The organism is Schaalia suimastitidis DSM 15538 (assembly GCF_000429105.1).
Classification (GTDB): domain Bacteria; phylum Actinomycetota; class Actinomycetes; order Actinomycetales; family Actinomycetaceae; genus Pauljensenia; species Pauljensenia suimastitidis.
The window spans coordinates 59,064-174,406 of the sequence record NZ_KE386848.1; the positions used below are offsets into that span (position 1 = coordinate 59,064).

Here is a 115,343-nt window from a genome sequence, read left to right on the forward strand (position 1 = left end):
TATCAGAGTGATTGTCGTCCGTCGGATGGTTCGAGTGTGGCTGGTGAGTTTGTGGGTGGTCGTTGGGTGGATGAATTATTTATGCCTACTGAGCCGACCGTGGTGGTGGGGCCTCCTGAGGAGACGTCGTTTCGGCAGGGTGAACCTGAACCGTGGAAGTATGTCACCGAGCCGGAATAGTTGCCCATAATCAACTGCGGGCACCTCATTTGTCGTGGATTGCCAGTAGGATCAACACCGTTGTTATTCCACTTGCGGACATCGCTGGAGGACATTGTGTCGGAATCGCTGCCCACCCTCAACGTAGCTGTCCTTGGAGCAGGAACTGTTGGCTCCCAGGTCATACGTATCCTCGGTGAACAGGCCAACGAACTTGCCGCTCGTGCCGGTGCGCGCATGAAGGTGACGTCAGTCCTCGTGCGCGACATGGCGGCGCCTCGTGACGCACAAATCGATCCTGCAATACTGACAACGGATGCCGACCAGGCAATCGACGGCAAAGATATCGTCGTCGAACTCATCGGTGGTATCGAACCTGCACGCACCTACGTGCGCCGCGCCTTGGACCAGGGGATTTCCGTGGTGACAGGCAATAAGGCGCTTTTGGCAGCACACGGCCCTGAGCTTTACGAGGCCGCCGCAGCCTCAGGCGCCGACCTGTACTACGAAGCGGCTGTGGCGGGCGCCGTGCCTGTTGTCTACGGTTTACGTGAATCGCTGGCGGGAGACCGTATTACCCGCGTCATGGGCATCGTGAATGGAACAACGAATTTCATCCTCGACTCGATGAATACCCACAAGGTGAGCTACGAGCAGGCGCTTGCCGAGGCGCAGCGCCTTGGATTTGCCGAGGCCGATCCCACCGCCGACGTGGAAGGTCACGATGCTGCTGCTAAATGTGCCATCCTTGCCTCGCTGGCTTTCCACACGCGCGTGAGTATTGCCGACGTCGCTGTTGAAGGAATTAGTGCCATCACCGCCGAAGATATGGCTGAAGCGGCAGCAAATGGACACGTCATTAAGTTGCTCGCCATCGCGGAACGTCGCCTCACCGATGACGGCACCGAAGGCATTGCCGCGCGCGTACACCCAGCTCTCATCCCTACAGGCAACCCGCTTGCGACAGTGGCAGGTGCCTTTAATGCGGTAGTTGTCGAAGGGGAAGCTGCAGGAAGATTAATGTTCTACGGTCAAGGAGCTGGTGGTGCTCCCACCGCCTCCGCAGTGTTGTCCGACCTGGTAGCTGCCGCTCACCATCGGGCATATGGTGGACATGCGCCACGCGAATCGGTGTACGCACACCTCCCTATTTTGGACGCTGGCTTGACGCGTACCCGCTACCAAATGCGACTGCAAGTCGAAGATCGACTTGGCGTACTGGCGGATGTCGCGGGTATCTTCTCTCGTCATGGCGTGTCAATACAGGCAGTGAGCCAGCACTACGATTCTGAACCAGGCTCTGCCATTGTCACCATCGCAACCCATACGGCACGCGAAGCTGATCTGCGAGCCGTTGCGCAGGCCCTCGGTAAATCCAGTGCTGTGCGACGCGTCGCTTCGACACTGCGGGTTGAAGGGGAGTGAGTCGTGCAGCTGCGTGACGACTTTGTTGCAGTCAAGGTTCCCGCTACCACCGCGAACCTGGGTCCTGGATTCGATTCCATGGGCATGGCCCTTGACCTGTGGGACGAAGTGTCCGTCCACGCCACCGCAGGCACCACCGAAGTGGTCGTCGAAGGCGAAGGCGCTGGCATTGTGGCCAGCGGTGAAGACAACCTCATTGTGCGTGCTGTGCGTCTTGCTCTTGATAGGGTCGGTGCCCCACAAGTCGGGATTCGTATGCGCTGCATGAATCGCATACCCCACAGCCGCGGGTTGGGTTCCTCGGCCAGCGCCATAGTCGCTGGGCTTTCGCTTGCCCGAGCACTGGTAGGCGACCCGGAAGCACTCACCCTTGCCGATATTCTCAACCTCGGCAATGAGATGGAAGGTCATCCTGACAATATCGCGCCGGCAATATTTGGGGGTGCAACGATTGCGTGGACCGAAGGGGCGCAGGCGCGCGCGCTACGCTTAGCGCCACCGTCCGCCATTAATCCTGTAGCTTTTATACCCGATTTTGAGCTGCCCACCGCTAGCGCGAGAGCTGCACTACCCACATCGATTGCGCACGCTGATGCGGTATTTAACGTTGGAAGGGCTGCGCTGCTCGCAGCCTTATTGTCCCAAGGGAATACAGCGACGTCAGCACCGGATACTCACTTCCACGCAGCGCTGATGGCAGCCACGCAGGACCGTTTGCATCAGGAACAGCGTCGCACCACGATGGAACCTTCGCTGGCACTGGTGGACTGGTTGCGTGCAGCAGGTCTTCCAGCCGTCGTATCTGGTGCTGGCCCGACGGTGTTGAGTTTGGAGCCGGTGTCACAGGCAATACGTCGCGATGCACAAGCAGCAGGATGGCGCGTCCTCTCCTTACCGGTGTCCCCAGATGGCGTCACGATTACACGCGGACGGATTACGCGCCTCCTTAGCGACCAAACAGCGCATCCCTGAGGCGGCACGTTTTCTTACCTGCACCGGATCCAGTGGTGTGATTTTATGCGCAGGAGCGAGACTTCTGTCCCAAATTGCCCACGCATAGCCTCTCAGTTGCTAGCATGTCACCGAAAGGTCAGCGATGGCCTTGCCCTCGTGGCATTCCATGTGGCACTGAATTATCTGCCACCTCCCAGGCTCCACTTTGGCGGTACTGTGTGCCGCCAGGGAGCACACTCACTGCCCTAGGCACATCCAGATGAGGAACCATCCTTGAGCAACAACACCGCCGCCGCAGCAGGTACGCCTGAGCTGTCGGCACTCAAACTCCCCGAATTGAAGGCCCTTGCCGCCAATATGGGACTCAAAGGCACCTCAACGCTGCGCAAAGGCGACCTTATTGCCGCAATTGCAGCCGCGCAGGTAGAGGCAACCCCCACCGAAAAACCCCGCCGTTCGCCTCGTCGCGCAGCCAAAGCGCCGACAGCCGAGCCCGCGGTGGAGCTCGAACTGCCCCTGCCAAGTGCTACATCTGCTGCACCAGAAGCTGCGCCTGCCGTCGAGGCACCTCAAGCTGCCACTGTAGATGCCCCTGCAGCTGAAGCCCCCGCGCGTAAAGGACGCCGTCGCCGCGTTGTCAGCACCGAGGCCGCTGAACCTCAACAAGTGACCATTGAACTTCCCCAACCCGTCAACGCAGATGCGGCATCGGAAGACGTGGCACCTGAACCCACGGCACCACGCAGTCTTGACGCCATTGAACTGCCCGACGGTGACGACGAAAGTCGATCTCGTCGACGTGGCCGAGACCGCCGTCGTGGCCGCGACCGTAACGGTCGCGAGGAGGCCGTCAGCCGCGAAGAACGCAATGGGCGCGAAAATGGACGCTACGAGCGTGGCGAACGCTTAGACCGCAACGAGCGACGCCAAAATGGCGAACCACAAATCCGTGAAGAGGATGTCTTGGCTCCAATCGCCGGTATCCTAGACGTCCAAGAAAACCACGCATTTGTTCGCACCTCCGGGTACCTGCCCGGCCCCAACGACGTATATGTCACTCTGGGGAATGTGCGGCGCTGGGGTATGCGTCCCGGTGACGCTGTTGTGGGTGCGGTGCGTCAACCGCGGGAAGGCGAAAGGCAACGCCAAAAATACAATGCGCTGGTGCGTGTCGACGCCGTCAACGGCATGACCCCTGAAGACGCAGCCCAACGTCGTGAATTCGGTAAGCTCACTCCGCTTTACCCCAATGAACAGCTGCGGATGGAAACCTCCGCGAAAGCATTCACCCCGCGTGTCATTGACCTTGTGTCGCCCATCGGAAAGGGGCAACGCGGCCTGATCGTCTCGCCGCCCAAGGCAGGTAAGACGATGGTGATTCAACAGATCGCAAAGGCCATCGAGATGAACAACCCAGAGGTACACCTCATGGTGGTTCTGGTGGATGAGCGCCCTGAAGAAGTGACAGATATGCGTTCCATTGTCAAAGGTGAAGTCATTGCCTCCACCTTTGACCGTCCCGCATCTGATCACACGATCGTTGCTGAACTCGCCATTGAACGCGCCAAGCGCCTTGTGGAACTGGGACAAGACGTCGTGGTGCTTCTTGACTCCCTCACCAGATTGTCGCGCGCCTACAACCTCGCGGCACCCGCCTCGGGCCGTATCCTCTCCGGTGGCGTGGACGCCTCGGCACTGTACCCACCCAAGAAGTTCTTCGGCGCTGCGCGCAACCTCAAAGAAGGAGGATCGTTGACGATCATCGCCTCGGCACTGGTGGAAACCGGTTCGAAGATGGACGAGGTGATCTTCGAAGAATTCAAAGGTACCGGCAATATGGAACTGCGTCTGTCGCGGCAACTGGCCGACCGCCGTATTTTCCCAGCGATCGACATCAACGCTTCAGGTACACGACGCGAAGAGGTGTTGTTCCGACCCGAAGAACTGCGCATTATGTGGAAACTCCGCCGTGTGCTGGGAACCCTGGACCAGCAAAGCGCCCTCGAATTGGTCTTGGACAAGCTCAAAGAAACCCAGTCCAATGCTGAGTTCCTTATGCTCGTTCAAAAGACCACGCCGTCGGTCGAGTAACGGCGTATCCTTCACGCATTGCCTCCGCCAGATGAAATGGCGGAGGCAATGTTTTTCGCCGAAAACCCGATAACCCGGATGATGCACACCGGGATGCCACATGGCGCAAAGGGCGGCAGTGCCTGTGCCGTAGCCCTGCGTGTGTGCTCCGGTTTTCGTTCTTTGTTGCGAGCAGTTCCGCCTCTTACGATGTCGTAGTGCCTCGCTGGAACGCGAGGGCGAGTCGCCACATCGGACCTTCCTTATGATTGTGAATTTCGCTATGCTCATCATGGTGTGTGACACGAAGGACGGAGCGTACGATGACGTTGGCGATTGATCCAGTTGTTGTGAGCGGGCAAGCGTCACAGGTGGCAGCGATATCTGAGGAGCTCCGCAGCGCATGGCTGGGCGAATCAGGAACACTTGCAACGATATCTGCGAATGCATTTGGGGGCATGACGATTGGTTCTGAAATTACTGCCCAGATCAGTGCCCTACATTCTGCAGCTGACAGTGCTGTTGAGAACCTGAGTGACAGCCTCGAAGCTGCCAGCGACGCGATGCAGGCTTGCGCCGCGGATTTCACCAAACAAGATGAAGTGACAGCACAGAAATTCGCAGTGTCATGAAAGGGCTGTGGGATCTTCCTGTGGAGACTGCCTCGTTGACGCAGGCAGCAGAATCGTGGCGTGCCATTTCACGTCGCAGCGATGAAGCAGCTGATGATTTTGCAGCAAATGCGCTCCGAGCTCTTGTAGTGTGGGAAGGTGCTGCCGCCGAATCCTTCGCGGGCAGACGTTCCCAACTCATCACTGATTTGGATACCGCCTCGGCGCTCGCCAATGAATGTGGGGCAGTACTTGACGCGATCGCCTATGACTTGACCGCCGCACAGGACTATCTGCATGCGTCATGGTCGCGCGTGTCGTCAGTACGCTACACATTACCGGGTCCGGTCTTCTTACCGGAAACCCCCGAAGAATCAGAAGTAGTGACCAGGGAACAACTCGAAGCGCACAACATCAGAAGCGAACTTGATCAGAAACTCTTCGGCCATCGTCAAGCACTGACGAGCCTAGAGGAACGCTGGACCACATTGTCTTCAACGTGGGAGACCGTCGCAGCAGGGGAGCCATTTATGGACGGGATCCCTGACGAAGGTTCTGATGTGGGCGTCATCGTTGATGGTGACAATATCGTGCTGTCTGCCGGTAAGGGCAATAACGTTATCTCCGTGACGGTCGATCCAAATACGGGCGAACAGATTGTGACTGTCGATGGCAAGAAATACGTCTTCCCCGCTGGGAAACATGTGACGATTCGTGCCGGTAGTGGTAACGACACCATTACGCTTCCCCCAGATACGACGGTTGGCTTTACTGTGGTGGGTGGCAAAGGTCAGGATCGAATTACTGGCGGCGGCGGTGCCGACCGGATTTTCGGTTCTGGCGACAAGGACGAAATCGTTGCCGGCGGGGGAGCTGATTACGTATCAGGAGGCACCGGTATTGACTATATCGATGGTCAAGGCGGTGACGATCGACTATTTGGCGGCTACGGGCGCGATACGCTGTACGGCCTCGGTGGCCGCGACCGCCTTTCAGGTGGCGCAGGCGCGGACTATCTTGAGGGAGGAGCCGACACTGATCACCTTGTCGGAGGCTCCGGCGATGACGTGACATCTGGCGGTGCTGGCGACGATCACATCGTTGGTGGCAGCGGCAATGATGTTGTTTACGGTGGACGTGGCGCCGACAAGGTGAGTGCGGGAGCTGGCGACGACACCGTCTACGATGACGCTGCTCAATCAGATACACACACGGAACATCATGTGCAGGTGGCCATTGAAGACATGACGTCGTGGATCACCATCGAAGGATCGCCAGACTTTATCGAACGCGTGCGGGCAGACTTGGATCTTCTGGCATCGTCGCCCGCTGGTGCACAGTTGTTGGCCAATATTGAGCGAAGTCACGACAAGTCGGGGATATTCGGCTTTTTCAAAAATACGTTGACGATCACCGAATATATTCCTGACAACCCGGATTTCCCCAATAGCACCGCATCATACAGAGGCGGTACCCACGAGGTGGCTTACCAACCGACTATCCATGACTTCCGTGGTGCACCGCCCATCGTTGTGCTTCAACACGAGTTATCCCACATCGATTCATATATGAGTGGAAATTTCCGTGGTGAACAATATGTGGGACAAGACAGCGTTGATCATGGATCCAAAGTTGGTGAGCGGCAAGCGGTGGGCTTACCTATTGACCACGACAACGATCCAACGACACCAGAAATTATCGATCCCACTCAGCCGATTGAGCGCACCGAGAATGGCTTGCGTGAAGAGATGCGACTACCACGGCGGAAAAGCTATGAATAAACGACAGGCGGTGCAACTGCGGAGAAAGGGACATGCCACGCCGAGCAATATATCTGGCGAACCTGTGCCCACAGTTGTACGTTCATTGCGACGGGTGGCGCTGACAGCATGTGCGGCATTACTGTTGGCAAGCTGTGGAACAGGAGAACAAGTGGCGCAAGAAACTATCGGGCTGGATCTGACCCACAGCGACGACACGCTGAGTATCACCCTTGTACCAAAGACGGTGACCGATGAGTGGTTTGCTGCAAGCTACGAAATTCGTAATGACTCTGACCGAAGCGTCTGGGTCGTCAGTCAGGACCATCCGCATGTCGTCGCCAACCTAGCGGATGGAAGCCACGTATTAGCCCTGGCGTTCGTGACGGCACCCGAGCAGGCCGGTACGTACATGCCTGCGGCCCATGCCGTGACGGAGTTGCCACCAGGACAGAGCATGGACAGTACTGTGTCGATGCCCCGCCCTTTTGTTATTGAACCAGGCGTCGAGCGTGGCAAACAGAGCGTGGTCGACATGGATTCGGTGAGGTTGTGCGTTGCGCACATTGACCAGGATATTGTGCCTGAGGGGCTACCAAAGTCGGGCTTGCTGCCTGGCGATGTGCTCGCGGTGCCCGATGCCGTTGGCCTCGAGCTTCAACGCATCTCATGCTCGACGCCGGTTTCGCTGAGCTGAGTTGGCAAAAGGTTCACCAACTCACAAAGTCACAGGTGTGCGCCACTCGCAGACGAGGCCGTGCCGCAGCACCGTCGTGCACCAGCGTTGAGTAGCAGCATCAATACGCACACCGTGGCGCTGTTGTGCAGCGGCGATGGTCGCCTGGTAGCCCACGTGCCGTCGGCATCACCCTGCGGCGATGGTCGCCCGGTGGCTAGCATGTCACCGGTTTCACCCAGCGGTGACGCGCCTGATATAGACCGTAAAGGGCGAAGCATGGCAGAATAGACGACTGGTTCCGGTTCACCGCGCGGCATGGGCCCCGTGGACCCGGCACTCCTCGAATCCCTTAAGGAGAACACCATGAAACAGGGAATCCACCCTGAGTACGTCGAAACCCAAGTGACGTGCACCTGCGGCAACGCATTCACGACCCGCTCAACCATTGCCTCGGGCGAAATGCGCGTGGACGTTTGCTCGGCTTGCCACCCCTTCTACACTGGCAAGCAGAAGATCCTCGACACCGGTGGCCGCGTGGCCCGCTTCGAGGCTCGCTACGGCAAGCGCGACCGCTCTGCTAAGTGACGTGTACTGCGGCGCCGGTGACCCCAGCGGATCACCGGCGCCGTTGCACATCGTGTGAAGGATAAAGTGATGACGCAAGCCCCTCAGGGTGCATTTGCTGCGGTAGCGCCTCTGCTTGAGGAATACACGCAGGTCGAAGCGCAAATGTCAGATCCGGCAGTACTCGCTGATCCTGCGGCGTTACGGAAAGCAGGACGACGCTTTGCCGAATTGTCCCGCACCAAAACTGCCTGGGACCGTTTCCGTAGCGCCCAAGATGACGTGGATGCCGCCGAAGAACTCGCCGCTGAAGACGCCGCATTTGCCGAAGAAATCCCAGCGCTGCGTGCAGCCCTTGACGAAGCACGCGCCCACCTCATCGACATCCTCGCCCCACGCGACCCCGACGATGCCCTTGATGTGATCCTTGAGGTGAAAGCAGGTGAAGGCGGCGACGAGTCCGCCCTATTCGCATCGGATCTCGCGCGTATGTACAGCCGATACGCCGCTTTAAAAGGCTGGGTTGTCACAGAATTATCAGCAACCCACACTGAATTGGGTGGCTACAAAGACATTACCTTGGCAATCCGCGCCAAGGGAACACCAACCCCAGAGGAAGGTGTGTGGGCGCACCTCAAATATGAAGGTGGCGTTCACCGTGTGCAGCGCATCCCAGTGACCGAATCCCAAGGCCGCATTCACACCAGCGCCGCAGGCGTTTTCGTCATGCCCGAAGTTGAAGACGAAGGGGAGATCGAAATCGACCCCAATGACTTGCGTATCGATGTCTTCCGCTCTTCGGGACCAGGCGGACAAAGCGTCAATACAACCGATTCTGCTGTCCGCATCACCCACCTGCCTAGCGGCATCGTGGTGTCCATGCAGAATGAAAAATCTCAACTGCAAAATAAAGAAGCAGCCCTTCGAGTCCTTGCCTCACGCCTCGCCGCTGAAGCGCGAGCTAAACGTGAAGCCGCCAACGCTGAACAGCGTTTGTCCCAGGTGCGTACCGTTGACCGCTCGGAACGCATTCGCACGTACAATTTCCCAGAAAACCGCATCGCTGACCACCGCACCGGCTTTAAAGCCCATAACCTTGACCAGGTACTTGAAGGAAACCTTGATGCGGTGATTGCCTCGGCTATCAGTGCCGACGAGAAAGCACGCTTGGGGCAGGACGGCGTGTGACCGCCCAATACAGCCAACACGAACTCCTAAGGTGGGCTCGCGCATACCTCGGGTCACTTGAAGGCTCTGACCCTGGCGTTGACGCGCGTGTCCTCCTTGAGTGGGCGCTCAGCGTGGACAATCTGTGGGCGGCTCCCCAAATGGTGGGTGCCCATGCCGCAGAACGCTTCCGCAGCGCAGTGGCGCAGCGCCGTGCCCGTCGGCCGCTTCAACACATCGTGGGTCGTATGTGGTTTCGCCACCTTGTGTTGAGCGCACAAGAGGGCGTATTCATTTGCCGCCCCGAAACAGAGGTGGTTGCAGGTGCGGCAATTGACGAGGCGACACGACGTGCCGCTGACGGTGTTAGGCCCATCGTTGTTGACCTCTGTACCGGCTCGGGCGCCATTGCGCTTGCGCTCGCCACAGAGGTCGCAGGTGCGCAGGTTCACGCTGTCGAATTGATGGACGAGGCGGTAGCGCTGGCTGCGCGTAATATCGCAGAATTGGCCCCTGGCCTCGTCAAACTGCATCATGGTGACGCAACGTCGCCGACAATGCTGGCGCACCTCGATGGCACCGTGGATATCGTGGTCTCTAATCCGCCATACGTGCCCACTGCGATGCCCGTCACCCAAAGTGAGGCCAGTGTCGACCCGGCAACAGCCCTTTACGGTGGGGGAGAAGACGGCATGGTTCTGCCTCGGGGGATACTTACCCGCGCCTACCATCTCCTGCGCCCTGGGGGGCTTCTCGTGATGGAACATGCCGAGGTGCAGGCACAGGCGTTGCGTGAAGCTGCCCTTGCGAGCGGATTTAGTGAGGTGGCAACAGGCAAAGATCTTGCCGACAACGATCGCTACCTCAGCGCATGGCGCGGCTAGGTGTCCCACAGCATGTGGGCGACCCACATATCGGCAGTAATGGCGGAACATGTGCGACGTGCGGGTCGTGTGGCTAGCCTCCACGCCGACAGTGAAGGGGCCAGAGCTGGCATTTTAAGACGACAGCATTTGCACGTTGACGCGTGAGAAGGCTCCTCGTGACACGCGAGAACACCCTTTGATTACCTACCGGGATTACCTACCGGCCAAACCCTTCCTCTTTGCGTGCCATCACCATAGACTGAAACACAGTGGGCAATGTCGCCCAGGGGTTACCGACGTGAGGCACACCATGACATAGGAGTTCGCCAGCACCGCTTATCGTCCCGCATCGCTGTTATGTCGTCCGCTGCTGCTCACCATAGCCGGTATCGGTGTAACGATGATGCTCAGCAGTTGTGCACCGGCAGCGCATTACACCTCGGAGGAGTCCGCCTCGGCGCACGAACTGGGTGGCGGCGAAGCCAGCCTGGTCCTGCCTGAATTAGCGATCGCTCTTACCGGCGGTATTGACGCGCGTTTGCTCCTTGGCGTCGGGGCGTTGGTCTGCATCTTCGGACTTGGCTTTGGATGCTCATCATCCTTCTTGTACTGCCAGCGGACGTGGCGGGCGCTTGTTTTATTGGCTTCGCCATTGGGGAGTCACTGGGCGCCTCAGCACTACGCATCGCCGGAGGGATCTTCACCAAAATTGCTGACATCGGTGCTGACCTGATGAAAATCGTCTTCCACATTGACGAAGACGATCCGCGCAACCCCGGGGTCATCGCGGACTGTACAGGGGACAATGCTGGCGACTCGGTCGGACCTAGCGCCGACGGTTTTGAAACCTACGGCGTCACTGGTGTCGCACTGGTCGCCTTCGTGCTTCTAGCCGTGGAGGACGCTTTTCTTCAGGCGCACCTGCTGGTATGGATCTTCACGGTGCGCGCTGCGATGATCCTGGCTGCCTGGGGTGCATACGCGCTATGTGGCGCATGGGTGAGGGCAAAATGGGGTAATGCTGAACGCATGGATTTCGAGGCGCCATTAACGCTGTTGGTGTGGCTTACCTCGCTGCTCTGTATCGGTGCCACCTACCTTACGACATGGTTCGTCTTGGGTGGCCTTGGTGCAAGCACCTGGCTCACCTTAGCCACCATCATCACCTGCGGGACCCTTGCGGGTGCGCTCATACCAGAGCTGGTGAAGGTCTTCACTTCCACCGCTTCCCGCCACGCGCGTGAAACCGTGAAATCGACCCGGCAGGGCGGAGCGAGCCTCAATATCTTATCGGGCATAGTCGCAGGCAATTACTCGGCGTACTGGCTAGGCATGGCCATCGTTGCACTGATGGGCGGAGCCTACCTGCTGTCGGGAAGTCTTGAGGACTATATGCTCGCGCCAGCGGTCTTTGCTTTTGGGTTAGTTGCTTTTGGTTTCCTTGGCATGGGGCCAGTGACTATCGCCGTTGACTCCTATGGGCCGGTGACCGACAACGCACAAAGTGTCTACGAGCTGTCACGTATTGACGAAATCAACGATATCGACCATGAGCTGCACGCCTCTTATGGCATAGTCCCGAGGTGGGATAAAGCGAAATTGCTCCTTGAAGATAACGACGGTGCAGGTAATACATTCAAAGCCACCGCCAAACCCGTGCTGATCGGCACAGCCGTCGTTGGCGCAACGACGATGATCTTCTCCATCATTATCGGACTTACCGATCACCTTGCCACCGGCATTGACAGGTTGTCGATCCTGCACGCACCATTCCTTCTTGGTCTCATTAGTGGCGGCGCAGTGATTTTCTGGTTCTCGGGCGCATCCATCCAGGCTGTCACCACTGGTGCCAATCGGGCGGTGGCCTTTATTAAAGAGTCGATCCACCTTGATGGAGGCGCACACCGTGCCTCAGAAGAAGATTCACGGCGTGTAGTCGACATCTGCACCCAATACGCCCAGCAGGGAATGCTCACAATTTTCCTTGCCGTTTTCTTTGCAACCCTGTCCTTCGCCTTCGTTGAACCCTACTTCTTTATCGGATACCTCATCTCGATTGCCCTTTTTGGCCTCTACCAGGCGATCTACATGGCCAACGCAGGTGGGGCGTGGGATAACGCCAAAAAAGTCATCGAGGTTGATCTCCACGTGAAAGGCACCGCGCTGCATGACGCCTCTATCGTCGGAGACACCGTCGGTGATCCTTTTAAGGACACATCGTCAGTCGCACTTAATCCAATTATCAAATTCACCACGCTATTTGGCTTGCTGGCGGTGGAATTGGCTGTAAGTCTCAACGGTCGTGGTATGTCGTTGCTGGTCCATGCATTAGCTGCTGTCTTCTTCGCTATCAGCGTTATTTTCGTATACCGATCGTTCTACTCGATGCGTATCCCAAGTACCGCCAGTGACGCGGATGTCTAAAAACAGGGGAAAGATCATGAGAATTGCCATTAAATACGACGATGTCCTCATCGACCAGGACGGCAAAATTGCAGGGCATGAAGCGGCCGATACCCTTGTGCGCCGACTGTTACGCATATTTCCTGGATCCATCGTCATTGCTGCCGCCGCGCGACGTGCTGACGGATTCGATGTGATGCCCCTGGAGATGCTTGACCCGAGTGACGTGGTTGTCATTAACATGGATATTGCTGATTCGCCGCGCGTGTGGCGAATCCTTCGCGCGGGTAACCGCGTGCAGACGCCACCGACTGTGAGAATTATGAATTTTCTTTGGCGTGCCCTGCCTGACACCGCATCAGAGATCGAGATGGCAGCCACTGCACTGTCATGCGCATTATTTCCAACATTTGCAGGCTCGCAACTCAGCGCCAACGAAATCACGGACCTTGTTCGTCGCTGGACGGTACAACCCCTCTACCAGAAAATGCGCGTGAAATGGGTCAACCTTGGTTTCAGGCTCGACCATATTCAGCCGCATCGGGATGCCGACACTCCAATTGTGCTTTACCCGTCCATTTACCTGTCGCGACACAAACATCCCGACCGATTCCTCGCCATTGTGGATAAGGCGCGTCGCATCGTCCCAGCGCAGGTAGAGATGCGTTTGCACGAGAACCATTTGGTGTCAGAACGAGCAATGGATATCTCCAGTCGTGACTGGGTGTGGATGGGGCCCGTTACAGCAACACGCCAATCCTACTGGCAGGCATTGGCGCGCACCACGGCCTTTGTTGCGACCGCCGACAACGTGTCCTACGCGCTGGCTTACATTGAAGCACTGGGTGCTGGTGTGATCGGCATCCTTCCTGATAACGCCTCATCACGCTTAGTGGTCCCACCGGGATACCCCTTCCTGTACCGCGACGACAATGAAGCAACAACGATGCTGATACGTGCATTGCGTGAACCAGAACGCTGCAGAAAAGACATTGATCAATGTGCGGGCGGATCCTTCGCGATGTGGATTGCACAGCACCACTCTGATGATGCCTTCGACAAAGCGGTCGTTGCCTGTGTCGACGAATGGTTCGGATAACGGGTGTCTACGAGGTAGTCACCATGCGCCAGAAAAGTGGGGGCGTGGCAGGATAGGTCCGTGTTAAGACTTTACTGTCAGCGTGAGTGGAGTGCCAACGACCTGCAGGTGGCGGCCACAGCGGTGTCACGAGGCGACCTCCTGGTTCTGCCCACAGACACCGTATACGGCATCGGTTGCGATGCGACAAATGCCACCGCCGTTGCCACATTACTTGCAGCAAAAGGGCGCGGACGCCAGATGCCGCCGCCAGTGCTTGTTGCCTCCCCAGCCGATATCGACACGCTCTGTGTCAACGTACCTGCCGCAGCCTACCGGCTTGCCGAATGCTACTGGCCAGGGGCACTCACGCTCATCCTTCACGCAAGAACTGACCTTGGTTGGGACCTTGGCGACACGGGTGGTACCCTCGCGCTGAGGATGCCCGACCATGCCATTACCCGTGAGCTACTTGGCGTCGTTGGTCCTTTGGCAGTGACATCAGCCAATACCACCGGACACGCGCCGGCCACCAATATCGACCAGGCCACGCACTACTTCGGTGACACCGTAGCAGTGTATATCGATGCGGGACCAACAAAAGGCGCCGTCGCCTCGACAATCCTGGACCTTTCCAGCGGGGACATTTCCCCAATTCGTCTTGGCCCCATATCCTTGGAAGACATCGAACGCACGCTACAGGAGTAACGCGCCCTATGAAGGTTTACCTTCTGCTTGCATTGGTGGCGATAGGACTCACCCTGCTACTCACGCCGCTTGTGCGTTTGGCATGCCTGAAATGGAAGATCCTTCCTCCGCTGCGAAACCGCGACATTCAATGCACCCCCATCCCGCGCCTCGGCGGCGTGGCCATGACCATCGCTCTTGTAGTGACACTGCTTTTGGCCAGCAGAATCCCCTATATGGCTCCGCTATTTGCCACATCCGTGCCCTGGGCACTCATGGGGGGAGCGGCAGGTATGTGTGTCCTTGGCGTTGTAGATGACATCGTGGAATTGGACTGGATGGCGAAGCTATCGGGACAAATCCTCATCGCAGGTCTCATGGGCCTGGGAGGTGTCCAGCTTGTCTCCTTCCCCATATTCGGACTCACCATCGGATCGTCACGGATCTCGCTGGTAGTGACTGTGCTCCTTATCGTCGGCATCGTCAATTCGGTGAACTTCATTGACGGACTAGACGGCCTGGCAGCAGGCGTTGTTGGTATCGGCGCAGCTGCTTTCTTCGCCTATAGCTACATGCTCACCCGCATGATGGGCGCCCCCTCCTACGCCACCACCGCCTCGCTCGTTGTCATCGCATTAATGGGGGTGTGTATTGGCTTCCTGTGGTACAACTTCCATCCGTCGTCGATCATGATGGGCGGCGGCGCTGAAACCCTAGGGCTTGTCCTGGCAGGGGTGGGCATTGTTGTCACCGGTCAAATTGATCCTGCGCTTTTAGGCAGTCAGCAGATATTCGTCAGTTTTCTGCCGATTATTTTGCCGCTGTCAGTGATTTCAATCCCGGTCGGGGACCTTGTCGTGACGTCAATACGCAGAATGCTTGCCGGGAAAAGTCCCTTCCACGCGGACCGATCCCACTTCCACGATCGTCTCCTTGCAAAAGGGCATGGGCATCGTGGTGTGGTAGGCATCCTATGGGCATGGACCGCCATGATTGCAGTACCTGCTGCAGCACTGCTAATGGTTGATCTGCAGCTGGTCGCACTTGTGACGTGCCCATTCTTGATCCTACTCATCGTGTTGACACTGTACGAATTCCCGACCACGACATCTCACCCCACACTAAGCGAGGCTGAACAGTAATGGCCACCCCAGGTATGTCCGCCCCCATTCATGCAGCGTTTATGCGTCTGGCCCGCACTTTAGTTGTGCTTGGGGCAGTGATTGTTTTGGTGGAAGTCGTCTGTGGTTTTGCTGTGGCAGCACAAGCGGGAACGGTTGTGATTGCGGCCTGCGCCAGCATTGTCCTTGTTGGCGCTCAAATCGTGACGCTTCGAGTCACAGTGAAGCATCCACAGATGCTCCTTGCTGGCGTGGCTGGAGGGTATCTGGTCAAAATTGTGCTGATATTTGGGGCCGTCAAACTTGCTGATTATCTGGGCTTCGATATCCGTTTCGTGGGCATAGCGGTGGTTCTCACCGTTTTGGTTGTCTTGCAAATGGAAATCCTGAGCCTGATGAAATCGCGTATCCCCAACGTTGACCCACCTCGAAGTGACAGCGAGAACTGAAAGCCCCCACTGCGCTCATCTACGGTTAACGGGTTCGATCTCACATCCGCGCACCGGAGCCACGGTCTAAGGCATGTCCTAATCCTGTTAGGATAGGGGCGCTGTCCACAATGACATGCACGGTCCATCAACGCTGAACGAGAACCGGGGAGGACACCCTGTCCACGCTCACGACATCTGAGAGCCGTACCTACCGTACCCCGGTGTGGTACTGGATTGTGACAGCCGTGCTTGTCGGCGTCATCGCTTTCACAGCCTACCCAGCCTTCACGCAGTCCCCCCACGAACCGGGTGTTGCTGACTTCTTCCCCGAGGCCGTCTTTGGTCAAGGCACCTTCTATGAGTTCAACCGGCTGATCCTTGCCCGCATCATTATGGGCGTAACGCTGTGCGTATTGGCTGTGCTGGCTGTACGCAAAACTGCGCTCGTGCCTGGACGTGGCCAAGCCGTACTCGAACTGGTTGCTGACTTTATTCGCGGCAATATCGCTGTCGAAATGCTTGGCCCTAAGCTTGGACGTCGATACGCCCCCTACCTTGCCATGGCCTTCATGGCGATATTCTTCATGAATATTTCAGGTATCGTACCGGGGATTAATATCGCGGCCTCGTCCGTACTTGTTGTGCCCCTGCTTTTTGCGCTATTTACTTACGTCACCTTTGTCGGTGCGGGTATTGCGCAGCAGGGCGTCGCGCACTTCTTCAAGTCTCAATTGATGCCGTCGGGGCTTCCATGGCCGATGTACTTCATCATCACTCCCATTGAGTTCCTGTCGAATTTCGTTGTGCGACCTGTGACGCTCACACTGCGTTTGCTGTGCAATATGGTGGCTGGTCACATGCTGCTGGCAATGACCTATTTCGGCACTGCAGTACTGCTCCAAGAGCTCAGTGCAATGACAACAGTTGCGGCCGTTACCGGTGCTGCTATGTTCATCATGACAGGTTTTGAATTCTTCGTCGCTGTACTGCAGGCCTATATCTTCACCATTTTGTCCGCTGTTTACATCAAGCTGTCCGTCGAAAGTCACTGACGGTTCACCATTCCCCACTCAGACACCACCAACGGTGTCCCGAACGAAAAGGAAAACCCACATGGGCATCTCCCTCGCCTACATCGGTTACGGCATCGCCACCCTCGGCCCTGCAATCGGCATTGGCTACCTCGTGGGCAAGACCCAGGAATCGACGGCACGTCAGCCTGAGGTTGCCGGGCGTCTGTTCACCAATATGATTATCGGCGCCGGTATGGTTGAAGCTCTCGGCCTCATTGGCTTCGTGCTGCCCCTCGTGGTCCGCTGATGAACTTCCTCCTGCCAGCAGCGGGGGATGCGACATCAAGCGAGGAATATAACCTCCTCGCAGCCCCGCTCTACGAAGTTTTTTGGGCGGCACTGGTCCTGCTCGTGATCTGGCTTCTCGTCGGCAAATATGCGCTGCCGAAGATCTACGCCAAACTCGATGAGCGCGCCGCGCTGATTGAGGAAGGACTGAACGCAGCAGATCAAGCCAAAGCAGATGCAGCTGCTGCCGAGCGCGAACGTGACGAACTGCTGCGCCAAGCGAATGCTGATGCACATGCCGTGCGTGAAAAAGCCAGCGAAGATGCCAAAGGCATCATCGCTGCTGCACGTAGTGAAGCCAGCGCTGAAGCCGCACGTATCCTCGATAATGCTCAGCGGCAAATCCTTGCTGAAAAGCAAGCCGCCGAAATCAGTCTGCGGACAGACGTTGGTTTGCTTGCGACCGAACTTGCTGAGCGTATCGTGGGTGAACATCTGTCAGATGCGGCGCTCACCTCACGCGTTATCGACCGTTTCATGGATGAGCTTGAAGCGCAAAGCACGGTGACGGAGAAAGCCTGATGATAACTGCACCGGAGTCGATATCTGACGATATGCGCCATGCCATTGGCGACATCCTCGCGCCCAGTGCGTGTGATCGGATGCGAGTGGCAGAAGATATCTTCGGTATTTCGGACATCCTGCACTCCGATGCGCGCCTGCGTCGCGCTCTTTGCGATCCTGCCCGCGCGGCAGCTGACAAAGAAGAGCTACTTCGCCATGCTTTTGCGGCCTCGATTCAGCCAGCATCGCTTAAGATTGTCAACCTTGTGGCGCATAGGCACTGGTCTTCGCCTGAACATATTCCTGTCGTCGTTGAAGCTTGCGGTGTTTATGTTGTCCTAGTGGCAGCGCAGCACGCCAATGTGCTACCTGAACTGGAAAACGAGCTTTTGCAACTTCAAGAAGTGCTGGCGGATAACCGTGATCTTCGCGTCGAACTGTCCGATATGGGGCACGGCACAGCACATGAACGGGGACAGCTTGCTCAGAAGATCTTCGGCAAGTACCTCACCCCCTACAGCAACCGGCTCCTGCGTCGTGCGGTTGGGCGGACGGCACATGGCCGCCTCTTGTCGAAGTTGCGGCACTACGCTGAACGGGCCGCGGCGATGGAGGAACGCGCACTTGTCAGCGTGCAGTCTGCGGTTCCGTTGAGCCAGGAACAGGTGACGCGCCTGCGTCGACTCATGTCAGCACGTCTTGGCCGCGAGGTCAGCCTTGCCATCACCATCGATCCGAAGGTGATTGGCGGTTTCCGTCTCCTCACCGGCACTGAGGCTGTAGATGCCACAATCGCTGCGCGCCTCGCTGAACTTCGCCGATCCTTGGTCGGCTAATTATTTTCACCCACATACAACACGAAGGAACGCTCAATGGCTGATCTGACTATCAGTCCCGACGAGATCCGGGCTGCCCTGGACTCATTCACCGAGTCCTACCGCCCCTCGGAACTTGCCAGCGAAGAAGTTGGTCACGTTACCGAGACCGCTGACGGCATCGCCCACGTTGAAGGCCTGCCCGGCACCATGGCCAATGAGCTGCTCCGCTTCGCGGACGGTACCTTGGGCGTGGCGATGAACCTTGACCAGCGCGAAATTGGCGCCGTGATCCTTGGTGACTTCGGCAGTATCGAAGAAGGTCAGCAGGTTCACCGCACTGGAGAAGTCCTATCGGTTCCCGTGGGCGACGGCTACCTTGGGCGCACAGTTGACCCGCTCGGCCGTCCTATCGACGGCCTGGGCGACATCACCGATATCGACGGTCGTCGTGCGCTGGAACTTCAAGCCCCCGGCGTGATGGCACGTAAATCGGTGCATGAGCCACTGCAGACAGGCCTCAAAGCCATTGACTCGATGATTCCGATTGGGCGCGGCCAGCGCCAGCTCATCATTGGCGACCGTCAAACAGGTAAGACCGCCATTGCGATCGACACGATCTTGAATCAGCGCGACAACTGGAAGAGCGGCGACCCAAGCAAACAGGTTCGCTGCATCTACGTGGCAGTGGGACAAAAAGGGTCGACCATTGCTGCCGTGCGCTCCACTCTGGAAGATGCTGGCGCCATGGAGTACACCACGATCGTTGCCTCCCCGGCATCGGATCCTGCTGGCTACAAGTACATGGCACCGTACACCGGCAGTGCGATTGGGCAGCATTGGATGTATGCCGGTAAGCACGTCCTGATCATATTTGACGACCTTTCCAAGCAGGCCGAGGCCTACCGTGCGGTGTCGTTGCTTCTGCGTCGTCCGCCGGGCCGTGAAGCATATCCCGGTGACGTTTTCTACCTGCATTCGCGTCTGCTAGAGCGCTGCGCCAAGCTCTCCGATGAATTGGGCGCAGGGTCTATGACTGGCCTGCCGGTGATTGAAACCAAAGCCAATGACGTGTCAGCTTATATTCCCACCAACGTCATTTCTATCACCGACGGACAGATCTTCCTTCAATCCGATCTTTTCAATGCGAACCAGCGTCCTGCCGTTGACGTGGGTATCTCCGTGTCCCGCGTAGGTGGCGCCGCACAGATCAAAGCGATGAAGAAGGTTGCCGGTACACTCAAACTTACCCTTGCGCAGTACCGCTCGATGGCGGCCTTCGCGATGTTCGCCTCGGACCTTGACCCGGTGACGCGCCGTCAGCTTACGCGCGGCGAACGCTTGATGGAACTGCTCAAGCAGCCACAGAACTCGCCCTACCAGGTCGAGGACCAGGTGGCCTCGATTTGGGCTGGCACCAACGGGTATCTTGACGACCTTGACGTCGCTGACGTCTTGCCCTTCGAAAAGGCATTACTGGATCACCTGCGGGCCAACTCTACTGTTCTTGCCACCATTAAAGAAACAGGCCAGCTCAGCGACGAAACGGAAGCAGAGCTGAAAGAGCAGGTGGGTCGTTTCCACGATCAGTGGCTCAGCGGCGGCCGTGGCATGACTGCTGATACCGACGATGCCGAGGTGGAGGCTGAGTACTCCCGCGAGGAAATTACACGCGCTCGCGCTGGAGGGAAGGCCTGATAGATGGGCGGCAAGCAGAGGATCTACAAACAGCGAATCGCGGCAACGCGGACGCTGGGTAAGGTCTTCCGTGCGATGGAAATGATCGCAGCTTCGCGGATCGGCGCAGCGCGACGTGCAGCCACTGAGCTTGGTCCTTATGAAAAGGCGCTTACTCAGGCGGTTGCAGCAGTGGCGGTCCATACGGATGTTGACCACCCTCTCACTCGCGAACGGGAAGACACACCACGGGTTGCCGTGCTCGTTATTGCCTCAGACCGCGGTATGGCAGGCGCCTATTCGGCGACGATCCTGCGTGAAACCGAAAGGCTGCTGACGCGTCTTCGTGACGAAGGCAAAGAACCCGTGCTCTACACCAGTGGCCGACGTGCACAATCGTATTTCCGCTTCCGCGGAATCGACATCGAATACGCCTGGGAAGGTGAGTCGGATTCCCCCTCCCTTGACACCTCAAAGGAAATAGCGCAGCTCCTTTTGGATCGCTTTTTGGATCCGTCAACCACCGAAGGCGTATCCGAGGTGCACCTCGTCTACACGCGCTTCAAGACCATGGTGAGTCAGGTGCCGGAAATCCGGCAGATGCTTCCGCTGACGGTCGTGGATGCGCCCAGTTCAGATGTCGAACGGACCACAGAACGGGGCTTTGCCGATAACGTCGATGACACCTTCCCAGAGTATGAGTTCATACCCTCGCCTGAGGTGGTTCTTGACGCCGTTTTGCCACTGTATGTGGGCAGTCGCATTCACAATGTCATGCTGCAATCGGCTGCCTCTGAGCTCGCGGCACGTCAACGCGCAATGCATACGGCAACCGATAACGCCGAAGAACTCATTACGAAGTACACGCGCCTGGCCAACTCGGCCCGTCAGGCGGAGATTACGCAAGAAATCAGCGAAATCGTCGGTGGGGCCGACGCATTGGTACAGGGCTAAGGCCCGCGCATTTGGAGAAGAAAGACATGAGCAACACATCTGCTGGCGGCACCGGTCGCGTCGCGCGAGTGGTCGGCCCTGTCGTCGACGTCGAGTTCCCGCCGGATTCAATTCCGCCGCTGTACAACGCCCTTCACGTTGACGTGGACCTATCTGGCCAAGGGGAAGGTGAAGGTCGTTTCACCATGACACTGGAGGTTGCCCAACACCTGGGCAACAACCTGGTGCGCACCATCGCCCTCAAGCCTACCGACGGCCTCGTTCGCGGTACGCAGGTGCGTGACACGGGTTCCCCGATCACCGTGCCTGTCGGCGATGTCACCAAAGGCCACGTATTCAACGTCACCGGTGAACCCCTCAATCTGAAAGAAGGGGAAGTCCTGGAGGTCACGGAGCGCTGGCCGATCCACCGCCAGCCTCCTGCCTTCGACCAGCTTGAAGCACGCACGAAGATGTTCGAGACTGGCATCAAGGTCATCGACCTGCTTACCCCCTACGTGCAGGGCGGCAAGATTGGTCTCTTCGGTGGCGCGGGCGTGGGTAAGACCGTCCTCATCCAAGAGATGATTCAGCGAGTAGCCCAGGATCACGGCGGTGTCTCTGTATTCGCTGGTGTGGGCGAGCGCACCCGTGAGGGTAACGACCTCATCGTCGAAATGGAAGAAGCAGGCGTTTTTGACAAGACTGCCCTGGTCTTCGGCCAGATGGATGAGCCGCCAGGCACGCGTCTGCGCATTGCTCTGACTGGTTTGACCATGGCAGAGTACTTCCGCGACGTGCAGCATCAGGACGTGCTCCTATTCATCGACAATATCTTCCGTTTCACCCAAGCTGGCTCAGAAGTGTCCACGCTGCTGGGCCGTATGCCGTCGGCTGTGGGATACCAGCCGAACCTTGCCGACGAAATGGGGCAACTCCAGGAGCGCATCACCTCCGCTGGTGGACACTCGATCACGTCACTTCAGGCAATTTACGTGCCTGCCGACGACTACACCGACCCGGCTCCTGCCACGACCTTCGCCCACCTGGACGCGACCACGGAACTGAGCCGTGAGATTGCTTCGCGTGGCCTGTACCCGGCGGTGGATCCGCTGGCTTCGACCTCGCGAATCCTGGACCCTGCGCTGGTTGGTCGCGAGCACTACGACGTGGCCACCCACGTCAAAGCGATTCTGCAGAAAAACAAGGAACTGCAGGACATCATCGCCATCCTCGGTGTGGACGAGCTCTCTGAAGAGGACAAGATCACCGTTGCGCGCGCACGTCGCATTGAGCAGTTCCTGTCGCAAAACACCTACATGGCAGAGAAATTCACTGGTGTGCCCGGATCGACGGTTCCGCTGTCAGAAACTATCGAGGCCTTCAAACGCATCGCCGAAGGCTACTACGATAAGGTGCCTGAGCAGGCCTTCTTCAATATCGGTGGTATTGAAGATCTGGAACGTGCTTGGCATGAACTGCAAAAGGATGCCTGATGGCTGCCACAACGCCAAAACTTCAGCTTGAAGTGGTCACGCGTGAGGGCCGCCTGTGGCATGGTGCATGCACTCAGGTGCAGGTACCAGCCTGTGACGGGTCCTTGGGTATCCTTCCCGGTCGGCAACCACTGTTGGCAATGCTTGCTCATGGTGAGGTGCTGGTTGATACCGACCAGGGGCGGAAAACCTTTGACGTCGATGGCGGATTTGTTTCCGTTGACTCCGATTTCGTGACGGTTGTCGCCAATAGGGGTACTGTGGCCTAAAGAGGTCGGCGGGCGAGGCTTCGGCTTCGCCCGCCCTTGTATACGGTTGATTACGCAAAGAGGTGGTACAAGTGGGAAATTTCCTCGATATCGTCTTTTGGGTGCTGCTGGCCATCCTCATTCCGGCACTGGCTGTATGGGTGTATCTCAATGTGCGTGCGCGCCGACTATCTAATGAGGTGGGCGCCTTCCGCTGTTGGAGTCGTCCCGACACGCAATCGGGGTGGACCTCAGGGGTAGGCCTATTTGGTGTCGATACACTCACCTGGTACCGCCTTGTTGCTCTGTCAAATAAACCTGTCTACACATTCCCACGTCACAGTTTGGAGGTACACTCACCGCAACCGCATAGCAGTGACGGAAGTGTCGTAGAGGTGCGTATCGCCGCTGGCGACGAGCGTTTGGAACTCCTTATTGAACCGCAGTCGTACAACGCCTTGGTGTCCTGGATTGAGTCTGGCCCACCTTCGCTGCGGCGATGATGACTCGGCAAAGTCACCGAGGGACTGGTAGTCTCAGCCCGTGCGTCTTGTAATTGCTACGTGTACTGTTGACTACTCTGGACGTCTCAGTGCTCACCTGGATCCGGCACCCCGCGTCATTATGGTCAAGGGCGACGGGTCGGTTCTCATTCATTCTGACGGCGGATCATATAAGCCCCTGAACTGGATGAGTGCGCCATGCCGCCTGGTTGTCGAAGATGCCCCTGAAGCCGATGATGTCACGCAAATTTGGACGGTGGAGGCAACGAAAACAGACGACCGTCTGGTTATTCGCATTCACGAGATTATTGACGATATCAGCCATCACCTGGGGGTTGACCCTGGCCTTGTCAAAGATGGCGTGGAGACACACCTGCAGGAACTCCTTGCGGAACAAGTACCTCAAATCCTTGGGAAAGGATGGGAGCTTGTGCGCCGTGAACATCCTACGCCGGTCGGGCCGGTTGACTTGATGGTGCGCGATCATGAAGGACTGCCGGTCGCTATTGAAGTGAAGCGCCGTGGCGGTATTGACGGCGTTGAACAACTCACTAGATATCTGCATCTTCTGGGCCGTGATCCACTCCTTGACGGTGTGCGGGGTATTTTTGCCGCCCAGGAAATTACGCGACAGGCCCGCATCCTTGCCCAGGACCGTGGCATTGAGTGCCTGGTCCTTGACTATGACGCTATGCGTGGCTTTGACGATCCGGATTCACGCCTGTTTTAAGCCGACGGCTGGAAAGTAGGGCAGCTTTGGCCCCGACGACACTTGCGCAACGCGCGAAGAGCCGACGATTCTTACGGGAGTTGTCGTATATGCGGATGATCGCCTTGGGACTTTCCCCGGCCACGGCTGCGGCCAGTCCTGCAAACGCGGTGGAGCGCCTCTTGGCCATCCAAGGACAGCAGGTGAGTTCAATTTCCCCCGCTATCGCTGTGCGCTGCCCTGGGGCCAGTCGTGATGATATTGCTGCGGCTTTTGATCAAGGCCTTTTAGTGCGCTCGTGGCCTATGCGTGGGACCGTGCATATCACAACTGCCGCTGACCATCATTGGTTGCGCGCCGCTTTGGCTCACAGGTACGAGGCGTGGCTGCGTTCCTCTGAACAAACAACCCCACTACTTGGCAGTGGTACGGTTGCGCGCGCTGCCGAATTGCTGTGGGAGCGCATGGCCGATCAGGGGGCTTTGACACGCGCGCAGGCAGTGGCGCTTTTTGAAGAGCATAACCTGATTCCTCGTGGTGTGAAAACGCCTAAAGGTGCCGATATGACTCAATCTTTTGAGGTTTCATGGTCACGGCGTCACTTGATATTTTTGCTGCACCTTAAAGGTTTAGTTGTTCAGGGACCCACCGGTAGCAATGAGCATTTGCTTATCGACGCACGTCCACTACCCGATGAAACCAGTGGACCCGGTGGCGGCCAGGGGGTGCGGCACGGGCAGGCGGGGCACCAGGCAGCGCTGGTTGAGATTGCGTACCGTTATGCCGCGGGGCATGGTCCCATCTCCGCTGATGATTTGGCGCGCTGGAGCGGGTTACCCGTTGGTGTATGCGTGACGGCTTTGGAAGCTGCGCTGACACGTTCAGATGGCGAAGGATTGGTCAGGATGCGCATGAACGAGGAGGGTAGTGCCCTGGTTGCAGATTCTCATCCGCCTTCTGCGCGCCACGTGCGTGAGCACGGGCTGTATTTACGTGCAGATCTGCCCGATTTACTGAGCGAGCAGCGTAAGGCGGTTGAGACCACCATTGCGTTGCCGTCCTTCGATGAGCTTCATGTGGGGTATAAGGATCGCACGTGTCTTACTGACGAGGCGGGGGAGCGTCTGATATGTCCGTCGAAAAACGGCATGTTCCGCCCCATCATTGTGGATCGAGGCCGGGTGGTGGCGGTGAATCCCCCCTCAGCTGGTGTGCTGTGGGCACAGGGGCAACCAGCCTCGGCCCGCCTCGAAAATGCAGTAGCGCGCGTGATCGCTTCGGAAAATACGCAAAAAGGAGCACAATAGGGGTATGGGAAACGACACGGTATTACGCGCAGCACTTCTCCTTGGTGACGACCTGATTGACGACGGCGTTTTAATCTTTCACGGTGACCGCATCGTCGCTTCGGGTAGTGTCACACAAGTAACGGCCTCACACCCTCACCTGTGTGACGCCATTAACCAGACCCAGCCGATGGATGGCACACTACTGCCCGGTCTGGTGGACGTGCACTGTCATGGCGGCGGCGGCGAATCCTTCCCCAATGCGCTTAATCGCGAACAGGCCATGGTGGCAGTGATGGAACACCGTCGCCATGGGACGACGTCGCTGGTGGCATCTTGCGTTACCGCATCAGCAGATATCCTGCGTGCGCGTGGTGCGCTCCTTGCCCAGCTGTGTGATTCGGGTGACCTTGCCGGTATCCACTTTGAGGGACCTTTCGTCTCACATGAACGCAAAGGTGCTCAGGACCCTACCTACATCATTGCCCCAGATCCGCAGCTCACACGTGAGCTCATCGCAGCGGGCGGTGGCCACGTGGTAACGATGACCCTTGCACCGGAAAAGGACAAATCCTATGGACCGGGCTCCGTTGCACAGGTCCTTATTGAAGGAGGGGCCTTGCCGTCGTGGGGACATACCGATGCGGCCCCTGAACATGCGCGTGCTGCCCTGGAATATTCGCGCGAGGCTTTGGCCAGCGCTGATACGCGTGTGCGACGCTCAGCTCATGCCACAATCACTCACCTATTTAATGGGATGCGTCCTTTGCATCACCGCGACCCCGGTCCCATTATGGAATTCGTTTCTGATGCTGCCAGGGGCGGCGCTATTTTGGAGATGATCTGCGATAATGTTCATCTTGACCCAGCGATCGTCCGTGGAGTGTGGGAGACCGTGGGACGCGATGCCTGCGTACTCATCACCGACGCAATGGCCGCTGCCGGTATGGAGGATGGGCACTACCAACTGGGTCCTCAAGCGGTGATCGTCAAAGATGGTATTGCCCGCCTAGCTGAAGGCGAATCTATCGCAGGTGGAACGGCACACCTCATAGACTGTGTGCGTGTTGCCGTTGAGCAGGCAGGTATCCCGCTTGCCGACGCCGTCCACATGGCGACAGTCAGTGGTGCCCGTATCCTTGGGCGCACCGACATTGGAAACCTTGAGGTCGGCAGCTACGCCGATGCGGTCCTTGTTGATGACACGTTGCATCCTGTCGCCGTGTGGCATCGCGGACGTATCGTTCAATGAAACGACGTTCGGCTAAGAGGCCGTGGAACAAGGAACATCCGACTTTCGACGCGGCGCGCATCGCCGCCATTCGGCATAGCGAAATTGGACCTGACGGGTTGATATATCAGGTTCAACATCTGCGTTCGGCATCGAAAAGTTACACCTGTCCAGGTTGTTTACAGGCGATTCTTCCGGGCCATGCTCATGTCGTGGCTTGGCCAGAACAGACGCCGTGGGGACAGGAATCAGGGCCGGATGCACGCCGACACTGGCACAGTGATTGTTGGCGACGTAAGCTTCGTCCGCGTTCATAATGTGCGCAGTTCCATCGCGTCCCGGTTTACTCACGCCCTCCTAAGCCGTATCGTTAAAAAGATAGTATTCATATTCCCGTAGGAGGACTTGTGGAGCGCCTGAGGCAGTATTCAGCTTCCATTGTCGTTGCTGCACTGACCATCGTGTGTCTCATTGTTGGGATCCTCGCGTTGACAGTTCTGCGTCCAGCGCAGGAAATTCGCGCCACTACCGCAGCAACTACGCCGTATATCACCACGCGTGATGGCGTCTTTACGTTGATTTCCAGTGAGGCAACCGTCACAGCCACCTCGTCAACGGGAGGGCCTGTCGCCATTGCGCTCGGTTCAACAACCGATGTTGCCGGATGGGTGGCTACCTCTGCCTACACCGAAGTTGTCGGCATTGGCGCAGACCGCACAAGCCTCAAGGTGGAAGATCACGCTGCAGCGACACCTGCCGAAGAATCCACGACAACGACGCAAGAGACTCAGACCGAATCCACTGATAGTGCCGCCACGGACAACGCCGCCACTACGGAGGCAGCAACAACCGAGGAGACGACCCCCGAGGCCAGCACCGCCTCGGCCATCGCTTCGGATATGTGGATACAGGAGGTTGCCGCCACAGGCACCGCCACGATGACCGTATCTGATATTGGTGCTGGTAAATCTCTCCTGATTGCCACCGATGGTACATCAGCAGATTTCCAGGTGGAGATTGTGTGGCGTACGCCCCGTACCAATGTCCTTGCCATTGCTGCCTTCACACTAGCGAGCGTTTTTGCGCTTATTGCTGTGATCCTCGCGCTGTTGACATGGCGCAGGGCCGGTGCCTCCTCGGCATGGAGTAGTAAGGCATTGGCTGATCACGATGCAGATACTGTGCAGGATGAAGGGGAGTCAGCGGAGTCTGCGCAAAACGAGGCGTTCCAGGTCCAGGATGCACAGGACGAGATTGCGCTGGACGGAGCAGTGAAGGACGAGGCATTCCTAGACGGAGCAGCATTTGCTGACAACACCCTCGACGAGGCAAGCCAAGACCACGCAGACCTCCAAGCGTTGCCTCCGCACGAATATGACAGCGACGCGCACATCGATGACAATTCGCAAACAGTCGATGACGGGACTCTTGCCCACTGGGACGACACTGCAGTGTTCGTACCAGGCGCCATGGATCCCCAATTAGATGGCACCGTCGAAGACGAAATACCCTTCAACGACACGGAATCAGAGGCATCTGCGCTGCATGAAGATGAAGCCAATGGCGATGACTATCGTGCCGATGGCTATCAGAACAGCGAGGCGTACGCAGGCCAGAACAGTCAAGAGGCCATAGAGCAGCCCTCCATTGGTCGTCACGGCTTGGGTCATGTCACTGATGAAGATCCTCCAGAGAAGGTTCCCACCGACACTGGCATCATTGATTTGAGTGCGGTGCGCCCTGGCGCGGTATTGCCCAGTCGTCGCGCCCTGCGTGAAGCGCGCGAACAGGGCAAAGACCGGATCATCATCGACGGTAAAGAGTTCGACACGGGGCTAATCCCCATTGTGGGCGATTCTGGTGACACTGAGTCCGCCACTGACACGGATAAGCCTTCAGGTACATGGTCGTCCATGATGGCCGCGTGGAAGGACCGTCGCAATAAAGGAGGCCAGCCATGAGGAAAGCTGCTGCCACAGCCGCCGTACTTGCCTCGGCCCTGGCATTGAGTGCCTGTGCAAGTGAAGACCTCATTGCACCGGTGCCCCAAGCAGCCGTTGCTGGACCTGTCATTGACCGCAGCCGTATTGAAACGTTGATTGCTGACACGCAGACGGTCGTTGATGCTGCCGACACTGCTGTAGATGCCACGGGTCTTTCGGCTCGTTTTGGTGACCCTGCGCTGCGGATGCGCAAAGCCCAATATGGACTCCAAAGCGCCGTGGGGACACCCGTGCCGCATTTGACCCTATTAGGTGACAATATTGCCGTTACCGACTCTCAAACATGGCCGCGGACTATGGTCAGTATCGGTTCGGTTGGCGATTCGGGTCTGCCCACAGCCTTCATTTTCGTTCAAAACGATGCCCGATCGTCCTATCGCCTGCAGTCGTGGGTTCGCCTTTTAGGCGGTACCGAGTTCACCATTCCCAATATCCAAGTGGGTTCCAACACTGTTCAAGGCACATCAGAAGGCTTTGTGCGCACCCCAGAGGAAACGCTCGCGAGCTATGTTGAACTCATCAACAGTGGCGCAGAATCCAATGAAGTCTTCGGTGCTGATGAATTCACATCGAAGATGCGAAGTGATGTCAATAAACTTAACGAGTCGGTCCAAGCTAGCGGCTCGGTGACTGCAGGTGCGCAGCTGTCAGACCTGCCGATCTCGGGTGTGGTACTAGAAAATGGCTCAGCTCTGGTCAGTGCAAGTTTCACCTATACGTTGACCTATGCGCGCACCGTTGCAGGAAGCAACTTGCGTCTGAGCGGTGCGACGGCTGCGCTTGCGCCTGGTGAGGATCCAGGCGTGAAAGGAAGTGCGGTCGCCAACTACCTCACCACGGTGCTTTTCCTTGTGCCAAGCGCGCAGGCAGGCGGTACGATCTCAGTCGTCGGCGCTGAGCAGGTACTTGAATCGGTTGCCGTTGACGAATCCACCAGTCCTGACTGATCGATGCCAAATACGGAGGAAATGACGGTGTCATCGACTGACCCCATGAATATGGGACATGCTCCAGCCGCTAAGCAAGAGGTCTACCTCAATATTCCGCTGATCACCACAGCAGATGAAAGTAATTTTGATGATGTGGTTGCGACGTCTCAGGCTCTGCCTGTCGTCATCGTCATGTGGGCAGCCCAAGCGCTGGAATCTCGCAGCGTCCTCGACACGATGGAAGACCTTGCACGTGAAGGTGCTGGCAATTTCCAGCTGGTGACGATCGACGTAGAAAAGACGCCAGCAGTTATTCAGGCTTTCCAAATCCAGGCACTTCCTGCTGTGGTGGCATTGATTGGGGGACGTCCAGTTCCAATGCTCCAAGGGAGCGCGTCGAAGGAGCAGATACGCCCACTACTTGCTCAGCTGCGTGAAGCAGCGGAACAGATGGGCGCCTCGGCACGCGTTGCCGTCAACGAAGCAGATACTGCGCCGCCCACGCCTGAGGAACACCTTCCGGCCCTGCGTGCAGAAGAGGCAGGTGACTTGGACCATGCCATCGCACTGTGGGAAAAGCTTATTGAACTCAACCCGCGCGACGAGGCGGCCAAAGCTCAGGTGGCGCGTGTGCGGTTGGCTCAGCGTGCTGCGCGTGCGCAGGTTGCGGATGATCCTGAGGCTACTGCAGACGCCCTCTTTGCGGCAGGTGCGCACGATGAAGCCTTTGAGGTGCTGTTAACGGCAATGCGTGAGGCTGCTCCTGAGGACCGCGATCAGCTGCGGACTCGACTGTTGGATCTCTTCCGTGTTGCTGGTAACACTGATGAGGTGCGTCGTGCCCGCAGGCAGCTCACCACATTGTTGATGATCTAGTGACGGCGTGCGGCTGCGCCTGCTGTACCACCTCGACGCTGCCACCGCAGCACGTGTCCAGGCAGCAGTGAGTCGATGTAGTGGTTGAGGTGGTGCGTGTACCTACCCTCATGAGGTTATCTGTTGGACGCTGCTGCCGTGTCGTGTCGTGGCGGACTATGCTCGGCCCATGAGCCATATACCTCCTAGGCGTTTCGGGTCCCTTGCGCCCGCGATGGTGACACCATTTCACCGCGATGGCAGTCTCGATGTTGATTCAGCAGTGCGCCTCGCTACGTCCCTTGTTGATGACGGATGCGATGCCATCGTCTTATCAGGGACGACGGGTGAGTCGCCGACAACCCACCAGCCCGAGAAAAACGACTTAACGAAGGCTGTTGTTGAGGCGGTGGGGGACCGTGCCATGATTATCTGTGGTGCGGGCTCGAATGATACGGCGCATGCTGTGCGCATCGCACAAGGTGCACAGGAATGTGGTGCTCACGGTTTACTTGTGGTGTCGCCTTACTATAACCGACCCTCGCAAGAAGGGCTGCGGGCTCATGTTCTTGCAATTGCCCAGGCAACGGACCTTCCCATTATGCTGTACGACATTCCGGGGCGTACAGGCCTTGCCTTCTCAGATGACACCCTTGATGTATTGGCGCAGCATGAACGCATTTGGGCGGTGAAAGATGCGACGGGTAACGTCGAGCAGGGTGTGCAACGTGCTCGACGTACAGGATTGGAATATTACTCGGGCGATGACGGCCTGAATTATGCGTGGATGACTGGTGGCGCCTCCGGTTTCATCTCCGTCGTTGCTCATGTGGCAGCATCGCACTACAGGCAGATGATTCAACTCCTTGATAATGATCAGGTGTGGGAGGCCCGCGAACTGTCTCATCGTCTACGTCCACTGGTGTCGGCCATTATGAGTAGTGGGCAGGGTGCGGTGATGGCCAAGTGGGCGGTATATCTTCAAGGTCGCATTGACACGCCAACGGTGCGTCTGCCGTTGGTCCAACCCAGTGACGACGACATTTCTGCCTTGAAACGGGCACTGGAGGCTGCTGATCTGCTGTAGCGATGGACCAGGCGGCGCCGTCACTATGGGCCTATTGGTGCTGTAGCGGTGGGCGTGTCAGCGCTCACTAATAACGGACGAAAGAGGTCCGAAACGGTGGCGTAGCTCTCTTTTTCGCAGACTTTCAAGGGAAGCTGTTTTTGGACCAAAGTAGTCCAAAAACCACCGTCCCTTTTTCGGGACTGCTGTCCTAAGGCTGCTCGGGTGTCGGTGTTTAGAGTTTTTATAGGCATTCGACAGTAATGTCGAGGTCAGGGGCTATTTGAAATTGATGGCTCTCTGTGCCTGTAGTGCCGTACCTACGGGTGGTAAATCAAATATTTACCACTGTTTACTAAAGGGCGAACAAAGAAGCTCGTGTTTTGGTAAACCCAAAGCCGTAACCATCAGTGATGAAAGGTGACCTACGTGTTGAGCTCACTCAGGCAGGAACGAAAAGCTGCTGATCTCAGCCGCCTGCACCGAGTTTTCCTCTTGATTCTGGTGTCAATGGGAAGCTCGATTATTTACTCCCCAGCATATTTACGCTACGTATTCGACAAACCTCTCGGCGATGCACTTATCGCCGCAGGCATCTCCCAGGCCGACACCGTACAAACCGATATGGGCCTGTTCCTATCCGCCTACGCATGGACCGCGCTGATTTGTTACCTACCATCAGGTATCGTCGCTGACCGTGTGCGTGTACGTACCCTCGCGTGGGTAGGCTTCAGCCTGACCGCGCTCCTTACCTGGTACTACGCTGTGTTCCCATCCCGCGAAACCCTCATCGGTATCTTCATCGGCATGGGTATCAGCACGATCCTCATATGGTGGGGTATCCGTTTCAAACTGGTCCGACTGATCTCTGAAGAAGATGCCTACTCGCGAAATATCGGTATTTCCTACGGTATCTATGGTTTAGCGGGCCTGCTTCTTGGCCTTGTTAACACGTGGATTATCACGCACTTTATTTCCTCTGATATTGCCCCAATGCGCACACTCCTCATTGTGCTTGGTGGCGTCATCATGCTCCTCGGTGTGCTCTCCTTCCTCTTTATCCCACGCTTCGAGGGCGAATTCGACAAAGACGCGGGCGCGTTCAACGTCAAACAGGTGGGCGCCGCACTGGCGAACCCTGTCGTGTGGCTGGCAGCATTGACGCTCTTCTTCGTCTACTTCTTCTACACCGGTGTCACACAAACCACCGGCTACATGACCGACATTATGGGCGCCTCGATCGGCGTGGTCACCCTCATCAGCGTGATCCGTACATACGGCATTACCCTGCTCTCAGGACCAATCTTTGGTGCAATCGCAGAAATGGTCGGCTCACCCTCGAAGGTTATTGCCGTTGGCTCTGTGATCGCCGCCATCGGTCTGGGTGCCTTCGTGATCATGCCAGCCAATACTGCGTTGGTTATTGTTGCCGCCGGCCTTGCCATCCTCCTTGGCTTTGTCGCCAACGGCGTCTTCGGCATCGTCTCAAGTCAGCTGACAGAGGGTCGCGTGCCATTGACAATCTTCGGTACGGCAACAGGTTTGCTTTCAGTCATCGGCTTCCTGCCCGACACCTTCTCTTACATCTGGTTCGGACAGATTCGCGATGCCAATATTGACACCCCGCAGGTGGCCTACACGCAGATCTTCATGATCCTTGCCGGATCGGCAGTGATCGCCACCCTGTGCGCCGTGGCACTGGTGATTTACGTAAAGAAATCCAAAGCCGCCACAGCACCTGCTCAGTAACAATCACACGAGGTAGTGCACGATGAGTCATAAACTAGATGTGCCCCATATGTGGAAAGAGCAAATGGGGCAGGTTGTTGCCAAACAGAACGAACTTGCCGCTGACGCCTACTCCACCGATCAAAGTATCGAAGAGCTCCGACAGGCCTACCGGACTGAACGTCGCTTCTGGAATGAAGGCGGGCCCGACGTGGCGTGGACGCGCGATGTCACCGTGCCCACGCGACATGGGCAAGTGCGTGTGAGGCACTACCGCGACCACACTGATCGTGCACTACCGTGGATTGTGTATCTGCACGGCGGCGGATGGATGATCGGCGATGTCGACACCCATGACCGTATTACTCGCACACTGTGCCACCTCACAGGCGCTGCAGTCCTCAGCATCGACTACACCCTCGCACCAGAAGCGAAATTTCCGCACCAAATTGAACAATGCTGTGACGTCGTCACCTATGTGCACGCTCACGCCGACCAATGGGGTCTGAATGCGGAGGATTTCAGTTTCGCAGGCGACTCTGCTGGTGCGAATATGGCCTGCGCGCTTGCATTGAAGCTGCGTGACGAGGCGGAGCTACCACCAGCGCGCACGATGCTGCTGTTCTACGGTGCTTACGGATTAAAAGACTCCGTCACGCAGCGTCTGCTTGGAGGAAGCTGGGATGGTTTGACCAAGGAGGACTACGCCTCGTACCTGGAGGCCTACCTCAGGACAAGCGAAGATGTGGATCACCCACTCTTTAACGTCCTCGCCAATGATTTCAGTGTCGGTATCGGTCCCTGTTTCATCGTTGGCGCTGATCTTGATCCGCTGTATGACGATTCGCGTGCACTGGCACAAATCCTGTCGATGGCTGACGTGCCCAATGTGTTGCGTACTTTTAGTGGCGTACTCCACGGATTCCTTCACCATTCAAAGATGCTGGATGACTCAATGGCGGCGCTACAGGAAGCAGCCACCTATTTCGAGACGCACAACCCACTCATGCCCGCCCGCATAACCGATTAGGACGTACAACAATGGAATTCTCACTTAATGAAGACCAGCAACTCATGGTCGATGCTTTCACAGAATTGATGCGCTCACGGGCGTGGGAAAAATATTTCCACGAGTGCGACGAAAAGCATGAGTACCCCATTGAATGGACTCAAGCAATCTGTGAACTGGGTTTTGACCGCATCCTTTTGCCTGAAGAATACGACGGACTTGGTGCCGACTGGGTGACCTTGACCGCCGCCTACGAGACACTGGGTAAAGAAGGAGGGCCAACCTATGTGCTTTACCAACTGCCTTGCTGGGATACGGTGATCCGTGAAGGCAGTGATGAGCAGAAAGAAAAGATCCTGGCCTTTGTTGGCAGCGGCCAACAGATGCTCAACTACGCGATGACGGAACCCTCCGCAGGCTCCTCGTGGGACGACATGCGCACCACATATACGCGTAAGGACGGCAAGGTTTACCTCAACGGCCACAAAACCTTCATTACCTCCTCCCTTCACGTGCCGTACCTGGTAGTTATGGCTCGCGACAGCGACAATATGGACACCTACACTGAGTGGTTTGTCGATATGAGCCTGCCAGGTATCACCAAAGAGCCGCTCAACAAACTTGGCCTGCGCATGGACTCGTGTTGCGACATTTACTTCGACAATGTTGAACTCGAAGAAAAAGACCTCTTTGGAACTGAAGGCAACGGATTCCGCCGAGGCGTCGCCGACTTCGACCTTGAACGTTTCCTTGTCGCGCTGACGAACTACGGGCAGGCTTACTGCGCGTTCGAGGACGCCGCAAAATACGCTAACCAGCGTGTACAAGGTGGGCAGGCAATTGCTCGCCACCAGTTGATCCAGCTGAAATTTGCGGAAATGAAGATCCGCCTGACCAATATGCGCAATATGCTCTACGAAATCGCGTGGAAACATGACAATGGTTTGCTTTCGCGTGGCGACTGCTCAATGGCAAAGTACTACTGCGCACACGCCGCCTTTGACGTAGTTGACGACGCGCTGCAGGTACTGGCTGGTGTTGGTATCACCGGTGAACACCGTGTCCAACGCTTCTTCCGTGACCTGCGCGTGGACCGTATCTCGGGCGGCACCGACGAAATGATGATCCTCGCAGCGGGTCGCTCGGCCCTATATGACTACCGCTAATGCCACCGAGGACGAAAGGAGAACTCCCGTGGCACTCCCAACCCAAAAGCCATCATTTGGTGTCCTTGACGGCGTGAAAGTCGTCTATTCTGCTGTCGAAATTGCCGCCCCCACTGCGGCCGCCATCATGGGTGAATGGGGCGCAGATGTGACCTGGATTGAAAATATCTGGACTGGCGACTCCATGCGAGATACCACCTGGGTCAAAGAAATGGAGCGCCGCAATATGCGGTCCATTTCGATGAATCCCTTCACCGATGACGGCAAAGAAGCGTTGCGCGCCATCGTCAAAGACGCCGATATTTTCATCGAATCATCTAAAGGGCCCATGTATGCGCGCAAAGGCATTACTGATGAGTTCCTCTGGGAAATCAACCCGAAACTCGTCATTGTGCATGTGTCAGGCTTTGGGCAGTGGGGCGACGACACCCAGGTCAATTCCGCAGCCTACGACCTTACGGTTGCCGCATACGCCGGTATTGTCGCCCAAAACGGCACTGTTGATCAGCCGATGAATATCTCCCCCTACCTGGGTGACTACATTAACTCCTTGATGATTATTTCCTCATCCCTTGCCGCACTACATCGTGTGGCAATCACCGGGGAAGGGGAAAGTATTGACCTCGCAATGTATGAAACCCTGCTGCGGGTCGGCACCTACTACATGATGGACTATATGAACGCAGGGATCACCTACCCGCGTCCTGGTGCCCGCCATCAAAACCTGTGCGGCATTGGCATCTACGAATGTCGCGACGGATATATTGGCCTGTGCCTGTACGGCGTGCCTCAAAACAAGTATCTGCTGGAAACCATTGGCCTGGGAGACCTGTGGGGTACCGACGAATACCCCGAGGACACCTCCGCCCTGTGGCTATCAGGCCCCAAGGCCGACCTGATCCAAGACACCCTAGAGGCATACCTGAAAACCCAATCCAAATACGATGTACAGGCCGACTTTGTTGCCCACCGCATCGCTGCCCAAGTTGTCAATGAATTCGGCGATATCCTCGACGCTGAGCATGTCAAAGCCCGCGAATGCTTCATCGAATGGGAAAACGCCGCAGGTCAAACGGTGAAAGGTTTGAATACCTTCCCCAAATTTGCGCGCAATCCTGGGGCCTTTTGGCGGCCAATGCCGGCCCTTGGCGAAGACACCCGCGACGTTTTGCGCCGCGCAGGACTAAGTGACGAGGCCATTGACGCACTTATCGCCTCAGGCACCGTTAAGACGAACTAGGAGGACGACACCGCAATGACCGGCATGGGATTAGTGGATAAGGCGACCACAGTGGGCGCCCTGTGGGACGCATTGGTACGCCAACGTCCCCACCACGAGTTCCTCGTCCACGAAGACTGCGACAGTGCAGTCGTGCGCCGGTACACCTACGCTGAATTCGACGATGAGGTCACGCGTTGCATCCATGCCTTGCGTGCTCGCGGGATCGGTGCGTCCGATCAAGTGGTCCTTTATCTGGGCAACTGTGTAGAGTTCATTACCTGCTTTGTCGCATTGGCAAAAATGGGAGCAGTGGTGGTGCCCGTCGAGGCACAGGCACCACCACTGGAACTCGCACGCATCATGCAGCTATGCAACCCGCGTGCGCTCATCCTGCACGCCCACCTCATCGACAATGTTCTGCGCGAAACGTCCACGATCCCTGATGAAGTCATTGTCATTGGGGACAGTGGGAAACGGTGGCCTGAACTTGCCGCACTGATGAAGGCACAGCCGGTGACCCTGGGGGAGTTGCCCGACGTCGACGAATACGACGTTGTGGAAATCCTCTACACCTCGGGGACAACATCGGCCCCTAAAGGTGTGATGATTACCCACGCGAATATCCTCTTTTCAGGGCGTTTCGTGAACTGGGAACTGGATATGAACGCCTCTGACCGTTACCTCACCACGATGGTTGCGGCCCGTGTGAATTTCCAGCTCTCGGCGCTGGCTCCGGTCCTCACCTCCGCCTCGACACTGATCCTCGTGAGCTCCTACAGCGCGCGACGCTTCTGGTCGCAGGTGCGTCACCACCGCGCCACCTTGGTCCAGGGGATGGCAATGATCGTCACTACCCTCCTGCGCCAACCACCCCATGCGGACGAACAGGATCACTGCGTACGAAATATGCACTACTTCCTGCCCCTCGGTACGCAGGACAAGGAGCGTTTTGAAGCGCGATACGGTGTACGCCTGCTCAATAACTACGGATCAACGGAAACGCTGGTGGGCGTGATTACCGACCAGGCCGATGGTGAACGCCGTTGGCCATCGATCGGGCGCATTGGTCCTGGCTACGATCTGCGCATCGTAGGTGAGGAGGGGCATGTCCTAGGCGATGACGAGATCGGTGAATTACATATCCGCGGCGTTGCAGGCCTGTCACTGATGAAAGGCTACTTTAATGACCCTGAAAGCACCCGTGAGGTGCTTGACGGTGACGGGTGGTACAACACCCATGACTATGCCTATACCAGCCACGGATGGGTGTATTTCGTTGACCGACGTACTGACCTCATTAAACGCAACGGCGAATCAATATCGTCAGCTGAAGTGGAAGATATCCTCACGTCGATGCCCGGTATTGCCGAGGCCGCCGTCGTTGGCGTCGACGACGACGTACGTGGACAAGCAGTGCGCGCCTACATTGTGCGAGACACCGCGGCGCTGAGTAGCCAGGAAATTATCGCCTACTGCGCGCGGCGCCTCGCCTCGTACAAAGTCCCCACCCAGGTGCGTTTCATTGACGCATTACCCAGAGGCAACTACGGAAAAGTAAAGAAAAACCTGCTCACGCAGATGTGAAAGGAGTACATCATGACAATCAATACCGACATGGTCGGACAAACCTTCGGACCCTTTGTTCGCGACTACACATTCCGCGACCTTGAACTCTTCGCCTTGGGGTGCGGATGTGGGATCGATGGCAAAGATGGCCTTGAATACCTCAATGAAAAAGACGAACGTGACCCGCGGCTTAAAGTGCTGCCCATGTTTGGCGCAATGCTCATCGTCGACTCGGAAGTGACCCGCACAATCGACTACGGCTACAACTACGCAGGTTCACTCCACTGGGGCTTCGATATTCGCTTCCACAAACCCATCACCAAGATGAGTGACCACCTTGAAACCATGGTGCGCCTAGAAGGACTCTACGACCGCGGGGAAGGTAGGGGTCTGCTGGCGCAGCATATCGGCGACACCTACGATTCGGACGGCAATCTGCTTTTTACCAATGAGTCGTGGGACTGCTTGATATATGACGGTGGTTGGGGCGGTCCGACGCCGCCAAAAGACATCGTGGAGATGCCTGAGCGCGCCGCTGACGTGGAAGTTACCGAAACGATCCCGGAAAATCAGGCACTGATTTACCGTCTTTCCGGCGACTATCATCCTCAGCATATTGACTGGGATTACGCGGCTGAAAACGGGGAACCCAGGCCAATACTTCACGCTATTTCCTACGCAGGTGTGGTGATGCGCCACGCTATCAATGCCTTCGTTCCTGGAGAACCTGAACGTATTACTCGTTTTAAGACACGTATCACCTCACCTGTGCACCCCGGTAGCACGCTGACCACACGGCTGTGGAAGGTCGCAGACGGTGAATTGCGTTTTGCCCTTGTCGATGTTGATGCCGACGAGACAGGCGCTAAACCCCATCTGAACTGGGGCATCATCGAATACCGATAGAAGGTTGCGGTGGCGACATCCTCATTGTCGCCACCGACAACTCCCAGTGCACCAGAGCAACGACGAAAGGATAGTGGCATGTCTGAACCAAAGAGTATTGATCTTGAAGACCTTGAGATGACTCCCTTGCTACGTAAAGTCATTATCTTTTCCTCAGGCGGGCCATTCCTTGAAGGCTATGTTCTGTCCATTATCGGTGTGGCACTGGGAGCACTAGGTACCGACCTTGTCCTCGACGCGACGTGGAGTGGATTGCTGGGGGTTGCCGCCCTTGTCGGTCTCTTCCTCGGTGCTTCGTTAGGTGGATGGGTGACCGACCTGATCGGTCGACGCAAAATGTTCGTTATTGACCTCATTGTCATTGCAATACTGTCTGTGCTGTGTGCGGTCGTGACCAGTCCCATTCACCTCCTCATCCTGCGTTTCCTCATCGGTGTCGCCATCGGGGCGGACTATCCCATCGCAACGTCGATGATTACAGAGTTTTCGCCCAAGCGTTACCGCGCCGCCGCAATGGGCATTATTGCTGCAGCCTGGTATCTGGGAGCAAACGTCGCAGCGCTTGTCGGATGGGTGCTTGTCGAGGTGCCTCACGGGTGGCGCTGGATGCTGGCTTCCTCTGCCGTCCCCTGCGTGCTGATCCTCCTTGGCCGGTGGAGTGTACCTGAATCGCCACGTTGGCTTGTGTCGAAAGGGCGTGCCGAAGAAGCCCAACGCATCGTCTTTGAAACCCTGGGTGAACACGTGCACCTGCCAGAAGAAGAGGTGGCTGAACCTACCCGCGTTGGCGAAATCTTTAAGGGCGTGTACCTCCAACGTGTCCTATTTGTGGGCGTCATCTGGCTATGCCAGGCCATCCCCATGTTTGCCCTCTACACCTATGGTCCGCAAATCATTGAAGCCGTTGGGCTTGGGCAGGGCCGTAATGTACTGCTCGGTGAACTGGTGATCGGCACTTTCTTCATGCTCGGTACCTTCCCCGCGATGTACCTGTGCGAAAAAATTGGGCGCCGCCCCTTGATTATCGGCTGCTTCGCGGGTATGACCCTGGCATTAGCCGTGATCGGTTTCTTCCCGCTTGCTGGAACGGGCCTCGTGATGGCCTGCTTTATTTCTTACGCCATATTGTCAGGCGGGCCAGGTAACCTGGAATGGCTGTACCCCAATGAACTCTTCCCGACCAGTATTCGGGCCACGGCAATGGGTGCCGCAATGGCATTTAGCCGCATTGGCACCGTCGTTTCGATCTTCATACTGCCCACCTTTATCCAAGACCACGGCATCGCCATGACCATGCTTGCTGGTGCGGCAATCTCAGCCCTCGGCCTGGGCGTTTCTGTGATATGGGCGCCAGAAACACGTGGTTACACGCTAGCCCAAACTGGCTCGGTCGATTTCAGAGGACGTTAACGATGTACCAGATCGAACACCTTGTTGTGGGAAGTTACCAAGCGAACTGCTACCTGCTGACCAATGAGGCTGGCACGCTGGTCATCGATCCGGGCGCTCAGGCAGACTATATCCTCGACGCCCTTGAAGGCAGAGACACCATCGGCATCGTCGTCACACATTGCCACAGCGACCATATTGGAGCAGTGAATGAAATTGTCGAGGCAACGGGAGCCTGGGTGGCGTGTGGCGTCGATGATGTCGACGGGATGGCTGATACCCACCGTTCCGGCTTCGACCTTGAAGGCAGCGACTATGCGGTCACGCAATGCGACAGGGCACTGAAAGAGGGTGAGACTCTCACCTGGGGAAGTGACAGCCTGACCGTGATACACACACCAGGCCATACACCAGGAAGTATCTGCCTGGCTGATGAGACCTCCCGCTACCTTTTCAGTGGTGACATGCTCTTTGCTGGGAGCATCGGATCAACACTGTGGGTACTTGGCGACGACGCTGCGATGAGCAGTTCATGCGACAAACTGGCGGCCCTCCCCGGTGAGTATTGGGTGCTGCCCGGGCATGGAGTGCCGACAGAACTCAGCGTTGAACGCGCAATGCTGCGCAGCTACGCAGCGCACCTTCGCCGTCAGCTAAAGGCAAGTTGGCGAGAGGGGGAATGAGCATGATGGAATTGGTCGTCCACAAGGTCCTCAACATAGGCGGGGACCTTCAGCAAGAAGCAGTCAATAAAGTCGTCAGGGATGCAAAAGGTTCGCATCAACACGCTGCCTTCAATTGCGTCCAACATACGTGTCACCGACGCATGGGCGGGGAACTCGCCAATCGATTTGAATTCCCACAGGCGTGCACGAATCTTTGCCAGCGGACGGACGAAAACGTCGGCGTAGATATCCCCCAGGACAGGTTCGTCACTGTGGGGAGCCTCGACAAACAAACGACGTACCGCATGACGGTTCGGGCCCAGGTATTCGCAGAGGCGGAAGCGGGCCTCGTGAACAAGAATCTCACGCGCACTTGCCCCTTGCGGTCCAGGGCAGCGCACCAAGGCGGTGAAGGCGTCGCGCAGGAGCACATCACTGTAGTCCCAGCGCGAATACAGGCTCGACTTGCCAACCCCTGCCATCAGGGCAACTTTCGACATATTGAAGCCAGCCCAGCCAGCCTCGCCGTACAAATCCAAAGCAACACGGTGCACTCGACACTCAAGCTCGCGATCGCGGGGCCGTCCCGCTTTCGCCGGGTGCGAGCATGGCCGGGCTGACATCACACAACCACCTTCCGAAAGGGCGCACGATGGCGCTTAGCACTGGAATTATCCAAGCCTACTGCTCATCGGGCGCACTTTCAGAGGAATACAAAGAAAAAGTTGGATACACGAAGGAGTAACGATGACGATCGTAGTGGCGTATAAATACGCGTCCAATCCTCAAGACACCACCGTTAGCAGTGACGGCAGCGTGGACTGGTCCCGCGCGAAGGCTGCGGTATCGGAATACGATCCGGTAGCCATCCAGGTCGGTCGGGGTCTTGCCGACACCTGCGGCACCGAGATGGTGGGTATCTCAGTGGGGGCCACGCAAATCGCGTCCTCGCTGGCAAAGAAAGCGGCCCTTTCGCGGGGCCTTGATCGTGCTGTTGTTGTTGCCGACGATGCGTGCACGACCTGGAATGCCACACAGGTAGCATCCGCACTTGCGGCGCTTGTTACGCGCGTTGACGGTGCCAATATCGTGCTTGCCGGCGATTCCTCCATTGACGAGGCCGGACGTATCGTCCCTCCACTGATCGCCGGTTTCTTGGGGTGGCCATGCTTCCAGGAAGTCACTGCCGTTGAGCGGTCCGATCAGGGGTGGACACTCACACAAAGTACTGCTGGTGGGACACGCACCATTGCCGTGAACGGTCCGGTTGTTGTGGCAATTGCCACCGACGCGCAAGCGGTGAAAGTACCAGGTATGAAAGACATCCTGGCAGCAGGAAAGAAACCATTGGAACAGGTGCCGCTGGCAGATATTGACACGATCAGCGTCACCCTTGACGTTACTGGGCGCGCAAAGCCAGCGGCACCAAGCCGAGCCCGTCAAGTATTCACTGGATCAGATGCCCCCACGGCCCTCGTTGATGCGCTGCGCAATGCAGGCGTGCTCTGAAAGTAGGTTGACGACAATGACCAATACCTGGATTATTACCACTTCCGCTTCAATTGCTCAGCTTGTTGACACTGGTCGCACAGTTGGTGGGCGCATCACCGTTGTCGCGGTTGCCCCCGAAGCACCACAGGTGGCCGGGGTTGACGACCTTATTCATATCCCCACCGGTCAGACCCCTGCAGAGGCCTTCGGTGCCGTTGTTGCTGAAGTCCTCACGCAGGCAGGCGGTGACGTTATCCTCGCCAATGATCGCCCAGCTGAACGCGTCCTGGCAGGCTTTGCTGCCGCGCGCCTCGGCCTCCCAATGATCGTCGGTGCCTCCGCAATCACCGCTAATAGCGCCACTGTGTCACGTTTCGGTGGTATTACTGAGGAGACCGTGTCCTTCAACGGTGCCGTATTTCTTGCCGAAGGCGGCGCCCCCACGCAAGGAGATGCGGTGTCGGCTCGCACCCAGCAGGGTGAAGGGCTACCTGCAACGCTCCTTTCCGTCAACGCTTCAGATGGTGCCGAAGCAAACCTGGTTGGAGCGCGCCGTATTGTCGCCTGCGGACGTGGCTTCAAAAATGAAGAGGACCTGGATCTCGCTCGCCGCCTAGCGGAGGCACTTGGCGCCGAACTTGCCTGCTCCCGCCCCTTGGCGGAAGGCAATGCGTGGCTGGCTAAAGATCGCTATATCGGCGTCTCCGGTATGCGCGTCGCCCCTGAACTGTATGTTGCCATCGGTATCTCCGGTCAGGTGCAACATACCTCAGGTATGGCGGGCAGCAAAGTCGTCGTCGCCATTAACTCCGACGAAAACGCCCCCATCTTCAGCATCAATGACTACGGCATCGTAGGAGACCTCTACGACGTGGTCCCCGCATTAACCGCAGCCCTGTCCTAACCCAAGGAGAATCCCATGGCAGAAGAAAACCCCGTCGACTTCGACGTCATTGTGATAGGTGGAGGCGTCGCCGGCGCAGTATGCGCAGTGAGCCTGGCAAGAAAAGGCAGAGAAGTTCTCCTAGTAGAACGAGGCGGCGAACCCGGGTCGAAAAACCTTTCAGGTGGCGTTTTCTACTGCCGTGTCATGGAGCAGGTATTTGCCAATTTCGTCACCGAAGCACCGGTTGAGCGACGTATCGTGCGTAACTGCATTACGTTGCTCAACGAGAAGTCGTCGGTGACTGTTGACTACAAAGACCAGCGTCTCCACGAACCAGTCAATGCTGTGACGGTGCTACGCGCAAAACTTGACGCGTGGCTGTTGGAACAATGCGAAGAGGAGGGCGTCACTGTCATGCCCGGCGTGAAAGTTGACGCCCTCCTCATCGAAGATGGCGCCGTCGTGGGTATTCGGGCAGATGAAGACGAGCTTCGTGCCCACGTGGTCGTTGCAGCCGATGGAGTGAACTCCTTTATTGCTCGACAAGCAGGGATCCGTGATGCGGAGCCGATGAAACACCTTGCAGTTGGCGTAAAATCCGTTATTTCACTTCCGCGTCAGACGCTGGAAGACCGATTCCGCATCCGTGGCGATGAAGGCGTTGCCTACGCGATGGTAGGGGATTGCACACAGGGTGTGGCCGGAGGTGGTTTCCTCTACACCAACGAAGAGTCTGTCTCCATCGGCGTGGTCCTTCGTCTGGATGACCTTGTGGCCTCAGGGAAGTCCTCATCCGACATCCATGACCACTTCCTGGCCCACCCTGAGATTGCGCCGCTGCTTGAAGGAGGTGCGCTGCTTGAATACGGATGCCACCTCACCATTGAAGATGGACCCCACATGGTCAGTCACGATCTGACCCGCCCAGGTTTGATTATCATCGGTGACGCCGCAGGGTTCACGCTCAATACTGGTCTGACCATACGTGGGATGGACCTGGCAGCGGGCAGCGCCTTGGCGGCAGCCGACACCATTGACGAGGCTCTGTCCAGCGGCGACTATAGCGCCAATGCGATGGCCCGATACCAAGCAAAACTTGATGCCTCATTCGTTGGCAAGGACATGAAAACCTACCGGCGAACACCCGCCTTCTTGGAGCGGCCACGCATGTATGCAGGTTATGGGCAACTTGCCGCCGACGTACTCTATGGTGTCTTCCACCATGACCTGCGTCCACGCAAACGGATAACCAAAGTGGCCATCGACGCATTCACAGCATCAGGACTCAAATTGAAAGACCTTATCAGCGACGTCATTGCCGGTATGAAGGCACTGTGAGGAAGGACAGTCATGGCAACATTCACCCTCGAATCAGTACCCGCTCGTCTGGCAGGTAATACATATAACCTCGACGAAGAATGCCCCCACATTGAGGTTGACCAAGAGGCGGCGCGGCGCCTCGGCGCTGGCCCCCTACTTGAACGCATCTGCCCAGCTCACGTGTACTCAGTCGCAGCCGATGGTTCCGTTGATGTCGAATACGCGGCCTGTTTGGAATGTGGGACCTGTTTGGCTGTGGCACCTGCTGGTGTCTTGAAATGGCATTACCCTCGCGGTAGCTTCGGCATCATCTTTAGGGAGGGATAGGCTCCACGCGTTAGGATCGAGGTATGAAGCCTCTTTACGCGAATCTGACCGAACCTAGTCCCCTTCAGGACGGCGCACTCCGTGTCATCCCTTTAGGTGGCCTAGGTGAAGTCGGACGCAATATGAACGTCCTAGAGTACGACGGAAAACTCCTCATTGTGGACTGTGGCGTGCTGTTCCCAGAAGAATCGCAACCCGGTGTGGACCTGATCCTGCCTGATTTTTCGTGGATTAAAGACCGCCTTGATGATGTCGTGGCGCTCGTCCTTACCCATGGACACGAGGACCATATCGGCGCCGTGCCGTATCTGGCCATGCAACGACCCGATATCCCCACATATGGTTCCGACCTTACGCTGGCCTTTACGGAACCAAAGCTGCGTGAACACCGCCTACCCACCCCTGATTTTCATGTTGTTGCCGGGGGAGACACCGTCAAGCTGGGACCTTTTGATGTCGAGTTCATCACCGTCACGCACTCAATCCCCGATGCGCTCGCGGTGTGTGTGCGTACACCAGCAGGTACTGTCCTCATTACTGGCGATTTCAAGATTGATCACCTGCCGCTTGACGGTCGCCCCACTGACCTTCAAGCCCTTGCGCGAATCGGTGCCGAGGGGGTGGATCTATTTATGGTGGACTCGACGAATTCTGAAGTTCCTGGTTTTATTCCATCAGAACGCGAAATCGGCCCTGTTCTTGACCGCCTCGTCAAAGATGCCAGTGGCCAAGTCGTGGTGGCTTCCTTCGCCTCGCATGTGCACCGTGTACAGCTGGTGATGAATGCTGCACTGGCTTCGGGCCGCAAAGTTGGCCTTGTTGGACGATCAATGGAACGCAATATGAAAATTGCGCAAGAAAAAGGCTACCTTACTGTACCCGAAGGGCTGATCGTTGACGCTGCTCACCTCAATGAATTGCCGCCAAGTGAACGGCTGTGGATGGTGACGGGTTCCCAAGGTGAACCAATGGCTGCCCTTGCTCGCATCAGTGTTGGCAATCACCGAAGCGTCACTATTGATGCTGGTGACACAGTGATCCTCGCCGCATCACTGATCCCAGGGAATGAAACCGACGTTAACCGCGTCATTAACGATCTGACGCGCAGCGGTGTCAATGTCTTCCACAGGGGCAATGCCAAGGTGCACGTGTCGGGCCATGCCTGCCAAGGGGAGCTACTGACCTTCTACAACCTAGTGCGCCCTACGAATGTCATGCCGATCCACGGGGAAATCCGTCACCTAATTGCCAATGGTCAGCTTGCGGTGAGCACAGGCGTTGACCCTGCCCGGATCGCATTGGCTGACGGTGGTGTCACAGTTGATTTGAAAGACGGCGATGCCCGTATCAGTGGGCAGGTACCGTGTGAACGGGTCTATGTGGATGGCAAATCCATTGGCGATATCTCTGAAGATGAACTTGCGCAGCGTCGCACGCTGGCTGCTGAAGGTTTCGTGTCGATCTTCGCTGTGGTCGATAAAGATATGGGACAGGTGCTGTCTGCGCCTGTGATTCGCGCCATCGGCATGGCAGAAGAATCCAGTGTATTCGACGAAATCCTGCCCGAGCTGACAACCGCACTGGAAGACGCGGCTGCACCGGGCGGCGTAGACGCATACACTCTCCAACAGGTAATGCGTCGTGTCCTTGGTCGATGGGTGTCCAGGCGTTTGCGACGTCGTCCGATGATAGTTCCGGTAGTCGTCCTCCAGTAAGGCAAAGGTGTGAGCGGGCGCTTTATTTCCACGCATTCGGTGGTGCTTGTCCTGCCGATGAATATCGACACGCTGCCCGAACGCGGCGGGTCGGTAAAAGCGTCCACGGCCATGTCCCGACCGGGCGGTGGCTTCACCACCTTGTCTGCTGCCTCGGCGATTGGGGCGCGGGCCGCGTTGGCCTCGCCTCTAGGTACAGGCCCGAACTCTTCGACCGTACGTCAACAGTTGGCGGCAGCCGATGTCACGATCCTCACGCAGGAACTTGTTGGTGATATTGGCGTGGCCATACAACTGCTGGAAACAGATGGATCGCTGACTTCGGTTGTGACAGCCGGCGTAGAATCGGAACCGTCACGCTCCGCATTGGATGCGATTGTCCTTCAACCAGGCGACATCATCCATATATCTGGCGCAGACCTGGCGATTCCAACGTCCGCGGAAGTCTTGGCTGGGTGGGGTGCGGCCCTGCCTGCCTCAGTAAAGCTCGTCGTGTCAGTGGCGCCGGCGGTGGACCAGGTTCCAGCGTCGGCCTGGAAACACTTGCTGGGCCGAGCAGATATCGTCACGATGAATATTCGGGAAAGTGAAGGTTTGCGTCGCAGCCTCAACACGCTTGAACCGGGCACCTCACTTCGCGATTATTTGCGTCCTGAAGCGGCCATCGTGCGCCGGATGGGTGTGATGGGGGCACAGATCGAGGCTTTGGCTGATGGTGGCTGGGTGGAGGTGCCGCGCTTCCTTTCGGTTACTGTCGATACCGCGGGGGTGGGCGATACACATATCGGCGTCATGTGCGCTGCCCTCATTGAACATGGTGACCTTTTCGAGGCGGTGAGGTGGGCTAATGCGGCGGGTGCTTATGCTATTTCGCACGAGTCAGCTCTGCCAGTCCCAAGTCGTCGACAGGTCGAAGATATCCTCACGAAAGGGCGTGTCGGCTGACTGGGCGTGAGCCACTAGGCAGTAGCTACACGGCGAGGCACACGAGCACTGTGTGGTGATGCGCTAGCGTAGATACATCATGGCTCAGAAGTCTTCCCCGAAAAATCCCGCCTCGCAGCGGGTCGGCACGTCGAAAGCTCCGGCTCAAGGCGCTCTTGCCCGTACCTTCGCTGCGTTGGGTCGCGCAGGTATTGCCGCCGTGCGCGCATGGCGCGCTGTTGATCCGCAGGTGAAACGTGATGCGCTGGCTTTTGCGAGTTTGGCTGGCGCTGTCCTAGTTGCGTTACGTGAATGGTTCGATATTTCTGGCCAAGCAGGTGCCTTCATCCACCTGCTTGCAGCGGGCTCGGTGGGGATCTTCGCTGTGGTCCTCCCGTTGGCTCTGGTGGCATTTGCTGTTGAGCTTTTCCGCGCACGCTCAGGTAACTCAGCGCTACCACACCACGTGGCCGGAGTCGTCGGTGTGATCGTGGCACTGACGGGCTTGGTACATGTGAGTAAAGGCAACCCAGCGTTGTCACCCTTTTCAGCGATTGAATCAGCTGGCGGCATTATCGGCTGGTTCGTTGCGCGACCGTTGACGAATCTGTTGTCGCCATGGGGTTCGGGAGCAGTCCTCATATTGTTGCTGATCTATGCCCTGTTACTCGCCACACGTACCCGGGTCGCAGACGTGCCGGAGAAAATACGCCAGCTTGTGGCCCGTTTCAAGGCAACGACAACGACAGACGAAGGTGATACTGCGCGGGCGCGTGATGCTTTCGAACAGGCACGCAAGCGTGGCCGCGAACAATTAGCTGCGGGGGATGACCCGTTCCTTGAGCAATATGACGGCAACGAGGCATTCCGTACCCCACTTGAGCACAGCACGCAGGTGTTATCACAAACCCAGGAGGTCGCGGATGCTGCAACGACTGTTGCCGCGGAGCCAAGCCCAGCGACACCATCTGCACCTGCTGCGAGCGATGCCCCCACCGAAGCCATCCATGTGGTGCCGGCGCTGACTGAAACGGAACAGGTACCCCCTGCCGAACCTGCGCCCGCACCGGTTCATGAATTTGCCAGCGAGGTGGAAGAAAATATTACCTACGCCTTGCCCAGCGAGGAACTGCTGGTGCGTGGGGCACCCCATAAGACACGTTCAGCGGTCAACGACCAGGTCGTTCACGCCTTGCAGCAGGTTTTTGCTGAGTTTAATATCGACGCGAAAGTCACCGGTTTTTCCCGCGGCCCAACAGTTACCCGATACGAGGTCGTTCTTGGGCCCGGCGTTAAGGTCGACCGCTTGACGAATCTGTCGAAGAATATCGCCTACGCGGTGGCGTCAGCAGATGTGCGCATATTGGCGCCTATTCCAGGTAAGAGTGCCATTGGTGTGGAAATACCTAATGCGGACCGTGAGACGGTTGCCTTGGGTGATGTGCTGCGGTCAGGTGCCGCTAAGCGTAACCATCATCCACTAGTCGTGGGTGTTGGTAAGGATGTTGAAGGTGGCTATGTTGTCACCAACCTTGCCAAAACGCCGCACCTTCTGGTTGCGGGTCAAACCGGTTCCGGTAAATCCAGTTTCGTTAACTCGATGATCACCTCGATTATGATGCGTGCCACGCCGCAGCAGGTCCGCATGATTCTGGTGGACCCTAAACGGGTAGAGCTCACAATATACGAGGGGATTCCCCACTTGGTGAGCCCCATTATTACCGACCCAAAGAAGGCAGCTGAGGCACTTGAATGGGTCGTGCGTGAAATGGATAGCCGCTACGACGACTTGGCAACCTACGGCTTTAAACATGTCGATGACTTCAATAAGGCAGTGGAAGAAGGCAAGGTTCAGGCTCTGCCGGGTCTTGAGCGCAAATTGCGTCCCTACCCGTATCTGCTTGTTGTGGTCGACGAACTCGCAGACCTCATGATGGTGGCACCACGTGATGTCGAAGCCTCGGTTCAACGTATCACCCAGTTGGCGCGTGCTGCTGGTATTCACCTTGTTTTGGCAACGCAACGACCGTCAGTTGATGTTGTCACGGGTTTGATTAAGGCAAATGTGCCATCCCGTTTGGCTTTTGCGACCTCTGCCCTTGCGGATTCGCGCGTCATCTTGGATCAGCCAGGCGCCGAAAAACTTATTGGACAGGGCGACGCACTGTATCTACCCGCAGGCCAAGGTAAGCCAATGCGTGTCCAGGGCGCGTGGGTGACTGAATCGGAGATACACCAGATTGTGTCGCATGTGAAGTCTCAGATGCAGGCTTCCTACCGTGACGACATCGTTTCTGCTGCCCCGGCCGCAAAAGTGGCTGAGGATATTGGCGATGATCTTGATGATCTTTTGCAAGCCGCCGAACTGGTGATTTCGACGCAACTGGGTTCCACCTCGATGCTTCAACGTAAGCTGCGTGTTGGTTTTGCTCGCGCAGGCCGATTGATGGACCTGCTGGAATCCAGAGGCGTTGTTGGCCCGTCGGAAGGGTCCAAGGCACGTCAGGTTCTGGTACAGCCAGAACGTCTGCCGGAAATCCTTGCGATGTTACGAGGCGAGGCGGCAGCTCCTGCCGCTCCGACGGCCCCTGCCACTTCAGCACCTGCCGCTCCGGCGGCCCCTCAGTTATCCTCCGCTGCTCCGGCAGCGCCCGCTGTGCCTCTCTCTGCCGCACCAACACCTCAGACAGTGTCCGGCACGTCATTACCTGCTGGCCCTGAGCCGACCGACTCTACGGGAATCTCGTCTGCTGGGGCCAGCGGCGCTCCAGCCGATGCCGCCGCTCAGCACAGCCTCGGCCAGGCGGTGCATTCCACGGACGCTTCACCTCAGGCTGACCATGTTGATGACAACGCAGCGTGGTCAGCCTCCAGCGCTGCTGAACCGAAGCAGCACGGAGTGAAAGTCATGACAGGGTTACCCGTACCTGTCCTACCTCAGGACGATGTCGTTGAAGACGATGACCCGTATTCCATCGGTGATTTTTCTTCCTCCGCTCCAGGCTCGGCGTGGGTAGATGATGAGGGCGACGAGAGTGAAGACGCGTGGAACCTGACGGGGCGGTATTAATCCTCGTATAGGATGGGTTTATGGCCTCGAATGTCTCCCGCGCTGAGCACAGTGCCAAGGGCGCCGCGTGGAACGTCCCTAATGCGCTGACTGTGCTGCGCCTCGTCCTTGTCCCAGTGTTCCTTGTACTGGTCCTGACGGAGGGTATCGTCCCTCGATGGTGGGCACTTGCGGTTTTTTGTGTGGCAGCAGCGACCGATTTACTTGACGGTAAGATCGCGCGGGCCAGTGGTACGGTCACCGATTTTGGTCGCATTGTCGATCCGATTGCCGATAAGGCACTGACCCTGGGTGCCTTCGTGATCCTTTCCGTTGATGGGTTGATTCCCTGGTGGTTCACGATCGTGGTGGCGGTGCGAGAACTTGGCATTACCGCCCTGCGTGCGATCTTACTCAAACGCGACATTGTGGTTTCTGCAAGCTCGGGTGGCAAACTCAAGACAGTCTTGCAAATGCTCTTTATTGTCCTGCTCCTTGTCCCATGGGCCACGTTTGTCAACGATCAGGTGTTGACGTGGCTCGCCTACGTGATCTACGCGATTGGTGGGGCTGCGTTGGCGGTGACGGTATGGTCGGGTGCGCTTTATGTTGCCGACGGGTTACGGTTGTGGCGTAAATCCGATACTGAGATACCCGCCGACCAGGAAACGGATTCACCCCAGCAGGAGGCCAACAGCGCAATACTTGGCGAAGCGGCGGAGTTGACTAGGGACGAGGCCACTGGCGGGGTGACTGCTGGCGACAACGCTGGCAATGAGGAGTAAGTCACGCCACTGCGAGATGTTGCACGTTCCCTGAGGGTGGACCTGCAATGCGTAGGCGCATATTGGCGAATAGAGTAGAGACATGATGAGTACTCGCACCACCACGCCGCTACTGCGTACCGAAGTCGGTGACGTATTGCGTCATATGCGGCAAATGCAGGGGCGTACCCTGCGCGAGGTGTCCGCGCAGGCTCAGGTTTCCTTGGGTTACCTTTCTGAGGTCGAACGTGGACAAAAAGAAGCCTCCTCTGAACTCCTTGATGCGATCTGTGTGGCGTTAGGAGTGCCGCTGTGGTTCGTCCTGCGGGAGGTTGCTGATCGGATGGCCGAGGCGGATGGCACGGTTGTTCCCGTTGCTGCACCCGCTCCTGTGCCCGTCACCCTTATTTCCTAAGGTGCGTCGCTCCGAGTTTTGGGCGGCGGTCGACGACGTTTTCGGTCCTACTCTTGGTCGCTCGATGGCTGCAGACCTGTATTTACCTTCGCTTGGTGCTACCGCGCAGGCAGCCATCGAGAGCGGCTGTGATCCTGACCATGTGTGGGCAGCTCTCGTTGAGGAAACAGGACGTGGTCCGCAGGTGCGCTGGATCCACCGGATTGACCCGAAAGATCGGCGCCAACGCCAATAAAACGCTGTGCGTGAACGCGGTGGTATCCGTGGTGGCGCGCCTAAGGTATGGGTGGAGTCCGTATTGCACCTTTGACCCGTATTGTTTCGCCGCTGGTGGGGACGACAGCCACAACGGAGAGTTCGTCTCCCAGGCGCTGCGAAAGTGCCGAGGCTGAATCGGGTTCCCCGTGGACGCAGAAGATTTGTGTCGGCTGGGGCACTAGGGCCGCCACCCATCCAAGGAGTTCGCTGCCGTCTGCATGGACCGAGAACTCCTCGTCGCGCACGACTTCAGCGCGCACTGCAACATAGGTGCCATACATTTTCAGGTGCCGTGCGCCGTCGGCCAATGCGCGCCCGCGTGTTCCCAGTGCCTGATAGCCGGATAAGACGACGCAATGCTGGGGGTTGGGCAACATATGTTCTAAGTGGTGCAGCACTCGACCACCTGTGGCCATACCTGAGGCGGAGATGATGATGCACGGCTCAGATGGGCGATTTAATCGTTCGGATTGTTCGGGTGTGTGCACCTCGCGTATATCAAGCTGCGGTAATGCCAGGTTGCCAACTGCCTCGATGAGTTCATTGCGGTGACGTTCAGCTTGATAAATGCGCAATGACGCTAGTGCCATTGGTGAATCGACGTAGATAGGTACTGCGGGGATACGGCCGGCGTCTTGCAAATCGGCAAGTGCTTTCAGTACGACCTCGGTTCGGTCCACGGCAAATGCTGGAATGAGTACCGACCCTGAGCGTTCGATCGTTCGGCGGATGGCTGATGCCAGTACCTCGTGGGCCTGGTCAACAGGATCAAAATGCTCCCGGTCGCCATAGGTTGACTCTACGAGGACAATGTCGGCACCTGGAGGTTTTTCTCGAGGCTTGAGTACAGGATGCGTGTCACGCCCCAGGTCGCCTGAAAAGAGGATCGATCCGCTGTAGGTGGCCAGATGTATTGAAGCCGAACCAAGGATATGGCCAGCGCGGTACCATGTGGCGACGAGGCCGTCACCGAGGTCTGTCGCTTGGTGAAAATCTATGGTGCGGATGAGCGGCAGGGTGTCTTCGACGTCTGTGACCCGGTACAGCGGGGCAGGGGAAGCGTGACGTGAATAGCCGCGACTTTGAGCGTATTCCGCATCGCGTTCCTGCAGGTGAGCGCTGTCTCGTAGGACAATGGCGGTGAGTTCCGCGGTGGCTGGGGTGCACCAAATACGTCCGCGGAAGCCATATTTGACGAGGCGAGGAAGCATCCCTGTGTGGTCCATATGGGCATGGGTGAGAAGGATATCGGTGACACTTGCGGGATCAACGGGGAAATCAGCCCAGTTTTTTCGACGCAAATCCTTGGGCCCTTGAAACATGCCGCAGTCGATGAGGATACGGCGGATTTTGTCGCCAGTGCGGTTGACGGTGAGAAGGTACTTGGAGCCGGTTACTGTCCCCGCAGCTCCGAGGAAAGTGAGTGTGGTCGTTCCCATACCACTAGCGTGCCTCCTTTGACGTATTTACGCAGCCGAATGGGCAATGAATTATTGAGAGGAGTTGACGAGAGACATCAAGCAATATGATAATGCGAATGATTATCAAATAGTTGTTCGGTATCTAAGGTTGTCTCGTGATCCCACATCCGTCCCCGTTAGCTTCTCATCGTCACCTGCGTGATATCAGCCTCGTGCTCTCAGCTGTACTCATTGCACTCGTTGCTATCGTGGTGGCAGCGCCCCACACCCAAGCGCAAGACGCCACCGTACGTGTCATCACCCATGGGCATACGCACGCCCCATTTGTCTCGTGGACCGACGATGATGACAACAATACCTTTTCCGCGCACATCGGCGTCGAAGCAGGGGAGGTATATGCCCCCGAAAATACCGTGCTGTGGATACGTCGTGGTGCCTTAGAGGAGCAGAGCGGGACTCCAGCTCAATCGCGGTATATTGTGCCCGCCAATGCCAATGCTGATCTTGGCTTTCTCGGTGGCGCAGGAACACCGTGGTTCATTGCCAATCAGAACAATAATACGGACTGGTCGGCCCCCTATGTTGGTCTCAATGACGACAAAAATGCGCCAACCTACCTATTTTCAGGCAATACATACGCCGTCGACTTGGTGGACGTGCGCGGACCAGGGCGTATGGAGGCATTTGAAACCAATGCTGGTGGTGTGAAACGACGATTCTCCAGCTCGAATCTTGCCTACCGCAGTTTCTTCGAACCCCGGCATTCTCACTATCACACGGTATTTTCTAAACCGGGCCTTTACCAGGTCGACTACGTTGCCTCAGCGCGACGTGAAGCCGATGGCACGCAATATCTCAGCCCCACAGCTACGATCCAATGGCAAGTGGGAGGCACCAATCCTGCTGAACGTACCTATCGTGACGTCAATGCCGCATTCCAAAGGGCACGCAGTGCGCAGCTGCCCGAAGCTTCGTTCACGATATCGCCTCATAACAGCGATCCACTCCTGTCCACCATGAGCTTTAGTAGCGGTGACGCCAATATCAACGGGCGTGTCGTCTTCCAGATCGACGGATATTTCCTTGCCGAGATCCCGACCACCAAAGGCGTTGCCCACTTCACTGAAATGCTGGGAGCAGGTACGTCGTTCTATCAGGCTGCATTCTTCCCGGACGCAGACACCACATCAGCTTGGGCCTCAGATATCGTCGAGTACACCACTGGACAGGCATCGGCCTCTACCAGCAGGGCAGTCAATGCTATCGTGCCTGCCCGCAACCATATCGACAATATTGCGCTTGCTGAAAGTCCCAGCAGTCCAGCATCACGTACGGTGTCCCTCGATTTTGTTCCAGAAGCGGGACATCCTGACCGGTATTGCATACTTGTTCAAGCAGGCGATCCTCACCTATCCGGCTATGTGAAGGTGCGTACGGGCCGTGACTATCATGAGCAGCGACAAGACTTCAAAAACCTTGGGACAGTGAAATTTGTTGAGGGTAACCTCGAAGAACAGGGCCGTTTTGAAACAGTCGAAGACTTCTCTGTCTACCGTAATAACGACACGTTGGCTGTGACCATTGTGCCGCATTCACGCCATAACCTTGCCGCCGGATCATTCGTCTTTCGCGGATTCTCCCTAGAGAAAACACGTCATTTTCTGCTGGACCTTTCAACAGGTGCAATCGCACCACGCGATGGTGTCACACCTGAGGTTCCAAAGGATGGCCCAGGAGAAGGCGAAGCCCCAAAGCCTGACGACAGCGTGCCGCAAAGCCCATCGAATGAGCGTGATACAACGAAAGTGACCCTTGATCGCGGACATCTCGACCTTCGCCTCGTAGCGACACCGACACAGGGACTCACCTTTGGACTCAATGACGATACGCTGCAGGTAGTCAAAGACCGCACAGTGCTGCGTGATCCGCGTTCAGTCACCCTGAAGGTTACTTCACGCAGCCTTAAAACGGATATTGGCCGCAATATCACGTCGACGTGGGATCTGCTCGGCGATGCCAACACGAGGCGCTACGTCCTTGATCAAAGCGGCGCGTATCAGGACAAAGAAATATGGCCAGGTTTTAGTACCGAAGGTATCGACTATCAGAAACATCATGTGCCTGCAGATATGCGGCTGCGGCTACGAGCGCTCACGCTTCCACAGGGTGGACGAGTCGGACTGAGTGTGGCGCACGGCCTGCAGGGGACCTTGGATATTCTCTTCGATTCTGCGCGTGAGGGTGAACAGACGATTCCGGCGCCACCAGGCACCCACATGCACGTGTCGTGGATATTCACTACCCCCGGAACCTACGTGCTGTCGTTAGATGCGGTCAGCGCTGATGGAAAAACACAGGTGGCACCAGCGGTACCTGTCACCTTTGTTGTTGAAGGAGAAGAGCAACATCCTCAGGCACCAACGCCCCAGACACCTGATAATCCTTCACCAGAGTCGAAAAAGCCCCAGACCCCTGAAGTGCCGACGCCCCAGCCGCAGGCGCCTGAACGTCCAGCACCTGAGGCGCATGCGCCCAAGGCTCCGAAGCCTCAGGTGCCGACGCCCCAGCCTCAAGTACCAGATCCCACAGTGCCGCAAATACCGCGCATCCCCGCTGCCCCACACAGTCACACGCCCAGCAATACGGCACCTGCCGGAGGCACATCCCACCTTTCTGCCCCTTCCCAACCACAACCGCAGCAGGCATCGTCAACCACCCCGGGCGGCGGTGTCAGCAGTAACGGCGCCCCCGCCTCGGCTAACTCACGCCCAAACCCGTCAATGCCCCAAGACCAGACAACCCCCCACAGTCAGTCGACCCCCCAAGGCTCGACTCGCACAGACGACGCTGACGGAACTGCGCTCCCCGAAGCGAAGGACGCCACCGTCATCCCCGAGGCTGGCGAACACACTCCAAACACGCAGAATCCCGATACAACAGGCAGTACCACGCAAAATGCCCCCGCACGTGGTGGCACAGCGCAATGGATACCGCTTGCTGTTGCCATATCGGTTGCTGGCGCACTTGGGGGAGGGGTACTGTTCCTGCTTCTACGACGCAAGGAACGGCCTCGGCCCTAGGTGCAACGCGACGTGGCTCATCCCTCACGAGCATTTTGGCGCGAGTTGGTAGCCCTAGCGTAGAATCAAGGAGTTGTCGTGTGCGCAAAGAGCGCACTGAAAATAGACGTTGGAGAATGACCCCGTGAAGAGCACCGTTGAGACTCTTGAACCCACCAAGGTTCGCCTGACCGTCGAAGTTCCCTACACGGAACTCGAAGCCGAAATGAAGAAGGCCTATAAAGACATTTCTCAGCAGGTTTCCATTCCTGGTTTCCGTAAAGGACACGTGCCCGCACGTATCATCGACCAGCGTTTTGGGCGCGCCGCCGTCATCGAACAGGTCGTGAACGAGGTTCTGCCCAAGCATTACTCCGCAGCAGTGGCAGAAAACGACCTGCGTCCAATGGCTCAGCCCGACGTGGAAGTTACCGAGATCCCCAATACCAGCGGCGCACAGGGCGGACAGCTCGTATTCACTGCTGAGGTGGCCATTGTCCCTGACTTCGAACTGCCCGAGTTGGACGAGACACTCGTTGTCGAGGTGGATACCACCGAGGTGACTGACGAAGATGTCACCAAAGAACTCGACGATCTGCGTGGGCGTTTCGCAACCCTCAAACCCATCACGCGTAAAGCAAAGACCGGCGATTTTGCCACCCTCGACATAGTGGCCAAGATCGACGGTGTTGAAGTCGACTCAGCTTTCGATGTTTCCTACGAAATTGGCTCAGGCTCCATGCTTGATGGCCAAGACAAGGCACTGCGCGGCGCAAAGGCAGGCGAAGAGGTGACCTTTACCTCCACCCTAAAAGGCGGAGAACATGAAGGTGAAGAAGCTGAAGTCACGATGACCATCAAAGCAATGAAGGTCCGTGAGCTACCTGAGGCTGACGATGACTTCGCCCAAATGGTCTCCGAATTCGACACCATTGATGAACTCATGGACGACTTGCGTAAGCAAGCAGGCGAAGGCAAGACCTCCCAGCAGGCACTCCAAGCGCGCGACCGCCTCGTTGAATCGCTGCTCGAGAAGGTGGAGATTCTTCTGCCTGAATCCGTGGTCGACCACGAGGTTGAGCACCGAGCAGGCAAAGATGCAAATGCCAAGGCAAAGAAAGACGCTAAGGCTGATATTGAACGCGAATTGCGTACTGAGTTGTTGTCAGAAGCCTTGGCCAAGCAGCTCAATGTGCAGGTCAGTCAGCAGGAGCTCATTGACTACGCCATCCAAATGTCCCAAACCTACGGTGTCGATATCAACCAGCTGTTCTCGAACCCACAGCAGATGTCGTCAGTTGTGGCCGATCTGGGACGCGCAAAGGCGTTGATTGAAGCCTTGCGTCTGATCACCGTGAAGGACACTGAGGGCCAGACCGTGGATCTGTCCAAGTTCCTCGGTGATGCGCCAGCAGAAGACGAGGCGGACGAAGCGGACGCTACTGACGCTGAGGTAGCCGACGAAGAGTAATCGCTTCGTACTGAGATTCGTTAAGACGCAAAGGCCGGGCTGTGTTGGATCACAGTCCGGCCTTTGCGTCTTCGGTACGAGGCGGAGCGGCCTTCGCGGTCAAGGTGCCGAGGCGTTTGTTGCTCCGCGGGAAAATATGCGACAAATGGGGGAGCCTGACACTCCTGCCTGGGAGCTTGGGCCGTACTGTCTGGCGGTACAGCACTGCTGTCAGGGGTGTAGCGCTACTGCCTATGGCCTCGAAAAGTAATGACGGGACCCGGGACGACGAAAGATCATTGTCGCGCCAATGTCGCTTGCGCCGTCAGCGAAATACCGGCCGTTGGGCAGGAGGGGTTGTACTAAAGACGGTAGGTTAAGAGACAGCGAAATGGCTTCAGTCCGAAGTGGAGGAAAACGTGAGCCACGAAATCACCGCCCATGGCGGTACTCAAAACCCCGTTGGATTGGGAGATGCCGTCTACCAGCGTCTGCTTCAGGAACGCATTATTTGGCTAGGCGGCGAAGTACGTGACGAAAACGCCAATGCCATCTGCGCACAGATGCTGCTGCTCGCCGCAGAAGACCCAGATAAAGATATCTACCTGTATATCAATAGCCCTGGCGGCTCTGTCACAGCCGGTATGGCAATCTATGACACGATGCAGTACATCAAGCCTGACGTGGTGACCGTTGGGATGGGATTGGCGGCCTCGATGGGCCAATTCCTTCTCACTGCAGGTGCTCCGGGTAAACGCCTGATCACCCCACATACGCGTGTGCTTCTGCACCAGCCACTGGGTGGAGCCGGCGGTAGTGCTACGGAGATCCGCATCAACGCTGACCTCATTTTGAAGATGAAGCGTGAACTGGCGGAGATTACCGCGGCACGCACCGGAAAAACGGTGGAGCAGGTTGAAGCTGACGGTGACCGTGACCACTGGTTCAGTGCCTACGAGGCCCTGGAGTACGGCTTCGTTGATCGTGTTGTCGAACACCCGCAGGAAATTGGCCACCGCGCCGAGAATGGAGCCAACTAATGAGCACCCGCCCATATTTCGAGGCTGTGGCACGTCAACTTCCGCAAGCACGGTATGTGTTGCCAAATTTTGAAGAGCGCACCGCCTACGGCTTTAAACGACAAGACCCGTACGCCAAGCTCTTTGAGGACCGCATCGTTTTCCTCGGTGTGCAAGTGGATGACGCCTCAGCAGACGACGTCATGGCTCAGCTGCTGGTCCTTGAATCGCAAGACCCCGATTCGCTGATCACCATGTATATCAACAGCCCCGGCGGTTCCTTCACCGCAATGACGGCCATCTACGACACAATGCAATACATTAAGCCGCATGTGCAGACCGTCTGCCTTGGACAGGCAGCCTCAGCTGCCGCTGTTCTACTTGCAGCAGGTTCACCAGGCAAACGGTTGGCGCTACCAAATGCGCGCGTGCTGATCCACCAGCCCGCGATGGAAGGTATGCACGGACAGGCAAGCGACATTCAAATCGTCGCCGACGAAATTGACCGTATGCGTGTATGGCTGGAAGAAACCATTTCTGCGCACTCGGGCACGCCACTGGAGCAGGTTCGCCGCGATATTGAGCGTGACAAGATCCTTTCTGCCACCCAGGCCCTTGAATATGGGCTCATTGATCAGGTTCTCACCTCGCGTAAAGGCGCCTGATTCGGCGTTGTCGCAGGCCGAGGCGGGCGGTGTACTTCCCACATCCGTGGGGTCGCCGCCCGCCTCGCACATATAACGGCTGGTATTGCCGTGGTGACGCACAAGACGTGATATTGGCGTGCCGATGAGCGCAAAGGCGCGCCTGACATTATGCTGGCTTCAGACATACGGCTGCACCGCGCGGCTTTAATCCATTGGGAGGAACGCAGTGAGTCGACTGACTGACGGCGCAGAACTGTTGAAGTGCTCATTTTGTGGAAAGAGCCAAAAGCAGGTTCGTAAACTCATAGGCGGCTCAGGCTCCTATATCTGCAATGAATGTGTCGAACTATGTAACGAAATCATTGCCGAAGAGCTTGCAGGTGACAGCACAGGCGACGATACCCCATTGCCCAAGCCACGAGAAATCTACGCCTACCTTGACTCGTGGGTCATTGGCCAAGAACGGGCAAAGAAAGCCCTTTCGGTTGCTGTCTACAACCACTACAAACGGATTCGTAGCCGTGAAGCCGGGCACGAAGAAAATATGCTGGGCACCAAGTCCAATATCCTTCTTCTTGGCCCCACAGGTACCGGTAAAACCCACTTAGCCCGTTCCCTTGCTTCCCTCCTTCGTGTGCCCTTCGCAATCGTGGATGCGACTGCGCTCACGGAAGCAGGGTATGTCGGTGAAGACGTTGAAAATATCCTCTTACGGTTGATCCAAGAAGCCGGAGGCGATATTAAGAAGGCAGAACGCGGCATTATTTACGTCGACGAAATCGACAAAATTGGCCGCAAAGCCGAAAGTGCCTCCATTACTCGTGACGTTTCCGGTGAGGGTGTCCAGCAAGCCCTGCTGAAAATCATCGAAGGTACCGTTGCCTCGGTACCGCCGCAAGGTGGGCGTAAACACCCCCATCAGCAATTTTTGGAGATCGACACCTCCGGTATTCTCTTCATTGCGGCAGGTGCATTCGCTGGCATTGAAGAAGTCGTGAAGCAACGTCTGGGACAGCGTTCCACCGGTTTTGGTACGGACCTGAAGTCCGCCTCGGAAATGGGTGATCTGTACGAGGCTGTCACCCCTGAAGACCTCCACAAATTCGGGATGATTCCCGAATTTATTGGTCGCCTGCCGGTGCTGACCTCAACCAAAGAACTGTCAGAAGAAGACCTCACACGTGTGCTGACCGAACCAACGAATTCCCTGGTGGGCCAGTACCAGCACCTTTTCGAGCTTGACGGGATTGATCTGGAGTTTACTCACGAGGCGTTGCTGGCCATTGCTGCACAAGCGAACGAGCGGCGCACGGGTGCGCGTGGACTATCCTCCATTATGGAAAAAACCCTGTCTGACCTGATGTTTGACCTGCCGAGCCGTGACGATGTGGGGACCGTCGTCATCACCGGTGACGCGGTCCTAGGTGTGGGCGAACCTGAGTTACACGCTGAACGTCGTGCAGGGATACGCAGTGCCTAGGTGCGCGGCACCCTAAAGGCATATAGAAAGGGGAGGGCAATGGAGACACCTCAGTTACCTGCTGAGCTGCTTGAAGCGCGTGCAACGATAGACAATATTGACGCTGCCCTGATCCATATCCTGGCTGAGCGTTTTCGCTGCACCAAGCAGGTGGGGCATATCAAGGCACGCTACGATTTACCGCCTGAAGATCCTCAACGTGAGGCACGCCAGGTGGTGAGAATGCGCGCGCTTGCCGAAGAATCGGGCCTTGATCCAGATTTTGCCGAGAAATTCCTTGCCTTTATGGTGACCGAGGTGATCCGGCACCACGAAGATATTAAACAGGCGTATCACACGCGCCATCGCTAACCGTCACTCGTAGGCATAGCGCCTGTGGACGGAATGCTTGACGTGCCCTAAAGCACCATTGCGGCAATCCACCCTGCGATAAGCAAGGGGATATTGAAGTGAATAAAGGTGGGGATCACTGTGTCACTCATGTGGTCATGTTGCCCATCGACATTCAAACCAGCTGTCGGTCCCAGTGTGGAGTCTGAGGCTGGCGAGCCAGCATCACCCAGAGCACCTGCCGTGCCCACGATAGCCACGGTCGCCATGGGGCTAAAGCCCATCGCCACACACAGTGGCACGTAGATCGCCGTAATAATGGGAAGCGTAGAAAAGGACGAGCCGATACCCATCGTGATCACCAGACCCACGAAAAGCATCGCGAAAGCAGCACCAGCGCGGTTACCTTGGAAAAGATCCGCCGAAGCTTGAACCAGCGGCTCGATTGCGCCGGTAGCCTTCATTACCGACGCGAAACCATTAGCGGTGATCATGATGAGGCCAATAAGAGACATCATGCGCATACCGCCGGTAAAAACGTGGTCAGCATCCTTCCATTTCACGGCGCCAGTTCCCACAAATAGCAGCAAGCCAACTAAGGTTCCTACTAGCATGGGATCGGCCTGAGAACCAGCGACAGCCAGCCACGTTTGCAGTGCCACGCATACGATAATGGCAATGATCGCAACGGTCACCTTACGTGGATCAATGATGGTCCGTTCGCTCATCTCTTCGACCTCAACGACCTCGTAATCGCGGGGCGACCGGTAGGTGACAAAGAGCGCTGCAAGCAAACCTAGGACCATACCAAGGGCTGGAATACCCATTGCCAAAAGAGGGTTGACCGCAGAAACGTCCAGACCGGCCTCGCCAATGAATTTATACAGCAGGTCATAGAGGAAGATCCGGCCAAAACCAATAGGGAGGAACATATAGGTGGTGACTAAGCCAAAGGTGAGGGCACAGGCAATAGCGCGCCGGTCAATACGTAGGCGCGTCATGACGACCAATAGCGGTGGAATAAGCAGAGGGATGAAGGCGATATGGATGGGAATGAGGTTCTGACTCATAATGGCCATGGCGACGATGCCGCCAATAATGCCCCATTTTGTCCATCGGGCGCGTCGCTCGGCGCGCGACTGGTCAGGATTGTCGAGTTTGGCAATGAGCCAGTCGGCAAGGAGCTGAGGGAGCCCAGAGTGGGCAACTGCCATCGCGAAAGCTCCAAGCAACGCGTAGGACAGTGCGATCTTCGCCCCACCGGCCAAGCCATCTTGGAATGCGACCATCGTGTCACTTAAGCCCAAGCCAGCGACGAGGCCGCCGACTAAGGCACCAAGGAATAGCGAAATCACGACGTGGACGCGCAGAATCGCCAAGGCCAGCATGACAAGGACTGCGATAACTACCGCATTGAGAAGCACACGAACTCCTGAAGGTGAAGGGAAGCAGGGGGGGCAGGAAAGATATAGTAAATATTAGGCGAGTTCTGCGTCGCGAGCGATTGCCGCATCGACAGCGTGGATAAGGGCCGTATTGAGACCCGCCTCCTCGGCAGCGAGCAGCCCCGCGATAGTGGTCCCACCCGGCGAGGTCACCTGATCGATCAGTTGCGCAGGTTGGGTACCTGATTCAAGGCTGTGAAGGCACAGCTGTGCACTCCCAGCCAATGCTTGGGCGGCTATCGTTGTCGAGGCCGATTTACTTAACCCATGTTTGACACCAGCACGCGCCAAAGTGTCAATAATTTGGAAGGTCCATGCGGGTGAGCAGCTGGCGAGAGCTTGGAAGGCAGGGAAATCCTTTTCGTCGAGGGCGATTGTTCGCCCGACAAAGCCCATTAATGTGGTGACTGCATCGATTTGTGCCCTGGAGGCAGCGTCGGAACAGATGGCAGACATTGACAGACCAATTTGCGCATTGACATTGGGCATGACGCGGACAACGGGGACTGCCGCCCCAAAATCGCTGATGATGGCATCGATGGTGCGCCCTGCTGCAATGGAAGCAACAGCAATATTGCGTTCTTTCACAGTCGAAGCGATATCGGCAATGACTTCGCGTTGGATGTGGGGTTTGACGCCAAGGAAAACCAAGTCGACCTGTGAGGCTAGCGTCGCATTATTGCGGGCAGGAGTTGCGCCGATCTCTTCGGAAAGGGCAACAGCTGCAGAGAAATTTCTGTCTGCTAGGACGAATGTTGAGGCGTCTGCGCCTGCACGTACAGCGCCGCGGAGGATGGCAGAGACCATGGCACCTGTGCCAATAAAGCCAATACGCATTGCACTACTCCTTCGAATCCACATGCGGTTTACCAACGCTTGACATATACCATAATCAATGGCGGCATTCGTGTGCCCGCAGCGTCCACATTACGCATCGGGCGTTGCCACACCATTACAGGTGCGTGCTGGCAGACCAGCATCCGTCTCGGACACTAGTGGTGTTCGCAGGATGCTCGGCTGCCCGCGCCTGGCTGCGCACTCGTCGCCGGGGCACCTGGCTGGATTCTCACCGCACTTCCCTGGCCGCTGCCTTTGCCGACGGCGCGGCCGTCGCCTCGCCATCCCGTCACCGAGTTGCGCCGTTGCCTCGCCGCGCTGTCACCCGCGAATGCACCCGATCCCGCCGCCGCGCAGGGCGATGGCGGGATCGGGCAGGTGTTAGCGGCGGTTCCCGAAGATCGAGCGCGTAATTTGACGACCGAGCTGTGAACTGGCTGAACGTACTGCGCTAGTGAGTGCCTTTTCAAAAAGACTTGTGCGTTTCTCTGCTGCCTTCCGAGCAGCGGCTGCTTCACGTTCTGCTGCCCGCTCAGCTGCGCGCGCTTCACGTTCCGCCTCCTTCGCGGCAGCGCGTTCGTCACGCTCCCGCTGGCGGGCCTCCTCCTTAGCCAGGCGCTCCGCCTCTTTCGCTTCCAACGCAGCTTGCTCCGCCTCGGCCCGTATCTGCTGGGCTTCCTCGATGCGACCAGTGAGGATTTCCGTAGCTGACTCAGGGTTTACGGCATCACGGTAGCGTTCAGCCAAGGCAGATGATGAGGCAATGGAAGAGACGATATCTGGAGCGGCAGGGCCCATCACCGAGGCTGGTGCCCACAGGCGTGTTGGCGCCACCGGTGTTGGCTGCCCCTTCGGTCCAAGTACCGTCACAATGGCCTCACCAGTACCCAGAGTAGTAAGCACCTCGTCTAAGGGCAGCGGTGTATGCGGGAAGGTGCGCACCGACTGTTCCAGTTTCGTTTGATCCTCGGGGGTGATTGCCCGCAGGCCATGTTGGATACGCGAACCCAATTGAGCCAAGACATCGGCAGGGATATCTTTCGGTGTCTGCGTGACAAATACGATGCCCACGCCTTTGGAACGAATGAGGCGAACCGTTTGGACAACCGTGCGAGTGAATTCTTTAGTGGCGTCCGCAAATAGGAGATGTGCCTCGTCAAAGAAGAACACCAGTTTGGGTACTTCGACGTCACCAACTTCTGGCAGTGAGGCGAAAAGATCAGCGAGCAGCCACATAATGACGGCACTGACCAATGCGGGCCTCGACTGGATATCGCCCACACCAAGGAGGGAGATCACACCGCGACCATCGTTGGCCTTGCGCAGGAGATCCGCAGTATCAAAACTGGGTTCACCGAAGAATTCGTCGCCACCTTGGGCTTCCAAGGCAGTCAGCGCCCGCAGGATGACGCCAGCTGTTGCTTTCGAGACGCCACCGATCTTTGCCAGCTCTTCTTTGCCGTCCTCGCCGGTAAGGTAGGTGATGACTGTCCGTAGGTCACCAGCGTCGACTAAGTCGAGGCCGTGCTCGTCAGCCCACGAGAAGATGAGCTGTAGGCACTGCTCCTGTGTGGTGTTGAGGCTGAGCGCGCGAGCCAACAAAATGGGGCCAAAATCCGTGATGCGGGCACGCACCGGGATGCCGTTAAATTGCACCTGCGCGCCACCCAGGCTGAGGAGCTCAACTGGGAAAGCCGCGGCCTGCCATGGTTGCCCATTTGTTTGGGTACGCTCGATGAGTTTGGGTGAGGGACTGCCTGCTTCAGCCAAACCGGTGAGGTCGCCTTTGACGTCACATAGGGCAACCGCGGCGCCCGCTGCTGACAAGCCTTCGGCGAGCAGTTGCAGGGTGCGGGTCTTTCCTGTGCCGGTTGCGCCAGCGACGAGGCTGTGGCGATTAAAGACCGCGAGCGGCATTTTTGTGCGAACGGCAGGTACCGTCACGCCCGAGTCAAGGAGGGTGCCCAGGACAATTGACGGGGCGTCGAAGCTGTAGCCGTCAGCTATCATCTGAGCAAATTCTGACAGCGGTGCCTGGGGTGTCGTTTGTGGGGCAGGGGCATCGGCTTGTAGTGCGGTGACATCTGCCTGGGGTGCTGTTTGCGAGGCCGGGGCGGCTGCTTCGGGCACGGCGTGCGAGGCGGTGGGATCTGGTGTGGGCACTGCGGTGTCCACCTGTGGAGCGGCAGTATCTTCCTGCAAGGGGAGGGTGTTGCCAGCTGGTTGCTGTGTGTCAGCTTCTGCGGGCGCAGGGACAGCAGAAGAGGCACTAAGAGCCTCAAGTGCAGCGCGCGCAGCGTCGGCGCGTGCGCGAGCTGCCTTTGCTTCGGCCTCAGCTGCGAGGGCTTCTGCTTGGGCGAGTTGGGCTTTGAGAGCTTCGATATCGTCAGTCACGAAAAGAAGTCTACGGCGAAGTACCATCACTGCGCATCACTGGATGCTGTGGAAAGCCCGCTGCAAATCCACAATGCTGAACCTCAACCCACGGTCGTTCACAAAAGGCTCGACTGGGACGCGACTGTGGGTGCTGTCGGCATACAGTGCCCCCATGACACGTGAACGCCGCATACAGCGTTTCACGCGGGCGGTCTATCAGGCTCAAAGCGGTGATGCCATCGACTGCGCCGCTGACGCTGAGCCCATTACTGTTGTCTCTGCACCTCCTTTAGGTGACGCCGAATCTGCTTTCTGCGGAACTGGTGCAATTTCCAGTGGCACCATCGGTCGGGCCAAAGATGGTGCCATCTTTCGGGCTGCTGAGGTCCCGATACGAAGTTGGCGCTTCCTGTACCAGACTCGGACCCTCGTTGTCGCCCTTATCGCGCTTGTCGTACTCGCTGGCCTAGGCGTACTACGCATAATGACATCACATTCCGTAACGCCCGACGGCACCTTAGTGCTAGCCCCAGCGGATGAGGCATCACTTACCCACTCCACAATCGACAATGGGGCCTCCACAGGCGAACAAGCCCCAAGTGATGACACTGCTAGCGAATTGGCGACACTAAGCCAGGACTATGGTTACCAACGCGACCAAGTGGCCACAGGCAATACGTCAGAGTTGGTCACTATTTACATCACAGGCGCGGTACATCGCCCAGGCATTGTTCACATCACCTCAGGTGCTCGCCTGTATGAAGCCATTGATATGGCTGGAGGGCTTACGGAGCACGCAAATCCAGCCAGCGTCAACCTCGCCCGCACGATCGTTGACGGGGAGCATATCGTAGTGGCGGCGCACGGTGAAACAGTCATCCCAACGGTAGGCTCTCCACACCAGGCGGGCTCTGCACAAATCCCCAACACATGCGTTGACCTCAACACTGCAGATGCTGAGACCCTCCAAGAACTTGACGGAATCGGCCCAGCATTGGCAGAGCGCATCGTCACCTATCGCACCACTCATGGCCCTTTCACTTCTTTGAGCGATGTCGATGCTATTGCGGGAATTGGACCGGCATTGATAGCGCGTATCGGCGCAGGTACCTGTCAACAGTAGGTCGCCATGTCCTCGCCACAACGCCCGCCACGCGCCCGAGTTGGGGACTGTCGACTCTTTGGTGTTGCTATCGTGTGCTGGCTGTCAATGTGGGCGGGTTGTCGCGGCATTGTGGATCCGGCGCAGATGCCGACCTTCCTGATGAACATCACCCTTGGTGCCTGCGCATTATCTGGCCTGTTGATTGTCCACTGGCGGCACAGACGATACCAGGGGCGTCACATGTCACAACAGATACCGTCACTGCGTTTAAGTGTCGCCGTGCTAGTGGGCACCTCAGCGATCACCTTGAACGTGGGCAGTGTCGCATACTGGAAAGCGCGTGAAGACCCACTGTCAGCAGTACCCAGCGGTACCGCGGTACATGTTGACGCGGTACTCACCTCAGACCCCGCACCGCTACCGTGGGGGAGTGGGTGGAGCGCCTCGGCACGCAGCACAGCACTTATCGACGAGGCCGGGGCAACGTGGGTGAGCGATTGCGTGCTGCGCCTGCGTGACAGCGGGCACGAACGCTACTTCCGCGGTGACCACCTGCGAATGAGCGGCACGCTGGACCGGAGTGATGCTACTAACGCCCACCACATCGGGACGCTGGACGTCACGCACCTCGAATTACGGGCGCGCCCCCAAGGAGTGGGGGCGATTGCTCGAAGCGTGGTGCTTGCGCTAGAAAGCGCAATCGTCGGGGTGGAGCCAGATGCAGGCGCCATCATCGTGGGCATGTCAGTAGGCAATACAGCCTTGATGAGCTCTGAAATGAAAACCACGATGCGCAATAGTTCTCTTGCTCACCTCACCGCTGTGTCTGGAATGCACCTGTCGATACTGATTGGATGCCTGACTGCCCTTGTGCCGCGACGGTATCTGAAACTCAGTGCGATAGTGATGACAACAGTGGTGCTGCTGCTTGTGGTCGGACCACAACCCTCGCTTGTGCGTGCGAGTGCGATGACATCGATGACACTGGTGGCCATGGCGATGCGTCGGCATGGACAGCCGCTAGCCTCCCTGTCGGCAGTGACGATTGGCATTCTGCTTCTTGACCCATGGGCGAGCCACTCCTGGGGTTTCGCATTGTCGGTGGTGGCAACGTGGGCGGTCATTGGCCCGGCGAGGCGTTTGAGCGCATGCGTAATGTCCCTACTTCAATCCGCCCACCCCAGGGACAGTCCACGGCTCAAACGTGTCGGGCGCGCTTTCGCCCGACAAATGCCGCTACCAGCACGTGGCTCGCGATGGGCAGAGCCCCTCGTGTCTGTTGCTGCTATCTCGCTGTGCGCTCAATGCGCGACAGGGCCACTGATTGTGATGATGAGCGGTCGGTTCCCACTGTGGGGCATGATTGCTAACGTGCTGGCTGCACCTGCAGTTGCACCTGCGACTCTCCTGTGTGTTCTCGCCGCCGCCTTGGCCGTGCCCTTTCCTGGGGTGGCCGCAGCGTGTGCCCACGCCGCCTCGTATTTCACCCAGTGGATCGTGACCGTGGCGCACGCGGTATCTTCCTTGCCTGCCTCAACGATTGAAGTGCCTGGCGGTGGCATCACAATGGGTGCCGTACTCGTCGTTGGTGGTGTCACATGGTGCCTTCAGCGGATAAGAAGCGCCGCTGTGCGCATCACATGAGTGCGCCGACGTTGTTGGGGCGTGACATTACCTCAAGGCCGTGGCACAGTGCCCCACATGTGGGAAGAACATGCCACACTAGGAGGCGATATTTCTCGATTGAAAGCGGACCCCGGATGGCCACACGCACTTCGCGCACGAAGACACCGCAGGCTGCCTCGATCTCCCTGGCGCCCATCGTGGTGATCAGGGGTTCAGAGGAACTTCTTGCAGATAGGGCGCTGTCTCGTCTACGCGCACTGGCTCTTCAGGAAGACCCTGCTGTTGAGCGTGAGGAGCTTCAAGCAGCAACCTATCAAGCCGGTCAGCTCTTTGTCGTCACTTCGCCTTCACTCTTTGGAGAATCACGTTTCATCACTATTCCTGACCTTGAAACGCTCAGTGACCAGATGATGGCTGACCTACTGGAATACGCGAAAGAACCGGCACCGGATGTGTGGCTCGTCATGCGTCATCCCGGCGGGAACGCTCGAGGGAAGAAGCTTCTTGATGTGCTAGCTCAAAGCGGCTATCCGATAATCGCAGCTGACCCTTTGAAATGGGATTCAGATAAATTGGCATTACTCGCCGCGGACGCCAAGGCAGCGGGACGCACCCTCGAGGGTGAGGCTGCACAGCTCCTTGTTGACGCACTGGGTTCTGACGTTGCCTCTATGGCTGCAGCGCTTGCTCAACTTCTTTCGGATGTTGAGGGGACCATTACCGTTGAGGACGTGAAGCGGTATCACAGTGGCAGAGTTGAGGCGACCGGATTTGAGGTAGCCGACGCCGCAGTTGAAGGACGCAGCGCCGAGGCTCTTACTCTCCTTCGTCATGCACTTGCAACGGGCTTAAACCCGGTGCCGATTGTGGCCGTGCTTGCGCTGAAAATTCGGCAGATTGCGCGTGTGATGGTGTCTGCCTCTGCGTCGCCGCACAGCTTGGGGATGAGCCCGCGGCAACTCCAAAATATCCGACGTCAAGCCCGATCGTGGAATGATCAGCGTCTGGCCGCTGCGGTTGAAGCAATTGCATGTGCTGACGAAGAAGTGAAAGGTGCGTCGAAGGATCCTGAACGTGCCGTTGAAAAAGCGGTGATCACCGTGTGTCGATTGAGTCGCGCATGAAAGACACGTGTAGCCGAGAAACAGCACGGAGTGCTGCTCAAAATGGCGGTGGAATGCACGGTGATGGGATTGGGTGTGCCATTCAGGTCAGGCGTGCCGACAACGATGATCTCGCTTTCATTCACCGTATTCGCTGCGAGGAGGTCACCCATGGACTGTCCTACTGGGAGGAAGAGGTGCCAAGCCTCGACGACACGCGCCGTTGGGTGAAGCAGCATCAGGAACACGGCATTGTCCTCATTGCCGAGGCTGACTCAGGTGACGGGGTGCGCCTGCCTTTCGGATGGGCCGCTCTTGGCCAATGGAGCGCATTAAGCGGATACCGTCACACACGAGAGGTGTCGATTTATGTCGATGCTTGTGCGCGCGGCGCCGGAGTGGGACGTATCCTTTTGGAAGCGTTGATTGCCCATGCGCGCTCTTTAGGGGTTCATACCCTGCTATCACTGATCGAATCCAGAAACGTGGCCTCGGTGCGTCTGCATGAGCGCTGCGGATTTCGTGTGGTCGGAACGGCGCGCCACATGGGAAGAAAATTCGATCAGTGGCTTGATCTGACGTTTGCTCAGTATGTCTTTGAGTGACAGTAGTGGGCGAGTAAAGGTAATGGGCGGGGAGCCTTTCGGCTCGTCCGCCCACTCAAAGTCGGAGAGAATAACTCAGCCGAGTGAAGCAACGCGACGTGCAAGCTTTGACTTGCGGTTCGCTGCTTGGTTCTTGTGGATAACGCCCTTAGAAACAGCCTTGTCCAGCTTGCGTGAGGCGACACGCAGGGCTTCAACTGCAGCTTCCTTGTCGCCGGCTTCGACAGCTTCGCGAGCCTTGCGCACAAGGGTCTTGAGTTCGGACTTCACTGCCTGATTACGCAGGCGGCGCTTCTCGTTGGTGCGGATCCGCTTGATCTGGGACTTGATATTTGCCACAGTCGGATGACTCCTTGATTTCGATCTGACAGGTCGGTGAGGGCTGTGTCTGAACCGGGACTGGGACGTGGGGACATCCGCAAACGGTTCCGACCAGACCCCCTGCCCGACCAGGCTGGGAGTCCGACCGACAACATTAGCACCTCATATGCCTTCAATCCAAGTGGCGAAAGGTGAAAACTGGCGTGAAGAGGGTCACCGTCGCCAGTATGGCATTCGCCTGTCAAGCGTATTGGTCGTCCAGATGCCGCCAGCGTTAGCGGCACCTGCCGAGCCGCTATCCGTCGGCACGTGCCACCTGCCTGGCCGTTATCCGTCGGCGCGTGCCACCTGCCGAGCCGCCGCCTCTACCATCTGTGCCCCTGGCTATCCGCCCTACAAGGGCGGCTAGGCAGCGCGAGTATCCTTTGCCTTGCGTGCCGCCCTAATTGACGTTGCGAGCGTGCGCGGTCACTGCCTCGACAATTGCCTCAAAGGTGCTGCGCGGTAAAATTGCGCCTTCGCGCCGAATATCCCCCTGAGGAACCCGAAGCACGCGATCGATACGCACTTCGGAAGGGCGTCGCTGCGGATCCCACTCACCTGCACCAATATCGAACCAAAAGCGGCCAGCACGTGCTTCTTGCTCGGCGTCCCTGTCGTGATCCTTCGATGTCATTTGAAGGACGTAGACACCGCCAGCGTCTCGGGCAAGAACCACCACCGGGCGATCTTTTCCTCTGGACGGGTCATCCTCATAAGGAATCCAGGTCCACACAACCTCCCCTGGATCAGCATCCCCGTCACGATGAGGGTCGTAGGTGACGCGGCTAAGAGCCATGCGCGTATCTACCTGATATACGCCATTTGACGAGGCCGATTCGGATGCCGCATCACCGTGGGTTTTCGACGCTGACTGCTGTGCGCGTCGCGGCCTAGGGGTTGGCACCGTTGATAGGGGGCCTTGCTTTTGGTGACGTGTGAAGGCGCCATCAATGAGTGCGCTAAGCAGGCGAGTCACAAAATTCGACATAGATACATGCTGGCCCTATCTGCCTGCTTCTGTCCACAGGGACGCAATCTTCGGCGCTGTATCCACAGATGACGTTGTGGCTCTGCCAGTAATGCGCTGCAGATGCGAGGCTTACGGAAAGGCATAAGCAAGGAGGCGAAAATGTCCACGACTACTCGTAAAAGAAGGCGCACAAATCGCACTGCAGGTGCTCAACGTGTTGAAACGAATCGGCCACATCGGCACGGCGCGCCGCTGCTCCATATCGATGGGTATGACAGGCGCGAAATTCGCCTCGCTGAACGTGCGGCGCTTTCCGGTGACTATGACACTGCCATAACAACTCTCGAAGCCGTTATTGCTGCTGAAGATCTGCCCACTCGCCTCAAAGTACATCTGTTGAAAACCCTGGTTGATTGGTGTGCGCAGGATGAGCGGTGGGCTGAGGCCGGGCGACACGCAAGCCGCGGCGCTGCATTAGCGTGTGCAGAACTGGAGGAGAACGATGAACTCACCTTCGTTGCGCGCAACGCAGATCTGTACTGGAAATGTATTAACGGCTATGCCTTAGCCGCAAAACGGGAATATCCGCGCCTCATTGCTGACGTCACTGCAGCGCTGGGTGCGGACCATCCACTGACCCATGCCGCTCGCAATAACTCAGCGATGCCCTACAAATATTGTTCAGACTTCAAGGAAGCAGCAAATATCTACCGCGACCTCGCCCAGGACATGCGCGATCAGGTGGGGCCACGCGATATCTTCCTTCACACCGTGTATATGAATCTTGCTGAAACACTTGCCTTAGCAGGACAAATTGCCGACTCAAATAAGGTCTATGAGGACCTCCTTGCTGACCTGCTGGATTATCGACAGCCTGACGACGAAATGGTCCTGAGTATCCGCCACGAAATCGCTGGCAATGTCTTTGCACAAGGCAATATTGACGAGGCGTTACAGCTGTGGGCACTCCTACGCAAAGACTGCCAACAGCACCTCGGAAACCACCATCCGCTGACGATGCAACAACACGGCGTCTACCTCAGCGTACAGCTGGCAGAAGAAAACTGGAGTGAAGCAAAGAATACGTGCGAACTCATCCTGAATGCGCCCAAAAGCGCTGCCTCACCCGGGTGGTTTGACGAGATTGAAACGCTTGCAGCTGTGGTTGCGCATTTTGAGGCAGAACCTGACCTCCTTCAGTAACGGCGCATGGTCTTGTCGCTGGGTCACGCGGTGACACGAGCGGCAATGTGCGCCACATAGCACTGTCCCGGTTGGCAATTCAGTAAGGAAAAATGGGACGATAGTGGCACTGTCCATTTTCTCGGAGGTCCTCGTTGTCCCCCATTCCTAGCGCCGAACAGCACACGTCGATCACTCCTGCGCATACATCGCAGGAGAAGATCCGTAACTTCTGCATTATTGCGCATATTGACCACGGAAAATCCACACTGGCTGACCGAATGCTCCAACTGACCGGTGTTGTCGAGACGCGCGATATGAGGGACCAATACCTCGACCGCATGGATATCGAACGTGAACGTGGGATCACCATTAAGTCACAGGCAGTGCGCATGCCGTGGGCTGTGGGTGAACAGGCTTACGCCCTCAACATGATCGACACACCGGGGCACGTGGATTTCACCTACGAAGTGTCACGGTCACTGGCAGCATGTGAAGGCGCCGTCCTTTTGGTGGATGCCGCCCAAGGTATCGAAGCGCAAACCCTGGCCAATCTTTACCTGGCCATGGAAAACGATCTTGTGATCATTCCAGTGCTCAACAAAATAGACCTTCCCGGTGCACAGCCAGAGAAATACGCCAGTGAAATTGCGCAACTCATTGGCTGCGACGAAGATGACGTCCTCAAAGTCTCAGGCAAAACCGGGCAAGGTGTCCCCGAACTCCTTGACCGCATTGTCGAACTGGTCCCGCCACCCGCAGGTGATCCGCAGGCTGCCACGCGCGCCATGATCTTCGACTCGGTCTACGACACCTACCGTGGGGTCGTCACCTATGTGCGTGTCGTTGACGGGCGTTTGTCAACCCGCGCCAAAGTGCGGATGATGTCAACTGGCGCCACCCACGAACTACTGGAAATTGGCGTGATCTCGCCCGAGCCTCGTCCATCGGACGGTATCGGTGCCGGAGAAGTCGGCTACCTCATCACCGGCGTGAAAGACGTGCGCCAATCAAAGGTGGGTGACACGGTGACCAGCCAAGTGCGCGGCGCAGAGGTGCCGCTGGCAGGCTACCAGGATCCCAAACCCATGGTCTTTTCTGGTATCTACCCTGTTGACGGCTCTGACTTCCCGGACCTACGTGACGCACTCGAACGCCTGCAACTCAATGATGCGGCACTGACCTATGAGCCAGAATCCTCAGCAGCCCTTGGTTTTGGTTTCCGCTGCGGCTTCCTTGGTCTTCTTCACCTTGAAATCGTGCGTGAACGACTTGAACGCGAATTTGGTCTGGACCTTATCGCCACCGCTCCGAACGTTGTGTATACCGTCACCGCTGAAGACGGAAGTATTACCACCGTCGACAATCCGTCAGAATTTCCTGAAGGGAAAATCTCTGAGGTGCGTGAACCAGTTGTCAACGCCACCATTTTGACCCCCACAGAGTTCACTGGCACTGTCATGGAACTGTGTCAGGAACGCCGCGGCGCGATGAAAGGTATGGATTACCTGTCCGAAGATCGCGTCGAGATTCACTACAACCTTCCGCTGGCCGAAATTGTCTTCGACTTCTTCGACCAACTCAAGTCACGGACACGTGGATATGCCTCCCTTGATTATCAGGAATCCGGCGACCAAGCTGCTGATTTGGTGAAGGTCGATATTTTGCTCAACGGTGAGAGGGTGGATGCTTTCAGCGCAATCGTCCACAAAGACGCTGCCTATTCCTACGGGGTGCGCATGACCAAACGTTTGAAGGAACTCATTCCCCGGCAACAATTCGAAATCCCCGTCCAAGCGGCCGTCGGTGCGCGCGTGATATCGCGTGAAACCATACGCGCCCTGCGTAAAGATATGCTCGCCAAATGCTACGGCGGCGATATTACGCGTAAACGCAAGCTGCTGGAGAAACAAAAAGAAGGTAAGAAACGGATGAAGGCAATTGGGCGCGTCGACGTCCCACAGGAAGCCTTCATCGCTGCGCTCACCTCGGATGTGCCGACGGGGAAGAAATGAGCGGAGAGGCTACCGGACCGCGCGCAGCGGCAGTGCCCGCGACCGCCTCGTCAATACGTCACGGAAACGATAGGCGGACGCTACGCGGCGGCGACCTCTACATGGCCCGCACGAAGTCTTTTACCCGGCGCTCACGTGAACTGCCACCGAATCTGCAGCGGACATGGCAAGCCCACGCCGACAAATTCGTGGTCCCCGTTGCCCGCGGTGACGGATATACCACAGTGGCCCCAGACTTTAGACTCGACCTCGGCGCCCTCTTTGGCAGGCAATGCGCAGTGACCGTCGAAATTGGTTCCGGCACTGGTGAGCAGGCAGTCCATGCTGCCAAAGCCAACCCTGACCGAGACTACCTGTGCTTCGAAGTCTGGGTGCCAGGGATCGCCAAATTGATGTCCAAAGCACTCGATGCGGGAGTGGACAATATCCGCGTTATCGAGGCTGACGCCCAACAGGCATTCCCCATTATCTTTGACGAGGCCACCATCGCAGAAGTGTGGACCTTCTTCCCAGATCCGTGGCGCAAATCCCGCCACCACAAGCGGCGCCTCGTCAGTGACGACTTCGCTAAAGACGTGGCGCGCGTATTGGTCGATGAGGGGGCGTGGCGCCTTGCTACCGACTGGGATAACTATGCCTGGCAAATGCGTGACGTCATTGAACGGGCTGACGACTTCGACAACCCTTACCTGGGACAACGGCCTGATCCTGCCGACAATGATCCGATGCGTGGGGGTTTCGCTCCACGGTGGCCAGGGCGCCTCATGACGCATTTTGAACGCCGAGGTATCGACCAAGGCCGCATATCCCACGACATTGTCGGTATCCGCAGGCCCCGTCATCTTGCGCAGTGAGCCCTCATCAGCCCAGCGGTAGCCCATGGCCGCGTGACGGACAGCTTGCCACGGCGTTGGCGGAAGTGGAACAACAGCGTCCACTGAGTCTTTATGTGCACGTGCCTTTTTGCACGGTGCGATGCGGATATTGCGATTTCAACACCTACACTGTGGGTTTTGGTCCTGGCGCCGACCTGGCAACCTACGCATCGACAGTTGCCAAAGAAATTGACCTTGCTGCCCAGGTGCTGAGCGAAGCGGGATTTCCTGCGCGCCCGGCGAGCACCCTCTTCTTTGGCGGCGGTACCCCCACGTTGTTAGAAGCGGACGATATCGCGCATATTCTTACCTGTGTGCGCACCACGATCGGAATTGCGTCAGGTGCAGAAATCACTGTTGAAGCCAACCCTGAGACTGTGACGCCGACGATGCTGCATACGCTTGCCCGAGCAGGTGTCACGCGTATTTCGCTGGGTATGCAATCAGCCGTTCCGCACGTTTTGCACACGTTGGAGCGCAGTCATCGGCCAGAAAAACTCCCACGCGTTGTTCAGTGGGTGCAACAAGAAGGTTTAGATATCTCCCTTGACCTTATCTATGGGACACCTGGTGAAAGCCTTGATGATTGGCGCACATCCCTTGAGGCGGCACTCGACATGTGCCCTGACCACATCAGCGCCTACGCCCTTGTCATCGAAGAAGGCACCAAGATGGCTGCCCAACTTGCTCGAGGCGAATTGACTGCACCCGACGCCGACGATGAAGCGGCAAAATATGAGCTGGCCGATCATCTTCTGAGTGCCAGTGGCTACCGTTGGTATGAGATTTCCAATTTCGCGCGTGAGGAAGCAGGGGAGGAACAGCTGGTAGCGACCCAGCTTCGGCACGCCTCGCAACACAACCTCGCGTATTGGCGTGACTGGGATTGGTGGGGATTTGGCCCAGGCGCCCACTCCCATGTTGGCCGTTACCGATGGTGGAATGTCAAACATCCGCGGGCTTATGCGGCGCGTTTAATGAACGGGGACAGTCCCGCTTACGCGGGGGAAACCCTTGACGAAGGCACGCGCGAATTTGAACGGATCATGTTGGCAGTGCGTACTGCCCAGGGGCTTGCTCTGCCTGGCGGGATGAAGCCGACTGCAGTTGCGGGCCTCCTTGCCGATGGACTCATTGACGAGGCCTGGGCTGCCTTGGGGCGTATCGTCTTGACGTTGCGGGGGCGGCTCCTGGCTGACTACGTCACAGGGGTGCTCACCGCCCATCTTGACTAGTGCCGAGGTATGCGGAGGTTTCTCAGGGGCGCTGCCAGGGTGTCGCCTGAGTGTCGAAATCCTCGCGCAGAAAAAGGGGAGTCAGCACGATAGAGTGGAGGGGACCGCAACCGTACGAAGGAGGACATGATGACTGTCGATCACGGCCCGAAACCCTACGTCGTTGATATTGAGAAAGTCACGCTTGATAACACCAACTACCGCACAACAGTGTGGACTGGTACAAATCTGCAGCTCACAGTAATGTGTATCCAACCTGGACACGATATTGGTCTGGAAATACACCAAGACCACGATCAATTCCTCCGCATCGAGTCAGGGCGCGGCCTCGTGCAGATGGGACCAGCTCAAGATCAGCTCACCTTTGAGATGGAAGCTGAAGACGATGACGCTATTTTTATCCCCGCTGGGTCATGGCACAACGTCACAGCGATAGGGGAGGAGCCACTTAAGGTGTACTCCATTTATGCGCCGCCGGAGCACCCACACGGCACCGTCCACGCCACCTACGACGAAGCAATGGCTGCCGAGCACGACCACTAAGCAGGTTGACCTCGTGGCGTGACCACGGGATATGTGCGTTCCTGAAGGAAGGGGCAGGTTCAAGTAAGAATCTGCCCCTTCTTTCCCGTATGCCTTCGCGGTCAAATAGCCCGAAGTGTCACTGTGCTGTGGCGAGAATGCGCGGGTGCCAGGAGATAGGGACGCCACCAATGCTCCAACGGCGACGCGGTGACACTGAATGTTGTCCGGTATGGTGCGCGCGCCACAGCGACTAAGTGCCTGCTAAGGTGTCGCGGGTGACACCTCCACCACTTCGCACTACTCCTTTCGACGATCCTTACGGCCGCGATGTCCTTTCCTGCGACCCGCACAGCACCGGACCTAGGGCGCGACGCCCTCAGTCGAGGCAGGTGCACCTGGAAATCGGCATGGTCCTAGAAGATGTCTCAAGTGGATGGGTGGGGGCTGTCACCGTCGTCCAAAAAATCGGTGGCATGCACACCGTTGAACTCGAAGACCGCAAGGGTCGGCGCCGCTCATTTCCATTAGGCGGAGGCTTTTGGCTTGAGGGGCAGCCCATCGTGGCACTTCCGCCGCGTGCCCAAGCCGCGTCATCGCAGGCGAACGTCCACATGACAACGCCAGGTGGACGCGCGGTGACACATTCGGGTTCCATTGCCGCCCCGCCTTCAGCCCCGAAAGTGGCTCGTGCCTCGCGCTTGTGGGTGGAAGGTAAGCATGACGCTGACCTTGTTCAACACGTGTGGGGACAAGACTTGGCGGAGGCTGGTGTGGTCGTCCAACTCCTTGAAGGTGTCGACAATCTCGAAGCGATCCTTGAGGTCTTTGCGCCTCATGACGCGGCACGTGCAGGCGTCCTTGTTGACCACCTCGTGCCTGGATCAAAAGAAAGTCGTATCGCTGACCGTCTCCAGCAACGGTGGGGTGATGCGGTCCTTATTGTTGGCCATCCGTATGTCGATATATGGCAGGCAGTGAAACCACAGCGCGTGGGCCTTGCTCAGTGGCCCCAGATTCCCCGCGGCACTGATATAAAAATAGGGACACTAGCCCACCTGGGGTGGCCCCACGCGAACGCTGCTGACATCGCCAATGGGTGGAAGCGTATCCTGTCACAGGTGCGTAGCTACAAGGATCTGGAGCCAGCACTATTAGGGCGTGTGGAGGAACTCATTGACTTTGTGACCGCTCCAGGTACGCACTAACGCCCATGGCAGAGTAGGCTTAGCACTCAAGGGAAGTGAGTGCCAGGAGGTGAATGATGAGCGACGACCGTCGTCTTGATGTGCTTCGCGCAATCGTCTCCCAGTACGTGCATACGCGCGAGCCGGTCGGGTCCAAAGCCATCGCCGCCACACATGACCTGGGTGTTTCACCGGCAACGATACGTAATGATATGGCCGTCCTAGAAGACGCCGGTCTGATCTACCAGCCGCACACCAGCGCCGGCAGGGTTCCCACTGACAAAGGCTATCGCCTATTCGTTGATACCCTGACGTCAATTAAACCCATGAGCGCCCCCGAAAAGCGTGCTTTAGAAGCATTCCTTGCCCAAAGCGTTGACTTAGACGATATTGTCAGCCGCACTGTGCGTCTCCTCGCGCAGGTGACACAGCAGGTTGCCGTCATCCAATACCCGGTACTGGCCAGTCAAACACTGCGCCGCGTAGAACTTGTCGACCTTGGTGCCCACCGCCTCCTCGTCGTTGTCATCACCTCCTCTGGCCGTGTGGAAGAACGCTTCATCGAATTCGACGAACCCATCAACCTTGACGCATTAGGGCGTTTACGTGCCCAACTCAACGACACCTGTGAGGGGCTGGGTATCGACGCTGTCCACACGCAACTGGCGGCTTGTGCGGATAATGCGAGCCCCGATGTTAAAGCGATGACCGAGGCGGTCGCCACCGTCGTTATCGACATGCTGCGACCCGAATCCGACTCCCGCATCGTCGTGGCAGGCATGTCAAACCTTGCGCGTTCAGGTATTGATTTTCGCGATATCTCGCCAGTCCTCGATGCGCTTGAAGAACAGGTGGCTCTGCTGCGCCTCTTTAATGAAATGACCGCCGACGACGACCTTCACGTCACCATCGGATCAGAAAACCTTCACGACGGACTCACCGAAGCCTCGGTTATCGCTGGAACCTATGGCGGCGGCAATGGGCCAAGTGCACACCTCGGCATCGTGGGCCCCACCCGCATGGACTATGCACGCACAATGTCCTCAGTACGTGCTGTCGCTGCCTACCTTTCTCGATACCTCAGTCACTAACCGCCTAAAGGAAATACACGAGTGAACGACTACTACGAAGTTCTGGGTGTTGCCCGCGACGCCTCCGACAGTGACATCAAAAAGGCCTACCGTAAAAAAGCGCGACAACTACACCCTGATTACGGCGGGGACGAGGAGGCCTTCAAAGAGCTCTCTGTTGCCTACGAAACACTGTCGGACCCCAAGAAACGGCAAATGTACGACCTTGGTGGCCCCGACGCGGTGCGTGGCAACGGCGGCGGGATGCCGGCAGACTTTGGTGACCTTGGCGATATCCTCGGCGCAATGTTTGGTGGCGGTTTCGCTGGCGCCAGCGCAGCTGGCCCCATCCCACGTGCCCGGCGCGGCAAAGACCAGCTTGTCGGCGTCGACGTCACACTAGAAGAAGCAACATTCGGAGCCACCAAACAAATCAAAGTCAATACCTACGTGCTGTGCGAAACCTGCAAAGGCACGATGTGTGCACCAGGGACTCATCCTGTCACCTGCTCCCAGTGTTCAGGTAGCGGCAGCCAAATCCGAGTCCAACAATCCCTTTTCGGACAGATGCGCACGCAGGTTCCCTGTGCCGCCTGCCGTGGACACGGTGACGTTATTTCCACCCCCTGCACCGAATGTGCGGGAAATGGACGTGTGCGAACCAGCCGTAATCTTTCGGTGGAAATCCCTGCTGGGGTTGATGAAGGGACACGTATTCGCCTCAGCGGCAAGGGCGAAGTTGGTCCTGGCGGTGGTGCGTCAGGTGACGTCTACCTTGAGGTGCACGAAAAGAAACACCCGGTTTTTGCTCGCCGAGGCGATCACCTCCATACCCGGATCACCATCCCCATGACGGTTGCTGCCCTGGGGACGACGTTCACCCTCGACACGCTGGACGGTCCGCAAGAGATGACGATCGCACCAGGTACGCAACCGGGTGCCGAACTCAAACTTGCTGGTTTTGGTGTGGGGCGACTCCAACGCGGTGGCCGCGGTGACCTTTACGTCCGTGTTGACGTCGAAATACCTCGTTCACTGAGCGAGCGTGAACGTGAGCTCCTTGACGAATTCGCCTCACTACGTTCAGAAACGCGTGTGCAGACGCACCGTGAAGAGCCCAGCGTATTTGAACGCCTCCGTGACAAATTCATGGGGAATTAACAGTGACGCGCCCAGTATTCCTGGCCGATGACCTCCAGCCTGAGGCGACAACTTGCAAGGTTGGCGCCCGTGCCGAGCTGCGTGGGGACGAGGCGCATCACGCGTGGGTGAAACGCATTGAAGTGGGGGAGCAGATCGACGTTGTTGACGGTCAAGGACTGCGCTTGACCTGTGAGGTAACGGCAATCCAGAAGTCTGCTTGTCAGCTCATCGTCCACGGCGTCGTGCAGGATAGCGCTCCAGTGGTGCCACTGACATTGGTTCAGGCACTTGCTAAAGGGGGACGCGACGAACAGGCCGTTGAAACAGCAACAGAAGTCGGAATTGACACCGTTATTCCCTGGCAATCCCATCGTGCAATTGTCCGTTGGGCCGGACCGAAGGCAGAAAAAGGAGCAGCCAAGTGGCGTCAAGTGAGTATTGCCGCAGCAAAACAAGCACGGCGGAGCTACCTGCCGCGTATCGAAACGGTCGTTGACACCGACGATCTGTGTGCGCGGGTTGCACGGGTGACACGAGGCGGTGGCGTCGTTTTCCTTTGCCACGAGGAAGCATGCGTGCCACTGGCGTCGCTACTTCGTGCCGAGTCGGATAGCCTCGCTCAGGCGGTCGAAATCATGGTAATCGTTGGTCCAGAAGGTGGTATTGGCCCCCAGGAATACGAAGCCCTTGTTACACAGGGTGCCCGACCGATTATCCTGGGCCCCCATGTTCTACGATCATCAACAGCGGGCCCACTGGCAACCGCCCTTATCAGTGCCGCCATTGGGCGTTGGTGACTAGACTAGAAGGATCGACATCACCGCCAACGAAAGTACACCTATTTGCATGAGCGACGTCCCCAGCATGACCTCCACTATTACGCGGCGCGCGACGATACCGCCAGATGTTGACCCGCTGACTGTACTGGGCACATCCGACCAGGTTCTGCGAGCCTTAGAGGCAGGTTATCCGCGTGTGCGCTTCCTAGTGTTAGGCCGCGAAATCAGCGTGACAGGTCCGATAGATGATGTCGAATCAGCCGCGCATCTTCTGGTCGAATTGATTGAAGCGGCACGGCGAGGCGAAGCACTGGATGCGCAATCGGTGGGATATGCCGTCAATATGCTGTCGGCATCAACACTGGCCATGCGACCTGCCGACGAAATACTGTCAGTACGCGGCAAATCCATCCGCCCGAAATCACCTGGACAAAAAGCCTACGTTGACGCCATCGACCGTTCCACCGTCGTTTTTGGAATTGGGCCAGCAGGGACAGGCAAAACCTACCTGGCGATGGCACAGGCGGTCCAACGACTATTGTCCGGCCAGGTTCGCCGCATCGTATTGACCCGGCCTGCTGTTGAGGCAGGGGAGAACCTGGGGTTTTTACCTGGCACCCTCACTGACAAAATCGACCCGTATCTGCGTCCGCTCTATGATGCTTTGAAAGATATGCTTGATGCCGACGCCCTACCAAAACTCATGGCGGCTGGCACGATTGAGGTGGCGCCACTTGCCTATATGCGCGGACGAACCCTCAACGATTCCTTCATTATTTTGGACGAGGCACAAAATACGACCGCGGCGCAGATGAAAATGTTCCTCACACGCCTTGGTTTCAACTCTCAAATCGTCGTCACAGGTGACACCTCGCAGATCGACCTGCCGGGTAGTGCACAATCAGGCCTTGTCGTCGTCGAGGATATCCTTGGCGGCATTGACGGCATCGAATTTTGCTATCTGACCAGCGCAGACGTCGTCCGACATACCCTAGTTGGTCATATTATCGATGCATACGACCGGTGGGATCGCCACAGTGAGGCGCTACGTCGTACCCGCACACGTGAGGGCCGCAATATTCGGCGCCGTCGGCGGTAGATAAGGAAGAGGCACTATGACCGAAGTTCTCAACGAAACGACCTACGATATCGACTGTCACGAATTTGTTGAATTGGCCGACCATGTTCTCACTGCAATGCATGTGTCTAACGCTGTTGAACTCAATATTGTCTTTATTGAGCCTGGCCCGATGGAAGACCTGCATCTGCGGTGGCTTGACTTGCCTGGTCCAACCGATGTGATGAGTTTTCCTATGGATGAGTTGCGACCAGGTACGCCCGATAAACCCACCTCCACAGGCACATTGGGTGATATCTGCATTTGCCCCCAGGTTGCTGAACAACAGGCAAGGGACGCAGGACACTCGACGGCAGAGGAAATGTTGATGCTCGCCACCCACGGTATGCTCCACCTTCTGGGGTATGACCACGCCGAGGACGCAGAACGTGAAGAAATGTTTGCGCTCCAACGCAAATTACTCCTCACATTCCTTGCACGGCGATAACACGATGAATACGTCAACGCCATGAGTGCCGCCTCGACTTTACCATTCGCTGTTTCCATTACTGCCGCGCTCGCTGCACTACTGGTGGCCCTGGTCCTATCTGCCGTTGAAAGTGCGTTGGCCCGCCTGTCGCGTGCCAGCGTCCAAGACATGGTTGACGAGGACAAGAAGAATGCGACGCTCCTTGCGGGCTTGCTCGCACATAGGTCCCGTACCGAATTGGCTTTACGAGGGCTAAGGACCTTGAGTCAAACGATCCTCGTCATGGCTATCACCCTTGTCTTTGTGAGGACTTCCCTGCCGCTGTGGGCAATCGCGTTGTTATCACTGCTTATTGCTGCCGTCAGTCAATTCGTGGCCGTATCGCTGATTGCCACCCGATGGGGTGGGCGTCGCCCAGAAAAGGTGGCATTGTGGGCAGCCCCATGGACTTCGAGCTTGGTCAAAATCTCCCACGTTTTTGACCCCTTTATTGTGGCTCTACGTGGATGGTTCCCTGCGCCCAGCCGAACAGAGGCCGAAGCACGCGCCGAAATGGCTGAGGACCTGCGCGAAATGGTGGACCAAGTGGGGGAGACCGAACTTCTTGAAGCTGAAGATCGTCAGATGCTGCGATCTGTCTTTGAACTTGGGCGAACACTGGTGCGCGAAGTGATGGTGCCGCGGACCGAAATGGTGACTGCCGATGCTGATTTACCTGCCCGAAAGGCGCTTCGTCTTTTTGTGCGCTCAGGTTTTTCCCGTATCCCTGTCGTTGGAGACGATGTTGACGACGTGCGCGGTGTCTTGTATTTCAAGGATGTTGTCCAACGCATGGAAGCAGCGGAAGGGCAGCTCAGCCTCGTTGCGGAACAAATGATGCGTCCAGCAGAGTTCACCGTCGAAACAAAACCAGCTGATGACCTGCTACGCCATATGCAGGCCGAGCACTACCACCTTGCCCTAGTCGTCGACGAATACGGAGGTATCTCCGGTTTAGTCACCTTGGAAGACCTCATCGAAGAAGTTGTCGGCGAACTTACCGACGAACACGATCGCAATGTTGTCGAACCTGAAGAATTACCTGATGGTTCATGGCGTGTCCCAGCCCGTTTTAGTGTCTGGGAAGTGGGCGAGCTACTGGGCATTGAGATCGACGACGAAGATGTTGATTCAGTAGGTGGTCTCCTCGCCAAAGCGATCGGTAAAGTGCCGCTACCTGGTGCTGAAGGGGACCTCGCTGGATTACATATGATGGCAGAAGAAGCCCGCGGACGGCGTCGCCAAGTTGGTACCATTGTGTGTTCCCTGTCTGCCTCACATGTAGAACCGTCACCCATCCAGGAGGACTGACATGCACTTTCCCAGTGACGACGAATTAATGGCCGGGCCCAACGCATTCGATGGGGTAGATCTCGATGCGCTTGTAGAGGATGAGGACAGTCAAAGCGCAGCGAGCGATGAATGGGACGACGACGTCGACGAGGCGCAGATGCAGGCCGATATTGCCGACCTTAAGGCATTGCGTGACGAGGCAAACGCTGGAGCTGGCCTATTGGCGCCTGATTATCCCGACGACTTCCGCGCAGGTTTCGTGTCCATCGTCGGTCGCCCTAATGTTGGCAAGTCGACGCTGACGAATGCTTTAGTCGGACACAAGGTGGCGATTACCTCGGGTCGCCCCGAGACAACACGCCACAATATTCGTGGCATCGTTCACCGCCCCCAATCCCAACTGGTGCTGGTCGACACCCCCGGATATCACCGGCCGCGCACGTTACTGGGCAAGCGCCTCAATGACATGGTTCGTGAGGCGCTGGCTGAAGTGGATTGTGTAGTCTTTTGCCTGCCTGCAAATCAACGCATCGGCCCGGGTGACCAGTTCATTGCGCGAGAATTACGTGATATCCGCCGCCCCATCATTGCAGTTGCCACCAAATGTGACACGGTGCCACGTGAACGGGTGATGAAACACCTGATCGCCATTGAACGGTTAGGGGAGTGGGCAGCGATTGTGCCCGTATCAAGCCACGAAGGTAAAGGTATTGACACCCTAATTGACGTATTGTCCCAGCATGTGCCGCTGTCACCGCCGTTGTACCCTGCGGACGATATTACCGATGAGTCACGCGACACCTTGATCGCTGAGTTCATTCGTGAAGCCGCGCTTGAGGGCATCCACGACGAACTTCCTCACTCTCTGGCTGTGCAGGTCGAAGAGATCATTGAGCGTCCAGCCCGTGAAGGCGACACCCGTAAGCCCCTGCTGGATGTTCATGTTAACGTCTACGTTGAACGTGACTCTCAAAAGGCCATCATCATTGGTCGACGTGGTGCCCGCCTCAAAGAAATCGGGACAAAGGCACGCGCCCAGATCGAAGAGCTCCTTGGGAGGCGCATCTACCTCGACCTGCATGTGCGCACTGCGAAAGATTGGCAATCCGATCCAAAGATGCTGGGAAGGCTCGGTTTCTAAAGTCACGCCATGGCGCTGGAAAGGCTCGCTTTTTAAGGTCGAGCAACGAAAAGCGCCAAGCGTCCACGATACGTACGCGGCGGACCAAGGGACGCGAGATGTCGTTAGAGTGACACCATGCGTCAATCGCTGCTGCTTATTCGCCGCGTCGGGGCCTGAAAGGGCTGGAACCCCGCCGCGGAGTTTGTCGTATCCGGTCCACCGCCTCGACAATCACACCCACAGAAGCAGAAAGCACAGCAATGAAAACGACCGCATCCGTACCTCGTCCAGCCTCCAGTGGAATGCCTGTGGCTAAATATCGGCCGTTCCTTGAAACGAACCCCGTTGACCTGCCTGACCGGCAATGGCCGTCACAACGCATCACCATCGCCCCACGTTGGCTCTCCACAGACCTGCGCGATGGTAACCAAGCCCTGATCGAACCCATGGACCCTGTGCGTAAACGCCGCATGTTTGACCTGTTGGTATCTATGGGCTACAAGGAAATCGAAATAGGCTTCCCCGCTGCCTCCCAAACCGACTTTGATTTCGTCCGCTCCCTGGTTGACTCCGATGCGGTGCCAGACGACGTAACATTGTCGGTTCTCACCCAGTCGCGCAGCGAACTCATTGAACGTACCTTGGATGCGCTGGTCGGCTTACCACGCGCTACCGTTCACCTGTACAACGCGACATCGCCGCTGTTCCGTCAGCTTGTTTTCCGCAATGACAAAGCGCAAACGGTTGACCTTGCGGTCACTGGCACCCAGGAAGTAATCGCCCGCGCAGAAAAGGTGCTGGACGACGACACCATCTTCGGCTTTGAATACTCGCCGGAAATCTTTGTCGACACCGAACTTGATTTTGCCTTGGAAATTTGCGAATCCGTCATGGACGTATGGCAGCCTGAAGCGGATCGAGAAATAATCCTCAACCTTCCGGCAACTGTGGAACGCGCAACCCCCAATGTTTACGCCGACCAGATCGAATATATGAGCCGGAACCTGTCACGGCGTGACTACATCGCCTTATCTGCGCACCCACATAATGATCGCGGCACCGGGATTGCCTCAGCAGAACTTGCCATACTGGCCGGTGCAGACCGGGTGGAAGGATGCTTGCTTGGGCAGGGAGAACGCACCGGCAATGTCGACCTGGTGACCTTGGGCTTGAATCTTTTTAGTCAAGGTATCGACCCGGGGATTGACTTTTCCAATGTGGACGAGATTCGACGCACCGTCGAATACTGCACCTCAATGGAAACGCCACCGCGCAGTCCCTACGTTGGCGACCTGGTGTACACAAGTTTTTCAGGCTCACATCAAGACGCAATTAAGAAAGGTTTCTCGGCACGTAAAGCCAAGGTGGCTGCTGCGGGCGGCAACGAAGAGGCTGTGGTGTGGGAACTGCCGTATCTGCCTATCGACCCACACGATGTTGGTCGCTCCTACGAGGCGGTGGTGCGTGTGAACTCCCAGTCCGGTAAGGGCGGTATCGCTTACCTCATGTCAACCTCGCATAGCTTGGAACTACCTCGTCGCCTGCAGGTGGAGTTCTCCCGGATTGTGCAGCGTCATACTGATACCTACGGTGGTGAAATCGATGCCGATAATCTGTGGAAGATTTTTGCTGACGAGTACTTACCTACGTCAGCAGCGAAAGATCTGACGCCGTGGGGACGCTTTGAACTGGGGCGTTCACGTGTCCACACTTCCGACGATGAGCGTGTCGAACTGAGTGCCGTCGTGAAAGACCGCGGTGCTGATGTAGAGGTCCAAGCTCACGGCAATGGTCCCATTGATGCTTTTGTTCAAGCGATGCACGGCTTTGACCTAGACGTGCGTATCCTTGACTACGCTGAACACGCGATGAGCCAGGGTCGTGATGCGAAGGCTGCCTCCTATGTGGAGGCGGCGGTTGACGGCAAGATCGTGTGGGGTGTTGGTATTGATGCCTCAATTACGCGAGCAACATACAAAGCAGTAATCTCTGCTGTCAACCGAGCCTTACGGTAGATCTTCCTGCGTTGCGTGACAACTGGAGGCAAATATCGCCCAGAAAAAGAGGACGTATTTGCAGCCTTACTATCAGGCGGTACCCAGCTTCCACACAATCTGCGACATGATGCTTCAGGTGACATGTCAGGCAGTGCAGCCCATCGGTGGCTCGCACAGGTACACAGGCGAGCCACCGAATTGGGCGTAGGGGCACTAATGTGCTGCCTTGCGCTGCCGCAACCGTGCCAACGTGATCCCAGCAAAAAGGAGGAGTATCGATACGCTGGCTGTGGCAAGGGCGGGTGTTCCCGTGGTTGCCAGTGAGGTGGGTCCCCCTGATGGTGTTGTGGCAGATACCTGGCTGGCAGTTCCACGATGAGGTGTGGCTAGCGTGTCGGCACTCGTGCCATGTCCAGTAGTAGCGTCCGATTCAGAACCATTTGACTTGCCAGCATCTTGGGGGTGAGCGGCACTTCCTGACACAGTGCTGTGATCTGCTGACGGAGGTACAGGAGGGTGGGTAACTCCCGTGGAACACCCCAATTCTTCGCGTGTCGGCGCATTCCATGTCCACTGAGCAGGGGCTCCTTGTGCCAGTGAATACCCTGCACGTGGTTGCGCCACGACCGTAATGCTGCGACCGTATCCGTAATCGACACGGCCCGGTGAGGTAACTGCGCCGTCAATAAGGTAATCAACGGCTGCAGAGGCGGGGATATCCACGTACGGAATGACTGTACAGCTCGTCGGATCCGATACTGTGGGCGCAATTGGAGTCACAGTGCCGATGGGCATCAGAGGCGAAAGGAGCGGGGAGAAACGCCAACGTCCGCTCACCGTCACATCGGCAGTATCCATCACTACTTGGTCGCGGTCCCACCCATCAAAGGTCCACACGCCATTACTGGCCTCGTCTTGTATGCGTGGCGTTTCGAGTGATGGAGAGGTGACAATGTTGCCTTTGATCTTCCCGCTCAGCGGCAACGGCAGTTGCGCCAGTATCGTTTGTGGGAGAGCACGATCAGTTGAGGACGTGAAGCGATAGGTAACGGTATGTTCACGAGGCGTGAAGGACCAGCGTCCCTCCACCGTCACATCGTTGGTCCCAAGGGTGAGACTGCTGGGAGTCCAGGCGTCGAAAGACCACACACCGTCAGCGAGAGGATCTTCCACATCGCGTGGTGCCTCGAAGGTGAGCATCGTTGCCTCGTAAGCAGTAATTGGTGTCGGTGGCGTCATCGTGGGTGGTAGTGATGGGCCGTTTGTTGGGCCAGCGTAGGTAAATGTCACCATGTGTTGACTGTGAGGGACAAAAACCCACGAGCCTGTGAGTGCGATATCGGCATTGTCAACAATGGGAGCAGCGTTGACGGTGTTGCCCTTAAGAAGCCATCCGACAAAACGCCAACGACCGGGGACCCCATCTTTTGTTGTGCTGGTAGTTGTTGGTACATCCTGCAGGGTGATGGTTTCGCCGTTTCGATATGCAGTGGGATCCTCAGGCACAGGCTTGGCATCTGCGGGGGTTTCGCCAGTAACGGTGTAGGTCACGGTGAATGTTGGTGCCGGCCTGACGTGGACGGTCACGACGATCTCGTGAGTTGACCCGTCAGAGAAAGTCACACGCACGGTGCCATGTGCCGTGCCTGGCGTTGACACGGCAGGTGCTTGAGCCCACTCAACGTGTGCCGTCGCTGGCAGGGTCGAGGACAATCCGCTGCGTGCCTCGGGGAGTTGGTCGATGTCAGTGGTAATGTCAGCTGCCTGAAGTGGATAGTTATCCGCTTCAGGACCAAATGTCACTGGTACGTCTACAGTGTCCACGCTGCCATCGGTATAGGTGATCGACACCTGTACCGTTGCATGTCCCTGCGTGGGGATGGGGCCGGTGACTTCAAAGGTGTGAATCGCCTCGCTTGGGGCAGGCGAATCCACGGCGGCAAGTATTTCTGCGTGTGACAGGGGGTGGCCAAAGGGGCGTGTGAGAGGTTGAGAAGTAGGGGACCAGCGTTGCGCTTGGCTAAGTGAGGCTCGGTAAATGCTGGTGTTAAACTCCGACGTTTGTGCCTTATAAGCCAGGTAGACAGCAGATTTGAGCTGCTCAACCTGGGTGTGTCGGGCGCGCGTGGATAAGGGGGTGTTGGTGAGGTCTGCTGTGACGGCTTGTGTCATCAATTCGCGTAGTGTGGCAACGTCGTTGATCTGAACCTGCCTGCCCTGCCAGGTAATGGAGATGGGCTGGAGGTCATTTAAACGCTGCGAACGAGCATTAAACGCTGCTTTCCTTAGGTCAGTACTTGTTGTATGCGGCGTGATCGCGCGAATGATCTCGCTGTCAGCAAATGCTGTGCGGCTGGCTACGCCACCGGGGTTGTACTGGTTGGATAAATATGGCACGAGGCCGTCACTGTATCCGTAGTCGGCGAGGAGTTGCCATGCAATGCGACGCATATGCACATCGCCGGTGACGCCGGTGGGGGAGGTGGGAGCACCGAATAATGGGGAAAACAAAGGAATGGTGTGGTAGCCGTTGTAGTTTGCGGTTCCAGTGGTCTGCAGCCCTACCGCCTCATAGCGTGCCACGACAGCATTCGCTTCTACCAGATCATCAATGCTTTTCCATGATGCGGCTTGCTCTTGGGTGGAGGGGATAAAATTCTCGTTCCACGCGCCAGCATATGCCGTATTGGGTGTAAGAGTGACAGTGTTGAACCACCGTTGTTTTGCGGCGGTGTCACGGCTGAGGACCTCTTCGGCTTCAATAATGTCAAGGGTGGTGGTGACATCAAGGAGGTTGCGCATATAGTTGTGAACCGCTGTTTCATCCTGGAAAAGCGCAGGCGAGGAGTTGGCATAACCGGTGGTGGGCCAATCCATGATTTGGTTAAGCGCATAGATGGGTTCGTCAGTTTCTAATGTCTCAAATAGGCCACGTGGCAGTAGTTCCGCAGAGGTTCCGGCACGCACGCCGAAATCTTTCAGGTACGTGTCGGCGTCAAGTTGGTGGGTAAGTTCATGACTATAGGCGGAATTACCCGAGGCGCTGAGCAGACGTGCAAGCCACAGTGAGATATTTTGTCCAGTTGCTTCAGCACCAATACGTTTGAATTCGTACCAGCGGTTCATTGGGGCAAAGAAGTCGGTGACTGCCTCGGCTGCTGTGGCACCCATGCGTGGAGACCAAGCGGCTTGTCCGCTGCCGCGTCCTTGGACAAAATATCCGTCGTTCACGATCCGTCCGGTGATGAGATCGTTTTTCTGATCGGGGAGCATCCGTGCCCAAAAATCGATGTATGACGCTTGATTTTGTGCGTATTGGGCGACTTGGTCTTGAAATTGTGCCATTGCCGCTAGGTCTGATTCGTTGGCAACGTAGCTTTCGCGCATACCCCAACCAATACTCGACACGTTGGACAAGACGAATATCTCGCTGTTGGTTCGGCTTAGTAGCGGCAGAAGGTAGGGGGTAAGTGCAGGATACGTGGTGAGTTTTCCGTAGAGGGTGTACACGCCGTGAGGCAGCGATGCCGAGGGCGTTTCCTCAACGATATTGCCGTGCTGCTCCATTTGTTCGACATACCAGGCAGCCGCATCGGCAGTAGGGACAACCGCGGTAATAAAGGCATCGAGGGTTGTCGCATCTGTGGCGACGCCGGCGATCAGGCGGGTAAAGGTCTCGACGTTTTTCGGCATAGCATATTGGTCGCCATTTTGACTGCCGATACTGAGTGCCAACGACAGCGGCGAGAATGCTTTGCCGAATGAGCCTGAGGTACGCAAGGCGTGAGCAAAGTTGAATTGGCCGTAGTCAAAGTCAAATAGCCGCTGGATGTAGGTCAGACCAAGCAGAAGTTGGACGGGTTGGGCGCGGATAGCCTCGGTGTACTGTGCGACATCCTTCGTGCTTTGGGTGGAATCGGAAAGCAGGAGTTCCCCAAGGTATTGGTCAAGATTTTGTTGGATCTGCTGAAAGGTTTCTTGATATCCGCTCGTTGACAGATAGTCCGTTTGTAACGCGCGAATAGCTTCCTCATTGCTGATTTGGTTGATGGGTGTTCCGGTGCTGCGGAAGATTTCAATCTTCTTATTGGTGATCTGGTAGGACGGAAAGTATGTCGGCGCAATCTGTGCGAGGACCTCGGGTGAGTCGAAGCTGATGGCTGTCAATGTGCCTTTGACGTCGTTAACGATCTTCTGGACTTGGGATGGGGTCAGACCTCCTGCGGCCTGCGCGCTGGGTGTGACCAGGCCGATGACGACGAAAGTGAGAACAGTAAAGATAACGACCAATCGGTGCCGCACGGTGGAGCCTCGCAGTATGCCATGACAATGCTTGATTACGAACGCTAATAATAAACATGAATGTGCATATCTGGTGTCGGTTTTCGTTGAAAAATCGGGTGCATTGCCCCACATCATCTAGTGTCGTGCATAACCCCAGGTTGCGATGTTGTGAGCAATCGATGCGGAGGATGGGAAACAAGAGGAACACCCAAAGTGTGAGCGTAGGGAGGCCCTTCATTGACGTCATATGGCCCACGGAGTGGCAAGGGCATCATGTAGTGACGCCGTCCTTGTGTGGCCTTAGCGCGCCTGAGGTGCGGCGAATAATTCGAGGCTACGCAGGACGCTGCCGTGTAGGATACGCTCGATGTTTTCGACGAGGATGTACGGGTCGTCACGCATTTCGCGAGCTAACCAATGTAACAGGTGGCCGAGTACGCACAGCGTATAGTGCTGAACAATAAACTCGCGGTCGTCTTTTTTCACGGGCAGATCACCGTCGAGTTCGGCAACGATTGCAGCAGTCATGGTCCGTAGTTGTTGGTAGAAGAATAATTCGAGGTCGTCGTGTTTGAGGGACGATATTACCGCGAAACTTTGTTCGCGGTGTTGCTGCAAATAGACCAACATTTCAAGGAAGCCATCCGACCATTGCGCGTAGGAGGCGTGTGAAAGGATATGGTCGGCAATTTCTGATTTAAACAGCCACACAGCAAGGTCGTAGACATCAGCGAAGTGGTAGTAAAAAGTTTGACGTCTTAGCCCTGCAGCGTCAGTGAGTTGCCGTACGGTGACTTTATTGAGTGGGGTGGTGCGTAGCGCTGTTTTCAATGCCGAAGCCAGTGCCTGTCGTGTCGGCGAATTGAGCGCATCATCGCAGGTCTTCATGGAACGATTGTGCCAGATGGACCTGTCGTCGCTGAAACCTAGGACCCAATACCCAAAGTGCCGTGAAGGCTACTTTGGTAGTAGTCGATGGTGCCCGGCATTTTAGACACTTTGATCAAAATGTCCGTCGCGCATCCCTTCGGGACTTCCATACGGTGGACACATATCTAGTGTGAAATCTGGCAATCTCAACGAGGAGGTCCCCGATGTTTCTTTTTGCTCCCATCCCGTGGTACTCATGGGTGGCGTGGTGTGTTGTGCTGGCTGCATTGATTGGCCTGAATGAACTGAGCCGAAGGTCTCGTGTTGCAGGATGGGTGATCTTTATTGTTCTGCCCATCATTTTGACTATTTTCGTCTGGCCGACAACCGCGGGAGGAGGATCATCTACAGGCACATGGTTCCACTGGGTGAAAGTGTATTCCGCCTTGGCGGGATGCATCGGCTTTATGGCGCTACGGTACCGTCCAAAACTGGCAGCAAATAAATGGATCTTGCTGTTCCCGCCAGCAATTCTGGCCATTAATATTTTCGAAGCCTGTATTCGTGACTTCGAGGTGGGCGCAATGAAGGCTGCTGGAATGGTTGACGGCGTTTATATGCTGTCGGGCCCGTGGAACTGGATGAATGGCATCGCTGGGCTGATCAACCTGGTGACGATATGCGGGTGGGGTGGCATCATCATTTCCCGTGATGCATCCAAAGATATGGTGTGGCCGGACATGCTGTGGTTTTGGATCATCGCCTACGATTTGTGGAATTTTGCCTACGTGTATAACTGCGTTGGTGACCACTCGTTCTACGCTGGTGCCGCACTACTCATCTCCTGTACGATACCTGCCTTCTTCATCAAGAAGGGTGCGTGGTTGCAGCATCGCGCACACACCCTGGCGCTGTGGATGATGTTCACGATGGCAGTGCCGAGTTTTGTCACTTCCTCGCGTTTCGCGGTTGAGTCCTCGCACGACCCGGCTGCGCTGTTTGCGGTGTCAGCAGTGGCCCTTGGTGCCAACCTTGCGGTGTTGGTCTACCAGGTCTACACCGTGATTGTCCGCAAGAAAAACCCTCTCAAGGACGAACTCTACGAGCATTTGCCGCAGTACAAGCAGATACGCGAGGCAAATATCGGCTAGGTCGGTGGTACTGTAGGCGCCCCTGCCGCGCACCTGTTGTCACCAAAAGCCTGTCGCTGGTGGGCTGGTGGCGCACATGGGCGCCGTTGGACGGATGCGCACAGCGTTTCAGGTCTGGACGGTGTGGTGCTGTGGCTGTTGCTGGAGAGGGTCCCCACCGGACGGGTGCGCACAGCGTTTCGGGTCTGGACAAGGGTAGGTAGATGGCGCACAGGCAACATCTGTGCGGGTGCGTGCCACCGTGGGCCGAAATGGGTTGGCGATGCGACAATAGTGCGGTGAGTGGTGTGCGCAGTTACAGGGACGAGGCTGTGGTGCTGCGTACCCATAAACTCGGCGAAGCAGACCGCATCATTACCCTGCTTACCCGGGAACACGGGCAGGTGCGTGCAGTAGCCAAAGGCGTGCGCCGCACAACGAGTCGCTTTGGCGCACGCCTGGAACCGTTTAGTGTCGTTGATATTCAACTGCATCAGGGCCGCACCCTTGATACCGTGACGCAGGTAGAAATGATTACTTCGCACGGGAGTCATCTTGCTCTTGACTACGATTTGTATGCGCCAGCGCACGTGATCGTGGAAACCGCTGAACGTCTGACCGGTGATGGTGACGACGGTGCGCACAGTCAGTACCTTTTGCTGGTGGGCGCACTCCACGCATTGTCCCACCGTAGGCACGAAGCGAGCCTGGTCCTGACCTCGTATATGCTGCGCGCACTCGCCATCGCCGGATGGGCGCCTGCCTGTTTTGACTGCGCGGTGTGTGCGGCGCCGGGTCCGCATCAAGCCTTTTCTATCCCAGAAGGTGGTACGGTCTGCGATACCTGTCGGCCACCGGGGGCAAGCGCCCCAGCTCCTGACTCCTTGCGGCTCATGGGTGATCTTCTCTCTGGTGACTGGGGTGAGGCCGATAGGTCACCGTCTTATGCGCGTCAAGAAGCCTCGGCGTTGGTGGCCTCCTATACTCAATGGCACCTTGAACGGCGCCTACAATCGTTAAAAGTGCTGCAGGCACGTCACACCTTGCAGGAGACGCTGTGAAACTCACGCCTATGGAACGTGCACCTCAGGACCCACATGCCCCTCTGGCTGGACCTGGACAGTGGCATTGCCCTGCTCCTCGTTTCGCTGCAGGTGAGGTACCCACACATATTGCCCTGGTGATGGACGGTAATGGCCGTTGGGCCAATAGCAAGGGTCTGCCGCGCACGGAAGGGCATCGCGCGGGTGAGTATGCCTTGATGGATACGATCGCCGGTGCCATTGATGCGGGGGTGCGTTACCTATCCGTCTATACCTTTTCCACTGAGAATTGGAAGCGTTCACCGGCTGAAATACGCTTCATTATGAGCTATGCCAGTGATGTCTTGGCGCGTCGCACGCCGCAACTTCACCAGTGGGGAGTGCGCGTGCGCTGGTCTGGGCGGCATCCGAAGCTGTGGAAATCGGTGGTGCGAGCCCTTGACAAGGCAGAGCGATACACCGCGGATAATACGGTGCTTGACCTTGTGATGTGTGTTAACTATGGCGGACGCGCTGAAATTGCGGATGCTGCCCGCGATATCGCTCATCTGGTGGCTGCAGGCAAAATACGTCCTGACGGGGTCAATGAACGGACGTTTGCGCGGCACCTGTATTTGCCCGATGTGCCCGACGTTGACCTGATGATACGTAGTTCAGGTGAGCAGCGAATTTCGAATTACCTCTTGTGGCAGCTTGCCTACGCTGAACTCATGTTCGTGGATACGCCGTGGCCAGCTTTTGATAGGGAAGAGCTGTGGGATTGCATTCTTGCTTATGCGGGAAGGGAACGGCGTTTTGGCGGTGCCATTGACGCTATACGAGGCGGTGGCGAGGTTTAGGCGGTTTCGGGGCGGATGCTGTCAGAAGGTAGTGGAGCAACGGGACATGTCCCTGAGGCGCTGCGACGTTTACGCCGATGCCACAACATCACGGTGGCAGCCATTGCTAGGAGCGCCAAGCCTGCCCATCCCCATGGTGAGCCTGCTACAGCTGTCCACACTGACACCCACAGTGCGAGTAGTCCCGCACTGTAAAGGGCTGCCCACATGAGGCATCCGGGGATCATCGCGAGGGTATAGGTACGCCAGCGCAAGCGCACAATGCCTGCGCCCGCATTGACGGCCGTTTGTACGCCAACGGTGAGGAAAGACAAAGGGATAATCAGCAGTCCCCATCGTTCAAGTAGGGTCGCTCCTTTACGAGGCGTGGGACCGTTAAACCAGCGAGCCAGTGCACCAAGGAATCCTTTGCGTTCACGAGCGGTGAGGATTCCGTGTGTTGCGGCACGACCCAGCCAGTAGGTTCCCTGGGCGCGACAAAAGACGACAACGAAGAGGAACAGAAAAAGTGGTAGGCCCGAGGACGCCCAATCCGGTACACCACTCACGGAAATCATATCCTCCTACGTTGACTTAGGTTACCCTACGTTCATTGTAGGGCACAGGATGCACAAAGGCCGAAAAGCTCCATCGAATGATCGACGTCAACAAAGCCGTGCGTCGTCGCAATCTCCGACACCCACGTTTCAATTTCACCCTGTGATATCTCCTCGGTATGCCCACATTGGCGGCATACGAGGTGATGGTGGTGGTATGCCGATGCGCAGAGGCGGTACAAGGCCTCGCCCTCTGCAGAACGTAAGACGTCAACGCGTTCGTCGTCGGCAAGTGCCTGTAAATTACGGTAGACGGTTGCGAGGCCGACACGCGTCCCACTGAGGTGGAGATCTTCAAAAATCTGCTGCGCACTGCGAAAATCACGCACGCGCTCCAACTCTGAAAACACCGCTTGGCGCTGTTTTGTCATACGTTGCACCATAACCTCCTCAATACAGGGTTGTGCTACCTTGCGGCAGTTCGTCTTGCGCGATACGTTCCGGGTGGCTGGGAAGTGCGCGGGCACGCAGAATCCTCTTCCGATGGTGTGCCTGATCCAAGGCACTACGGATAAGGAAGCCACAGGCGTACAGCGCAATAGCTGCTACCACAATAGTCGCACCCGGTGAAAGATCAACAAAATAGGTCGTCGCTAAACCTGTGACAGTCAGCGCAGTACCAACACCCATTGCCCACACCATGGTCGAACGAAAAGAGCGAGCCCATAATTGCGCGATTGCCACCGGTATCACCATCAGGGCAGATACCAGGAGCGCACCCACGATACGCATAGCGATGACGACGGTGAATGCTGAGAGTACGGCTAAAATCATCGACAGTGTACGCACCGGAAGACCAGTAGAACGAGCAAATTCCTCATCATTTGTTACTGAATACAGTGCAGGCGCCAAGCCCACGCCGATGATGAGGATAATTGCAGCCAAGGCCGACACCGAGGCAATGTCGGCCCATGACACGGTGGAAATTGAACCGAAAAGATAGGAATTGAGCTGCGCGCTTGTGCCGCCTGCAAGGCCAATGAGTAATACGCCGCCGGCAATGCCACCGTAAAAGAGCATGGCTAATGCAACATCTCCTGATGCCCTGCCGGAGTGACGAACCCATTCAATGGCAAGGGCCCCAAGGAGTGAGATGATCAGTGCCCCTGGTATTGCCCACGTATCAGGGGAGGCAATATTTGCTGTCGTTGCTGCGAGCCACCCCAGTGCTACGCCAGTGAGTGAGACATGCCCAATGCCGTCACCGAGCATGGCCAAGCGGCGGTGAACAAGATAGGTGCCAACGACCGGGGCACACAGGCCAACGAGTACTGCGGCGAGAAGCGAGCGTTGCATGAGCGGCGAGGCGAGCATCGCCGCGAATGAATCAATCAAGCTCATAGGTGATGTGCCTCCACATGGTGCCCTCCATCACGATGCGCCTGATCCCGTTGGTCGTCAAGGTGGGGTGGGCCGTCGTAGGAAATATGGCCAGCCGAAATATGTAGCTCCCGGTCGATGTGGACACCCAGTTCCCCGAGTTCATGCAGGATCACAAGAACTGACCGACCGCTTTTTTTGACACCTTCGACAACGTCGGCGAGGCGTTGGCGTGAATGCTGGTCGACACCCGCCATAGGTTCGTCCATCAGCAGCAGATCGGGCTTGCGTACCAGTGCTCGCGCGATGAGGACACGTTGTTTTTGTCCGCCTGAAAGATAGGTGAAGGACTCCTTCGCCTTGTGAGCAAGGCCGACTTCGTCCAATGCAGCCATCGCCTTGGCCCTGTCGGAGCGGCTCAGCCACCATTTGCGGGCTGAGAGGAGCCCAGAGGCAACAACCTCCAAGGACGTAGAGGCGATTGCTCCGCCTGATGCCACGCGTTGTGGGACATATCCGATGCGATGCCATGGTGGGGTAGTTGTTGTAGGTGACGACACTTCGCCGAAATAGGAAACAGTACCCGCTGTGATCGGCGCATTCCCCAGTATCGCACGGATAAGGGTAGATTTTCCTGATCCATTTGCGCCTGTGACTGCCAGTACCTCCCCCTGGGGGAGAGCGAAGGAGACGCCATGGAGTACCAGATTGGAATCCCAAGCGACGTGGAGGTTTTCAACGGCAATGGCGGGCACCTCCGATACGGGGGTGCCCGCCACCTGGTGGCTCGCGGAGTTCACTGGCAATCCAGAGCTGTTCGTAGGGCGGCAAGATTTTCCTTCATCACCGCCACATAGTCCTTTGAGTCATCGTTTTGCGATTCCAGTGGATCCAGGACCGCAGTAGTGATGCCAAGGTCTGAGGCAAGGGTTTGGGCGACCTTGGGGTCGATAAGTGCCTCGGTGAAAATAGTCGTGATGCCTTCGGCTTTGACGAGGTTGGCGATCTCTTGGAGGCGTGCGGGCGAGGGGGAAGAATCGGGATCAAGGCCAGAGATTCCGACTTGCTCGAGTCCTGTGCGGTCAGCAAGATAACCGAAGGCGGTATGTGAGGTGACGAAGGTCTTATGTGTGCATGTAGCGGTGCCCTGAACCAGTGAAGCTGACAGTTCATCCATCTGCTTCTTTACGCTGCCAGCGTTTGTGGTGTACGTCTGGGCGTTCACTGGGTCTGCAGCTGCAAGCGCCTGTCCAATCACCGTTGCGACTTGACCCATACGTGTCGGATCAAGCCAGAAATGAGGGTCACCGGCGGTGGCGTGGTCATGGTCATCATGTGTTGTCGCCGTTTCGCTTGTGGTGGTTTCGGCGGCATGGTCATGCGCATGGCTGGTCTCGGTGGCGTGATCGTGGGTTTCTGTGGTTTCGGCATCGTGCGCGACATCAGTGGTTTCGGTGCGCTCAACAAGTTGGGCGGCTTCAGAGACGTCAACCACATGGCTTGGCGGCGCTGCTTCAACTGCCTCGTCAACAGCAGATTGGAAACCCTTGAGGTAGACCACTGCATCGGAATTACGTAGTTCTTCCACCTTGGCCGGTGTGAGTTCAAGGTCGTGGGCCTCGCCACCGGGCGGTGTGAGTAGGCTGACTGACACTAGGTCGCCACCGATGTGCTCCGTCAGATACTGCAGTGGATAGAACGCGGTCATGACGGTCAGGGGGTCGGCAGCTGGCGCGCTTTCTGTGCTGTCGCTGGCTGCAGGTGACGTTGTCGATGAACACGCGGCCATAGTGAGTGCGACACCGGCAGCAATGGGCAAGACAAATCTACGTGTGGCAAGGGAGGTCATAGGATAAGAATTGCGTGAATGATAATCGTTGTCAAATGGAGTGTTGGTGGGCGGGTGCAATACCCGTGGAGCCGCGGACAATGAGATCAGGGGTGTATTCGAAATGTCCCACGGCGCTGTTTGCGTCATTGATCTGATTAAAGAGCGCACGTACTGCAGCGGTAGTAATGGCGGCGATGGGTTGGCGAATTGTTGTCAACGGAGGGGACATATGCGCCATCAACATCGTGTCATCGAAACCGATCACCGAAATATCGCCAGGAATTGACAAACCCAAGGAGTGAAGTGTGCGGATGGCGCCAAGCGCCTGAAGATCGGAACCGCAAATAATGCCTGTGACCCCCTGTGTTGCCAGCTGTTTGGTGGCTGCGGCCGCTGCTTCATAGGTGTAAAAGGTTTCAACAATCACAGGATCTGTAATATCAAGGAACTCTTTCATCGCCTGACAAAAGGCATTCACTTTACGTTCTGCCGGAATGATATGGCTATAGCCCCCAAGTAACGCAATATTTCGGTGTCCAAGGTTGACCAGGTGATTCACAGCCGCGTGGATGCCAATATTGTCTGCGGTAGAAAAATCCGGCGCGCTGATCTCTTTTCGTGCACCGTTAATGGTGACGAAGGGGATGTGCCGCTCGCTCAGGTGATGGTAACGGGTCAGATCGCCTCGGTAATTAGCGTGCCTGCCCGATATGAAGACGATCCCGGCAACGCCGCGTGCCACGAGCTCATTAACGTAGTCTTCTTCTGATGTTCCCCCTGGGGTCTGTGTGCAGACCAAAGGCAGCGTGCCTGCACGTGAAAGCTCAAGTTCCATGGCGTGGGTAAAGGCCGCAAAAACGGGATTGGTGAGCTCAGGAACAATAATGCCGACGGTGCGCGAACCGTGAGCGCGCTCATGGCTGGGTCGTTCGTACCCTAAAGAATCGATGGCGACCAGTACACGATGGCGTGTGTCGTCAGAAACTTGGCCGGTTTCATTGATAACACGGGAGACAGTCGCCGTGGACACACCGGCATGCCGTGCGATATCCGTCAGTCGTGTGCGGGTCTTCGACATCGAAGGACTCCTCGTAATGCGTGGAATTGCTCCGTAAAATGTAACAGAAGTGTAACAGTTTCGCAATTCTCATGTAACCCTTGCAGAAATGGGTGTGTAACGGTTACATTGGTTTTCACCGGACGGGGCTGTCCACATCGGGAGCCCGCCACACCTCACAACTCAGGAGTTCTGATATGCGACGCAGCATTGCAGCAATTGGCATTGTTGCCCTCACGGCATCACTTGCAGCATGTGGCACCAACAAAGCCGCGGACACGACCTCGACCAACACCGCGACCGAGACAACAACCAGCGAAGTGGGCACCCTTACCATCTGGGCCGACGACACCCGTTACACCCAGATGCAAGAATTTGCTACGGATTTCACCGCAGCCACCGGCATTGGTCTCAACGTCGTCCAAAAATCCGAAGACGATATGGACGATGAATTCATCACCCAGGTGCCCACCGGCAATGGCCCCGACGTTATGGTCACCGCACACGACCGCCTCGGCGGCCTCGTCGCCAATGGCGTAGTTGGTACCATCGACCTCGGCACCGCAGCCTCAGAACTGTCCGAATCCGCAGTACAAGGCGTGACCTATGACGGCCAAACCTACGGGATGCCCTACGCCATCGAATCGGTCGCCCTCATTCGCAACAATGCACTCACCACTGACACCCCCGCCACCTTCGATGACATGATCGCCTCAGGTAAGGCAACAGGCGCCGAGCGTCCTTTCGTTGTCCAGGCAGGTACCGGCGGACAACTTGACCCGTACCACATGTACGCCTTCCAAACATCTTTTGGTGCGCCCGTATTCAAACAGGAAGCGGATGGCTCCTACACCACAGAACTCGCGCTCGGCGGAGAAAACGGCACCAAATTTGCCGAATGGCTCCAAGCGCAGGGTGAAGCCGGTACCCTCGACACCTCGATCTCAGCAGATATCGCCAAGCAAATGTTCCTCGACGGCAAGGCCCCCTACATTGTGACCGGCCCATGGAATATCTCCGCCTTCACCGAAGCAGGCCTCGACATCGCGGTCCTGCCGATCCCCAGCGCCGGGGGACAAGAAGCCCAACCATTCGTGGGTGTGCAAGCCTTCTTCCCCTCAGCCAAGACCGCTAACCCGCTCCTCGTCGCCGAATTCATGAAGTACGTCGGCTCCAAGGAAGGCCAGCAGAAGCTGTACGAACTCGGCCAACGCATCCCAGCTCATACTGCTGCCGCACAAAGCATTGACGATGCACTACTCAAGGGCGTCGCTGAAGTTGCTGGTTCTGGTGTGCCAATGCCCGCCATCCCCGAAATGGGTTCCGTGTGGGAATTCTGGGGTGCCACCGAAGGCAATATCGCCACCGGCAAGGAAGCACCTGAGCAAGGATGGGCCACAATGGTCACCAACATCCAAAACGCCATCGCCAAGTAAAGACCCTTCACAGCAGTGAAGTCGCGATAGTCCCGGATAATCATTCATACGGTTATCCGGGACTATCCACACACCACAACGATCCACCCAGCCACACTCCCAGCACACCGGAGCATTCCACATGACACCCTCCCAAAATACGGCAGTGGATGAGGCACCCGTCTATCATCCTTCTCACGCCCGAGACGTGAGACGCCCAGGCTTTTTCATCAAACTCTTACTCATGATGCTGATCGATGCCTTGGGCATCTACGGCATTATTACCGCCGCCATCGTGCAGTCCTGGATCATCGTGACGGTCCTAGTCGTCTTACTCATCGCCCTCAACTATGTGTATTTCTCGCGCAAGATGATTCCAGCGAAATACCTCATTCCTGGGATGGTCTTCCTGCTGATTTACCAAGTTTTCGTCATGGGATACACCGGCTACGTGTCACTGACAAACTACGGTCAAGGACATAACTCCACCAAGAGTGACGCCATCGAAGCAATCCTCATGCAAAACCAGCGGCGCGCCCAAGACTCCGTGGACCTTTCAGCAGTCATCCTCGACCGAGGTACAACCCTTGGTTTAGCCGTACTAGATAAAGACAGTGGCGAAGTGCTTATTGGCGATGCACAAACGCCACTCGAAGCAGTGCCTGGAGCAACGCTTGACAATATTCCTGGCGAAACCATCCTCACCTTCAAAGAGATAGTTGCCCGTCAAACGGAACTGAAAACCCTGACTGTCCCAGTCAGTGACGACCCCAACGACGGTTTCTACGTCACCAATGATGGTTCCACCGCTTACCGCGCAGTATCCCTGCTCACCTACGATGAAGCTGCCGACACGATGACCAATGCCGAAACCGGCGTGGTGTACACCGCCTCGTCAAGTGAAGGTGCCTACGTTGCTTCCGACGGCACCCAGCTGTCGCCAGGCTGGCGCGTCTTTAAAGGATTCGACAACTACGGCAATATTTTCGCCAACTCTGATCTAGCTGGTCCCTTCCTGAAAGCGCTGGGATGGTCCTTCGCCTTCTCTATCCTGTCTGTGTTGACGACCTTCGCATTCGGACTTTTCTTGGCGTTGGTCTTTGCGGACCAACGCGTCAAAGGACGTCGCATCTATCAGTCGCTCCTCATCCTTCCCTACGCCTTCCCCGCTTTCTTAGCGACACTGGTGTGGCGCGGCATGCTCAACACCGACTTTGGCTTCATTAACCAGGTTCTGCTGGGTGGCGCTTCCATCCCGTGGCTTACCGATGGCCTGTTAGCGAAGATCGCTATCCTCGGCGTCAACCTGTGGCTCGGCTTCCCCTACATGTTCCTCGTCTGTATGGGTGCCCTCCAATCCCTGCCATCCGATGTGATGGAGGCAGCACGTATGGACGGTGCGTCAGCACTTCGCACTGTGTGGAGCGTGAAACTTCCGCTGGTCCTTCAATCCACTGTGCCGCTATTGATCGCCTGCTTTGCCTTCAATTTCAACAATTTCTCGTTGATTTTCATGCTCACCGGTGGTGGTCCCAACTACCCAGGCTTGTCGGTGCCGGTCGGTGAAACGGATATCCTCATTTCAATGGTCTACAAGATCGCCTTCCTTGGCGGTGCCCCCGACTACGGCTTGGCCTCGGCCATGTCAATCGTCATCTTCGTCGTTGTGGGCGTGATTGCCTGGCTTGGCTTCCGTCAAACGAAAGCATTGGAGGAACTGTGATGGCACGTAACGCACGCACTGAGAAACTTCACACCTCTGTGACCGGATGGCGGTGGATAGCCGAGGTAGGGTGGCGTCACGTTGTGGGCATCCTCGTCATCATTTACTGCGTGATTCCACTAGCTTACGTCTTGTCGGTGTCCCTGGTGCCGAATGCGACGCTGACCGGCTCCAACGAACTCTTCCGCACGGTTTCATTCGACAATTTTGCTGCCTTGTCTGATACGCCGTATTGGAGCTGGATTGTTAACTCGCTCATCGTTTCCAGTGTCACAGCCATTGGGACAGTACTGATGGGGGCAGCGGCAGCTTACGCGTTTAGCCGCTACCGTTTCCGCGGTCGTCGTGGCACCCTTACCTTCCTCCTTTTAGTGCAAATGTTCCCGCAGATGCTGGCATTCGTGGCTCTATACCTGCTGCTCCTTGGTATCCAAGATGTCTTCCCGATTATTGGGTTGAACTCCAAACTTGGTCTGATTGCGGTGTATCTCGGTGGAGCACTCGGTTCCAATACCTTCCTGCTCTACGGTTTCTTTAATTCCGTGCCACGCGAGCTTGACGAGGCAGCACAGATTGATGGGTGCAGTCATGCACAAACCTTCTGGACGATCATCATGCCGTTGGTGCTGCCAGTTCTTGCAGTTGTGTCACTGTTGAGCTTTATTTCCAGCTTCGGTGACTTCGTGATCGCCAAGGTTGTGCTTCAACAGCCCGAACAATTCACCCTCGCGGTGGGTATGTATAACTGGGTGGCTGATGCCAGGACAGCCCCGTGGGGGGTATTTGCCGCAGGTGCGGTGGTCGCTGCGGTACCAGTCATCGCGCTATTCCAGTACCTCCAGCGTTACATCGTTTCTGGCCTGACGGCAGGAGCCGTCAAAGGGTAGGGGTCACAAGCGGCAAAGGTGGCATATGCGGGTAAGCCCTGCGTATGCCACTTTTGTCTGTGTGGGTGTGCGTCATCGGGTTGTTGGGCGGGGTCTCCTCCTGTATGGCGGGCAGCTTCCAGGTACTGCGCGGGGGGTTCGTTGCTCTCGCGTGCCGAGGTGGTGCGTGCCTTCTGCGTAGTGCGCGCCTGCCGAGGCGGTGCGTGCGTGGGTTGTGTGGCCTCGACACGCTGATGCTTTCCCAGCCTTGCCCGCCTTGAGAGCGCAGCAAACCGAAGGGGGCGCCGTGGGGTAGACTTTCTGGGAACGTGTCGCGCCAGCCAGGTGCGGCACCCTATATAAGGAGCACGAAGTGGCAAAGGGACCATCCCGCCTCGAATCCGTTATCAGCCTCGCTAAACGCCGCGGTTTTGTTTTCCCCTGCGGCGAAATCTACGGTGGTACACGCAGCGCCTGGGACTATGGGCCGCTGGGGGTTGAACTCAAAGAAAATATCAAACGGCAATGGTGGAACTACACCGTGCGTTCACGTGAAGATGTTGTTGGGTTAGATTCCTCGGTGATTTTGCCACGAGAAACATGGGTGGCATCCGGACACGTCCAAGCCTTCACCGACCCACTTGTGGAATCCCTCCATACCCACAAGCGTTATCGTGCTGATGAACTCATTGAACAATACGCTCAACGTAAAGGTCTTAATCCGGACGACGTGCAACTGTCTGACGTGCCTGACCCGGTCACCGGTCAGCCTGGTGCTTGGACGGAGCCGCGCGCATTTTCTGGCCTATTGAAAACCTATCTGGGACCAGTGGACGACGAACAGGGCCTGCACTACCTGCGTCCTGAAACTGCTCAGGGGATCTTCATTAACTATGCCAATGTCATGACCGCATCGCGGAAGAAACCGCCTTTCGGTATCGGGCAAATTGGTAAATCCTTCCGCAACGAAATCACGCCCGGAAACTTTATTTTCCGTACCCGTGAATTCGAGCAAATGGAACTTGAATTCTTTGTTCAGCCAGGTACCGACGAAGAATGGCACCAGTACTGGATTGACCACCGATGCGATTGGTATGTTGATTTGGGTATCGCCCGTGAAAATCTTCGCCTGTACGAACACCCCAAAGAAAAACTATCTCACTACTCCAAACGTACCGTTGACATCGAATATCGCTTCGGATTCCAAGGCTCGGAGTGGGGCGAACTTGAAGGCATCGCAAACCGTACAGACTACGACTTGGGTGTGCATTCACAGGCATCAGGTGCCAAGCTTGACTACTTCGACCAAGCAACAGGCGAGCGGTGGATTCCTTACGTTATTGAACCGTCAGCGGGCCTGACGCGTTCCCTCATGGCCTTCCTTATCGAGGCGTATCACGAGGATGAAGCTCCCAACGCTAAGGGAGGTGTCGATACGCGTACGGTGCTGCGCCTCGATCCGCGCCTCTCTCCGGTAAAGGTCGCAGTCTTCCCATTGTCGCGTAAAGACGAACTTACGGGACCGGCGCGCGAACTAGCTGCAGAACTGCGGCAGTTGTGGAACGTCGAATACGACGACGCGGGTGCGGTAGGTCGACGCTACCGCCGCCAAGACGAGATCGGCACCCCGTACTGCGTGACCTACGACTTCGATTCCGTACAAGATGGAGCCGTCACCGTGCGTGACCGCGACTCCATGGTCCAAGAACGCATTCCGTTAGCTGAGGTGAAAACCTGGCTCATTGAACGCCTCGGAGCCTGCTAAGTGACCGCACCAGTTCAGCGTACAGCTGGCCCGACCACCCCTGTGGAGGTCGGGCCGCTGCGTCTATGGTCACCGGTGATCCTTGCCCCAATGGCAGGTGTAACCGATGCGCCATTTCGTCGCCTCTGTCGATATTTTGGTGAAAAAGGCCTGCCCAAGGGGTGGTTTGACAGGCATAGGCTCCAAGCAGGTATCGACGCCCCAGCTGGCTTGTATGTCATGGAAATGGTGACATCACGGGCACTGGTAGAGGGGGTTCCACGCACCATGGACATGGTGCGCCCCGATCCCAGGGAACGGGTCCGTTCCGTTCAACTCTATGGTGTTATCCCGAAGGTCATGGGGCAGGCAACAAAGATCCTCATCCACTGCGACCTTGCCGATCACATTGACCTCAATTTCGGGTGTCCAGTCCCTAAAGTCACCCGTAAAGGTGGGGGAGCGGCAATCCCATGGAAACGCGACCTTTTTGCTGACATTATCGCCGAGGTCGTGGGGGCCGCTGACGCAGCAGGAAAAACTGTAGGACGCAATATTCCTGTGACGATTAAGATGCGGATCGGCATTGATGATACCCACGAAACCTACCTTGACGCCGCCCGCATTGCTCAAAATCTGGGCGTGGCTGCTATCGGCCTACATGCGCGTACCCAAACGCAGCATTACTCCGGTAAGGCACGTTGGGACGATATTCGACGTTTGAAAGATACTGTGACGGTGCCCGTTCTGGGCAATGGCGATATATTTGCTGCTGCCGATGCGGTGCGGATGATGGAAACCACCGGCTGTGACGCCGTCGTCGTGGGGCGTGGATGCCAAGGCAGACCCTGGCTTTTTACCGACCTTGTTGCTGCCACACACGGCCAGGATCTCATGCCTGGCCCATCATTACGCGACATTGTTGACATTATTGAACAGCATGCGCGCTGGGCGATAGATGATGCAGGCGATGAATATCGTGCTATGCGAGAAATGCGTAAACATGTCGGCTGGTACCTGCGCGGTTTTGCCGTTGGTGGTGCCGCACGCCATGCACTCAACCGTGTCAGCACATTGGATGAACTCGTTGATGGCCTCCACAGCCTGAACCTTGATCAACCGTTCCCACCTGCTGCTGAAGGTCCACGGGGGCGTGCTGGGGGAGAAAAAACTCCGCACCTGCCCAATGGGTGGCTTGACCACCCTTACCTTACCCGGGCAGAACGAGCCAACCTTCATCTAGCTGAGGAAGTAGGGGGATCCGATGGGGGCTAAGCCGCTCATAGTAGGACGAGGCACCACCACCGTGAGTCTTGGGGACAAGGCGCGTATTATCGTGCCTCTGACCGCATCGAGCGTGCCCGACCTTATTGCGCAGATAGATGCTGCACGCAACGAACCTCACGACCTTTTCGAGTGGCGCGTCGACTATTTCCATGGCGAGCCTTCAGAGGCACTTGCCGACATACATGCCGCCAGCACGGTGCCCCTGATCGCAACGGTGCGAACAACAGAAGAAGGGGGGAAGGCAACCCTGACCCCGCACGCATATGCGCAGCTGGTGACGCAGCTCGCCACGCGCGCAGATGTCGTCGATGTCGAAATATCACGCCGTTCCAGTCGCGAGATAATTGGCACAATCCACGCACAAGGCGCCGCTGTTATCGCTTCTTACCACAATTTCTTGGCAACGCCGCCAGAGGAAGATCTGCGAACCATCATCACCGCCCAGGCCAATGCTGGCGCCGATATCCTTAAATTTGCCTGCCATACGCGCAGCCGACACGACCTCGTCACCATCCTCACTGTTCAAATGTGGGCCAACGACACCTTTGCTCGTCCCATAATTGGTATTGGCATGGGGCCGGAAGGGACGCTTAGCCGCATCTGCGGCATGAGCCTCGGGTGTGCCGCCACCTTCGCCACCGTCGGCGCCGCGTCGGCACCCGGACAGCTTCGCGCCACTGACGCCAAAGCGGTGCTTAACCTTCTGAATGCTTAAACGCAGACATTAATTCCGGTGTTGCACACTCAAAATGAAGCCATGCAATAGCTTGTGACCTGCCTAAATAGGCGAAATTAATGTTTCTTGGAATCCTCTCATAAATGATTTAGCTGCTTTCCAATCTTGGATTGCCATCCTTTATGTCAACGGGCCAAACCGGTCCCATCGACATAGGAGGCGATTCAATGTTCACCGAGAAAACACGAGTCGTACTGTACAGCCACGACTCCCAGGGCCTGGGGCACCTGCGACGTAACCTTGCCCTAGCCCACCACCTCGCCAACGAATTGCCACGCATGGGCGGCAAAGAACTCACCGGTCTACTTGTCACCGGCATTGTCCCCCCGGCCGGATCTACCCTTCCTGAGGGCTTCGACTGGTTGATTCTTCCCGGCATTTCGAAGGCAAGCGGCTCCTACCAGGCACGCAACCTCGGTGAAGACCTCCCTACCGTCCTATCCATCCGATCAGCGATGATCGAAGCAGCATTGCTGTCATTCGAACCGGATATGGTCATCGTCGACCGCCACATCTATGGCGTCGGCAAAGAACTAAAAAAACCGCTGCACTGCCTGCGCAGCTACCTACCCCATAGCCGCATCATCCTGGGCTTGCGGGAAGTCCTCGACAGTCCACAGCGCTGCGCACGCGAATGGGAAAAACTCGGTGCCGGTACTGAACTGCGGGACATCATCGACGAAGTCTGGATCTACGGCGACAAAAAAGTTCACGACACTACCGCCACAGGTGAAATCCCCTGGTACCTGCACACAAAGGCAGTCTTCACCGGGTACATCGCGAAACGTCACCACCTTGGTGACCACGGCCTCGACTCGAAACGTCCCTATATTGTCACGACCGCAGGCGGCGGCGAAGACGGCTACCACATCCTCGAACAGGCTGTACAAATCGACGTGCCGCACGGATATGACCACATCGTCGTTACCGGCCCTCAGCTTGACCGTGACAGTCGCAAACGCCTCCATACCATCGCCCGAACCGGTACACAGATCATCCCATCACTGCCGGGCCTAGGCAAAGTCATCGACGAAGCCAGTGCCGTCATCGCCATGGGCGGCTACAACACGGTCAGCGAAATCCTCGCCACCACCACCCCCGCGCTCATCGTTCCACGGGAAAAGCCTCGACAGGAACAACTGATCCGCGCACAAGCCCTGGAAAAACATGGAGCCGTTGAGGTATTGCGTGCCCCACACGCACATGCTGATTCGCTCACCGCATGGATCCACTCGGCTGTTGGCCGCACCGTGTCACGCAGCAATATCGCCAGAGACGGCCTTGAGCATATGTGTCACCGCGCAGCAACACTCCTGAAAGACACCGCAGCATCCACCATGAAAGAAGTCCTATGAAACCCCGTATCGCCTACATCCTCAAGGTCTACCCCCGCTTTTCTGAGACCTTTATCGTCACCGAAATCCTTGCCCGCGAAGCTGCAGGTGAAGACATCAGTATCTACTCGCTGCGACCCACAAAGGACAGCCGCTTCCACCCCGAAATTGCTCGCGTTCAAGCCGGTGTCACCTGGATAAGTCGCCCCACCACAACGGAAGAATTGTGGGAAAGTATCACCGCTTCACTGGCCGGTACCCACGAGGCCGAACGTTTCGCACAGATCCTTCCCGCATTGGCTACCTTACCGCCCGACGAAGTTGCGCAAGGCCTTGAATTGGCATATCGCCTTCAAGCGGACGGCATCACGCATATGCATGCCCACTTTGCGTCCCTCGCCGGCCGCGTCGCTTGGATCGCTTCACAGCTGAGCGGCATTCCTTTCACTGTCACGACACACGCCAAAGACATCTTTCACACAAGCGTGGACCCACGATGGCTCAGCCGCGTACTCACAGGCGCGCACCGCGTCATTGCTATCAGCAAATACAACGAACGCTACCTCCACAATTTCCTCCAAGGACAAAGCGCTAATATCAGTTTGCTGCGCAACGGCATTGAACTGTCCCGTTTCCCCATGAAAGACCGTCACGACGTTGGCCCAGTCCTGCGTTTACTTGCCGTTGGCCGCCTGGTCCCCAAGAAAGGTTTCGACGTTCTTATCGAGGCGGTGGCGTGGCTACGCGACAACGGGATTGATTTCCGTCTTGACATCGCCGGTGAAGGCGAATGCGCAGACGAGCTCAACGCCCTTATCGCCCGCCTTCACCTGGGCGAACACGTCCACATGCTTGGTGCACGCACACAAGCAGAAGTACGTGCATTGCTGGAGGACGCAGATATCTTCCTCGCTCCCTGCCGGGTCGCCGACGACGGCAATATGGACGGACTCCCGACCGTCCTCCTCGAATCGATGGCCGTAGGTACACCCGTTGTGGCCACCGCCGTCACCGGGATCCCCGAATTGGTCCGCAACGGTGAAACAGGCGTCCTCCTTGATGAGGCAGAAGCCACCAGCCTCGCGCAGGCAATCGTACGCCTCGCAGCTGACGCCACACATCGCCGCCTTCTGGCAACTAATGCCCGCAACCTTCTGGAAATCGAATGTGACGCGCGCCGACAAGCGCGCACCCTTGGCCAATGGGAATCCGCAGAACAGGAGCAAAACTAATGCGTATCGCTTATGTATGTGTTGATCCAGGTATCGCCGTATTTGGTACCAAAGGTGCTTCCGTGCACATCCAAGAGGTCGTTCGTGAACTGCGTGCCCTGGGACACGAGGTCGAGGTCCATGCCCTCCGCCGTGGATCCGAAGTGCCCCGGGACCTTTCAGACCTAAAAGTATGCGAATACCTCATCGCCCCCAAAGATGGGCTTGAACGAGAACACGCCCAAGAAAAAGTGTCCCAGCAGATCGTTCGCGCCATCCGCGAAGGCAACTACGACCTCGTGTATGAACGTTACAGCCTCTTTAGTACCGTGATTGCTGACCTTGCTGTCATGCGTGAAGTGCCGGGCATCCTTGAGGTGAATGCGCCTCTTATTGATGAACAGCGTCAGCATCGCAGCCTCAGCAACGAAACGGGTGCGTGGCGGGCGCTGGAACGCCAAGCCCACGCGGCACGAGCCGTCATCTGTGTTTCTGACCTTGTCAAAGACTGGGTGATGCGTCATGCGCCCCTCGCGCGCGCATTCACAGTAGCAAACGGCGTGTCGGTGACACGCATCACCCCACAGCCCGAAGACAGCCACAATGTCATCGTCACCTTCGTCGGCACACTCAAACCGTGGCACGGCGTTGAAGAACTACTACGCGCAGCAGCACTGCGTAAAGAAAACTGGAAACTGCGTATCATCGGGGACGGCCCCGAACGTCAGCGCCTCCAAAGCCTCGCCGCTGAACTTAGTGTGGACGCCGATTTCCGAGGCGCGATCGCCCCCGAGCACATGATGCAGCACCTGGCAGGTAGTGCCATTGGCGTAGCACCCTATCCCCAAGCCAAAGCAGGCGACTCGTATTTCTCGCCGCTGAAAGTCTACGAATACCTCGCAGCGGGCTTGCCTGTTGTCGCCTCCGACATTGGACAAATCCCGCAAATCCTCGACGACTTCGGCGTACTGGTTCCCCCATCAGACCCGGCGCGCCTCGCACAGGCACTGGATGAACTCAGCTGCGATCGTGATCGACGCGCCCACATGGGCAAAGCTGGCCGTACTCGCGCCGAAGAGCGCCACTCCTGGCAACATGTCGTGCGCACCATCTTGCAGCTGGCGGCGATCACCCATGCCTGAAAAGAAACGCCAAGGGATGCGAGCAGCTATTGCGCTGCTTGCACCTCACCTGAAAAAACACAAAGGACTGATTTTCTTCGGCACCCTAGCGTTGCTGTTGGACGTCGTCTTTAGGGTGCTGGAACCCTGGCCACTCAAGATCGTGATTGATTCGATCCTGAGCGCACAAGGTATCGAATCTAGCGGACCAAAAGCCACCCTGACGATGCTCGTCGTCCTGGGCGGACTGCAGGTGCTGATCGTGGCTGCACGCGCTGCGTGCAACTACCTATCCACAACCGCATTTGCCACGGTTGGCTCACGTGCAGCCGCGTCATTACGCAAAGTGGTATTCAGCCACGTACAAGGCCTCAGCCAGCAATTCCACGCACGTAACCGCAGCGCCGACACCGTACAACGGATCGTTTCCGATGTAGCACGTATGCAGGAAGTCGCCGTCACCGCCGGCCTACCACTGGTGGCCAATATGACAACCCTGGTGGTCATGCTGGGCGTCATGGCCGTCCTCGACCCAATCCTGGCCATCGTCGTCGTCGTGGCAGTGGCACTCTTTGCCCTCAGCACATCAGGTATTTCCCGACGCATCACCGAAGCATCCCGCAAAAGTCGCGCCGGGGAAGGACATCTGGCAAATACCGCCCAGGAATCCCTGTCATCCATTAAGTTAATCCAAGCCTACGGACTGGAATCCTTTATCGAACGCCGTTTCGCTGGAGCCAATAAATCCTCTATGAAGGCCTCCATTTCGTCCCTCCAACTGGCAGCTCGTCTCGAACGTGGCACAGATGTGATTGTCGGCATGGCTTTGGCTGCAGTAATTGTCGGCGGCGGCATACGCGTCATGGGTAGTGCGATGACTATCGGTGAACTCGTCGTCTTCATCACCTACCTCAAATCCACCATGAAGCCACTGCGCGACATGGCAAAATATACCGGCCGTATCTCACGTGCCAATGCCTCGGCAGAACGTGTCGCTGACCTGTTGGCCACCCGCAATGAAATTGTCGAAAAAGACAATGCCATGCATCTCAATAGTGTTGCCGGCGACATCATCTACGACCACGTGAGCACTGCCTACGATGGGCACCAGATCCTCAACGACGTTTCCCTACGCATCACCCCAGGGGAACATGTCGCATTGGTGGGACCGTCGGGCGCAGGAAAATCGACATTCATGTCGCTCCTGGTTCGCAGCCAAGACCCCACCAGCGGCCGCGTCCTTCTGGACGGCAAAAACCTTACCGATGTGTCGCTCACGCAGTTGCGCTCACAGGTCACCATGCTGCACCAGGACGCTGTACTGCTGGCCGGCACCATCCGCGACAATATCGCGATTGGCGACTCAAATGCCACCCAAGAAGATATTGAAAATGCAGCGCGTGCCGCCAATGCGCATCACTTCATTACTGAGTTGCCCGATGGCTACGACACCGTCGTAGGGGAGCGAGGCGGCACATTATCAGGCGGCCAACGTCAACGCATCGCCATTGCACGCGCACTATTGCGCAACAGCCCCGTGATCTGCCTTGACGAGGCGACAACGGGCCTGGACCCGGAAGCGACGACGCAAGTCCTTGAAGCTCTCGACGTTCTCATCCAAGGCCGCACGACACTGTCAGTCACTCACCAATCGGTCAGCGCCTTGCGGGCAAGCCGTGTCCTGTGGATCGACAACGGGCAGGTACTTCTGGACGGCACGCCCACCGAATTACTTGAAACCTCCCAACTTTTTAGGGACTGGGTAGATGCCGACACCGGCACGAAAGGCATGGTGAATAAGTGATGCAAACAGCAGATATTGTCGACTTCACCATGGATAGCACCGCCATCAGCGACGCCTTCGGACGTCCTGTGGAAACTACACGCATCCGCATTAAACCCGAGCACTCCCTCGCGCTTTCACTCAAAGAGGGCGCAACGGGTGCCACCTACTGGGCACAGATCCTGTGGCCACACAAGCGAGACAAAGCCACCACGATACGTCGCGAGACAGCGGGGCAGATCCACGAATGTGAAATGCCAGGGGAGTTGCTCCTCATTGGCGGTCAGGCCCTCACAGACCCGGCACTTGACACCTATACGCGCACACTTGCCCTTGATGGCTACCAGATCCTTCGTCACAACCCTTTGCGCCGCCTCGTTGTCGGCAACGACACCACCATTTGCCGTGTCAGCGCCCGGCCTCAGGTAACGATGACTCAGCTTCACAGTGCGCTGGCAGACCTGCCAATCCCCGCACTCGTGAGCGCCCCCCATATCGGGCCAGCCAACGCGACCCATGTGAGCGCGCAACAACGACTGGGCAGTCATGACCTCTCCCAGGTGCGCAGTGCCCACGGGCACTGGCACGCCGGCCAGATCCTCGCCGCCCTCCATGGACACGCCGCGGCCGCCATGCTGCGCCAACCACGCGGTATCGACCGTCACCTGGCAGCTGGCACCGCCCACATTGGCATCCTCAGTCACCTTGCCCCAGCACTCGCACAGCGACTGGCGGAGCTACTGCCGCTGGTCAAACGCGAAAAAGGCCAATGTGTCCTCACTCATGGTGATGCGTCGCCCGATCAATTTCTCGCTAACGACGCCGAAACCCACGTCTGGATCACCGACTTTGAGCGTGCACGCTTGGCGCCACGTGAAGCAGACCTCGGATCCTACCTTCAATGTGCGCCGCCTCATGC

103 protein-coding genes (1 of these 103 only partly in view) are annotated in these 115,343 nt (G+C 57.0%); 88 read left to right on the top strand and 15 right to left on the bottom strand.

The annotated features are described in order from the left end of the window. The 39 genes from G438_RS12580 to G438_RS0107335 all read left to right on the top strand — a co-directional run. Nucleotides 1-180, top strand: a 180-nt coding sequence (locus tag G438_RS12580; protein ID WP_205618424.1) for a hypothetical protein, incomplete at its 5' end; no start/stop codon positions are given. Nucleotides 181-276: 96 nt separating this feature from the next. After that, on the top strand, nt 277-1,584 hold the full coding sequence (locus tag G438_RS0107140) for a homoserine dehydrogenase (protein ID WP_026460723.1): 1,308 nt from the start codon (nt 277-279) through the stop codon (nt 1,582-1,584). A gap of 3 nt (nt 1,585-1,587) precedes the next feature. Further along, nucleotides 1,588-2,556 (top strand): homoserine kinase, encoded by a 969-nt coding sequence (gene thrB, locus G438_RS0107145; protein WP_026460724.1) that lies wholly within the window; start codon nt 1,588-1,590, stop codon nt 2,554-2,556. A gap of 255 nt (nt 2,557-2,811) precedes the next feature. Continuing rightward, the gene (gene rho / locus G438_RS0107150; protein ID WP_026460725.1) at nt 2,812-4,629 is read left to right on the top strand and encodes a transcription termination factor Rho; all 1,818 of its coding nucleotides are present in this window, start codon (nt 2,812-2,814) and stop codon (nt 4,627-4,629) included. 302 nt (nt 4,630-4,931) lie between these two features. After that, complete coding sequence (locus tag G438_RS0107155; RefSeq protein WP_026460726.1) at nt 4,932-5,240, top strand: hypothetical protein; 309 nt, start codon at nt 4,932-4,934, stop codon at nt 5,238-5,240. Continuing rightward, nucleotides 5,237-7,000 carry a M91 family zinc metallopeptidase gene (locus G438_RS0107160; protein ID WP_034285654.1) on the top strand — a complete coding sequence of 588 codons (1,764 nt, stop codon included), beginning with the start codon at nt 5,237-5,239 and terminating at the stop codon, nt 6,998-7,000. Before G438_RS0107155 ends, G438_RS0107160 begins: the two co-directional genes overlap by 4 nt. Before the next feature lie 151 nt (nt 7,001-7,151). Next, the gene (locus G438_RS0107165; RefSeq protein WP_026460728.1) at nt 7,152-7,676 is read left to right on the top strand and encodes a hypothetical protein; all 525 of its coding nucleotides are present in this window, start codon (nt 7,152-7,154) and stop codon (nt 7,674-7,676) included. A gap of 345 nt (nt 7,677-8,021) precedes the next feature. Further along, complete coding sequence (rpmE, locus tag G438_RS0107175; protein ID WP_026460730.1) at nt 8,022-8,243, top strand: 50S ribosomal protein L31; 222 nt, start codon at nt 8,022-8,024, stop codon at nt 8,241-8,243. A gap of 69 nt (nt 8,244-8,312) precedes the next feature. Further along, nucleotides 8,313-9,410 carry a peptide chain release factor 1 gene (gene prfA / locus G438_RS0107180; protein WP_026460731.1) on the top strand — a complete coding sequence of 366 codons (1,098 nt, stop codon included), beginning with the start codon at nt 8,313-8,315 and terminating at the stop codon, nt 9,408-9,410. Beyond that, the gene (prmC, locus tag G438_RS0107185) at nt 9,407-10,273 is read left to right on the top strand and encodes a peptide chain release factor N(5)-glutamine methyltransferase (RefSeq protein WP_026460732.1); all 867 of its coding nucleotides are present in this window, start codon (nt 9,407-9,409) and stop codon (nt 10,271-10,273) included. Before prfA ends, prmC begins: the two co-directional genes overlap by 4 nt. A 570-nt stretch (nt 10,274-10,843) precedes the next feature. After that, the gene (locus G438_RS11350; RefSeq protein ID WP_338054391.1) at nt 10,844-12,679 is read left to right on the top strand and encodes a sodium-translocating pyrophosphatase; all 1,836 of its coding nucleotides are present in this window, start codon (nt 10,844-10,846) and stop codon (nt 12,677-12,679) included. Between the two features lie 16 nt (nt 12,680-12,695). Then, nucleotides 12,696-13,757, top strand: coding sequence for a glycosyltransferase (locus tag G438_RS0107195; RefSeq protein WP_026460733.1), 1,062 nt, complete (start codon nt 12,696-12,698; stop codon nt 13,755-13,757). 60 nt (nt 13,758-13,817) lie between these two features. After that, nucleotides 13,818-14,444 (top strand): L-threonylcarbamoyladenylate synthase, encoded by a 627-nt coding sequence (locus G438_RS0107200; protein ID WP_026460734.1) that lies wholly within the window; start codon nt 13,818-13,820, stop codon nt 14,442-14,444. Nucleotides 14,445-14,452: 8 nt separating this feature from the next. Continuing rightward, entirely contained in the window at nt 14,453-15,565 is a 1,113-nt protein-coding gene (locus G438_RS0107205) for an MraY family glycosyltransferase (protein WP_026460735.1), read from the top strand. Further along, nucleotides 15,565-15,993 carry a hypothetical protein gene (locus G438_RS0107210; RefSeq protein ID WP_026460736.1) on the top strand — a complete coding sequence of 143 codons (429 nt, stop codon included), beginning with the start codon at nt 15,565-15,567 and terminating at the stop codon, nt 15,991-15,993. Before G438_RS0107205 ends, G438_RS0107210 begins: the two co-directional genes overlap by 1 nt. Nucleotides 15,994-16,211: 218 nt before the next feature. Then, nucleotides 16,212-17,027 (top strand): F0F1 ATP synthase subunit A, encoded by an 816-nt coding sequence (gene atpB / locus G438_RS0107215; protein WP_338054392.1) that lies wholly within the window; start codon nt 16,212-16,214, stop codon nt 17,025-17,027. A 61-nt stretch (nt 17,028-17,088) separates the two neighbouring features. Further along, the gene (atpE, locus tag G438_RS0107220; protein ID WP_026460738.1) at nt 17,089-17,295 is read left to right on the top strand and encodes an ATP synthase F0 subunit C; all 207 of its coding nucleotides are present in this window, start codon (nt 17,089-17,091) and stop codon (nt 17,293-17,295) included. Continuing rightward, a complete protein-coding gene (gene atpF, locus G438_RS0107225) occupies nt 17,295-17,858 on the top strand; it encodes a F0F1 ATP synthase subunit B (RefSeq protein ID WP_026460739.1) in 564 nt (187 codons plus the stop codon). Before atpE ends, atpF begins: the two co-directional genes overlap by 1 nt. Then, on the top strand, nt 17,858-18,676 hold the full coding sequence (locus G438_RS0107230; protein WP_051259406.1) for a F0F1 ATP synthase subunit delta: 819 nt from the start codon (nt 17,858-17,860) through the stop codon (nt 18,674-18,676). Before atpF ends, G438_RS0107230 begins: the two co-directional genes overlap by 1 nt. A 36-nt stretch (nt 18,677-18,712) precedes the next feature. Next, nucleotides 18,713-20,353, top strand: coding sequence for a F0F1 ATP synthase subunit alpha (gene atpA, locus G438_RS0107235; protein WP_026460741.1), 1,641 nt, complete (start codon nt 18,713-18,715; stop codon nt 20,351-20,353). Nucleotides 20,354-20,356: 3 nt separating this feature from the next. After that, a complete protein-coding gene (locus G438_RS0107240) occupies nt 20,357-21,286 on the top strand; it encodes a F0F1 ATP synthase subunit gamma (protein ID WP_026460742.1) in 930 nt (309 codons plus the stop codon). 26 nt (nt 21,287-21,312) lie between these two features. Further along, nucleotides 21,313-22,761 carry a F0F1 ATP synthase subunit beta gene (gene atpD / locus G438_RS0107245; protein WP_026460743.1) on the top strand — a complete coding sequence of 483 codons (1,449 nt, stop codon included), beginning with the start codon at nt 21,313-21,315 and terminating at the stop codon, nt 22,759-22,761. Next, complete coding sequence (locus G438_RS0107250; protein ID WP_034285657.1) at nt 22,761-23,030, top strand: F0F1 ATP synthase subunit epsilon; 270 nt, start codon at nt 22,761-22,763, stop codon at nt 23,028-23,030. Before atpD ends, G438_RS0107250 begins: the two co-directional genes overlap by 1 nt. Before the next feature lie 71 nt (nt 23,031-23,101). Then, on the top strand, nt 23,102-23,512 hold the full coding sequence (locus G438_RS0107255) for a DUF2550 family protein (protein WP_131245835.1): 411 nt from the start codon (nt 23,102-23,104) through the stop codon (nt 23,510-23,512). Between the two features lie 40 nt (nt 23,513-23,552). After that, on the top strand, nt 23,553-24,242 hold the full coding sequence (gene nucS / locus G438_RS0107260) for an endonuclease NucS (RefSeq protein ID WP_026460746.1): 690 nt from the start codon (nt 23,553-23,555) through the stop codon (nt 24,240-24,242). A 95-nt stretch (nt 24,243-24,337) separates the two neighbouring features. Continuing rightward, a complete protein-coding gene (locus G438_RS11355; RefSeq protein ID WP_338054402.1) occupies nt 24,338-25,528 on the top strand; it encodes a DNA glycosylase AlkZ-like family protein in 1,191 nt (396 codons plus the stop codon). A 4-nt stretch (nt 25,529-25,532) separates the two neighbouring features. Next, entirely contained in the window at nt 25,533-26,759 is a 1,227-nt protein-coding gene (locus G438_RS0107270) for an N-acetylglucosamine-6-phosphate deacetylase (protein WP_026460747.1), read from the top strand. Between the two features lie 386 nt (nt 26,760-27,145). Continuing rightward, entirely contained in the window at nt 27,146-28,699 is a 1,554-nt protein-coding gene (locus tag G438_RS0107280; protein ID WP_026460749.1) for a hypothetical protein, read from the top strand. After that, entirely contained in the window at nt 28,696-29,688 is a 993-nt protein-coding gene (locus tag G438_RS0107285) for a hypothetical protein (RefSeq protein WP_026460750.1), read from the top strand. The genes G438_RS0107280 and G438_RS0107285 overlap by 4 nt, the downstream gene beginning before the upstream one ends. Nucleotides 29,689-29,709: 21 nt before the next feature. Next, nucleotides 29,710-30,546, top strand: coding sequence for a tetratricopeptide repeat protein (locus G438_RS0107290; protein ID WP_420804723.1), 837 nt, complete (start codon nt 29,710-29,712; stop codon nt 30,544-30,546). A gap of 169 nt (nt 30,547-30,715) precedes the next feature. Beyond that, nucleotides 30,716-31,612: a 4-hydroxy-tetrahydrodipicolinate synthase gene (dapA, locus tag G438_RS0107295; protein ID WP_026460752.1), complete on the top strand. Its 897-nt coding sequence runs from the start codon at nt 30,716-30,718 to the stop codon at nt 31,610-31,612. A gap of 408 nt (nt 31,613-32,020) precedes the next feature. Then, a complete protein-coding gene (locus G438_RS0107300) occupies nt 32,021-33,340 on the top strand; it encodes an MFS transporter (RefSeq protein WP_026460753.1) in 1,320 nt (439 codons plus the stop codon). 22 nt (nt 33,341-33,362) lie between these two features. Then, complete coding sequence (locus G438_RS0107305) at nt 33,363-34,349, top strand: alpha/beta hydrolase fold domain-containing protein (RefSeq protein WP_026460754.1); 987 nt, start codon at nt 33,363-33,365, stop codon at nt 34,347-34,349. An 11-nt stretch (nt 34,350-34,360) separates the two neighbouring features. Next, complete coding sequence (caiA, locus tag G438_RS0107310; RefSeq protein ID WP_026460755.1) at nt 34,361-35,494, top strand: crotonobetainyl-CoA dehydrogenase; 1,134 nt, start codon at nt 34,361-34,363, stop codon at nt 35,492-35,494. Between the two features lie 28 nt (nt 35,495-35,522). Further along, complete coding sequence (caiB, locus tag G438_RS0107315; RefSeq protein ID WP_026460756.1) at nt 35,523-36,734, top strand: L-carnitine CoA-transferase; 1,212 nt, start codon at nt 35,523-35,525, stop codon at nt 36,732-36,734. 15 nt (nt 36,735-36,749) lie between these two features. Beyond that, nucleotides 36,750-38,300, top strand: coding sequence for an AMP-binding protein (locus G438_RS0107320; protein ID WP_026460757.1), 1,551 nt, complete (start codon nt 36,750-36,752; stop codon nt 38,298-38,300). A gap of 12 nt (nt 38,301-38,312) precedes the next feature. Then, nucleotides 38,313-39,188, top strand: a complete 876-nt coding sequence (locus G438_RS0107325) for a MaoC/PaaZ C-terminal domain-containing protein (protein ID WP_026460758.1) — start codon at nt 38,313-38,315, stop codon at nt 39,186-39,188. A gap of 78 nt (nt 39,189-39,266) precedes the next feature. After that, nucleotides 39,267-40,598 carry an MFS transporter gene (locus G438_RS0107330; protein ID WP_026460759.1) on the top strand — a complete coding sequence of 444 codons (1,332 nt, stop codon included), beginning with the start codon at nt 39,267-39,269 and terminating at the stop codon, nt 40,596-40,598. 2 nt (nt 40,599-40,600) lie between these two features. Beyond that, on the top strand, nt 40,601-41,260 hold the full coding sequence (locus G438_RS0107335; RefSeq protein WP_026460760.1) for an MBL fold metallo-hydrolase: 660 nt from the start codon (nt 40,601-40,603) through the stop codon (nt 41,258-41,260). Here the strand turns inward: G438_RS0107335 and G438_RS0107340 are convergent. Next, a complete protein-coding gene (locus G438_RS0107340) occupies nt 41,227-41,781 on the bottom strand; it encodes a TetR/AcrR family transcriptional regulator (protein ID WP_240471027.1) in 555 nt (184 codons plus the stop codon). The genes G438_RS0107335 and G438_RS0107340 overlap by 34 nt on opposite strands. A 208-nt stretch (nt 41,782-41,989) precedes the next feature. Between G438_RS0107340 and G438_RS0107345 the strand changes: the two genes are divergently transcribed. From G438_RS0107345 to G438_RS0107390, 10 genes are all read left to right on the top strand, one after another. Then, nucleotides 41,990-42,751, top strand: coding sequence for an electron transfer flavoprotein subunit beta/FixA family protein (locus G438_RS0107345; protein ID WP_026460762.1), 762 nt, complete (start codon nt 41,990-41,992; stop codon nt 42,749-42,751). A 16-nt stretch (nt 42,752-42,767) separates the two neighbouring features. Then, nucleotides 42,768-43,637, top strand: coding sequence for an electron transfer flavoprotein subunit alpha/FixB family protein (locus G438_RS0107350; protein WP_026460763.1), 870 nt, complete (start codon nt 42,768-42,770; stop codon nt 43,635-43,637). Nucleotides 43,638-43,652: 15 nt separating this feature from the next. Further along, nucleotides 43,653-44,957 carry an FAD-dependent oxidoreductase gene (locus G438_RS0107355; RefSeq protein ID WP_026460764.1) on the top strand — a complete coding sequence of 435 codons (1,305 nt, stop codon included), beginning with the start codon at nt 43,653-43,655 and terminating at the stop codon, nt 44,955-44,957. A 12-nt stretch (nt 44,958-44,969) separates the two neighbouring features. Continuing rightward, nucleotides 44,970-45,266, top strand: coding sequence for a ferredoxin family protein (locus tag G438_RS0107360; RefSeq protein WP_026460765.1), 297 nt, complete (start codon nt 44,970-44,972; stop codon nt 45,264-45,266). A 23-nt stretch (nt 45,267-45,289) separates the two neighbouring features. Continuing rightward, nucleotides 45,290-46,981, top strand: coding sequence for a ribonuclease J (locus G438_RS0107365; protein WP_026460766.1), 1,692 nt, complete (start codon nt 45,290-45,292; stop codon nt 46,979-46,981). A gap of 9 nt (nt 46,982-46,990) precedes the next feature. Further along, nucleotides 46,991-47,926 carry a PfkB family carbohydrate kinase gene (locus G438_RS0107370; RefSeq protein ID WP_026460767.1) on the top strand — a complete coding sequence of 312 codons (936 nt, stop codon included), beginning with the start codon at nt 46,991-46,993 and terminating at the stop codon, nt 47,924-47,926. A 79-nt stretch (nt 47,927-48,005) separates the two neighbouring features. Beyond that, nucleotides 48,006-50,975 (top strand): DNA translocase FtsK, encoded by a 2,970-nt coding sequence (locus tag G438_RS0107375; protein ID WP_026460768.1) that lies wholly within the window; start codon nt 48,006-48,008, stop codon nt 50,973-50,975. A 20-nt stretch (nt 50,976-50,995) separates the two neighbouring features. Continuing rightward, nucleotides 50,996-51,739: a CDP-diacylglycerol--glycerol-3-phosphate 3-phosphatidyltransferase gene (pgsA, locus tag G438_RS11360; protein ID WP_084403188.1), complete on the top strand. Its 744-nt coding sequence runs from the start codon at nt 50,996-50,998 to the stop codon at nt 51,737-51,739. Nucleotides 51,740-51,821: 82 nt separating this feature from the next. Next, complete coding sequence (locus G438_RS0107385; protein WP_026460769.1) at nt 51,822-52,133, top strand: helix-turn-helix domain-containing protein; 312 nt, start codon at nt 51,822-51,824, stop codon at nt 52,131-52,133. A gap of 1 nt (nt 52,134) precedes the next feature. Beyond that, nucleotides 52,135-52,368, top strand: coding sequence for a DUF3046 domain-containing protein (locus G438_RS0107390; RefSeq protein ID WP_026460770.1), 234 nt, complete (start codon nt 52,135-52,137; stop codon nt 52,366-52,368). 40 nt (nt 52,369-52,408) lie between these two features. Here G438_RS0107390 and G438_RS0107395 read toward each other — a convergent pair whose 3' ends face one another. Further along, nucleotides 52,409-53,830: an MBL fold metallo-hydrolase RNA specificity domain-containing protein gene (locus G438_RS0107395; protein ID WP_026460771.1), complete on the bottom strand. Its 1,422-nt coding sequence runs from the start codon at nt 53,828-53,830 to the stop codon at nt 52,409-52,411. Nucleotides 53,831-53,967: 137 nt separating this feature from the next. On the opposite strand from G438_RS0107395, the gene G438_RS0107400 reads away from it, so the two are divergent. From G438_RS0107400 to G438_RS0107425, 6 genes are all read left to right on the top strand, one after another. Next, a complete protein-coding gene (locus G438_RS0107400; protein WP_026460772.1) occupies nt 53,968-56,892 on the top strand; it encodes a choice-of-anchor M domain-containing protein in 2,925 nt (974 codons plus the stop codon). A gap of 124 nt (nt 56,893-57,016) precedes the next feature. After that, entirely contained in the window at nt 57,017-58,342 is a 1,326-nt protein-coding gene (tig, locus tag G438_RS0107405) for a trigger factor (RefSeq protein WP_026460773.1), read from the top strand. 398 nt (nt 58,343-58,740) lie between these two features. Beyond that, on the top strand, nt 58,741-59,361 hold the full coding sequence (locus G438_RS0107410) for an ATP-dependent Clp protease proteolytic subunit (protein WP_051259407.1): 621 nt from the start codon (nt 58,741-58,743) through the stop codon (nt 59,359-59,361). Next, the gene (locus G438_RS0107415; protein WP_026460775.1) at nt 59,361-60,005 is read left to right on the top strand and encodes an ATP-dependent Clp protease proteolytic subunit; all 645 of its coding nucleotides are present in this window, start codon (nt 59,361-59,363) and stop codon (nt 60,003-60,005) included. Before G438_RS0107410 ends, G438_RS0107415 begins: the two co-directional genes overlap by 1 nt. Nucleotides 60,006-60,213: 208 nt before the next feature. Then, complete coding sequence (clpX, locus tag G438_RS0107420; RefSeq protein WP_026460776.1) at nt 60,214-61,467, top strand: ATP-dependent Clp protease ATP-binding subunit ClpX; 1,254 nt, start codon at nt 60,214-60,216, stop codon at nt 61,465-61,467. A 39-nt stretch (nt 61,468-61,506) separates the two neighbouring features. Next, the gene (locus tag G438_RS0107425; RefSeq protein WP_051259408.1) at nt 61,507-61,818 is read left to right on the top strand and encodes a chorismate mutase; all 312 of its coding nucleotides are present in this window, start codon (nt 61,507-61,509) and stop codon (nt 61,816-61,818) included. 47 nt (nt 61,819-61,865) lie between these two features. Here the strand turns inward: G438_RS0107425 and G438_RS0107430 are convergent, their stop codons facing one another. The 3 genes from G438_RS0107430 to G438_RS0107440 form a co-directional block, all read right to left on the bottom strand. Next, nucleotides 61,866-63,221 carry a Na+/H+ antiporter family protein gene (locus G438_RS0107430; RefSeq protein ID WP_026460778.1) on the bottom strand — a complete coding sequence of 452 codons (1,356 nt, stop codon included), beginning with the start codon at nt 63,219-63,221 and terminating at the stop codon, nt 61,866-61,868. Between the two features lie 54 nt (nt 63,222-63,275). Continuing rightward, complete coding sequence (proC, locus tag G438_RS0107435) at nt 63,276-64,079, bottom strand: pyrroline-5-carboxylate reductase (protein ID WP_026460779.1); 804 nt, start codon at nt 64,077-64,079, stop codon at nt 63,276-63,278. A gap of 381 nt (nt 64,080-64,460) precedes the next feature. Continuing rightward, nucleotides 64,461-66,500, bottom strand: coding sequence for a helicase HerA-like domain-containing protein (locus G438_RS0107440; RefSeq protein ID WP_084403189.1), 2,040 nt, complete (start codon nt 66,498-66,500; stop codon nt 64,461-64,463). A 127-nt stretch (nt 66,501-66,627) separates the two neighbouring features. Between G438_RS0107440 and G438_RS12065 the strand changes: the two genes are divergently transcribed. The 4 genes from G438_RS12065 to G438_RS0107460 all read left to right on the top strand — a co-directional run bounded on the left by G438_RS12065 (nt 66,628) and on the right by G438_RS0107460 (nt 70,894). Further along, nucleotides 66,628-67,578 (top strand): ComEA family DNA-binding protein, encoded by a 951-nt coding sequence (locus G438_RS12065; protein WP_165569244.1) that lies wholly within the window; start codon nt 66,628-66,630, stop codon nt 67,576-67,578. 6 nt (nt 67,579-67,584) lie between these two features. Then, the gene (locus G438_RS0107450) at nt 67,585-69,204 is read left to right on the top strand and encodes a ComEC/Rec2 family competence protein (RefSeq protein ID WP_084403191.1); all 1,620 of its coding nucleotides are present in this window, start codon (nt 67,585-67,587) and stop codon (nt 69,202-69,204) included. Between the two features lie 116 nt (nt 69,205-69,320). Then, nucleotides 69,321-70,310 (top strand): DNA polymerase III subunit delta, encoded by a 990-nt coding sequence (gene holA / locus G438_RS0107455; protein ID WP_026460783.1) that lies wholly within the window; start codon nt 69,321-69,323, stop codon nt 70,308-70,310. Then, nucleotides 70,307-70,894: a GNAT family N-acetyltransferase gene (locus G438_RS0107460; protein ID WP_051259410.1), complete on the top strand. Its 588-nt coding sequence runs from the start codon at nt 70,307-70,309 to the stop codon at nt 70,892-70,894. The genes holA and G438_RS0107460 overlap by 4 nt, the downstream gene beginning before the upstream one ends. 75 nt (nt 70,895-70,969) lie before the next feature. Here the strand turns inward: G438_RS0107460 and rpsT are convergent, their stop codons facing one another. Further along, nucleotides 70,970-71,233 carry a 30S ribosomal protein S20 gene (rpsT, locus tag G438_RS0107465; RefSeq protein WP_026460785.1) on the bottom strand — a complete coding sequence of 88 codons (264 nt, stop codon included), beginning with the start codon at nt 71,231-71,233 and terminating at the stop codon, nt 70,970-70,972. A gap of 148 nt (nt 71,234-71,381) precedes the next feature. Here rpsT and G438_RS12385 point away from each other — a divergent pair, with 148 nt between their 5' ends. Further along, nucleotides 71,382-71,624, top strand: a complete 243-nt coding sequence (locus G438_RS12385; RefSeq protein WP_131245837.1) for a hypothetical protein — start codon at nt 71,382-71,384, stop codon at nt 71,622-71,624. 33 nt (nt 71,625-71,657) lie between these two features. Here the strand turns inward: G438_RS12385 and G438_RS0107470 are convergent, their stop codons facing one another. Further along, a complete protein-coding gene (locus G438_RS0107470; RefSeq protein ID WP_026460786.1) occupies nt 71,658-72,245 on the bottom strand; it encodes a type II toxin-antitoxin system PemK/MazF family toxin in 588 nt (195 codons plus the stop codon). A 141-nt stretch (nt 72,246-72,386) separates the two neighbouring features. On the opposite strand from G438_RS0107470, the gene G438_RS0107475 reads away from it, so the two are divergent. The 14 genes from G438_RS0107475 to leuA all read left to right on the top strand — a co-directional run bounded on the left by G438_RS0107475 (nt 72,387) and on the right by leuA (nt 88,252). After that, complete coding sequence (locus G438_RS0107475) at nt 72,387-73,430, top strand: tetratricopeptide repeat protein (RefSeq protein ID WP_026460787.1); 1,044 nt, start codon at nt 72,387-72,389, stop codon at nt 73,428-73,430. A 134-nt stretch (nt 73,431-73,564) separates the two neighbouring features. After that, nucleotides 73,565-75,424 (top strand): translation elongation factor 4, encoded by a 1,860-nt coding sequence (gene lepA, locus G438_RS0107480; protein WP_026460788.1) that lies wholly within the window; start codon nt 73,565-73,567, stop codon nt 75,422-75,424. A 101-nt stretch (nt 75,425-75,525) separates the two neighbouring features. Then, nucleotides 75,526-76,278, top strand: coding sequence for a tRNA (guanosine(46)-N7)-methyltransferase TrmB (trmB, locus tag G438_RS11365; protein WP_034285849.1), 753 nt, complete (start codon nt 75,526-75,528; stop codon nt 76,276-76,278). Continuing rightward, nucleotides 76,275-77,534, top strand: coding sequence for a radical SAM family heme chaperone HemW (gene hemW, locus G438_RS0107490; RefSeq protein WP_026460789.1), 1,260 nt, complete (start codon nt 76,275-76,277; stop codon nt 77,532-77,534). Before trmB ends, hemW begins: the two co-directional genes overlap by 4 nt. Nucleotides 77,535-77,663: 129 nt before the next feature. Next, a complete protein-coding gene (locus G438_RS0107495; protein WP_084403192.1) occupies nt 77,664-78,077 on the top strand; it encodes a cupin domain-containing protein in 414 nt (137 codons plus the stop codon). A 257-nt stretch (nt 78,078-78,334) separates the two neighbouring features. Beyond that, nucleotides 78,335-79,264: a DUF3097 family protein gene (locus G438_RS0107500; protein WP_084403193.1), complete on the top strand. Its 930-nt coding sequence runs from the start codon at nt 78,335-78,337 to the stop codon at nt 79,262-79,264. 56 nt (nt 79,265-79,320) lie between these two features. Beyond that, a complete protein-coding gene (gene hrcA, locus G438_RS0107505; RefSeq protein WP_026460792.1) occupies nt 79,321-80,334 on the top strand; it encodes a heat-inducible transcriptional repressor HrcA in 1,014 nt (337 codons plus the stop codon). A 21-nt stretch (nt 80,335-80,355) separates the two neighbouring features. Further along, on the top strand, nt 80,356-81,474 hold the full coding sequence (gene dnaJ, locus G438_RS0107510; protein ID WP_026460793.1) for a molecular chaperone DnaJ: 1,119 nt from the start codon (nt 80,356-80,358) through the stop codon (nt 81,472-81,474). A gap of 2 nt (nt 81,475-81,476) precedes the next feature. Beyond that, nucleotides 81,477-82,253, top strand: a complete 777-nt coding sequence (locus tag G438_RS0107515; RefSeq protein WP_026460794.1) for a 16S rRNA (uracil(1498)-N(3))-methyltransferase — start codon at nt 81,477-81,479, stop codon at nt 82,251-82,253. A gap of 49 nt (nt 82,254-82,302) precedes the next feature. After that, complete coding sequence (locus G438_RS0107520) at nt 82,303-83,334, top strand: PhoH family protein (RefSeq protein ID WP_026460795.1); 1,032 nt, start codon at nt 82,303-82,305, stop codon at nt 83,332-83,334. Between the two features lie 16 nt (nt 83,335-83,350). Then, nucleotides 83,351-83,800, top strand: a complete 450-nt coding sequence (gene ybeY, locus G438_RS0107525; RefSeq protein ID WP_026460796.1) for an rRNA maturation RNase YbeY — start codon at nt 83,351-83,353, stop codon at nt 83,798-83,800. 21 nt (nt 83,801-83,821) lie between these two features. Then, nucleotides 83,822-85,132, top strand: coding sequence for a hemolysin family protein (locus G438_RS11370; protein WP_034285667.1), 1,311 nt, complete (start codon nt 83,822-83,824; stop codon nt 85,130-85,132). Nucleotide 85,133: 1 nt separating this feature from the next. Next, complete coding sequence (gene era, locus G438_RS0107535; protein ID WP_026460797.1) at nt 85,134-86,255, top strand: GTPase Era; 1,122 nt, start codon at nt 85,134-85,136, stop codon at nt 86,253-86,255. 242 nt (nt 86,256-86,497) lie between these two features. Further along, nucleotides 86,498-88,252 carry a 2-isopropylmalate synthase gene (gene leuA, locus G438_RS0107540; protein ID WP_026460798.1) on the top strand — a complete coding sequence of 585 codons (1,755 nt, stop codon included), beginning with the start codon at nt 86,498-86,500 and terminating at the stop codon, nt 88,250-88,252. Between the two features lie 195 nt (nt 88,253-88,447). Here the strand turns inward: leuA and G438_RS0107545 are convergent, their stop codons facing one another. Then, entirely contained in the window at nt 88,448-92,536 is a 4,089-nt protein-coding gene (locus tag G438_RS0107545) for a ZmpA/ZmpB/ZmpC family metallo-endopeptidase (RefSeq protein ID WP_026460799.1), read from the bottom strand. A gap of 282 nt (nt 92,537-92,818) precedes the next feature. Then, the gene (locus G438_RS0107550) at nt 92,819-93,406 is read right to left on the bottom strand and encodes a TetR/AcrR family transcriptional regulator C-terminal domain-containing protein (RefSeq protein WP_026460800.1); all 588 of its coding nucleotides are present in this window, start codon (nt 93,404-93,406) and stop codon (nt 92,819-92,821) included. Nucleotides 93,407-93,612: 206 nt separating this feature from the next. Here G438_RS0107550 and G438_RS0107555 point away from each other — a divergent pair, with 206 nt between their 5' ends. From G438_RS0107555 to G438_RS0107565, 3 genes are all read left to right on the top strand, one after another. Then, on the top strand, nt 93,613-94,539 hold the full coding sequence (locus tag G438_RS0107555) for a DUF5692 family protein (protein WP_026460801.1): 927 nt from the start codon (nt 93,613-93,615) through the stop codon (nt 94,537-94,539). Nucleotides 94,540-94,826: 287 nt separating this feature from the next. After that, a complete protein-coding gene (gene recO / locus G438_RS0107560; RefSeq protein ID WP_026460802.1) occupies nt 94,827-95,579 on the top strand; it encodes a DNA repair protein RecO in 753 nt (250 codons plus the stop codon). An 11-nt stretch (nt 95,580-95,590) separates the two neighbouring features. Continuing rightward, a complete protein-coding gene (locus tag G438_RS0107565) occupies nt 95,591-96,400 on the top strand; it encodes an isoprenyl transferase (RefSeq protein WP_034285853.1) in 810 nt (269 codons plus the stop codon). On the opposite strand, the gene G438_RS0107570 is transcribed toward G438_RS0107565, so the two are convergent. From G438_RS0107570 to G438_RS0107595, 6 genes are read right to left on the bottom strand one after another with little or no spacing between them, the layout of a single operon-like run. Then, nucleotides 96,397-96,948, bottom strand: coding sequence for an SNARE-associated domain-containing protein (locus tag G438_RS0107570; RefSeq protein WP_240471028.1), 552 nt, complete (start codon nt 96,946-96,948; stop codon nt 96,397-96,399). The genes G438_RS0107565 and G438_RS0107570 overlap by 4 nt on opposite strands. A 41-nt stretch (nt 96,949-96,989) precedes the next feature. After that, entirely contained in the window at nt 96,990-97,376 is a 387-nt protein-coding gene (locus G438_RS0107575; RefSeq protein WP_026460805.1) for a Fur family transcriptional regulator, read from the bottom strand. Nucleotides 97,377-97,386: 10 nt separating this feature from the next. Further along, the gene (locus G438_RS0107580; RefSeq protein ID WP_476707406.1) at nt 97,387-98,337 is read right to left on the bottom strand and encodes a metal ABC transporter permease; all 951 of its coding nucleotides are present in this window, start codon (nt 98,335-98,337) and stop codon (nt 97,387-97,389) included. Beyond that, the gene (locus G438_RS0107585; RefSeq protein ID WP_240471030.1) at nt 98,334-99,116 is read right to left on the bottom strand and encodes a metal ABC transporter ATP-binding protein; all 783 of its coding nucleotides are present in this window, start codon (nt 99,114-99,116) and stop codon (nt 98,334-98,336) included. The genes G438_RS0107580 and G438_RS0107585 overlap by 4 nt, the downstream gene beginning before the upstream one ends. Continuing rightward, a complete protein-coding gene (locus G438_RS0107590; protein WP_034285671.1) occupies nt 99,113-100,165 on the bottom strand; it encodes a metal ABC transporter substrate-binding protein in 1,053 nt (350 codons plus the stop codon). Before G438_RS0107590 ends, G438_RS0107585 begins: the two co-directional genes overlap by 4 nt. Before the next feature lie 31 nt (nt 100,166-100,196). Then, the gene (locus G438_RS0107595; protein ID WP_026460809.1) at nt 100,197-101,225 is read right to left on the bottom strand and encodes a LacI family DNA-binding transcriptional regulator; all 1,029 of its coding nucleotides are present in this window, start codon (nt 101,223-101,225) and stop codon (nt 100,197-100,199) included. A 176-nt stretch (nt 101,226-101,401) separates the two neighbouring features. Between G438_RS0107595 and G438_RS0107600 the strand changes: the two genes are divergently transcribed. From G438_RS0107600 to G438_RS0107650, 11 genes are all read left to right on the top strand, one after another. Then, on the top strand, nt 101,402-102,640 hold the full coding sequence (locus G438_RS0107600) for a sugar ABC transporter substrate-binding protein (protein ID WP_026460810.1): 1,239 nt from the start codon (nt 101,402-101,404) through the stop codon (nt 102,638-102,640). Nucleotides 102,641-102,761: 121 nt separating this feature from the next. Beyond that, nucleotides 102,762-104,342, top strand: a complete 1,581-nt coding sequence (locus G438_RS0107605) for an ABC transporter permease subunit (protein WP_051259411.1) — start codon at nt 102,762-102,764, stop codon at nt 104,340-104,342. After that, nucleotides 104,342-105,229: a sugar ABC transporter permease gene (locus G438_RS0107610; RefSeq protein ID WP_026460812.1), complete on the top strand. Its 888-nt coding sequence runs from the start codon at nt 104,342-104,344 to the stop codon at nt 105,227-105,229. The genes G438_RS0107605 and G438_RS0107610 overlap by 1 nt, the downstream gene beginning before the upstream one ends. A 352-nt stretch (nt 105,230-105,581) precedes the next feature. Continuing rightward, nucleotides 105,582-106,973 carry a glycine--tRNA ligase gene (locus tag G438_RS0107615; RefSeq protein WP_026460813.1) on the top strand — a complete coding sequence of 464 codons (1,392 nt, stop codon included), beginning with the start codon at nt 105,582-105,584 and terminating at the stop codon, nt 106,971-106,973. Further along, complete coding sequence (dusB, locus tag G438_RS0107620; RefSeq protein ID WP_276201232.1) at nt 106,974-108,227, top strand: tRNA dihydrouridine synthase DusB; 1,254 nt, start codon at nt 106,974-106,976, stop codon at nt 108,225-108,227. It begins immediately after the preceding gene. Then, nucleotides 108,217-108,954 (top strand): type I 3-dehydroquinate dehydratase, encoded by a 738-nt coding sequence (gene aroD / locus G438_RS0107625; RefSeq protein ID WP_026460815.1) that lies wholly within the window; start codon nt 108,217-108,219, stop codon nt 108,952-108,954. The genes dusB and aroD overlap by 11 nt, the downstream gene beginning before the upstream one ends. 188 nt (nt 108,955-109,142) lie before the next feature. Next, nucleotides 109,143-110,330 carry a glycosyltransferase family protein gene (locus G438_RS11375; RefSeq protein ID WP_051259412.1) on the top strand — a complete coding sequence of 396 codons (1,188 nt, stop codon included), beginning with the start codon at nt 109,143-109,145 and terminating at the stop codon, nt 110,328-110,330. Then, nucleotides 110,327-111,541: a glycosyltransferase family 4 protein gene (locus G438_RS0107635; protein ID WP_034285674.1), complete on the top strand. Its 1,215-nt coding sequence runs from the start codon at nt 110,327-110,329 to the stop codon at nt 111,539-111,541. Before G438_RS11375 ends, G438_RS0107635 begins: the two co-directional genes overlap by 4 nt. Next, a complete protein-coding gene (locus G438_RS0107640; protein WP_026460817.1) occupies nt 111,541-112,662 on the top strand; it encodes a glycosyltransferase family 4 protein in 1,122 nt (373 codons plus the stop codon). Before G438_RS0107635 ends, G438_RS0107640 begins: the two co-directional genes overlap by 1 nt. Nucleotides 112,663-112,678: 16 nt before the next feature. Beyond that, nucleotides 112,679-114,445 carry an ABC transporter ATP-binding protein gene (locus G438_RS0107645; protein WP_026460818.1) on the top strand — a complete coding sequence of 589 codons (1,767 nt, stop codon included), beginning with the start codon at nt 112,679-112,681 and terminating at the stop codon, nt 114,443-114,445. Beyond that, nucleotides 114,445-115,343, top strand: partial view of a phosphotransferase family protein gene (locus G438_RS0107650; RefSeq protein WP_026460819.1) — the 5' portion only. Its footprint extends 184 nt past the window's final position; the window shows 899 of its 1,083 coding nt (coding positions 1-899); it begins with the start codon at nt 114,445-114,447; its stop codon lies off the right edge, out of view. Before G438_RS0107645 ends, G438_RS0107650 begins: the two co-directional genes overlap by 1 nt.

Coding starts and splice junctions, on each gene's coding strand:
- G438_RS0107155 (WP_026460726.1), top strand. CDS start 4,932: ATGACGTTGGCGATTGATCCAGTTGTTGTGAGCGGGCAAGCGTCACAG.
- G438_RS0107160 (WP_034285654.1), top strand. CDS start 5,237: ATGAAAGGGCTGTGGGATCTTCCTGTGGAGACTGCCTCGTTGACGCAG.
- rpmE (WP_026460730.1), top strand. CDS start 8,022: ATGAAACAGGGAATCCACCCTGAGTACGTCGAAACCCAAGTGACGTGC.
- prfA (WP_026460731.1), top strand. CDS start 8,313: ATGACGCAAGCCCCTCAGGGTGCATTTGCTGCGGTAGCGCCTCTGCTT.
- G438_RS11350 (WP_338054391.1), top strand. CDS start 10,844: ATGCTCATCATCCTTCTTGTACTGCCAGCGGACGTGGCGGGCGCTTGT.
- G438_RS0107195 (WP_026460733.1), top strand. CDS start 12,696: ATGAGAATTGCCATTAAATACGACGATGTCCTCATCGACCAGGACGGC.
- G438_RS0107205 (WP_026460735.1), top strand. CDS start 14,453: ATGAAGGTTTACCTTCTGCTTGCATTGGTGGCGATAGGACTCACCCTG.
- G438_RS0107210 (WP_026460736.1), top strand. CDS start 15,565: ATGGCCACCCCAGGTATGTCCGCCCCCATTCATGCAGCGTTTATGCGT.
- atpE (WP_026460738.1), top strand. CDS start 17,089: ATGGGCATCTCCCTCGCCTACATCGGTTACGGCATCGCCACCCTCGGC.
- atpF (WP_026460739.1), top strand. CDS start 17,295: ATGAACTTCCTCCTGCCAGCAGCGGGGGATGCGACATCAAGCGAGGAA.
- G438_RS0107230 (WP_051259406.1), top strand. CDS start 17,858: ATGATAACTGCACCGGAGTCGATATCTGACGATATGCGCCATGCCATT.
- atpA (WP_026460741.1), top strand. CDS start 18,713: ATGGCTGATCTGACTATCAGTCCCGACGAGATCCGGGCTGCCCTGGAC.
- G438_RS0107240 (WP_026460742.1), top strand. CDS start 20,357: ATGGGCGGCAAGCAGAGGATCTACAAACAGCGAATCGCGGCAACGCGG.
- atpD (WP_026460743.1), top strand. CDS start 21,313: ATGAGCAACACATCTGCTGGCGGCACCGGTCGCGTCGCGCGAGTGGTC.
- G438_RS0107250 (WP_034285657.1), top strand. CDS start 22,761: ATGGCTGCCACAACGCCAAAACTTCAGCTTGAAGTGGTCACGCGTGAG.
- G438_RS11355 (WP_338054402.1), top strand. CDS start 24,338: ATGATCGCCTTGGGACTTTCCCCGGCCACGGCTGCGGCCAGTCCTGCA.
- G438_RS0107270 (WP_026460747.1), top strand. CDS start 25,533: ATGGGAAACGACACGGTATTACGCGCAGCACTTCTCCTTGGTGACGAC.
- G438_RS0107285 (WP_026460750.1), top strand. CDS start 28,696: ATGAGGAAAGCTGCTGCCACAGCCGCCGTACTTGCCTCGGCCCTGGCA.
- G438_RS0107290 (WP_420804723.1), top strand. CDS start 29,710: ATGACGGTGTCATCGACTGACCCCATGAATATGGGACATGCTCCAGCC.
- dapA (WP_026460752.1), top strand. CDS start 30,716: ATGAGCCATATACCTCCTAGGCGTTTCGGGTCCCTTGCGCCCGCGATG.
- G438_RS0107305 (WP_026460754.1), top strand. CDS start 33,363: ATGAGTCATAAACTAGATGTGCCCCATATGTGGAAAGAGCAAATGGGG.
- caiA (WP_026460755.1), top strand. CDS start 34,361: ATGGAATTCTCACTTAATGAAGACCAGCAACTCATGGTCGATGCTTTC.
- G438_RS0107320 (WP_026460757.1), top strand. CDS start 36,750: ATGACCGGCATGGGATTAGTGGATAAGGCGACCACAGTGGGCGCCCTG.
- G438_RS0107325 (WP_026460758.1), top strand. CDS start 38,313: ATGACAATCAATACCGACATGGTCGGACAAACCTTCGGACCCTTTGTT.
- G438_RS0107330 (WP_026460759.1), top strand. CDS start 39,267: ATGTCTGAACCAAAGAGTATTGATCTTGAAGACCTTGAGATGACTCCC.
- G438_RS0107335 (WP_026460760.1), top strand. CDS start 40,601: ATGTACCAGATCGAACACCTTGTTGTGGGAAGTTACCAAGCGAACTGC.
- G438_RS0107345 (WP_026460762.1), top strand. CDS start 41,990: ATGACGATCGTAGTGGCGTATAAATACGCGTCCAATCCTCAAGACACC.
- G438_RS0107350 (WP_026460763.1), top strand. CDS start 42,768: ATGACCAATACCTGGATTATTACCACTTCCGCTTCAATTGCTCAGCTT.
- G438_RS0107355 (WP_026460764.1), top strand. CDS start 43,653: ATGGCAGAAGAAAACCCCGTCGACTTCGACGTCATTGTGATAGGTGGA.
- G438_RS0107360 (WP_026460765.1), top strand. CDS start 44,970: ATGGCAACATTCACCCTCGAATCAGTACCCGCTCGTCTGGCAGGTAAT.
- G438_RS0107365 (WP_026460766.1), top strand. CDS start 45,290: ATGAAGCCTCTTTACGCGAATCTGACCGAACCTAGTCCCCTTCAGGAC.
- G438_RS0107375 (WP_026460768.1), top strand. CDS start 48,006: ATGGCTCAGAAGTCTTCCCCGAAAAATCCCGCCTCGCAGCGGGTCGGC.
- pgsA (WP_084403188.1), top strand. CDS start 50,996: ATGGCCTCGAATGTCTCCCGCGCTGAGCACAGTGCCAAGGGCGCCGCG.
- G438_RS0107385 (WP_026460769.1), top strand. CDS start 51,822: ATGATGAGTACTCGCACCACCACGCCGCTACTGCGTACCGAAGTCGGT.
- G438_RS0107395 (WP_026460771.1), bottom strand. CDS start 53,830: ATGGGAACGACCACACTCACTTTCCTCGGAGCTGCGGGGACAGTAACC.
- G438_RS0107415 (WP_026460775.1), top strand. CDS start 59,361: ATGAGCACCCGCCCATATTTCGAGGCTGTGGCACGTCAACTTCCGCAA.
- G438_RS0107425 (WP_051259408.1), top strand. CDS start 61,507: ATGGAGACACCTCAGTTACCTGCTGAGCTGCTTGAAGCGCGTGCAACG.
- proC (WP_026460779.1), bottom strand. CDS start 64,079: ATGCGTATTGGCTTTATTGGCACAGGTGCCATGGTCTCTGCCATCCTC.
- G438_RS0107440 (WP_084403189.1), bottom strand. CDS start 66,500: ATGGTACTTCGCCGTAGACTTCTTTTCGTGACTGACGATATCGAAGCT.
- G438_RS12065 (WP_165569244.1), top strand. CDS start 66,628: ATGACACGTGAACGCCGCATACAGCGTTTCACGCGGGCGGTCTATCAG.
- G438_RS0107450 (WP_084403191.1), top strand. CDS start 67,585: ATGTCCTCGCCACAACGCCCGCCACGCGCCCGAGTTGGGGACTGTCGA.
- holA (WP_026460783.1), top strand. CDS start 69,321: ATGGCCACACGCACTTCGCGCACGAAGACACCGCAGGCTGCCTCGATC.
- G438_RS0107460 (WP_051259410.1), top strand. CDS start 70,307: ATGAAAGACACGTGTAGCCGAGAAACAGCACGGAGTGCTGCTCAAAAT.
- G438_RS12385 (WP_131245837.1), top strand. CDS start 71,382: ATGCCTTCAATCCAAGTGGCGAAAGGTGAAAACTGGCGTGAAGAGGGT.
- G438_RS0107470 (WP_026460786.1), bottom strand. CDS start 72,245: ATGTCGAATTTTGTGACTCGCCTGCTTAGCGCACTCATTGATGGCGCC.
- G438_RS0107475 (WP_026460787.1), top strand. CDS start 72,387: ATGTCCACGACTACTCGTAAAAGAAGGCGCACAAATCGCACTGCAGGT.
- trmB (WP_034285849.1), top strand. CDS start 75,526: ATGGCCCGCACGAAGTCTTTTACCCGGCGCTCACGTGAACTGCCACCG.
- G438_RS0107495 (WP_084403192.1), top strand. CDS start 77,664: ATGACTGTCGATCACGGCCCGAAACCCTACGTCGTTGATATTGAGAAA.
- hrcA (WP_026460792.1), top strand. CDS start 79,321: ATGAGCGACGACCGTCGTCTTGATGTGCTTCGCGCAATCGTCTCCCAG.
- G438_RS0107520 (WP_026460795.1), top strand. CDS start 82,303: ATGAGCGACGTCCCCAGCATGACCTCCACTATTACGCGGCGCGCGACG.
- ybeY (WP_026460796.1), top strand. CDS start 83,351: ATGACCGAAGTTCTCAACGAAACGACCTACGATATCGACTGTCACGAA.
- G438_RS11370 (WP_034285667.1), top strand. CDS start 83,822: ATGAGTGCCGCCTCGACTTTACCATTCGCTGTTTCCATTACTGCCGCG.
- era (WP_026460797.1), top strand. CDS start 85,134: ATGCACTTTCCCAGTGACGACGAATTAATGGCCGGGCCCAACGCATTC.
- leuA (WP_026460798.1), top strand. CDS start 86,498: ATGAAAACGACCGCATCCGTACCTCGTCCAGCCTCCAGTGGAATGCCT.
- G438_RS0107550 (WP_026460800.1), bottom strand. CDS start 93,406: ATGAAGACCTGCGATGATGCGCTCAATTCGCCGACACGACAGGCACTG.
- G438_RS0107555 (WP_026460801.1), top strand. CDS start 93,613: ATGTTTCTTTTTGCTCCCATCCCGTGGTACTCATGGGTGGCGTGGTGT.
- G438_RS0107565 (WP_034285853.1), top strand. CDS start 95,591: ATGGAACGTGCACCTCAGGACCCACATGCCCCTCTGGCTGGACCTGGA.
- G438_RS0107580 (WP_476707406.1), bottom strand. CDS start 98,337: ATGAGCTTGATTGATTCATTCGCGGCGATGCTCGCCTCGCCGCTCATG.
- G438_RS0107590 (WP_034285671.1), bottom strand. CDS start 100,165: ATGACCTCCCTTGCCACACGTAGATTTGTCTTGCCCATTGCTGCCGGT.
- G438_RS0107595 (WP_026460809.1), bottom strand. CDS start 101,225: ATGTCGAAGACCCGCACACGACTGACGGATATCGCACGGCATGCCGGT.
- G438_RS0107600 (WP_026460810.1), top strand. CDS start 101,402: ATGCGACGCAGCATTGCAGCAATTGGCATTGTTGCCCTCACGGCATCA.
- G438_RS0107605 (WP_051259411.1), top strand. CDS start 102,762: ATGACACCCTCCCAAAATACGGCAGTGGATGAGGCACCCGTCTATCAT.
- G438_RS0107610 (WP_026460812.1), top strand. CDS start 104,342: ATGGCACGTAACGCACGCACTGAGAAACTTCACACCTCTGTGACCGGA.
- aroD (WP_026460815.1), top strand. CDS start 108,217: ATGGGGGCTAAGCCGCTCATAGTAGGACGAGGCACCACCACCGTGAGT.
- G438_RS11375 (WP_051259412.1), top strand. CDS start 109,143: ATGTTCACCGAGAAAACACGAGTCGTACTGTACAGCCACGACTCCCAG.
- G438_RS0107635 (WP_034285674.1), top strand. CDS start 110,327: ATGAAACCCCGTATCGCCTACATCCTCAAGGTCTACCCCCGCTTTTCT.
- G438_RS0107640 (WP_026460817.1), top strand. CDS start 111,541: ATGCGTATCGCTTATGTATGTGTTGATCCAGGTATCGCCGTATTTGGT.
- G438_RS0107645 (WP_026460818.1), top strand. CDS start 112,679: ATGCGAGCAGCTATTGCGCTGCTTGCACCTCACCTGAAAAAACACAAA.